Annotated in this window: 98 protein-coding genes and 1 riboswitch (1 of these 99 only partly in view); of the genes, 58 read left to right on the forward strand and 40 right to left on the reverse strand. The window is 50.4% G+C overall.

All coding sequences use genetic code 11. The features are described from left to right. The 3 genes from ACFQNF_RS20025 to ACFQNF_RS20035 form a co-directional block, all read right to left on the reverse strand. The coding region (locus ACFQNF_RS20025) for a hemagglutinin repeat-containing protein (protein ID WP_380190219.1) at window positions 1–792 on the reverse strand (792 nt) is incomplete at its 3' end. Between the two features lie 7 nt (window positions 793–799). Then, the gene (locus ACFQNF_RS20030) at window positions 800–1,672 is read right to left on the reverse strand and encodes a PoNe immunity protein domain-containing protein (RefSeq protein ID WP_380190037.1); all 873 of its coding nucleotides are present in this window, start codon (window positions 1,670–1,672) and stop codon (window positions 800–802) included. Then, the gene (locus ACFQNF_RS20035) at window positions 1,669–4,497 is read right to left on the reverse strand and encodes a hemagglutinin repeat-containing protein (protein WP_380190039.1); all 2,829 of its coding nucleotides are present in this window, start codon (window positions 4,495–4,497) and stop codon (window positions 1,669–1,671) included. The genes ACFQNF_RS20030 and ACFQNF_RS20035 overlap by 4 nt, the downstream gene beginning before the upstream one ends. A 237-nt stretch (window positions 4,498–4,734) precedes the next feature. On the opposite strand from ACFQNF_RS20035, the gene ACFQNF_RS20040 reads away from it, so the two are divergent. After that, window positions 4,735–5,283 (forward strand): RNA 2'-phosphotransferase, encoded by a 549-nt coding sequence (locus ACFQNF_RS20040; RefSeq protein WP_380190041.1) that lies wholly within the window; start codon window positions 4,735–4,737, stop codon window positions 5,281–5,283. Here ACFQNF_RS20040 and ACFQNF_RS20045 read toward each other — a convergent pair. The 3 genes from ACFQNF_RS20045 to ACFQNF_RS20055 form a co-directional block, all read right to left on the reverse strand. Further along, window positions 5,280–5,693 (reverse strand): hypothetical protein, encoded by a 414-nt coding sequence (locus ACFQNF_RS20045; RefSeq protein ID WP_380190043.1) that lies wholly within the window; start codon window positions 5,691–5,693, stop codon window positions 5,280–5,282. The genes ACFQNF_RS20040 and ACFQNF_RS20045 overlap by 4 nt on opposite strands. Before the next feature lie 4 nt (window positions 5,694–5,697). Further along, window positions 5,698–20,472 carry a hemagglutinin repeat-containing protein gene (locus tag ACFQNF_RS20050; protein WP_380190045.1) on the reverse strand — a complete coding sequence of 4,925 codons (14,775 nt, stop codon included), beginning with the start codon at window positions 20,470–20,472 and terminating at the stop codon, window positions 5,698–5,700. Window positions 20,473–20,571: 99 nt separating this feature from the next. Next, entirely contained in the window at window positions 20,572–22,317 is a 1,746-nt protein-coding gene (locus ACFQNF_RS20055) for a ShlB/FhaC/HecB family hemolysin secretion/activation protein (protein ID WP_380190047.1), read from the reverse strand. A gap of 379 nt (window positions 22,318–22,696) precedes the next feature. Here ACFQNF_RS20055 and ACFQNF_RS20060 point away from each other — a divergent pair, with 379 nt between their 5' ends. After that, entirely contained in the window at window positions 22,697–23,242 is a 546-nt protein-coding gene (locus ACFQNF_RS20060; protein ID WP_380190049.1) for a hypothetical protein, read from the forward strand. Between the two features lie 615 nt (window positions 23,243–23,857). Further along, window positions 23,858–24,226, forward strand: a complete 369-nt coding sequence (locus ACFQNF_RS20065) for a hypothetical protein (protein WP_380190051.1) — start codon at window positions 23,858–23,860, stop codon at window positions 24,224–24,226. Between the two features lie 61 nt (window positions 24,227–24,287). On the opposite strand, the gene ACFQNF_RS20070 is transcribed toward ACFQNF_RS20065, so the two are convergent. The 5 genes from ACFQNF_RS20070 to ribBA all read right to left on the reverse strand — a co-directional run bounded on the left by ACFQNF_RS20070 (window position 24,288) and on the right by ribBA (window position 27,898). Beyond that, a complete protein-coding gene (locus ACFQNF_RS20070; protein WP_380190053.1) occupies window positions 24,288–24,794 on the reverse strand; it encodes a phosphatidylglycerophosphatase A family protein in 507 nt (168 codons plus the stop codon). Further along, window positions 24,784–25,743: a thiamine-phosphate kinase gene (gene thiL / locus ACFQNF_RS20075; protein WP_380190055.1), complete on the reverse strand. Its 960-nt coding sequence runs from the start codon at window positions 25,741–25,743 to the stop codon at window positions 24,784–24,786. Before thiL ends, ACFQNF_RS20070 begins: the two co-directional genes overlap by 11 nt. Before the next feature lie 111 nt (window positions 25,744–25,854). Then, window positions 25,855–26,322: a transcription antitermination factor NusB gene (gene nusB, locus ACFQNF_RS20080; protein ID WP_380190057.1), complete on the reverse strand. Its 468-nt coding sequence runs from the start codon at window positions 26,320–26,322 to the stop codon at window positions 25,855–25,857. After that, a complete protein-coding gene (gene ribH / locus ACFQNF_RS20085; protein WP_046353036.1) occupies window positions 26,319–26,792 on the reverse strand; it encodes a 6,7-dimethyl-8-ribityllumazine synthase in 474 nt (157 codons plus the stop codon). The genes nusB and ribH overlap by 4 nt, the downstream gene beginning before the upstream one ends. Beyond that, window positions 26,792–27,898: a bifunctional 3,4-dihydroxy-2-butanone-4-phosphate synthase/GTP cyclohydrolase II gene (gene ribBA / locus ACFQNF_RS20090; RefSeq protein ID WP_380190221.1), complete on the reverse strand. Its 1,107-nt coding sequence runs from the start codon at window positions 27,896–27,898 to the stop codon at window positions 26,792–26,794. Before ribBA ends, ribH begins: the two co-directional genes overlap by 1 nt. 352 nt (window positions 27,899–28,250) lie before the next feature. Here ribBA and ACFQNF_RS20095 point away from each other — a divergent pair, with 352 nt between their 5' ends. The 23 genes from ACFQNF_RS20095 to ACFQNF_RS20205 all read left to right on the forward strand — a co-directional run bounded on the left by ACFQNF_RS20095 (window position 28,251) and on the right by ACFQNF_RS20205 (window position 48,158). After that, window positions 28,251–28,967, forward strand: coding sequence for a beta-ketoacyl synthase chain length factor (locus ACFQNF_RS20095; RefSeq protein WP_380190059.1), 717 nt, complete (start codon window positions 28,251–28,253; stop codon window positions 28,965–28,967). Further along, window positions 28,960–29,742, forward strand: coding sequence for a lysophospholipid acyltransferase family protein (locus ACFQNF_RS20100; protein WP_380190061.1), 783 nt, complete (start codon window positions 28,960–28,962; stop codon window positions 29,740–29,742). Before ACFQNF_RS20095 ends, ACFQNF_RS20100 begins: the two co-directional genes overlap by 8 nt. Next, the gene (locus ACFQNF_RS20105; RefSeq protein WP_380190063.1) at window positions 29,729–29,989 is read left to right on the forward strand and encodes a phosphopantetheine-binding protein; all 261 of its coding nucleotides are present in this window, start codon (window positions 29,729–29,731) and stop codon (window positions 29,987–29,989) included. The genes ACFQNF_RS20100 and ACFQNF_RS20105 overlap by 14 nt, the downstream gene beginning before the upstream one ends. A gap of 76 nt (window positions 29,990–30,065) precedes the next feature. Further along, a complete protein-coding gene (locus tag ACFQNF_RS20110; RefSeq protein WP_380190065.1) occupies window positions 30,066–30,323 on the forward strand; it encodes an acyl carrier protein in 258 nt (85 codons plus the stop codon). A 1-nt stretch (window position 30,324) separates the two neighbouring features. After that, entirely contained in the window at window positions 30,325–30,858 is a 534-nt protein-coding gene (locus ACFQNF_RS20115) for a COG4648 family protein (protein WP_380190067.1), read from the forward strand. After that, window positions 30,851–32,548 (forward strand): ApeI family dehydratase, encoded by a 1,698-nt coding sequence (locus tag ACFQNF_RS20120; protein WP_380190069.1) that lies wholly within the window; start codon window positions 30,851–30,853, stop codon window positions 32,546–32,548. Before ACFQNF_RS20115 ends, ACFQNF_RS20120 begins: the two co-directional genes overlap by 8 nt. Before the next feature lie 11 nt (window positions 32,549–32,559). After that, window positions 32,560–33,297, forward strand: a complete 738-nt coding sequence (locus tag ACFQNF_RS20125; protein ID WP_380190071.1) for a glycosyltransferase family 2 protein — start codon at window positions 32,560–32,562, stop codon at window positions 33,295–33,297. A gap of 115 nt (window positions 33,298–33,412) precedes the next feature. Next, entirely contained in the window at window positions 33,413–34,348 is a 936-nt protein-coding gene (locus ACFQNF_RS20130; RefSeq protein ID WP_380190073.1) for an LpxL/LpxP family acyltransferase, read from the forward strand. Continuing rightward, entirely contained in the window at window positions 34,335–35,879 is a 1,545-nt protein-coding gene (locus ACFQNF_RS20135) for an HAL/PAL/TAL family ammonia-lyase (protein ID WP_380190075.1), read from the forward strand. The genes ACFQNF_RS20130 and ACFQNF_RS20135 overlap by 14 nt, the downstream gene beginning before the upstream one ends. Further along, entirely contained in the window at window positions 35,869–36,306 is a 438-nt protein-coding gene (locus ACFQNF_RS20140; protein WP_380190077.1) for an acyl-CoA thioesterase, read from the forward strand. Before ACFQNF_RS20135 ends, ACFQNF_RS20140 begins: the two co-directional genes overlap by 11 nt. Further along, window positions 36,303–36,914: an outer membrane lipoprotein carrier protein LolA gene (locus tag ACFQNF_RS20145; RefSeq protein WP_380190079.1), complete on the forward strand. Its 612-nt coding sequence runs from the start codon at window positions 36,303–36,305 to the stop codon at window positions 36,912–36,914. The genes ACFQNF_RS20140 and ACFQNF_RS20145 overlap by 4 nt, the downstream gene beginning before the upstream one ends. Beyond that, on the forward strand, window positions 36,892–39,252 hold the full coding sequence (locus ACFQNF_RS20150; RefSeq protein WP_380190081.1) for an MMPL family transporter: 2,361 nt from the start codon (window positions 36,892–36,894) through the stop codon (window positions 39,250–39,252). The genes ACFQNF_RS20145 and ACFQNF_RS20150 overlap by 23 nt, the downstream gene beginning before the upstream one ends. Then, entirely contained in the window at window positions 39,249–39,518 is a 270-nt protein-coding gene (locus ACFQNF_RS20155; RefSeq protein ID WP_197433046.1) for a hypothetical protein, read from the forward strand. The genes ACFQNF_RS20150 and ACFQNF_RS20155 overlap by 4 nt, the downstream gene beginning before the upstream one ends. A 492-nt stretch (window positions 39,519–40,010) precedes the next feature. Then, the gene (locus ACFQNF_RS20160) at window positions 40,011–41,234 is read left to right on the forward strand and encodes an NAD(P)/FAD-dependent oxidoreductase (protein WP_380190083.1); all 1,224 of its coding nucleotides are present in this window, start codon (window positions 40,011–40,013) and stop codon (window positions 41,232–41,234) included. After that, window positions 41,222–41,767, forward strand: coding sequence for a DUF3261 domain-containing protein (locus ACFQNF_RS20165; RefSeq protein WP_380190085.1), 546 nt, complete (start codon window positions 41,222–41,224; stop codon window positions 41,765–41,767). The genes ACFQNF_RS20160 and ACFQNF_RS20165 overlap by 13 nt, the downstream gene beginning before the upstream one ends. Window positions 41,768–41,950: 183 nt before the next feature. Further along, window positions 41,951–43,120, forward strand: coding sequence for a beta-ketoacyl-ACP synthase (locus ACFQNF_RS20170; protein ID WP_380190087.1), 1,170 nt, complete (start codon window positions 41,951–41,953; stop codon window positions 43,118–43,120). A 23-nt stretch (window positions 43,121–43,143) separates the two neighbouring features. After that, complete coding sequence (locus ACFQNF_RS20175; RefSeq protein WP_380190089.1) at window positions 43,144–43,605, forward strand: hotdog family protein; 462 nt, start codon at window positions 43,144–43,146, stop codon at window positions 43,603–43,605. A gap of 176 nt (window positions 43,606–43,781) precedes the next feature. Continuing rightward, window positions 43,782–44,513, forward strand: a complete 732-nt coding sequence (gene fabG, locus ACFQNF_RS20180; protein WP_380190091.1) for a 3-oxoacyl-ACP reductase FabG — start codon at window positions 43,782–43,784, stop codon at window positions 44,511–44,513. After that, entirely contained in the window at window positions 44,510–45,736 is a 1,227-nt protein-coding gene (locus tag ACFQNF_RS20185) for a beta-ketoacyl-ACP synthase (protein ID WP_380190093.1), read from the forward strand. Before fabG ends, ACFQNF_RS20185 begins: the two co-directional genes overlap by 4 nt. Before the next feature lie 314 nt (window positions 45,737–46,050). Next, window positions 46,051–46,485, forward strand: coding sequence for an excinuclease ATPase subunit (locus ACFQNF_RS20190; protein ID WP_380190095.1), 435 nt, complete (start codon window positions 46,051–46,053; stop codon window positions 46,483–46,485). 50 nt (window positions 46,486–46,535) lie between these two features. After that, the gene (locus tag ACFQNF_RS20195) at window positions 46,536–47,102 is read left to right on the forward strand and encodes a hypothetical protein (RefSeq protein WP_380190097.1); all 567 of its coding nucleotides are present in this window, start codon (window positions 46,536–46,538) and stop codon (window positions 47,100–47,102) included. A 439-nt stretch (window positions 47,103–47,541) separates the two neighbouring features. After that, window positions 47,542–47,817 (forward strand): type II toxin-antitoxin system Phd/YefM family antitoxin, encoded by a 276-nt coding sequence (locus tag ACFQNF_RS20200; protein ID WP_380190099.1) that lies wholly within the window; start codon window positions 47,542–47,544, stop codon window positions 47,815–47,817. Beyond that, window positions 47,817–48,158, forward strand: coding sequence for a type II toxin-antitoxin system RelE/ParE family toxin (locus ACFQNF_RS20205; RefSeq protein WP_380190101.1), 342 nt, complete (start codon window positions 47,817–47,819; stop codon window positions 48,156–48,158). The genes ACFQNF_RS20200 and ACFQNF_RS20205 overlap by 1 nt, the downstream gene beginning before the upstream one ends. Before the next feature lie 303 nt (window positions 48,159–48,461). On the opposite strand, the gene ACFQNF_RS20210 is transcribed toward ACFQNF_RS20205, so the two are convergent. The 11 genes from ACFQNF_RS20210 to ACFQNF_RS20260 all read right to left on the reverse strand — a co-directional run bounded on the left by ACFQNF_RS20210 (window position 48,462) and on the right by ACFQNF_RS20260 (window position 58,679). Beyond that, window positions 48,462–49,169: a riboflavin synthase subunit alpha gene (locus ACFQNF_RS20210; protein WP_380190103.1), complete on the reverse strand. Its 708-nt coding sequence runs from the start codon at window positions 49,167–49,169 to the stop codon at window positions 48,462–48,464. Continuing rightward, window positions 49,170–49,358, reverse strand: coding sequence for a YfgJ family double zinc ribbon protein (locus ACFQNF_RS20215; protein WP_380190105.1), 189 nt, complete (start codon window positions 49,356–49,358; stop codon window positions 49,170–49,172). Then, the gene (ribD, locus tag ACFQNF_RS20220; RefSeq protein ID WP_380190107.1) at window positions 49,333–50,460 is read right to left on the reverse strand and encodes a bifunctional diaminohydroxyphosphoribosylaminopyrimidine deaminase/5-amino-6-(5-phosphoribosylamino)uracil reductase RibD; all 1,128 of its coding nucleotides are present in this window, start codon (window positions 50,458–50,460) and stop codon (window positions 49,333–49,335) included. The genes ACFQNF_RS20215 and ribD overlap by 26 nt, the downstream gene beginning before the upstream one ends. A gap of 174 nt (window positions 50,461–50,634) precedes the next feature. Next, window positions 50,635–51,087 carry a transcriptional regulator NrdR gene (nrdR, locus tag ACFQNF_RS20225; protein ID WP_046353013.1) on the reverse strand — a complete coding sequence of 151 codons (453 nt, stop codon included), beginning with the start codon at window positions 51,085–51,087 and terminating at the stop codon, window positions 50,635–50,637. A gap of 268 nt (window positions 51,088–51,355) precedes the next feature. Continuing rightward, window positions 51,356–52,603: a serine hydroxymethyltransferase gene (gene glyA / locus ACFQNF_RS20230; protein ID WP_380190109.1), complete on the reverse strand. Its 1,248-nt coding sequence runs from the start codon at window positions 52,601–52,603 to the stop codon at window positions 51,356–51,358. 106 nt (window positions 52,604–52,709) lie between these two features. Next, window positions 52,710–54,386 carry a magnesium transporter CorA family protein gene (locus ACFQNF_RS20235; RefSeq protein ID WP_380190111.1) on the reverse strand — a complete coding sequence of 559 codons (1,677 nt, stop codon included), beginning with the start codon at window positions 54,384–54,386 and terminating at the stop codon, window positions 52,710–52,712. 227 nt (window positions 54,387–54,613) lie between these two features. Then, window positions 54,614–55,168 carry a hypoxanthine-guanine phosphoribosyltransferase gene (locus ACFQNF_RS20240; protein ID WP_380190113.1) on the reverse strand — a complete coding sequence of 185 codons (555 nt, stop codon included), beginning with the start codon at window positions 55,166–55,168 and terminating at the stop codon, window positions 54,614–54,616. 93 nt (window positions 55,169–55,261) lie between these two features. Continuing rightward, window positions 55,262–55,822 (reverse strand): adenine phosphoribosyltransferase, encoded by a 561-nt coding sequence (locus tag ACFQNF_RS20245; protein WP_380190115.1) that lies wholly within the window; start codon window positions 55,820–55,822, stop codon window positions 55,262–55,264. A 113-nt stretch (window positions 55,823–55,935) separates the two neighbouring features. After that, a complete protein-coding gene (locus tag ACFQNF_RS20250; RefSeq protein ID WP_380190117.1) occupies window positions 55,936–57,228 on the reverse strand; it encodes an NCS2 family permease in 1,293 nt (430 codons plus the stop codon). 101 nt (window positions 57,229–57,329) lie between these two features. Then, window positions 57,330–57,896 (reverse strand): TMEM165/GDT1 family protein, encoded by a 567-nt coding sequence (locus tag ACFQNF_RS20255; protein ID WP_465262220.1) that lies wholly within the window; start codon window positions 57,894–57,896, stop codon window positions 57,330–57,332. An 88-nt stretch (window positions 57,897–57,984) separates the two neighbouring features. After that, window positions 57,985–58,116, reverse strand: a riboswitch (yybP-ykoY riboswitch). A gap of 86 nt (window positions 58,117–58,202) precedes the next feature. Next, complete coding sequence (locus ACFQNF_RS20260; protein WP_380190121.1) at window positions 58,203–58,679, reverse strand: low molecular weight protein-tyrosine-phosphatase; 477 nt, start codon at window positions 58,677–58,679, stop codon at window positions 58,203–58,205. 1,038 nt (window positions 58,680–59,717) lie between these two features. Between ACFQNF_RS20260 and ACFQNF_RS20265 the strand changes: the two genes are divergently transcribed. The 11 genes from ACFQNF_RS20265 (at window position 59,718) to ACFQNF_RS20315 (ending at window position 72,210) form a co-directional block, all read left to right on the forward strand. Beyond that, window positions 59,718–60,974, forward strand: a complete 1,257-nt coding sequence (locus ACFQNF_RS20265; RefSeq protein ID WP_380190123.1) for an MFS transporter — start codon at window positions 59,718–59,720, stop codon at window positions 60,972–60,974. A 48-nt stretch (window positions 60,975–61,022) separates the two neighbouring features. Then, window positions 61,023–62,153, forward strand: a complete 1,131-nt coding sequence (locus tag ACFQNF_RS20270) for a LuxE/PaaK family acyltransferase (protein WP_380190125.1) — start codon at window positions 61,023–61,025, stop codon at window positions 62,151–62,153. Window positions 62,154–62,155: 2 nt separating this feature from the next. Next, complete coding sequence (locus ACFQNF_RS20275; protein ID WP_380190127.1) at window positions 62,156–64,600, forward strand: acyl-CoA reductase; 2,445 nt, start codon at window positions 62,156–62,158, stop codon at window positions 64,598–64,600. A 236-nt stretch (window positions 64,601–64,836) separates the two neighbouring features. Further along, window positions 64,837–66,114, forward strand: coding sequence for a phenylacetate--CoA ligase family protein (locus ACFQNF_RS20280; protein ID WP_380190129.1), 1,278 nt, complete (start codon window positions 64,837–64,839; stop codon window positions 66,112–66,114). Next, window positions 66,111–67,052, forward strand: a complete 942-nt coding sequence (locus ACFQNF_RS20285; protein ID WP_380190131.1) for a GNAT family N-acetyltransferase — start codon at window positions 66,111–66,113, stop codon at window positions 67,050–67,052. Before ACFQNF_RS20280 ends, ACFQNF_RS20285 begins: the two co-directional genes overlap by 4 nt. A gap of 382 nt (window positions 67,053–67,434) precedes the next feature. Further along, complete coding sequence (locus ACFQNF_RS20290) at window positions 67,435–68,088, forward strand: DUF3299 domain-containing protein (RefSeq protein WP_380190133.1); 654 nt, start codon at window positions 67,435–67,437, stop codon at window positions 68,086–68,088. 15 nt (window positions 68,089–68,103) lie between these two features. Then, window positions 68,104–68,592: a DUF2796 domain-containing protein gene (locus ACFQNF_RS20295; RefSeq protein WP_380190135.1), complete on the forward strand. Its 489-nt coding sequence runs from the start codon at window positions 68,104–68,106 to the stop codon at window positions 68,590–68,592. A 141-nt stretch (window positions 68,593–68,733) separates the two neighbouring features. Beyond that, on the forward strand, window positions 68,734–69,420 hold the full coding sequence (locus ACFQNF_RS20300; protein ID WP_380190137.1) for an ABC transporter ATP-binding protein: 687 nt from the start codon (window positions 68,734–68,736) through the stop codon (window positions 69,418–69,420). Next, the gene (locus ACFQNF_RS20305; protein WP_380190139.1) at window positions 69,413–70,672 is read left to right on the forward strand and encodes an ABC transporter permease; all 1,260 of its coding nucleotides are present in this window, start codon (window positions 69,413–69,415) and stop codon (window positions 70,670–70,672) included. The genes ACFQNF_RS20300 and ACFQNF_RS20305 overlap by 8 nt, the downstream gene beginning before the upstream one ends. A 146-nt stretch (window positions 70,673–70,818) precedes the next feature. Continuing rightward, window positions 70,819–71,316: a DUF2938 domain-containing protein gene (locus tag ACFQNF_RS20310; protein ID WP_380190141.1), complete on the forward strand. Its 498-nt coding sequence runs from the start codon at window positions 70,819–70,821 to the stop codon at window positions 71,314–71,316. 228 nt (window positions 71,317–71,544) lie between these two features. Then, complete coding sequence (locus ACFQNF_RS20315; RefSeq protein ID WP_380190143.1) at window positions 71,545–72,210, forward strand: hypothetical protein; 666 nt, start codon at window positions 71,545–71,547, stop codon at window positions 72,208–72,210. A 63-nt stretch (window positions 72,211–72,273) separates the two neighbouring features. On the opposite strand, the gene ACFQNF_RS20320 is transcribed toward ACFQNF_RS20315, so the two are convergent. The 5 genes from ACFQNF_RS20320 to ACFQNF_RS20340 all read right to left on the reverse strand — a co-directional run bounded on the left by ACFQNF_RS20320 (window position 72,274) and on the right by ACFQNF_RS20340 (window position 76,923). Next, the gene (locus tag ACFQNF_RS20320) at window positions 72,274–72,753 is read right to left on the reverse strand and encodes a YfbM family protein (RefSeq protein WP_380190145.1); all 480 of its coding nucleotides are present in this window, start codon (window positions 72,751–72,753) and stop codon (window positions 72,274–72,276) included. Window positions 72,754–72,806: 53 nt separating this feature from the next. Continuing rightward, window positions 72,807–73,601 carry a bifunctional hydroxymethylpyrimidine kinase/phosphomethylpyrimidine kinase gene (gene thiD, locus ACFQNF_RS20325; RefSeq protein WP_380190147.1) on the reverse strand — a complete coding sequence of 265 codons (795 nt, stop codon included), beginning with the start codon at window positions 73,599–73,601 and terminating at the stop codon, window positions 72,807–72,809. 252 nt (window positions 73,602–73,853) lie between these two features. After that, on the reverse strand, window positions 73,854–74,483 hold the full coding sequence (gene thiE, locus ACFQNF_RS20330; RefSeq protein ID WP_380190149.1) for a thiamine phosphate synthase: 630 nt from the start codon (window positions 74,481–74,483) through the stop codon (window positions 73,854–73,856). A 91-nt stretch (window positions 74,484–74,574) separates the two neighbouring features. After that, the gene (thiM, locus tag ACFQNF_RS20335) at window positions 74,575–75,396 is read right to left on the reverse strand and encodes a hydroxyethylthiazole kinase (protein WP_380190151.1); all 822 of its coding nucleotides are present in this window, start codon (window positions 75,394–75,396) and stop codon (window positions 74,575–74,577) included. 393 nt (window positions 75,397–75,789) lie between these two features. Beyond that, a complete protein-coding gene (locus ACFQNF_RS20340) occupies window positions 75,790–76,923 on the reverse strand; it encodes an aminotransferase-like domain-containing protein (protein WP_380190153.1) in 1,134 nt (377 codons plus the stop codon). Between the two features lie 166 nt (window positions 76,924–77,089). Here ACFQNF_RS20340 and ACFQNF_RS20345 point away from each other — a divergent pair, with 166 nt between their 5' ends. From ACFQNF_RS20345 to ACFQNF_RS20380, 8 genes are all read left to right on the forward strand, one after another. Continuing rightward, window positions 77,090–77,536, forward strand: a complete 447-nt coding sequence (locus ACFQNF_RS20345; RefSeq protein WP_046352994.1) for a MarR family winged helix-turn-helix transcriptional regulator — start codon at window positions 77,090–77,092, stop codon at window positions 77,534–77,536. Continuing rightward, window positions 77,533–78,513, forward strand: a complete 981-nt coding sequence (locus ACFQNF_RS20350) for a glycosyltransferase family 2 protein (protein ID WP_380190155.1) — start codon at window positions 77,533–77,535, stop codon at window positions 78,511–78,513. Before ACFQNF_RS20345 ends, ACFQNF_RS20350 begins: the two co-directional genes overlap by 4 nt. A gap of 84 nt (window positions 78,514–78,597) precedes the next feature. After that, window positions 78,598–78,948 (forward strand): VOC family protein, encoded by a 351-nt coding sequence (locus ACFQNF_RS20355; protein WP_380190157.1) that lies wholly within the window; start codon window positions 78,598–78,600, stop codon window positions 78,946–78,948. Continuing rightward, window positions 78,948–79,550, forward strand: coding sequence for a class I SAM-dependent methyltransferase (locus ACFQNF_RS20360; protein ID WP_380190159.1), 603 nt, complete (start codon window positions 78,948–78,950; stop codon window positions 79,548–79,550). Before ACFQNF_RS20355 ends, ACFQNF_RS20360 begins: the two co-directional genes overlap by 1 nt. A 23-nt stretch (window positions 79,551–79,573) precedes the next feature. Beyond that, entirely contained in the window at window positions 79,574–80,575 is a 1,002-nt protein-coding gene (locus ACFQNF_RS20365) for a DUF2157 domain-containing protein (protein WP_380190161.1), read from the forward strand. Continuing rightward, on the forward strand, window positions 80,572–82,179 hold the full coding sequence (locus tag ACFQNF_RS20370) for a GDYXXLXY domain-containing protein (protein WP_380190163.1): 1,608 nt from the start codon (window positions 80,572–80,574) through the stop codon (window positions 82,177–82,179). Before ACFQNF_RS20365 ends, ACFQNF_RS20370 begins: the two co-directional genes overlap by 4 nt. Before the next feature lie 242 nt (window positions 82,180–82,421). Beyond that, window positions 82,422–82,841 (forward strand): DUF1398 domain-containing protein, encoded by a 420-nt coding sequence (locus ACFQNF_RS20375; protein WP_380190165.1) that lies wholly within the window; start codon window positions 82,422–82,424, stop codon window positions 82,839–82,841. Window positions 82,842–83,048: 207 nt separating this feature from the next. Next, window positions 83,049–83,468: a GNAT family N-acetyltransferase gene (locus ACFQNF_RS20380; protein WP_380190167.1), complete on the forward strand. Its 420-nt coding sequence runs from the start codon at window positions 83,049–83,051 to the stop codon at window positions 83,466–83,468. Between the two features lie 21 nt (window positions 83,469–83,489). Here ACFQNF_RS20380 and ACFQNF_RS20385 read toward each other — a convergent pair whose 3' ends face one another. Then, window positions 83,490–84,098: a DUF3592 domain-containing protein gene (locus ACFQNF_RS20385; protein ID WP_380190169.1), complete on the reverse strand. Its 609-nt coding sequence runs from the start codon at window positions 84,096–84,098 to the stop codon at window positions 83,490–83,492. A gap of 45 nt (window positions 84,099–84,143) precedes the next feature. Then, window positions 84,144–84,449 (reverse strand): hypothetical protein, encoded by a 306-nt coding sequence (locus tag ACFQNF_RS20390; protein WP_380190171.1) that lies wholly within the window; start codon window positions 84,447–84,449, stop codon window positions 84,144–84,146. 324 nt (window positions 84,450–84,773) lie between these two features. Between ACFQNF_RS20390 and ACFQNF_RS20395 the strand changes: the two genes are divergently transcribed. Further along, on the forward strand, window positions 84,774–85,358 hold the full coding sequence (locus tag ACFQNF_RS20395) for an RBBP9/YdeN family alpha/beta hydrolase (RefSeq protein ID WP_380190173.1): 585 nt from the start codon (window positions 84,774–84,776) through the stop codon (window positions 85,356–85,358). A gap of 76 nt (window positions 85,359–85,434) precedes the next feature. Here ACFQNF_RS20395 and ACFQNF_RS20400 read toward each other — a convergent pair whose 3' ends face one another. The 4 genes from ACFQNF_RS20400 to glpD all read right to left on the reverse strand — a co-directional run bounded on the left by ACFQNF_RS20400 (window position 85,435) and on the right by glpD (window position 91,807). Beyond that, window positions 85,435–86,916, reverse strand: coding sequence for a hypothetical protein (locus ACFQNF_RS20400; protein WP_380190175.1), 1,482 nt, complete (start codon window positions 86,914–86,916; stop codon window positions 85,435–85,437). Window positions 86,917–86,938: 22 nt separating this feature from the next. Next, window positions 86,939–89,050 (reverse strand): hypothetical protein, encoded by a 2,112-nt coding sequence (locus tag ACFQNF_RS20405; RefSeq protein ID WP_380190177.1) that lies wholly within the window; start codon window positions 89,048–89,050, stop codon window positions 86,939–86,941. 345 nt (window positions 89,051–89,395) lie between these two features. Further along, window positions 89,396–90,277 carry a triose-phosphate isomerase gene (tpiA, locus tag ACFQNF_RS20410; RefSeq protein ID WP_380190178.1) on the reverse strand — a complete coding sequence of 294 codons (882 nt, stop codon included), beginning with the start codon at window positions 90,275–90,277 and terminating at the stop codon, window positions 89,396–89,398. A 9-nt stretch (window positions 90,278–90,286) separates the two neighbouring features. Next, window positions 90,287–91,807 (reverse strand): glycerol-3-phosphate dehydrogenase, encoded by a 1,521-nt coding sequence (gene glpD, locus ACFQNF_RS20415; protein ID WP_380190180.1) that lies wholly within the window; start codon window positions 91,805–91,807, stop codon window positions 90,287–90,289. A gap of 278 nt (window positions 91,808–92,085) precedes the next feature. Between glpD and ACFQNF_RS20420 the strand changes: the two genes are divergently transcribed. The 6 genes from ACFQNF_RS20420 to tdh all read left to right on the forward strand — a co-directional run bounded on the left by ACFQNF_RS20420 (window position 92,086) and on the right by tdh (window position 100,459). Next, a complete protein-coding gene (locus ACFQNF_RS20420) occupies window positions 92,086–92,856 on the forward strand; it encodes a DeoR/GlpR family DNA-binding transcription regulator (RefSeq protein ID WP_380190182.1) in 771 nt (256 codons plus the stop codon). A 1,047-nt stretch (window positions 92,857–93,903) separates the two neighbouring features. After that, a complete protein-coding gene (gene glpK / locus ACFQNF_RS20425) occupies window positions 93,904–95,409 on the forward strand; it encodes a glycerol kinase GlpK (protein WP_380190184.1) in 1,506 nt (501 codons plus the stop codon). Window positions 95,410–95,592: 183 nt separating this feature from the next. Then, a complete protein-coding gene (locus ACFQNF_RS20430) occupies window positions 95,593–96,297 on the forward strand; it encodes an MIP/aquaporin family protein (RefSeq protein ID WP_380190186.1) in 705 nt (234 codons plus the stop codon). A gap of 77 nt (window positions 96,298–96,374) precedes the next feature. Next, complete coding sequence (gene glpT / locus ACFQNF_RS20435; protein WP_380190188.1) at window positions 96,375–97,757, forward strand: glycerol-3-phosphate transporter; 1,383 nt, start codon at window positions 96,375–96,377, stop codon at window positions 97,755–97,757. A 207-nt stretch (window positions 97,758–97,964) separates the two neighbouring features. After that, window positions 97,965–99,167 (forward strand): glycine C-acetyltransferase, encoded by a 1,203-nt coding sequence (locus ACFQNF_RS20440; protein ID WP_380190190.1) that lies wholly within the window; start codon window positions 97,965–97,967, stop codon window positions 99,165–99,167. Window positions 99,168–99,433: 266 nt separating this feature from the next. After that, complete coding sequence (gene tdh / locus ACFQNF_RS20445) at window positions 99,434–100,459, forward strand: L-threonine 3-dehydrogenase (protein WP_380190192.1); 1,026 nt, start codon at window positions 99,434–99,436, stop codon at window positions 100,457–100,459. Between the two features lie 90 nt (window positions 100,460–100,549). Here tdh and ACFQNF_RS20450 read toward each other — a convergent pair whose 3' ends face one another. Continuing rightward, window positions 100,550–101,308: an SDR family NAD(P)-dependent oxidoreductase gene (locus ACFQNF_RS20450; RefSeq protein ID WP_380190194.1), complete on the reverse strand. Its 759-nt coding sequence runs from the start codon at window positions 101,306–101,308 to the stop codon at window positions 100,550–100,552. A 48-nt stretch (window positions 101,309–101,356) separates the two neighbouring features. Here ACFQNF_RS20450 and ACFQNF_RS20455 point away from each other — a divergent pair, with 48 nt between their 5' ends. Then, a complete protein-coding gene (locus ACFQNF_RS20455) occupies window positions 101,357–101,503 on the forward strand; it encodes a hypothetical protein (RefSeq protein WP_380190195.1) in 147 nt (48 codons plus the stop codon). Between the two features lie 274 nt (window positions 101,504–101,777). Next, entirely contained in the window at window positions 101,778–102,308 is a 531-nt protein-coding gene (gene speG / locus ACFQNF_RS20460) for a spermidine N1-acetyltransferase (protein WP_046352974.1), read from the forward strand. A gap of 288 nt (window positions 102,309–102,596) precedes the next feature. Here speG and ACFQNF_RS20465 read toward each other — a convergent pair whose 3' ends face one another. The 4 genes from ACFQNF_RS20465 to ACFQNF_RS20480 form a co-directional block, all read right to left on the reverse strand. Then, window positions 102,597–103,748, reverse strand: coding sequence for an NAD(P)/FAD-dependent oxidoreductase (locus ACFQNF_RS20465; protein WP_380190197.1), 1,152 nt, complete (start codon window positions 103,746–103,748; stop codon window positions 102,597–102,599). Window positions 103,749–103,865: 117 nt separating this feature from the next. Continuing rightward, on the reverse strand, window positions 103,866–104,801 hold the full coding sequence (locus tag ACFQNF_RS20470; RefSeq protein ID WP_380190199.1) for a LysR substrate-binding domain-containing protein: 936 nt from the start codon (window positions 104,799–104,801) through the stop codon (window positions 103,866–103,868). Next, entirely contained in the window at window positions 104,798–105,289 is a 492-nt protein-coding gene (locus ACFQNF_RS20475; RefSeq protein WP_380190201.1) for a disulfide bond formation protein B, read from the reverse strand. Before ACFQNF_RS20475 ends, ACFQNF_RS20470 begins: the two co-directional genes overlap by 4 nt. 230 nt (window positions 105,290–105,519) lie before the next feature. Then, complete coding sequence (locus ACFQNF_RS20480; protein ID WP_380190203.1) at window positions 105,520–106,689, reverse strand: patatin-like phospholipase family protein; 1,170 nt, start codon at window positions 106,687–106,689, stop codon at window positions 105,520–105,522. A 279-nt stretch (window positions 106,690–106,968) separates the two neighbouring features. On the opposite strand from ACFQNF_RS20480, the gene guaB reads away from it, so the two are divergent. Next, window positions 106,969–108,438, forward strand: a complete 1,470-nt coding sequence (guaB, locus tag ACFQNF_RS20485; RefSeq protein WP_380190205.1) for an IMP dehydrogenase — start codon at window positions 106,969–106,971, stop codon at window positions 108,436–108,438. A 410-nt stretch (window positions 108,439–108,848) separates the two neighbouring features. Here guaB and ACFQNF_RS20490 read toward each other — a convergent pair whose 3' ends face one another. Then, entirely contained in the window at window positions 108,849–110,096 is a 1,248-nt protein-coding gene (locus tag ACFQNF_RS20490; RefSeq protein WP_380190207.1) for a D-amino acid dehydrogenase, read from the reverse strand. A gap of 327 nt (window positions 110,097–110,423) precedes the next feature. Between ACFQNF_RS20490 and ACFQNF_RS20495 the strand changes: the two genes are divergently transcribed. The 3 genes from ACFQNF_RS20495 (at window position 110,424) to recX (ending at window position 113,968) form a co-directional block, all read left to right on the forward strand. After that, window positions 110,424–112,280, forward strand: a complete 1,857-nt coding sequence (locus ACFQNF_RS20495; RefSeq protein ID WP_380190209.1) for an ATP-binding protein — start codon at window positions 110,424–110,426, stop codon at window positions 112,278–112,280. A gap of 101 nt (window positions 112,281–112,381) precedes the next feature. Next, window positions 112,382–113,443, forward strand: a complete 1,062-nt coding sequence (gene recA, locus ACFQNF_RS20500; protein WP_380190211.1) for a recombinase RecA — start codon at window positions 112,382–112,384, stop codon at window positions 113,441–113,443. Window positions 113,444–113,524: 81 nt separating this feature from the next. Then, entirely contained in the window at window positions 113,525–113,968 is a 444-nt protein-coding gene (gene recX / locus ACFQNF_RS20505) for a recombination regulator RecX (RefSeq protein WP_380190213.1), read from the forward strand. Between the two features lie 665 nt (window positions 113,969–114,633). On the opposite strand, the gene ACFQNF_RS20510 is transcribed toward recX, so the two are convergent. Next, a protein-coding gene (locus ACFQNF_RS20510) for a transglycosylase SLT domain-containing protein (protein ID WP_380190215.1) crosses the window boundary here: on the reverse strand, window positions 114,634–115,343 show its 3' portion. The gene runs 130 nt beyond the window's last position; the window shows 710 of its 840 coding nt (coding positions 131–840); its start codon lies beyond the right edge, outside the window — the gene reads right to left on this strand; its stop codon occupies window positions 114,634–114,636.

The raw sequence follows: 115,343 nt of genomic DNA on the forward strand, positions 1-115,343 counted from the left end.
CAGGTTTTGCCCTGCCGTGATGCTGCCACCCTGCAAGCTTTCCTTGCTAAAGGCGTGCCTATCGTAGCGATCATTGCCTGCGCGCTGGTCGTCCCCGGCCAGGCGCTCTTTTACGGCTTCGATCTGTACGCTGGCACCTTGTAGGGTTAAATCTTGCCCGGCGTGTACATTGGTGCCGACCAAGCTAAGGCGATCACCCGCCACCACCAGAGCCTTGCCGCCTGCGCTGATGCTGCTGATATTTTGCTGGGTGGATTGTTTATCCAGATAGCCCGTGCGCCCACCCGCCCAATCGTGATCTGTGGCTATATGTAAGCTACTGCTGGTGGCCATGCTTTGGCTATCGATCTTACCTAAGGCCTGCATGCTTAGATCTTGCCCGGCCTGTACGCTGGCGGCTTTAAGCAGCATGTCGCGCCCTGCGCTTAGGCTGATGTCGCCACCTTGCACAATCGCTTGCCGGTCTAAGTTGGATTGCTTGGCGCTGCCTGCAGCATTTTTGGTCTCACCCATCGCCAGCGTTTGCAAGACAATATCGCGGCCCGCACTCAGGCTAAGCTTGCTGCTCTCGCCCATGCCCATAATCTGGCCGGATTGATTTTGCAAATCGTTTTTGGCATGAATAAAGATTTGCTGGCCACCCATTTGCCCGTGATCGTTTAATACATCACGGCCCGCGTTCAGCGTGAGTTTGTTACCCACAATGCTGGAATTGCGGTGTACCAGATCTTCGCTACTACTTAAATGCACTTCACGCGCAGAGATCACCGCCCCTCCTAGCTTTACCTGCATTTGCACCTTATTTACGCCTAAATAATTTTGAGAAGAATCCGCGTTTCTGTTCTAAAGATGCGGCATTTATCTCTGGCACAACGTGGGTCGTTGGCTCATCAGGTCTTAATAAATCGCCTGGATAATGCTCATGCCCAAGGCAAAATACATCCTCAATCTTAAAAACCTTAGCAACAACAGCCGCTTCAATACACCAGCGACCAAAATAAAGCCCCCCCTCAAATGGAGCAAAATCTGGATTGCCATATTCATACCAATAAGGCTGTTGCTTCCCTCGACGATTGAGTTCTAAATACCAATGATCAACAAAGTCATACAACAATCCAGCTTGCTGTTCTTTAGGTGCTTTAATCGCCGTTAACAAACGCGTATAAGGGCGGTCTTGACACAATTTTGGCCCGATTTTCCACTCAGGCGAACGGCTTGCAATCACTCGATCAATTAAAGCATCCTCTCCTTCACTGCCAATTAATTTTAATAAACGCTGCCATTGCTCATCAGGAATATTGAGTATTAATGCAAACCCGAGCAACCAGAAACAAAAAATATAGTGATTTAGATCATTCAAACTAAAAGTCCAATCACGGCATTTGCTAATGTTTTCTTTAGCACATAGCTCTTCGGCCAATTGATTTGATAATTCCCATGCGTCAAGTAAGCCTGAAAAATATTGCTTTAAATTAAGGACATTTTCCCCTTGTGAATAACATCGCAGTAAAAGTTTCATATGCTGCACGGTTAAATCAAACGCGTACTGAGGATCATATGAAGGATTTTTTGAAGGGAGCCCTAATAGCTCAAATTTCTCCTGGATAACCTCCTGAGTAAACCCAACCCATTTATCCCAATACATTTTTGTACCAAGTGGGGCCCGCATCATTCGGTTACTCCAAATGGATTACTCTTGGGCAAAATAATTTTTGATGTATCAATAGGCTTTACTTTCCCCAATGCATCAAGCACCTTGATCTGCGTACTACCATCTGGCAAAGTTCGCACTAACCAAGTTTCTGTACGGCCAGTCTTAATAGCTCTTTCAACATCTCTGACCTTTTCTTCATCTTTTAATGCTTTAAGTAAACGCCCACTCCCCAAAAACCATGAATCTGATCCCTGTGGGCCATCTTCAGTTTTACCTAATTTAGATTTATTAAACTTATATTCAATCTTTACAAAATCAACATCAGGGCGATTAACTTGAAATAAATCATCAATCCCCGTTTCTCCCTGCCCACCTAATCGAGCAAGCTTAACGCCATCAGGAACAATTTGTCGTACTGCGTGAGGCCCAAACAATTCACCGACAACTCGTTTTTGTTCAGTACTTAACTTACTCATATCCAGAATGGGGACGCCCCCTTCCAAATTGCCGCCAGATTTAAGCAGCGCACTCATTGCGCTACGATCAAGCTGATTACTAATCACGCCACTACTCAGTTTTAATGCCGCATCAATACTTTGATCTAGCTTTGCAATAACGGCAGGGCTAGCGACACTCAGCTGACTCACTGCATAAATAAGCTCTGAGGTACTCGTTGATACGCCAAATGCTTCTTGTAAAACTTTTGCCCCCAGCGTATTGACTTGCTTACCTTCTTTCATTGTTTGATAACCTGCATAAGCATTATCAACTCCTGAAGTTGCTAAATAACCCATCGCTAAGCAAGCACCCACTTCGCATCCAGCGGCCGTTGTCGCGGCCCCTAATACCTGCAAATTCCCGCCAATCCACTGCAAAGCACCGGCTGCTCGCGTGCCAACTTGATATTTACTTGCGGCATCTGACAAAGCAGTTACTGCTGTGTAATCGCCAAATATAGGCAATTGTGCAGTTCCCCCGAGGTAGCTCAAATTAACCCCCTGCGTTTGGCTTTCTAATAATTTTCGTTCAGCAGCCAAATCACTACTGTTACCCAGTTTTTCCAACGCAGCATACGCGGCATAGTTAGGATCACTCTTGGTTAGCCCTGCAGTACATTGCAACTGAGCGCAGGCGGCCGCCATAAGACGAAGCTCCTTGTTCTTATCACCTTTAGCCAGTTGAGCAATTCGCTCTTGCTGTTGCCGGTTAGCCAAAGCATTATTCTCCATCTCAATCTGCGCCGCATTATTCGCCGCCGCCGCATTGCCATCCGTTGCCGCAACAATGCCGGTGATGATGGAGCCCACCAGATTCTTACGTTTTTCCTTTTCGCTGGCGGTCATCTTATCTGCATTGGTGTTTTCGATTTCTGATAAGACGTTGTTGATCACGACACTGGAAGCTGCTCCAACGGCGGCGCTGCTGCAGTTACTGCCTGTGACTGCGGCTCCAGCGCAGGAGGCGATGGCGTGTAGGGCGGCGCGGACGTTTTGGCTGGTTTGGTTTTCCTCTCCCTTTACTGTCTGGAAGCTATTGGCTATCTCTTTGATCTTTTCAGCGCCCAAGCTTTGCACGTAAGCCACGGAGGCGTTTTGCAGCAAGCCTGTTGCACCGCCGCTGACATTACCACCCACTGCAGCTTGCAGTGCGGTCATGGCGCGGCCGTAGTCTCCGCCGGGCGTCCATTTATCTGCTTCGGTTTTGGTTGCTGCAAGCTGATTCAGAACGCTATCGCTGGCTCCTTGTTTCTTCGCTTGCTCATACTCCGCTTTCGCCGCATCCGCCTCAGCCGTGCGGTTGGCCATAAAGGTGTTGCCTTCTTGCAGGAAGGTTTTGGTGGCGCTGAATAGCTCGTTGATTTTTTCAGGCTTAAAATCATTAGCGAGCGTTTGCTGCGCGCCATCGGTATCGCGGTTTAGGCTGGCGATGGTTTCAGCCGCAGTTTTGCCGGTTAATTCTTTTTGCTTCGCCTCATCGGTGATGGTGATTTTGGCTGTGGCAATAGCGCTCTTGGTGGTGCTTGTGCCATTGTCCCCGGCGCTGAGGGCGACCGGCATGGTGGCGGTAACGCCACTTGATCCCGCATCAGTCATTTTCCAGCCGGATGATGCAGGTTTATCGCTACTTGGGGCCTTGCCATCTTCCGGTTTTTTCTCAGTGCCGCCAAGGCTAAAGCCACCACCAATACCAACGCTGCTGGCGCTGTATTCGGCGTGGTTGTTGATGTCTTTTTGCGTCAGCGTGCCAGTGCTGAGGGTGTTGTCGTCCGACTTGCTGGCGATCACCGCGCCGTTCAGGTCGGTATTGTTTTTAACCTTGATCTCAAAGCCATCTTTGCCTGCAAACAAGCCGCTTTGCTCTTGCACCGCCGCGTAGTCAGATTTCATTTTGTCCTGACTGATACTGGCACTGCCCGATACGCCCACGCCCACCGTTACGCTGGCGCTTACGCTGCTTTGCTTGCTGTCAAACTGACTGGTGTCTTGCCGGCTGGCGAGTTTTAAATCACCACCAATATCAGCAATGATTTTATTGCCGCTTACTACCGCCCCTTCTACACGGGTGTCGTTGCCAGACTCCAGCGTCAGGGTTTTGCCGGCGTTGATATGGCTGTTTTGCTGGGCGGTATCTTTGCCGTCGGCCTGGTCGCGACTCAGACTGCCGTTGGCGGTCACGCCATAGCTTCCACCGCCCTGGCCCATCGTAATCGCCACCCCGGCTCCCCAGCTGGAGCTGCTGTTTTTGCTATGCTGCTCGCTCTGGTCCAATGCCGATTGCAGGTTGATATCGCCATCCGATTTCAGCCTGATATTGCCTTTGGCATTGATCTCGCTGCCCAGCACAATCCACGTGCTCAGGCCTTACTTTTTGCACCAGACAAAATTCACAGTGGTTTGCAAAGCAAATTAAGTTGATTGCTCATGTCAAATGTAAGGCCTGACCCCATTTTTTCTTTGCATTTTTTCTTTGAACAAAAATTCACAACGCGCCTAAATCGTAAAAATACCTCAGCTACTTTGACAATTGCCAACTACCTTGACAGAATCAACACCAAATACGACAGCAATACGAGAATAAGCATGGGCAAGCAACACGCTGAAACCAGTAAATTTTTGAGCTATGTCTTACGCCACGAACCGCAGGCTATCGGCTTGGTTCTTGATCGTGAAGGTTGGGCCGATATTACGGCGCTAATTACCGGAGCCAGACAATCGGCCCATGAACTGGATGAGATATTGATTCGTTCCGTTGTCGAAAGCAGCGACAAGAAGCGGTTTGCCATTTCAGAGGATGGGCGGCGTATTCGGGCCGTACAGGGACATTCAACCAACAGCGTTGCCATTACCTACACCGAGAAGGTGCCGCCAAAGTTTTTGTATCACGGTACCGCGACACGTTTTATTGAATCAATCATGTACAAAGGGCTCAAACCCGGAGAGAGGCAATACGTGCATCTTTCCGAGGATGTGCAGACCGCTAACGCGGTCGGTCAGCGCTATGGCAAACCCGTCGTGTTAAAAATTGAAGCCCTGCTGATGCACCAGCAGGGCTTCAATTTTTATCAAGCGGAGAATAGGGTGTGGCAGATTTATCACGTTCCATCCGAATATTTAAGTTCGTTTTACTAAGTAAGCAACTCCTCAACTGAAATCTCACACGATTGTGCAATCACATGAATCGCAACACCTGTGGAGTGTAGAAACAACCTGTAATGCTTGTAGCCCGCGCCCATCGACGATCCGCGCTCCATAGCAAGCATATCCGAATGCTCATATTCCACCAACGAGTTAAGTAGCGATAAGTTTCTATCATCAGGACAACTGAAGAAGCTATACCCAGGAAACGGCGTCTTAAAAAAATACTTAGCATGATCAAAGAGAATCCGGCGTTTTGCGTCGTTACCCGAATCCTCTGTCTCATAAAAAATATCTAAACTTAAAACCCCATCCGCAAAAAACATATCAAACCTCTCCTCGCCATCTGGCGGCAAAAAGTCATCAAGATTCACAACTTGTTTTGGATTAGATAACTGCATCACTTAATCACCTTCTAGCTTTATCAACAGAACCGCCATAGTTCTTATTTAATTGGTTGTGGACCAATTCCTCAAAAGTAACATCGCCGTATGCTTTGATGCCAGTCTTATTAACACCGTGCCACTGGCTTTTCGGGATGCCAGCATTGATAAGCGCCGTTGAAGTTCTGGTGTTAGCAATCATGCTTTGGCCATCAATCACAACATAGTCAAGAGGCACTTGACTCGGTTTTATTAGTCCTTTCCTTAGAGCATCAGTAAGATCAGCAACTGTTTTAATAGGCTGCCTTGCAATTTGCGAATAAATTTTTTGTCCTTCTTCGCTAAATGCTTTTGTAAGTTTTGCGGGTACTTGCGGAAAAGCGGCATCTTCCAACATCCCGACGGTAGATGCTCCCCCCTTCGCGCCAGTAACCGTCCTCCCAACCTCAGACTTTGCCACTATACCCGGAGTGAGTGACTCAATAACACTCTCTTTCCTTACGGCTACTTTGACGGCAGGATCTACACCTACTTTGTTCAGCAACACCTCCCCCACCAGTGGCCCAACAGCAACCACTGTTAACTCTCCGTAGGTCAGCACTTTTTCAGCCGCAGCATCGCTAATATTCAGGGCACGAGCAATATTTTGCGCCTTAAGCTGACGCAACTTAGCATCATACTGTGCCTGCGGACTAGTTCTCGTAAGTAAACTGTCAATCTCTCCAACTTCTGACCATAGTTGCTCAGGCGTACTGTTGTAAGTGCGTTTATTATCATAAGTGGCGCGGGTATCATTCGCTTTTTGACGTTCACTTTGGCATCCCACACTGTCGGCTGCACCATAACAAGCTTTGACCAGTGCCGCGTTGTTGGAACTATCTTTTTGATCGATCGCCGCTTTTTCACTTAAAAGTGCTGACTTATTTTTAGTATTAGGATCCTTCAGCAACCGTTCAATAGCGCCACGACGAATATTATCGTCATAACTTAAGTAATTATTCTCCATCTCAATCTGCGCCGCGTTGTTAGCTGCGGCGGCATTGCCATCTGCGACCGCCACAATGCCAGTAATGATGGAGCCCACCAGATTCTTACGTTTTTCCTTTTCACTGGCGGTCATCTTGTCTGCATTGGTGTTTTCAATTTCAGACAGGACGTTATTGATAACGACACTGGAAGCCGCTCCCACGGCGGCGCTGCTGCAGTTGCTAGCGGAGACAGCTGCTCCGGCGCAAGAGGCGATGGCGTGCAGGGCGGCGCGGACGTTTTGGCTGGTTTGGTTTTCTTCTCCCTTCTTGGTCTGAAAGCTGTTGGCGATCTCTTTGATTTGCTCAGCGCCCAAGCTTTGCACGTAAGCTACAGAAGCATTTTGCACCAAGCCTGTTAAACCGCCGCTGACATTACCACCCACTGCGGCTTGCAGTGCGGTCATGGCGCGGCCGTAGTCTCCACCGGGCGTCCATCTATCTGCTTCGGTTTTTTGCTCGCCCAGACTAATTACTTGAGCATCCAGCTGGCGGATCAGCGCCTGATTTTGCTGATCTTGTGGCTTGGCTTGTTCTGCACTTAAGCTGGCCGATGTGCCGTCCAGTGCCTTTTTCGCCGCATCCGCCTCAGCCGTGCGGTTGGCCATAAAGGTGCTGCCTTCTTGCAGGAAGGTTTTGGTGGCGCTAAATAGCTCGTTGATTTTTTCAGGTTTAAAATCGTTGTCGAGTTTTTGCTGCGCACCATCGGTATCACGGCTTAGGCTGGCGATGGTTTCTGCAGATGTTTTGCCGGTCAGCTCTTTTTGCTTGGCTTCGTCGGTGATGGTGATTTTGGCTGTAGCAATGGCGCTTTTGGTGGTGCTCGTGCCATTGTCCCCAGCGCTGAGCGCGACGGGCGCAGTGGGTGTGACACCACTTGGGCCTGCGTCGTAGAGCTTGCTTCCAGATGGGGTGGCGGCTTGATCTGTGCTTGGGGCTTTGCCATCTTCCGGTTTTTTCTCAGTGCCGCCCATGCTAAAGCCACCGCCAATGCCGATGCTGCTGGCGCTGTATTCGGCGCGGTCGTGGATGTCTTTTTGCGTGAGCGTGCCGGTGCTAAGGGTGTTGTCATCCGATTTGCTGGCGATGACTGCGCCGTTTAGATCAGTGTTGTTTTTAACCTTAATCTCAAAGCCGTCTTTGCCCGCAAACAAGCCGCTTTGCTCTTGCACTGCCGCATAGTCAGATTTCATTTTGTCCTGACTGATGCTGGCGCTGCCCGATACGCCCACGCCGACCGTTACGCTGGCGCTTACGCTGCTTTGCTTGCTGTCAAACTGGCTGGTGTCTTGGCGGCTGGCGAGTTTTAAATCACCACCAATATCGGCAATGATTTTATTGCCGCTGACAACGGCCCCTTCTATGTGGGTGTCGTTGCCGGATTCTAGCGTCAGGATTTTACCGGCGTTGATATGGCTATTTTGCTGGGCAGTATCTTTGCCATCGGCATGACCACGGCTTAGGCTGCCGTTGGCGGTGACGCCATAGCTGGCACCGCCTTGCCCAAAGGTAATGGCAACACCCGCACCCCAGCTGGAGCTGCTGTTTTTGCTGTGTTGCTCGCTCTCATCCAGCGCCGATTGCAAGTTGATATCGCCATCCGATTTCAGCTTGATATTGCCTTTGGCATTGATCTCGCTGCCCAGCACATTCAGCTGGCTGGCTTTATCACCCACCGCCAAGATTTGAATATCGCCACCGGCGTTTAAGGTGCTGCCGCTATGGCTGATGCTGCTGGTTTTAGTAGTGCTCTCCGATTTTGATTCGCCATAAGTAATGCTCACGCTCACCGAAGAAGGATCTGCAGCCGCGGCCTTGGCAGCATCGATGCCGTTTTTAGCGGCCAGTGCAGCGGTGCCTGCGGATAATGCTTTAACGCGGCCATCTTTAGATTCGCTACCTTGTTGTGCAGACGAGGCAACTGTTTGCGCGGCTTGCAGCATGGTCAGTGCAGGCGCGCTGAACGCAACGGTAATACCGCTTTGTTTAAAGCTTTGGGTTTCGGTGCTTTGGTGGCGATCTTGGCCAGGGTCTACCGTGACTTGTTTGCCTTGAATCACCATATCCCCAGCCAGCGCAGATAGATCGCTGCCGGTCACTTGAACTGCATTGCCTGCCTTAATCGTCAGCTTGCCCTGCTCGCTACCCACCAAGCTGCGGTTCTGGCTTTGAATGTTGCCATCAGCATCGGTATGGGTTTGCTGCTCTTGCTTGCCATAAGTAAAACCAAATCCTCCGCCACTAAAGAGGCCCGATTTGCTTTCTTTTCTATCATGAATATCCTTACTACTATTAGTGCCCGCTGTGATTTTAACGTCATTGCCTGCCAGTAATTGCACATCTTGCGTCGCAGCAATGGCACTGCCATTTACTTTGATATCCTTGCCCGCCTGCAGATCAATGCTATTACCAGACAGGCTATTCCCAACTGCCTGTGTATTACGGCTGAAATCACTGGTGGTGGTGGTTTTGCTAGAGAACCAGCCACGGCTATGGCGGTAGGTTTCTTGCGTATCGGTCTGCGTTAGGTCGATCGAAGCCAGCTCGATATCTTTTTTAGCCGACAAGCTCAGTTGGCCTTTTTCTGCCAGCAGATCCGCGCCTTTTAGGGTGATATTGCCCTCTGGGCCGACGGCTTTAATACTTAGGTTTTGCCCTGCCGTGATGCTGCCACCCTGCAAGCTTTCCTTGCTAAAGGCGTGCCTATCGTAGCGATTATTGCCTGCACGCTGGTCGTCCCCCGCTAGGCGCTCTTTTACGGCTTCGATCTGTACGCTGGCACCTTGTAGGGTTAAATCTTGCCCGGCGTGTACATTGGTGCCGACCAAGCTAAGGCGATCACCCGCCACCACCAGAGCCTTGCCGCCTGCGCTGATGCTGCTGATATTTTGCTGGGTGGATTGTTTATCCAGATAACCGGTGCGCCCACCGGCCCAATCGTGATCGGTGGCTAAATGCAAGCTGCTGCTGGTGGCGATGCTCTGGCTATCAATCTTGCCCTTGGCCTGCATGCTTAGATCTTGCCCGGCCTGTACGCTGGCGGCTTTAAGCAGCATGTCGCGCCCTGCGCTCAGGCTGATGTCGCCACCTTGCACAATCGCTTGCCGGTCTAAGTTGGATTGCTTGGCGCTGCCTGCGGCATTTTTGGTCTCACCCATCGCCAGCGTTTGCAAGACGATATCGCGGCCCGCACTCAGGCTGAGCTTGCTGCTCTCACCCATGCCCATAATCTGGCCGGATTGATTTTGCAAATCGTTTTTGGCATGAATAAAGATTTGCTGACCACCCATTTGCCCGTGATCGTTTAATACATCACGGCCCGCGTTCAGCGTGAGTTTGTTACCCACAATACTGGAATTGCGGTTCACCAGATCTTCGCTGCTACTTAAATGCACTTCGCGCGCAGAGATCACCGCCCCGCCTATCTGCAAATCGCCTTGCTCCAGGCGGCGCAGATACACCTGTGGCACCAGCACATCCTGCTTGCTGCCGTCGGCCAAAGTAACGGTTTGCGTAGTCAGCCAAACCATATCGTTGGTTAACAGTGCCATTTGCTCAGCACTCAGCGCCACACCGGGGGTCAGCTGATATTGCTTGGCAAAGCTGATCCCCGCATCCATCAGCGATTTAAATTCGCTTTCGGTATCGCGGTAATCGCTGAGGAAGCGGCGGCCGGTGAGCGCTAAAATTTGATCATTAATCAGCTTTTGCTCAAAGAAACCATCGCCATAGCGCTTTAATTGCTGCGAAGGATCTTTAGCCAGATTCTGGGCAAAGTAATCCGAGCTTAAAAAGCTGCGCTGATTGGTAAAGCGCGGATCGGTTTCAACTAAATAGCGCTGATTTGGCGCGGCATGCAATTTAAACAGGCTGTTATTTGGGGCAACTAAATTAGGCAGCATGGTTAATACCCGCCCCTGCTGACCCAATTGCATGCTTTGTATTTTAGGACCGGCTTGCTGGCTGGTTTGCGCCATTTTGGCGGCTTGTGCGTCTTTAAGCTCTACCTTGCTGGCATCGCTCATCTGTGCCTGATCGACCGAGGCCAACGCTTGCTGCTTATCAGCCAAAAGTGCCACATGTTGGCCCGATACAGGCCCCATCGCAGCCAGCTGCTCGGCACTTGGTGCGTTATTTTCTGCGGCTAAACCTGCACGCTTTGCATCCACCATCTGCGCCTGCTCTGCTGCAGATTGGGTCGGCCCTTTAGCGCCACTGAGTGTGGCTTGCTCTGCCTGCTGCATTTGCGCCGATGACTGCTGCACCAGCGAAGCCACATTCGCCCCACTTAGTTGCGCTTGGCTAATATCGGCCATCTGCGCCTGATTTGCCTGCTGGCGGGCAGCATCAATCACTTGGCCACCTTGCTGCTGGCTGGCAGCGGCGCTTGCCGATTTATCAGCCGCATGTTTGCCTGCATCAACTAGGCCCAGCTTGTCTTTTACAATACCTGCGCCTGAAAACCCCTCATACGTGACGGTCATTAAAGGGACAGACTGGGTTTGGGGAGGCAGGGTCAGTGCTTGCCAGTTGCCGCCATTTACCCCTACCGAGCCTTTTAGCTCTTCGGTACGAGTGCCCTGCTGCTTGCTCACATTATTGATATTCCTTACATCGCCCAGCAGCAGGCCACCCGCCACCAAGGCGCTATCCTGATTATTAATGGCCGAGCCAAGCAAAGTCATATTGCCACCGGCAATAATTTTGCCGGGCGCAGATTTTTCTACTGTGCTTTGGGTGACTGTTTTGGAGTCGAAGCGGTATTCGTTCCAGTGGGTATAGGTTCGAGCATCGAGATCAGCGTTGAATGCATTAATTTTTTGATCTAACTGCTGCTCGTAAGGTGCCCAAATAGCAAATAAATCTCTTACTTTCTTACAGGCCGTATAATTAGCACTTATGCCTTTACATGAGACAGGTACGTCTACAAAATTGATGGGTGGACGTGCAATGCCAAACTTATCCCAAATTGGATCAGTATTTGAGTAATGAAAACTAATTGGATCAGAGCATCCTCCTCCGCCATTCCCTCCGTGCCCACCCCCACCTCCGGCGGCACATTGTTTAGGAGTCTCAACTGACCATTGAATAGCCTGTGATCCAAAAATCTCATCTGGATAAGCCTTACTCGGCTTAACCATACCCACTTTCTTTTCTTTAGTAAACATGTCTCCCCCAAGAAATGTTTTTTTACCTCGATATTTCAACGCACTAGAATCATACCTAGTCCCGGCTTCATCAAAAAACTCAACTTGATTCAGTACTACTTTCTCTGTCGTCGTTTTTTGCTTTATATCCAAATAAATATTCTTATTCTCAACCGTATTGGCTAAAATCAATAAATTATTAGCAACATCAATCCGGCTGGATTCATTATTCAGCACGCCCATCTGGCCTTGGGCGTTGCCTGCGGCATCTAAGCCACCACCAATCGATGCATTCCCTAGGCTAAAGATCAGAGCGCCATCCTGATTGCCCGTGGTATTAAGATTATTTAATGTTGTAGCGCCCAGCTGTAGATCTGCACGTGCAGCAATCACGCCTGTATCACGGTTATTAATTGTGTTTGCGCCAATAGATAGCTTATCGCCGTAAATACGGCTGGTATTATTGATTGTGCCTGCATCAATACGCACTGCCGAGCCATCAATTAAGCCATCCCCGCTATTATCTAGCTGGCCACTTGCATTGATGCGGGTATTTTCCAGACTGCTGATTTCGCCACGGTTATCTAGATTTCCCGTTGTAATCGTTGTTTGGTGATTACTAATTAATTTACCCTGATTCACTAAATGAGTGCTGTTTAAGGATAAATCACCCTTGGCTTGTAATACGCCCTGATGCGTGTAATCACCGTTAATCGTCAGCGCTAAATCAGTACCGACTGCAATGCTGCCATCCAGATTATCTAGACCATAGGTATTGATATTTGCGCCGGCACTGGTTTCGACAACGCCTTTGCCATTATTAAATTGCGTAACAGCCAATGCCAGATTACCAGCGTCAATTCGGCCATTTTTATTATCTAATGCAGAGGCCTTAATTGTTGCAGTACCACCAACATTTAGCTTGCCTTGGTTTGCAAATACACCGGATAACACAATATCAGCGTTACCCAAAGCCGTTAAGGCTCCTTGGGTGTTATTCAGGCTTTGCGCTTTAATATTAAGCGCCGATTTGCTCTCTACCAAGCCTGAGGCATTATTAAAATCCCCGCTCAGATTAACATTTTGGCTTTGCCCACTAAAAATATAGCCCGCAGTATTCACTAAGCTGGCTGCATTTAATTGTAGATTGCCACCTGCAATCAGCCCCTGCTTACCACGCAAATCGGCCTGATCAAAATGGCTCTGGGTATTAATAAAATCATGGCCCTGAGTATTGATATTTATGCTTGACCCGGCCTGAATCAGCCCGCTTTGGTTGAATACGCGGCCCGTTTTTGCATCTATATTAGCCACGGCAACAATCTGGCCTTGGCTATTATCCAAATCTGCCGTATTGAGCTGAACATTTTTTGCCGCCAATAGGCCAGTCTGGCTATTGTTCACCGTACCGGTCTGTATTTTTAGCAAGCCTGTATCTGCTTGAACCTTACCATTCTGATTGTTTAAATAATGGCTGCTTAAATCAATATCACCCGTGGTAGATGCAATCACACCGCCGCTATTTAATAAACCATGCGCAATAAGCGCCAGCTGATCTTTAGCGAGGATACGGCCATTGCTATTATCCAGCGCGGTGCTGCTTAAATTGAGCGCGCCATTTTTAGCTAATAGCGATCCGCCTATATTACTCAGCGCATGGCCTTGGGTATTGATTGCTAATGATGCTTCACTACTGATCTCGCCCCCATCATTTTTAATGGTTTGAGACACAAGCGTAGTGCCTGCTGCACTGCTAATTAACCCCGCTTGATTATTTAAATCTGCACTGGTGATGGCGGCGCGGCCTGCAGTGCTAGCGACTTTGCCATGGCTATTATCTAACACACCGGTTTGCAGATTGATATTTTGCCCTGCCAATAAGCTACCGCCCTGATTACTCAAGCTTTGGCTGCGGATATCGAGTTGCTGCTGGCTTTGGATACTGCCCTTGTTGTTATCAATAGTGTTTTTAGCTGCCAGTACCAGCGCTGCGGCTTGAATCTGGCCAGATTGATTTTGCACATTATCGGCATTAATCGTCAGCGAGCCTTGGCTTTGCAGTTGGCCTGCCTGGTTATTCAGCAGGCTGGCATTCAGCGTTTGCGCTGCTTTGCTGTAAAGTTGCCCGCTACTATTGTCCAGCTCGCCGGTATTCACCGTGAGCGTACCGCCAGAGATCACACCGCCATCTGCTGCGCTATGGGTGTTCTGAAGCTTTGTTACATCCAGCTGGGCAGTTTTGCCCGCTTGAATCAAGCCTGCATCGCTGATCAGCAGCCCCGCATTAATCTTCAGCGCATCTTGTGCAATCAGCTGGCCTCGGCTGTTGTCGATATGGCTGGCGTTTACGCCAATATTTTGCCCTGCAAGTAGGCCGTGGTTATCAAGCTGGCCGCTTTGAACATCCAGCGCCAGCTTAGCTTGCAGTTTGCCTGTGTTACTTAAAGCTTGGCCATGCGTATCCACGCTGGCATTGCCTTCTACCGAGGCGATCGTGCCGCTGCTGCGAACCCCTTGGCTGCTGATGTGTAAATCTTGCTGCGCCAAAATACGGCCATCGGCGTTATCTAATCGGCCAGTTACCAGCTGCATTTTGCCGTTGGAGAGCACCGCGCCGCCGTTGCTAAATACTTGGCCGTGCGTGTCGATATTGAGATCCGCAACGCTGTTAATTTCACCGGCTTTATTACTCAGCGACTGGCTGCTGATTTGTGTGCCAGTGGCGCTGCTGATTAAGCCTGCATCGTTATTTAAAGCCGCGCTGGTGAGCGTAGTTTGGCCTAGCGTACTGGCGATTTTGCCTTGGCTATTATCTAGCGCACCGGCGTGTAGATTGATGTTTTGCCCTGCCAATACGCTGCCGCCTTGATTGCTCAGGCTTTGGCTACTGATATCCAGCTGCTGCTGGCTTTGGATGCGGCCTTTGTTGTTATCGATCGTATTTTTAGCTGCCAGTACCAGCGCTGCGGCTTGAATCTGGCCAGATTGATTACGTACATCATCCGCGTTAATCGTCAATGCACCCTGGCTTTGTAGCTGGCCAGACTGATTATTTAGCAAAGTGGCATTCAGCGTTTGCGCCGCTTTGCTGTAAATCTGCCCGCTGCTATTGTCCAGTTCCCCAGTATTTACCGTTAGCGTGTCGCCAGAGATTAATCCGCCATCGGCTGCGCTATGGGTGTTCTGAAGCTTTGCTACATCCAGCTGGGCGGCTTTGCCCGCTTGAATCAAGCCTGCATCGCTGATGAGCAGACCCGCGTTAATCTTCAGCGCGTCTTGCGCAATCAGCTGGCCTCGGCTGTTGTCGATATTGGCCGTATTCAAGCCAATATTTTGCCCCGCAAGTAAGCCGTGGTTATCTAGTTGCCCACTCTGAATATCCAGCGCCAGCTTGGCTTGCAGTTTGCCGGTGTTATTTAAAGCCTGGCCGTGGGTATCCACGCTGGCATTGCCTTCTACCGAGGCTATTGTGCCGCTGCTGCTAATCGCTTGGCTGCTGATGTGCAAATCTTGCTGCGCCAAAATACGGCCATCGGCGTTATCTAGCGTGCCTGTTGCCAGCTGCATTTTTCCGTTAGAGAGCACGACCCCGCCGTTGCTAAATGCCTGGCCGTGCGTGTCGATAGCTAGATCTGCAGCGCTGTTAATTTCACCGGCTTTATTGCTCAGCGCCTGGCTGCTGATTTGTGTGCCCGTGGCGCTGCTGATTAAGCCTGCATCGTTGTTTAATGCGGCACTGGTCAAGTTGGTTTGGCCTGCGGTGCTGGCTATTTTTCCTTGGCTATTATCTAGAGCACCTGTTTGCAGATTAAGGCTTTGCCCAGCCAATATGCTACCGCCTTGATTGCTCAGGCTTTGGCTAGTGATATCCAGTTGCTGCTGGCTCTGGATGCTGCCCTTGTTGTTATCAATGCTATTTTTTGCTTTTAATTCCAGCGCTGCGGCTTGCATCTGGCCGGATTGATTTTGCACATTATCCGCGTTAATCGCGAGTAGCCCCTGGCTTTGCAACTGGCCAGACTGATTATTCAGCAAGCTAGCATTCAGCGTTTGCGCCGCTTTGCTGTACATCTGCCCGCTGCTATTGTCTAGCTCGCCAGTATTCACCGTGAGTGTGCCGCCAGCAATTACCCCGCCTTCTTTGCTGCTATGGGTGTTTTGTAACTTGCCAACATCCAGCAGAGCATTGCCACCCGCTTGAATCAAGCCTGCATCACTCAGTAATTCAACTGCGTTGATTTTGAGTGCATCGAGTGCAATCAGCTGGCCCTGGCTGTTGTCGATCTTCTGGCTATTGATGGTCAATATTTGGCCAGCCAGCAGGCCGTGGTTATCCAGTTTGCCACTTGCTAAATCCAATGCTTGTTTGGCTTGCAACTTGCCATCTCGATTGCTCAACGCTTTGCCATGGGTATCAATGCGCATTGCGCCTTCTACCGATGCAATCGTGCCTTGGGTATTGCTGATCTCTTGGCTATTAAGCTGCACGTTTTGCTGCGCCTGAATACGCCCCTGTGCATTATCCAGAGCGGCGATATCGAGCTGCATTTTTCCTTGCGCCAAAATACTGCCAGCCATATTGCTCAGTGCTTGCCCGTGAGTATTCAGGCTGATGTCGGCGGCGCTGCTGATTTCCCCGCCCTGATTGCTCACGGTTTGGCTGCTAATGGCCGTGCCGGTGGCGCTGCTAATCAGCCCTTTGTCATTACTTAGCGCATCGGTATTCAGCGTGATTTTGCCTGCGGTACTGGCGATTTTCCCCTGGCTGTTATCAAACGCAGCGGTATTTAATAGCAGATCCTGCCCAGATAAAACGCTACCTGCCTGATTGATCAGCTGCTGGCTTTCGATTTGCAGCTTTTGCACGCCTTGCAAAGTGCCTTGGCGATTATCCAGCTGGCCTGGTGTTTTAATCGTCAGATCAGCCGCCTGAATATGGCCTGCTTGGTTATCTATTTTTTGCGCAGATAAGCTTAGGGATGATTGGCTTTGTAGCTGGCCATCTTGATTATTCAGCTGTTGCACATTTAAGACTTGCGCCAAATTGCTATGGATAAGGCCGCTGCGATTATCCAAATCGTCTGCATTCAGCGTAAGCTGGCCACCGACCAGCACACCACCTTCTTTACCGCTGTGGGTATTGGTGAAACGTTGTACATCCAGCTGCGCATTGCCGCCTGTTTGGATTAGGCCGGCATCACTGAGCACCTCACCCGCTTTCATTTTTAAAGCATCTTGGGCGATTAACTGGCCATGGCTGTTATCCACGGCAAGGCTATCAATAGCAATGCCAGAGCCTGCCAGCAGGCCTTGATTCAGTAGCTTGGCAGCACGTACATCGAGTAATTGCTTGGCTTGCAGCTTGCCCGTGTTGCTTAAAGCTTGGCCATGCGTATCAAGGCTCAAGGCCCCTTCTACCGATGCAATCGTGCCCTGCGTATTGCTCAGTGCTGCGCTATCAATCTGCATATTTTGCTGAGCAAGCAGGCGGCCTTGCGCATTGTCGAGAGCGCCTGTTACCAGCTGCATCTTGCCCTGCGCCAACACGCTGCCGCCCAGATTGCTAAAGCTCTGGCCGTGCGTATCAATATTTAGATTGGCCGTGCTGCTAATTTCCCCGCCCTGATTACTCAGCGACTGGCTGCTCACTTCTGTGCCTGTGGCGCTGGCGATTAAGCCTTGCTCATTATTCAGTGCAGCGGTATTCAGCGTTGTTTTAGCCGCGGTGCTGGCGATTTTTCCTTGGGTATTATCCAAAGCAGCCGTTTTTAGTTGCAGCGCTTGCCCAGCCAGCAGACTGCCTTTTTGATTGTTTAAATCGGTGCTGGCAATGTCTAATCGCTGCTGGCTTTGAATCAAGCCGCTGCTGTTATCAATGGCGTTTTTGGCGTGCAGGGTAAGCGCTGCAGCTTGAATTCGCCCGCCTTGATTGGCAACTGCATCGACAGCAATCGTCAAATCTGCTTGGCTTTGCAGCTGCCCATCCTGATTATTTAGCTGCTGTACATTCAAGCTCTGCGCTTGATTGCTATGGATAAAACCGCTGTTATTGTTCAGCTCGCTGGCATTAACAAGCAAGCTGCCACCCACAATCAAGCCACCGTCTTTTGCGCTATGGGTATTTTGAAGTTTAGCCAGATCAAGCTGTGCATTGCCACCCGCTTGAATCAAGCCTGCATCGCTCACTAAATCTTTTGCTTTAATCTGTAAGCCATCTTGTGCAATCAGCCTGCCTTGGCTGTTATCTATATGGGCCGCATTAATATTCAGCGCTTGCCCAGCCAACAGGCCGTGATTATCCAGCTTACCGCTGCTTAAAGTGAGCGCTTGTTTGGCTTGCATTAAGCCGGTATTGATTAAAGCTTGCCCATGGGTATCTATCGTTAGCGCGCCCTCTACGGCGGCCAGCGTACCCTGGGTATTAGTCAGTGCTTGTGTGTTTAATTGCAGATCATGCTGCGCAATAATGCGGCCCTGTGCATTATCCAAGGCCGCTGTTTTAAGCTGCATTTTGTCTTGGGCAAGGATGGCACCGCCCAGATTACTGAGATCCTGAGCGTCAATATTTAAGCTGGCAGCGCTGCTGATCTCCCCAGCCTGATTGCTTAAGGCAAGGCTTTGAATTTGCAAACCCGTTGCTGCACTGATCAAGCCGGATGTATTACTTAAAATACCCGTGTCTATCGTTGTTTTTGCCGTAATGCTGGCGATTTTGCCCTGCATATTATTTAAGGCGGTGCTTTGCAAAGTTAGATCTTTACCCGCAAGCAAGCTGCCCTGCTTATTCAGTAACTCTTGGCTATTAATTTGTAATTGCTGCTGGCTTTGTACTGTGCCGCCGCTATTATCCAGCAGCCCTTTAGATTGCAAGCTCACGTCTAGTGATTGCATATTGCCGCTATTGATAATACGACCCGCGCTAAGCTGCAGCTTTTGCTCGCTCAGCCAATCCCCACCTGTACTGCTGATTAAATCGCCTACTTCTGCGCTTAGTAAGCCCTTGCTGGCTACTTTGCTTTGGCTAGTTGTCAGCTTATTAGCCTGAATATTTAATTCACCCTGGCTAATCAGCTGGCTATGGTCGAGGGAGATCTCACTAGCGCTTATTTTGCTGGTCTGCTGGCTTTGCCATTGGCTGTTTGCCACACTCAATGGCCCTGTAGCATTGGCATCTAGCTTGCCTAGACTACTCAACACCGTGCGATCAGCATTTAAACTAGCGGCATTCAATACCGTATCTGCACCGCTGCTCAAACGGGTATCTGCAAGATTAACTTTGCCCGCGTTTAAATCCAGCTTGCCCTGCGCTTGCCATATCCCGCCTTGGTCCTGCCATTGCCCTGCCGTAAAGCTCACATTAGTGGCGCTATATACGGAGCCACTATTTAAAGCATCCCCGGCAATACTCAAGGTAAGTGGCCCTTGGCCCTGTTGAATAATCGAGCCGGTATTATTTAAGCTGGCAGCATTAAGCAGCAAAGCGCCCGTGCCTATCGTGCTCACCGTACCAGACTGATCGAGCTTGCCAGCAGCCTGCACGGTAAGCGCCGCTTCAGATTGTGTTTGCCCTGTTAATGAAACCTGCTTGCTGCCTGTAATGGATAAATCTTGCTTGGCATAGCTGTCTTTTAAGGTGATATCGCCATTGCTGCTGAGCTGCAAAGTGCCGGTCAGTGCGGCAATCCGCCCTGTGCTATTTACCCCCAAGCCCTGCTCAGTGGCGACTAAATACACTTGATTGGCATACATACCCCCTAGGCTTTTGATATCCACGGCAAAACGCGGGGCTTCGCCTGATCCACCTAAGGAAGTGCTTTGCAAAGTGCCATATAAAACCTGATTAGCACCGGTAATGCTATTTAAGCTTTGCGCCCAAACTTCACCCTCTAATACCAAGCCACGCGCCAATAAATCGAGCTGGCTTAATTGGCTGCCATTGAGGCCAGACTGGCCAATAGTGATAACGCCTTGGCTCACATTTAAAGATTGCAAACGCCCTTGCTCAAACTGCGGCGTACCGGTTGTGAGTGTTACACGGTTGGTATTGATAAACCCGCAAGCATCGCAAAGCAAACCATTTGGATTAGCAATCACAATATCTGCACGCCGCCCCGCTACTTCCATCGTGCCGCGCAGTTGTGAGGCGTTTGTTCCCACCACTTCATTTAAAATAATTCGGGCAGGCGTAATACCCAGCTGTGGGTTGGCCGTAATCCAGCCGCCTAATTGCGTTTGAACATTGCTATTGCTGTTATTTAAAATCAGGCCATTTTTATTAACATTAAAATCTTTAAACTGATTGCGTGAAACCCCGCCCACCGATGGCGGCGCAGTATGCACAATCGGCACGCCATTGGCTGCTGCATCTAAAATCGGGCGCACACCCGCTGGGCCTGCGGGTGTAAGGGGTAAATCTTGAGCATGTGCTTGCCCCATAAGCGCCAAAGCGAGCGCTAAACTTGTGCGCCAGCCTTTGAGCAGTCCTCTTACTTGTTTAAACGGCACAGCAATCTTGCCCGCCCCACCTTCACCACTGGCACATTTCCCCTGACGGTTAGATGTTTCAGCAACGGCCATTAATAAGCCACGGTGAGCATTAAAAACAAGGCGGTAACGGTTCTGATTCATGGTGTAGGGCTCAAAATTAAAATGCTTTAGACGCCACTAGCAACAGGCGTGGCACTGACAAGCCTGTTATTCACAGGCTTGTGATTCAAACTAAGGAAATTAAAACGACAAGGTAAAAGAGCCGTACCAAATACAAGGGGCGGCATCCATCCCTTCTGGCTGGAGCAAGGGCGTGGCAACGCTTAAATCAAACTGCGCTTTTTTCCACTGACCACGAAAACCTAAAGCCGTACCTGCCAGTTTATTTCCGGCAAGCATCACATCACTTGGGCCCCATACCCGGCCATAATCCAGCCCCCAATAGGCCTGTAAACCCAGACCTTCAGGCATCGGCAAGGAGGTGCTTAATTCATTACGCAGGTAGTAGCCGTTTTCTGCCATCAGGACAGCATCACCATCAAAACCGCGCACATTACTCCGCCCGCCAATGGCGATTTGCTCATTAGAAAGCGTGGTATCCGGCGTTGATTGCCCGTGCAAATTAAAATTGTATTGCACGGCTTGGGCTGCAATCTGGAAAGGCACCGCCACGCCCAAATCCAGCGTAGTAATGCTTGGGCGCAGCGTTAAACCATTGGCCATTTCTGCGGGATAATCATCCTCTGCATCGTACCAAGCACGGCCACTTTTATAATTCAAACCCAGATCAAAGCTTGCCGCGCCGATTAACTGGCGATAATTCATACCCAACTCTTGCTGGGTAGTACGGCGGCGCTGCACCAGCAGCTCCACATCATCTAAATAACTATTTGAGCGACGCGAGCTAAGCGCTGTAGACACAGAAAACCGCGCCGAGCTGCTACGCAGCAGCTGATATTGCCAGCGCAAATCAGCGCTTTCGCTTTCGCCGCTGGATAAAAAGCGCGTAGACGTACCCGCCACCCATTGTGCGAATTTGCTACTGCTGTATGTGCTGGAAAAAGTATGGTTGCCCCAGGGAATGCTGTAGCTTGCCGAAACAGACTGGCTTTGATGATCGTTATCTGGATTTTCAGCATTACTATTAAAAGACAGATTCAAAATATCATTCAGCCCCAGTGCATTATCAAAGGCTAAATAACTGGACAACTGCGTGCGCCCCAAGGACGCTGATCCACTATTATCCAGCGTTAATCCCCCGCGCAAGCGCTGCAATAAATCACCACTTTGGCGATCGATAAAAACGACGCTAGTATCCGGCTCTGCTCCTGGCTCTAAGCGAGTCACAACATGCTGGCTGGGCAAGCGATTCATTTGCTCTACGCCTTGCTCCAGATCATGCACATTCAGCACATCACCCGCACTCATTAGGGGCCAGCTTGGAAAGGCATTTACCCAAGTGCCCCAGCGCGTATCATCTTTCCCTCCATCTTGCATCCGTACCCCGGCGATTCGCCCCAGATGCAATTGCAAATTCAGCTCGCCACTTCCCATATTTTGGGGCGGAACCACCACACGGGATGTGGCCAAACCAAGGCGCAATAACTCTGCATCAGCTGCGGCAGCAATATGGCTCAACCCACGCACACCCGCACATTGCCCAAGATAATGTGTAAAAACCTGCTGATTTAAAGACTGCAATAGCCAAGAAGGAAGCGCCGCCTGAGTAGACGGCGCCAGCATGTTAATTTTATTAAGTGCAAAGCAAGGCTGCTCAATGGGCAGCGCCGTAGAGATTTGCGGTAAATCTGCGGGCTTTAATGTGGCCGCTAAAGGAGCAAGCGTCTGATTTAAATCCCGCGCCCTATCCTCTTGCCTTTGCAAGGCATCTGGAGCAAGGAGCTGGGCGGGAGTTAACTCACTAGCGATAACCAAGGGCGAAAAAAGACAAATAGAAAAACGTAAAGCACGAATAACAGTAGACATGAGGGGCACGAAAAAGGGAGTGTTTTTTTAAGGCGGAACAATGGCTTTAAAAAGCTAAACACATGTTTAACATTAAATAATAATACTCTTATCTTGCATAAGCAGTAAACATTGCATCGCCCTTAGATGACATAAAAACAACAAGAGCATGACCGTATCAGCCCCCACACTACACTTTGCCCCCACCACAAAAGTGCTATGTTTTTAAAAGAAATTTTTCTCATCACTGAGAAAAAACAGGCTCAGACAGAATAGGAGCCTATTCGGGCATAAACAATTACTTATAATGAATAACACCTAGTTATAAAAAAAACGATTGTAATTTCAAAAAGAAAGCCCTTTAATGCCCGGCAATACTCAGTAATTTGGAGAATAAAGAATGAAAAATCGTATTTTGGCAGCGCTTACCCTAGGCCTGTTACTTAGCGCTTGCGGCCAGAGCCGTGAAGAGGAATTAAAAGAGCAACATAGCAAAGGGGCCGAGCTGGTTGAAGATAAAGCGGCCATGGCAAAAGGCCTTGGTGATGCGCTCCAGAAGGATGGCAAAGATGCCGCACGAAGCATTACGCAAGGCGTAGGCGGGGTAATGAAAGGAATGGCGCAAGGTGTTGATTTCGTAGAAGCCGACTTCAAAATTCAATTGAGCGAAAGTGCAAAAAGCAAGCAATTAAAAGCAGAGCGCGCAGTACTACAAGAAAAAAATGCCGATGGCCAAAAGGGCTTAAAAGTTTATGTACTAAGTGAGCAAGCATTTAATGGCAAATTGCAATTACGTGCACTGGATGAAAAAGGCAATGAGCTCGGCCGCAGCCAAAAAGTTGAGCAGACACTTGCAGCGGATGACGCTAACTATGTTGATTTTCGCTTTGATGCCGCAACGCCGCTTAGCCGCGTGGCCCAGTTTGTCATTTATTCGACGCAATAACTGCCCCAATAATTCTTTTTAAAGAAGGGCCTGCGCCGCTAAGAGTAAATAAAGGCACAGTTTGGCAAGCTGGCTCTACTGACTTGGTGCATCCTTCCAAACAGCAGCCGATGCTCATTCACCATGGCAAACCTAGCCGCTTCAACAACAGCATATCAATTCCCTTCGTGGGAGCAACTTTAGCCGTAAAAGCCCTGCCTGTTAAAAACCCGCTTACGCTGAGCAAGCTACTGCTAAGTACTTGCTACCGTTCAGATTTAGTTAACAAACACACAAGCTCTTTGTTATGAGTTGAATCACTGGCACTTATTTTTAGCTAATACCAATCCTCCCCTTATCCCTGGAAAGCAAGCTTGGCTTGTATTTAAAAAGAGCACTTACGGCTTTTATTAACCACGCAAAAAAAACGATACATGGCATCACATTGCGATGAGCGACCTGTTTTTTAAGTTTTACGCCCTAATTTTAGGTAAAACTGAGCAAAACCTCACTTTTCTACTCCAATTATCTCTAATACCAAAGAACTTTTGACCAACAAGAAACAATTTGATTACTGTTTTGTTTTAAGCTGAAATAGCTCCTGCCACGCAAACATTGGCAACCAAGGAGCACGAAATGAAATATGCACGATTAGTAAAATACATTGTATTTAGCTTATTCATCACAAGCTTTACACACGCTAGCTTGCTTGAAATAAAACACACTGAAGAATTTAACAAAATGAATCCAGTGGTACAAAAGGGCGATCATTTTATTGAGTTTTCACAGCCGCGCCTTCCATTCCTTAAAAAAGAAAAAACCACCAAAATAGCAAATTGGCAGCAATTAAGGGCAATAGATACGGCGCTCAATGCCACCACACCCAAATTCAGCAATCCAAATACAAACAGGCAGCATGGCTCTGCTCCAGAACCGGAAACTTATATCTTAATCAGCCTTGGCATTCTTGCTTTAATTAGCAAAGGTTTGCATAGAACAAAATAATTTACTTTAAAATAGCCCATAAAAAAACGCCCAACTGGGCGTTTTTTTATTTAATAGAAATTTACAGAGGATAAAAGTGCTGAATCGCCAGCAAAGCTAAAATGGCATATGCCGCAGCAAGGATATCGTCAATCATCACGCCTATGCCGCCAGGCACCCGCAAATCAAACCAGCAAATGGGCCAAGGCTTTAAGATATCAAAGAAACGGAACATCGCAAACGCTAGCCCCCAGCCAACAGCGCTCACCGGCACAAAGAGCAGTACCAGCCACATCGCCACAATCTCATCGATCACAATGCCGCCATAATCGTGCACACCCAGCGTTTTACCTGTTACTTCACTCGCCCAGCAGCCGATCACAAACACGGGCAGACAAAACCACGCAATCGCTAAAGGAGAAAGCCATTGCATCAAAATGGCGTAGATCGGCAAGGCTGCGAGCGTACCAAACGTGCCAGGTGCTTTTTTAGCTAAACCACTACCAAAGCCAAAGGCAATAAAATGCGCAGGATGAACGAGTAAGAAACGCCATGTTGGGCGCACTAAAGGGGCTTGTTTATGACTCATAGGCGAAATGATCAAATCCATGAAAAGTAATGGGTAAAGGCTGCTTATTAGCATCAAGTAATTGCACGGTATGGCCGGGAATTATTTTGCCAACGCAAGTAAGCCCTAAATTGAGCTCGACCCCTAGGGAAATAATCGCCTTATGCTGATCGGGTGAAGCCGTAAAACACAGCTCATAATCATCCCCCCCAGCCAAAAATGCTTCTTGGCGCAGCGACTCGGGCAAGGCATGAAGGTCCTCAGCAAAAGGCACCGTTTCTAGCCACACCTCAGCACCACAAGCCGATTGCTCACAAATATGCCGCAAATCAGCCAATAAGCCATCAGAGATATCCAGCGCGGCGCTGGCGATGCCGCGTAAACGCTGGCCTAGCGCAATACGGGGGGTGGGTAGATCCAGACGCAAATCGCAGCGCTTAGCAAGCTCGTCTACCAGCTTAATACGCCCAGTACGATGCATCACCGCCGCTGCGCCCGCCCCCAAGGGACCAGACACCCAGATTTCATCCCCCAGCCTTGCTCCGCTTCTAAGCAAGGCCTGACCACGAGGCAAGCTTCCGGCAATTTGAATCGCAATAGTCAGCGGGCCTCGGGTCGTATCACCCCCGATCAGCGAGATATCATATTCATCGGCCATCGCCAGTAAGCCTCGGCTAAATGCCGCCAACCAAGTCTCGTCGATTTTAGGCAGCGCCAGCGATAGCGTAAACCAGCTAGGCGTTGCACCCATCGCAGCAAGATCAGACAAATTAACCGCCAGCACTTTACGCCCCAAGCGCTCGGGATCAGCATCGGGGAAGAAATGCCTTCCTTCCACCAGCATATCGGCAGAAATCGCCAGCTGATGACCTGCGGCGACAGAAATCAGGGCTGCATCATCCCCCACACCTAAATCGGCATTTTTGGCGGGGCGTTTGAAATAATGAGCAATCAGATCGAATTCGTTCAAAGCGTTTTCAAATCCACAAGATAGATAAGGCGCAATACAGAGCGTGTATTTTCAATAATTGTAAGCAAAAAAAGACGGGCTAGGCCCGTCTTTTTATCAAACTAAACCTCATTAACCATGACGTTTAGCGCGTCCTGCACTCACTTCTTCGCTACGCACCAGCGCCGCTAATTTATCCAGCACGCCATTAACAAATTTATGACCATCCAAGCCGCCAAAGGTTTTGGCCAACTCAATCGCTTCATTGATAATCACCGGGTATGGTGTTTCTGGCATAGAGATAATTTCATAGGCAGCCACACACAATACCGATGCTTCCACCATGCTGACTTCATGCATTGGGCGATCTACATGCGGAGCCAATGCATCTTGCAAGGATTTCATATCCTTGATTGCACCAAACAGGATAGAACGGAATAGTTTTTCGTCAGCACGGGCAAAGCTGGTATTGCTTTCACGCAAGAAGGCTTCAATATTGCCTACATTATCACCAGCCAACAGCCATTGATAAATGCCTTGTACGGCAAATTCGCGTGAGCGGCGACGGGCTGATTTTGGTTTTGCTACTTCTTCGGTCATGCTTGTAATGCCTTTAATAAATTCGCTGTTTCTACGGCGACACGCGCTGCATCTGTGCCTTTTTCGAGCACACGCACTTCTGCTTGTTCGTCGTTTTCAGTGGTTAATATGGCGTTTGCCACAACAATACCGTAATCAAGTCCAATACGGCTTACACCGGCGCCTGATTCATTGGCAACCAGCTCAAAATGATAGGTTTCGCCTCGAATCACTGCACCCAAAGCAATCAATGCATCAAAGCGATCTGATTCGGCCATCGCAGCCAAAACCAGAGGGATTTCCAAAGCGCCCGGTACGGTGGTGATCAGCATATCTTGCTCAGCCACGCCCAGTGTTTTCAGCTCTGCAACGCAAGCATCGCGTAAACCTTCGCAAACCGGTGTATTAAAGCGGCTCATTACGATGCCGATCCGTAAACCATTGCCAGCAAGATTAGGTGCAATAAAAGGAATATTTGCAGCGACGCTCATTATTTTTTTCCTTGAGATAGTTCAAAGCCAGTAATTTCCAAACCAAAGCCCGTCATGCTTGGGATACGGCGCTCTGGCGACAATAGGCGCATTTTACCCACACCTAAGTCTTTTAGCATTTGTGCACCAATACCATAGGTGCGCAAATCCCATTTCTTATTTTCATTTAAGCCTAATTCCGGCAAGGCGCGAGCCAATAAATCATTGCCATCCTCGCTTCGGTGCAAGAGCACCATCACGCCACAGCCCGCTTTGGCAATCGCCTCCAAAGAAGACTTCACATCCCACGAGTGCCCAGTCTGACCTAAATCCATCCAATCGATCACTGATAAAGGTTCGTGCACACGCACCAGTGTTTCGGTGTCGGCGCTTGGCTTGCCCTTAATCAGCGCCAAATGGCTGGCTGATGTGAGCTTATCGCGATAAACCGCCAGCTCAAATTCACCTGCAAACGTAGTAATCGTGCGACGCCCTGCGCACTCCACAAGGGTCTCGGTACGGCTGCGATAATGAATCAGGTCGGCGATAGTACCAATTTTTAGCTGATGCTGTTCAGCAAATACTAAAAGTTCAGGCAAACGGGCCATTGTACCGTCGTCATTCATGATCTCGCAGATCACGCTGGCAGGCGTTACACCGGCCAGCGCGGCCAGATCACAGCCCGCTTCGGTATGCCCTGCTCTAACCAACACCCCGCCTGGTTGCGCCATAATCGGAAACACATGCCCTGGCTGCACAATATCGCTGGCTTTAGAATCAAAAGCGATGGCTTTTTTAATAGTTAAAGCGCGATCATGCGCAGAAATGCCGGTCGTAACCCCAACCGCCGCTTCAATCGAAGCGGTAAAGTTAGTTCCAAAGCTCGATCCATTGGCGCGAACCATAGGCGCAAGGCCCAAATGAGCACAGCGCTCGGCATTGAGCGTCAGACAAATCAGGCCGCGCCCATGCTTGGCCATAAAGTTAATCGCTTCTGGTGTCACAAAGTCTGCGGCCAGCACCAGATCGCCTTCGTTTTCTCTATCTTCTTCGTCAACCAGTACCACCATGCGCCCGGCGCGTAATTCTTCAATAATTTCTTGGACTGGGGAGATATTGACGCTCATAGCCGCACCTTTAAGATCACTAAACTTCAGTATAAGTAACTCAGCCTTACCCGTTTCTGCGTCTTTTCTAGCCATCTCAACGCTATTCAACGGGTAGTAAGCCGCCATTGTCCCAGATCGGCAGGGGATAAACCATAAGCAAGCCGTTTTTCTCAAGTGTAAAAATACGCCTGCTATATAAAATTCAGCATTCAAATGATATGCCAATCGGGCAAAACGCTTTCTTTCAACTGACTGCTCTGCTATCCTCGCATCCTAGTTTTACTCTATTGCACTTATTAAAACGATGGATTCACGAGTTATTTAATTCATTCCATTCGCTATTCATAAAACAAGCCAGACGATTGGAATAATGATTCAATTTCAGATTGCCAAATGGGCAGCATGGGCGCCTGGCCTGCATGAGCAAGCATCATGGCTAAGCTGGCTAAAGGCTCCGGATTTTCATTTCGAAGATGAAACACCCCGCTTAAGTGAAATGCCTGTGATGCTGCGCCGCCGCGTCGGCCGCTTAGGCAAAATGGCCTTGCAAGTGGCTTATTGGGCCAGCGATGAAGTGGCGCAATGCCCTGTCATTTTTGCATCCCGCTATGGCGATATCGCCCAATCTGTTGAACAACTCAATCAATTAGCGCAAGGCAATGCGCTTTCCCCGACGGCATTTAGTATGTCGGTGCATAATGCTATTTCTGCTTTATTTTCAATTGCCCGCAAAGATACCGCCAGCTATACCGCGATTGCCGCAGGCCAGGAAACCATCGAAGCTGCCTTCATCGAAGCCATTGCACTGCTAGCCGATGGCGCAAGCAGCGTGTTGCTGGTTTATTACGACGAGCCTTTGCCATCTCCCCATCATGTTTTTACTGATGAGCCTGAATTTGCGCACGCCTTTGCCTGCCAGCTCATCCGCTCAAAGCAAGGATTTAGCCTGAGTAGCAGAGCGAGCGAAGAAACCAGCCACAACAATCTGCCCAGCAGTATCGCCGCGCTGCATTTTTTGCTGTCCGGACAGCGCGAGTATCAACACACCGTGGGCACGCGGACTTGGGTCTGGCAAAACAATGCTTAATGCACTGGAAAGAAACTGGCGCATTCTTGCTACAGCGCTCGCTTTCTCGGCTTTTGGCCTAGGCGGGCTGATGCTGGGCTTGGTTTTCTTTCCCCTTTTGCATCTATTCGTGCGCTGCCGAACACAAAAAACGCGGCTTGCTCGGCTGACGATTCATTACGCATTCAAAATCTTTATCGAGTTAATGCGCGTACTGGGCATTTTGCGTTATTCCATCGCCGATCTGGAAAAACTACAGCGCCCAGGCCTGCTGATTCTGGCCAATCACCCCACTTTAATCGACGTGGTATTTTTAATTTCCCTAGTTAAAAACGCCGATTGTGTGGTCAAAGCAGGCTTAGCCCAGAACCCCTTTACCCGAGGCCCGATCAAGGGCACGGCTTATATTTGCAATAATTCCGGTTCGCAACTCATCAACGATTGCATTGCTTCCGTGCGTGCGGGTAATAATTTGATTATTTTCCCCGAAGGCACGCGCACCGCCACAGATGGCACAATGAAGCTACAGCGAGGCGCGGCCAATATTGCCTTGCGTGGCCAATGTGATATCACTCCCGTCACCATACGTTGCCAGCCACTCAGCCTCACCAAAGGCTTGCCTTGGTGGAAAGTACCCGCTAGCCGTATGATTTTTACGCTGGAGATTGGGGACGATATTGCCGTTGCTCCCTTTTTAGAGCAGGCAGGAGGCGAAACAGCCCTTGCCGCTCGTCAACTCACTCAATATTTGCATGACTATTTTTTACCGGAGAACACCGCCCATGTTGGCGCTTGAACAAGAAATTAAACAACTGATTATCTCTTCCCTCAATCTTGAAGACCTCAGCCCAGATGATATCGACGCTAGCGCACCGCTGTTTGTCGATGGCCTTGGCTTAGATTCGATTGATGCCTTAGAGCTGGGCTTAGCGCTGCAGAAAAGTTATGGTGTGAGCCTATCAGCCGATTCAAGCGAAACCCGTGCGCATTTTGCCAGCGTGCAAGCATTAGCCGCCTTTGTTTCATCGGCACGCAGCAACTAACCAGCACATCGGTGAATAGCGGCGGTAACCAGCCGTAGTAACTAACAAGTACACCAGTGTGTAGCAAGGAATACCCATGACCAAGCAAGAAATGTTCGAACGTCTTAGTACTATTTTGCAAGAAACTTTTGATACCGAAGCCAGCAAAATCACCCCTGAAGCACGCCTGTACGAAGATTTAGATATCGACAGCATCGATGCGGTTGATCTGATCGTCAAACTTAAACCCATTGCCGGTAAACGCTTACATCCCGATGCGTTTAAAGCCGTGCGTACCTTGCAAGATGTGGTTGATGCACTTTATGAGCTGATACAAGAAAAATCTGCAGCTTAAAATGCGTGGTCTCCTGTTAGGAATCATTACCCTCGCTTACCCTGCGCTGATTTACTTTGGTCTGGGCCATTTCGAGCCAAAATGGCTGGCATTACTCCTGCTTGCCATTGCACTGACACGCGCCTTGCTTACAAAAGAAAAAATCTGGCTAATTGCCGCTGCGGGTGCGGCCTTGCTGGCTGGGCTGAGTTTTACGAGTAATCAGCTCTTGCCGCTTAAGCTTTACCCTGTTTTGGTCAATGCCGTACTCTGCGCAGCCTTTGCCCTAACACTCGCCTATCCGCCCAGCGCCATTGAGCGTCTGGCCCGATTACGCGAACCTGATCTACCCGCCAGCGGTGTGCGCTATACGCGTCGAGTGACGCAAGTTTGGTGTGGTTTTTTTATTTTTAACGGCTGCGCGGCCTTGATTACCGCGCTTTGGTCGGATGCGGCCTGGGCTCTATACAACGGATTGATCGCCTATATTTTGATGGGCGTGCTCTTTCTGGGGGAATGGATCATCAGGCAGCGAGTTAGAGCGGCTTATGACTGATTTTATTTCACTGGATCACCTGCTGCGTAGCAGCAGAGCATCTACCTATCCTGTCGCAAAAAACGCAGCGCAAATCATTGATTACGCCTGCTTTAGCAAGGAAGTCGCTCGCTGGCAGCAGGCATTTAGTCAACACAGCGGTACACGCTTTGCGCTGTATTTTAACGATAGCGCCACCTTTGCAGCAGCGCTATTAGGCGCTTGGCATGCCGGTAAATGTGTTTACCTGCCTAGCGACGCCCTGCCCGCTACTTTGCAAAAGTTACAAGAAGTGGTGGATGGCTTTGCCGGTGATGTGCCTGCCGCGCTCTCACCCATCTCTGCCACTCCCGCTCAGGCAAACGGCTGGCAAACACTTGATCTCAATGCGGTGATGCTGGTGGTATATACCTCGGGCAGCAGCGGCGAGCCCTGCGCTATTCCTAAAAAACTATCTCAACTTGTCAGCGAAGTAGCCGCGCTTGAAGCCTGCTTTGGCAAGCAATGCGCTGGGGCAAACGTGCTGGCGACGGTATCTCATCAGCATATTTATGGCCTCTTATTTCGCATTCTATGGCCACTATCGGCCGGGCGCATGTTTGATACGGCAAGACTGGCTTTCCCTGAAGACATTGCCGCCGCGCTAAGTGTCTGCTCGCCCGCCCCCGCCATCCTGATTGCCAGCCCAGCCCATTTAAAGCGCCTGCCGGAGCAACTCGATTGGCAGTCCCAATCCTTACTCGCGGTATTTTCTTCGGGTGGCCCTTTGCCAGTTGAGGCCCTGCCTGCTTGCCGCACCTTGCTAGGCAGCGCGCCGATTGAAGTCTATGGCAGCTCGGAAACCGGCGGCATTGCATGGCGGCAGCGCCAGCAAGATCATCAAACCGCGTGGAGAACGCTACCCGGCATTGCCATCCGCGTAGAGGACGACATCCTCTATTTACGCTCGCCCCATCTGAACGATGACGCATGGCAAGCCAGCAGCGATCGCGTATTACTTACCCCACATGGCTTTGAGCTACTCGGGCGTAGTGATCGCATTATTAAGATTGAAGAAAAACGAATTTCACTTAGCGCCATGGAGCAGGCCCTGCTAGCCACGCAGCTACTGAATGAAGTGCGCCTGATTGCCCTAGCTGGCTCTCGACTTTCTCTTGCTGTAGTTGCCTGCCCCAATGAAGCAGGCTGGCGCTTAGTGGATAAGCAAGGCAAGCGGGCACTGAATCAAGCCTTACGCGATGCCTTGGCAGATTCAACCGATGCCAGCGCCTTGCCGCGCCGCTTTCGCTATATCTGGGCAATGCCTAGCAATGCACAGAGCAAAACCACCCATGCCGCACTACTCGCCCTGTTCGACCCACGCCGCCCCGAAGCGCGCCTGATCGAGCGCAGCAAAGATGCCGCGCAACTAACGATTGATGTCAGCGCCAGCTCGCCCTTCTTTGACGGGCATTTTACGAGTGCACCTATCTTGCCTGGCGTGGCACAGGTGGATTGGGCTCTCTGCTTAGCGCGTGAGCTCTTTGAGCTGCCTGCGCAATTTTTACGTATGGAAGTGCTGAAGTTTCAGCAGGTCATTCTTCCAAATAGCCAAATTCAGCTGGAGCTTAAAACCCTCAATAAAGGCGAAGAGACCACGCTGACATTTAAATTTGTATCCGCCGTGGGCACGCATGCCAGCGGACGCATTGTATTGGGCGGCCCCCTATGAGGACCGACCTTATGAAAATCTGCGTGGTGATTCCTGTTTATAACCATGGCGAAGCCATCAGCGCGGTTGTGCATGCCGTGCGCGGCCATGATCTGCACTGTATTTTGGTTGACGATGGCAGCAATGCCGATTGCGCCGCTGTATTAGATCAACTAGACACAGAGCTTGAGCACAGCGTGACCCTTGTACGGCTACTGCAAAACCAAGGCAAGGGTGGTGCAATGGTGGCGGGCCTGCGCTGTGCGCTCGACATGGGCTACAGCCATGCCTTACAAATCGACGCCGATGGACAGCACAATACCGCTGATATTCCCGCCTTTATTTCTCTGGCGGCGCAAAACACCCGCGCCTTGATTTGCGGCTGTCCTATTTACGATGAAAGCGTACCCAAAGTGCGCCTCTATGGCCGTTATGCCACCCATATCTGGGTATGGATTAACACCCTTTCACTGGCGATTAAAGACTCGATGTGCGGCTTTCGCATCTACCCGCTTGCCCCCACCATTGCCCTGTTTAATAGCCGCAATATCGGCAAACGCATGGATTTTGATATTGATATTGCGGTGCGTCTGTACTGGCGCGGCATGCCCATTATCAACCAACCAACCAAGGTGACCTACCCAAGCGATGGCGTTTCCCACTTTAAAGCCCTGCTCGATAATGTGCTGATCTCGCGCATGCACGCTAGGCTGTTTGTTGGAATGTTGCTGCGCTCGCCCTTACTCATCTGGAGAAAGCTTTCCTCGTGAGCCAACCTTCTCAACCCTTAGCAAAACCACAGCAGCATTGGGCCTACCCTCGTGAAAACACCGCAGCGCTCCCAAGGCAATATTGCGGCGCTCATTACGAGGGAGGTTTCCGCGTATGAGTAAACCACAACACTGGGCAGACATCGGAGAAAACACCTTTATCGCAGGCATCTGGCTGCTTTTTTGGGTGCATAAGCTCTTGGGCCGCTGGCCGTTCCGGCTTTGCCTTTATCCGGTGATTACCGTGCAATGGGCCTGCCGCCCCGCCTTACGCCACGCCTCGATGCAATACTTGCAACGTATCGAGGCCGCAACCGGTGCGCTAGGCCATACCCCGTCGTGGCGGGACAGTTTAAAACACCTCGCACTCTTTGCCGAAACCATGCTGGATAAGCTGCTGGCCGTTTCTGGGCGCTATCAGTTCAGCAATGTCAAAACCGAAGGCCGCGAAGCGTTTTATACCGCCGCAGAGCAGGGTTTAGGCGGCATTATTGTCACCGCCCACTTAGGTTGCCTTGAGCTATGCCGCGCGATGGCTGAGGAAAGGGGGCAGATTCGCCTCAATATCTTGGTGCACACCCGCCACGCCAAACAATTTAATCAGCTTTTAAAGCGGCTCAATCCTGATAACGACTTACAGCTCATCGAAGTCTCCGAAGTCGGCCCCGCAACCGCTGTCTTGCTATCAGAAAAAATTGCTGCGGGTGAATACGTGGTCATTGCTGGCGACCGTATTCCGGTGTTTGCTAGCCAGACCGTACACGCTGATTTTTTAGGCCATAGCGCGCCTTTTCCGGTTGGCCCCTATATCTTGGCCAGCCTTTTGAAATGCCCGCTCTATTTGCTGGGCTGCATCCATGAAGGGCGCGGCTATAGCATCCATTTTGAAACCTTGGCCAGCCGTGTGATTTTGCCGCGCGGCCAGCGCACCAACGCCATGGCGGGCTATGCAGCGCAATACGCACTCGCGATCACCGCGCTGCTCAAACGCTCGCCCTACGACTGGTTTAACTTTTTTGCCTTCTGGGATCAAACACATGACAAACACTAAGCCTGCTATCACCTTTGATGGCACACGATTATGCATCGAAGACATTGTCGCGATTTCCCAGCAAACATCATCCGCCCAGCTGTCAGCCGCGCCAGAATTTCGCCAGCGCATTCAAAAAGGTGCTGATTTCCTAGACCGCCTATTGCGTGAAGACGGCGTGATTTATGGCGTCACCACCGGTTATGGCGATTCTTGCACCGTCGTTATTCCACCCGAGCTAATCGCCGAACTACCGCATCATCTTTACACCTATCACGGCTGTGGTGCCGGGCGCTTTTTAACGCCAGAAGAAAGCCGCGCGGTGGTTGCGACTCGGCTGGCGTCTTTATCCCAAGGCATGTCGGGCGTGAGTATTGCTCTGCTCGATCAGCTAGAAATACTGCTCAAGCACGATATCCTGCCGCTCATCCCAGCGGAGGGCTCGGTGGGTGCCAGTGGTGATTTAACGCCCCTGTCTTATGTGGCCGCCGTGCTTTGTGGCGAACGGGAAGTGATGTATCGCGGTGAGCGCCGCAATGCCAGCGATGTATTTACCGAGCTAAACATCCAGCCGCTGCGCCTACGCCCCAAAGAAGGCCTTGCCATGATGAATGGCACAGCGGTGATGACCGCTCTGGCCTGCCTTGCTTGGCAGCGTGCCGATTACCTGTGCAAGCTCTCTGCCAGACTCACGGCCATGAATGTCGTCGCCAGCGCAGGCAATGCCAACCATTTTGATGAAACGCTGTTTGCCGTTAAACCGCACGCCGGTCAGCAAGCCGTGGCGGCCCGTATTCGCAATGATTTAGCCAGCCCGCAGCCCAGCCGCAATGACGAGCGCTTACAAGACCGCTACTCCCTGCGTTGCGCCCCACATGTGATTGGCGTGCTCGAAGACGCGCTGCCGTTTTTTAGAACACTGATCGAAAACGAGCTAAACAGCGCCAACGATAATCCGATTATCGATGCCGAAAACGAACGCGTTTTACACGGCGGGCATTTCTACGGCGGGCATATCGCCTTTGCCATGGATAGCCTAAAAAACACCGTGGCTAATCTGGCCGATTTACTCGATCGCCAACTGGCACTCCTTGTCGATACCCGCTTCAATCACGGCCTGCCATCCAATTTATCTGGCTGCACCGGCCCGCGTGCGGCGATTAATCATGGCTTAAAAGCGCTACAAATCAGCGTATCGGCATGGACAGCCGAAGCGCTGAAGCAAACCATGCCTGCCTCGGTATTTAGCCGCTCTACCGAGTGCCACAATCAGGATAAAGTCAGCATGGGCACGATTGCAGCGCGCGATGCCTTACGTGTGCTCGAGCTCACCGAGCAAGTGGTCGCCGCGATGCTAATTGCCGCCCGCCAAGGTATTGCCCTGCGCCGCCGTATCGATCCAAACTTGCAACTACCAGAAGCGCTCGCCGCCATGCAGGCCGATCTAGAAGACCGCATCCCGCTACTGGTGGAAGACCGCGCTTTAGATAAAGAGCTGCAAGCCTTGATATTGAATATTCGTGCAGAAGCTTGGGTGCTCTATGCCGACTAAGCCAACTCATCCTCACCTCAGTATCGAAATTGCACTCAGCCCAGCTTTTCATGATCTGGACCCAATGAATATCGTCTGGCACGGCCATTACGCCAAATACTTGGAAATCGCCCGCTGCGCCCTGCTGAGCCAATTTAATTACGATTACCCGCAAATGAAAGAATCCGGCTACGCGTGGCCGATTGTGGATATGCGGCTTAAATATGTAAAACCTGCCAGCTTTGGCCAGCAACTCATCGTGCGTGCTGAAATTGTCGAGTGGGAAAGCCGTTTAAAAATCAACTACCTGATTAAAGACACCATCACTGGCCAGAAAATCAATCAAGCCCACACCATTCAGGTGGCGGTGGAAATGAGCACCGGCGAAATGCAATATGTTTGCCCAGCCATTCTGTGGGAGCGACTTGGGGTGGAGGAGCCACAATGAAGATCAGCATCAAGCACTACCTTGCTACTGCTCTATTTAGCCTCATCACCATCAGCAGCCATGCCGCAGACCTAGCCAGCAGCGTTAAAGAGCGCCTTGCTCAGCCGGATGCTTTACGCGGTGAATTTGAGCAGAATAAACAGGTTAGCGGCTTTAAAAAGCCCTTGATTTCCCGAGGGGATTTTCTGGCTGCGCGCGATATGGGGGTGCTTTGGCGCACTAAAACACCTTTTGCCAGCACGCTGAAGCTGAGCCGTGACGAGATTGTGGCCAAGCAAGATGGCGCAGTGGCGTTTCGCCTGAGTGCTAGCAAAGAGCCATCGGTACGAATGATTAATGGCCTGCTATTTTCTTTAATGAATGGCGATGTCAGCAGTCTGGGGGAACTATTTAAGATTGAAGGCAGCGTCAACGGCAAATCGTGGCAGCTGACGCTCACCCCCAAGCAAGCCACCTTGGGCAAAATCATGAGCAAGATCGAGTTATCCGGCGATCAGTTTGTGCGCCGTATTTTGCTGGACGAAGCCAATAACGATCAGACCTTGATACGCTTTACCGCCCAAAATACCGATGCCATCAGCTTGGATGAGCGTGCCCGCTTTGAGTAATCAGGCCTCTACTCGACTACTCGCCAAAATTTGGCTAGTGATTGTGCTTGCCTTTATCGGCCACAATATTTATCTGTGGTCTGGGCATTTGCAGCTGGATACCGACATCCTCGCCATGCTGCCGCAGGATGAGCGCGACCCAACGGTGCAAAATGCCACGCGGCAACTGAGCGACTCGGCGTCCAAACGTGTGGTGGTATTGATCGGCGGGCAGGATTGGGAAAGCGCGTCTGCCGCAGCCGATGCTTACGCCGCATCCTTGGCACAGAGCAAGCTGCCACTCACACTGCGCTACACAATGGGGGACGAAAGCGAATGGCTGAGCTTTTTTACGCCGCACCGCAATCAGCTGCTTAGCGCCACACAACGCCAGCAGCTGGCAAACACCAGCAGCGATCAACTCGCCCAGCGCGCCGTTGCCGCCCTATATCAGCCCGGCATAGGCATGCCCCGCCTTGGTGAATGGCAAGATGATCCGCTGAATTTACTTGGCGCATGGCTAGGAGAGCGGGCGGCAGAGAGCAAGGTACGCATCAAGGATGGACGTTTAGCACTCAGGACTTCGTCAGCAGAATCGACAGAAGAAAACTATGCTTTGCTGACACTAGAGCAAAGCGGCTCGGCGTTTTCGATTAAGGCGCAGCAAGCACTGATTCCGGTATTGGATGCGGCCAAAGCCGCCGCAATCAAGACCCAGCCTAAGGTGCAGGTTTTAAGCGTTGGCGTCCCCTTGCACGCAGCAGCCGCCGCTAGTCAGGCCGAGCGTGAGGTGCACACCATTGGTATCGGCTCAATGATCGGCATTGTGCTGCTCACCGTCTTTGCCTTTAGCGCCATCCGCCCGCGTATTTTAGTGACCATATCAATTGCCATTGGCCTGCTCGCTGCGATTTCGGTATGCACGCTATTATTTGGCCGCCTGCATTTAATTACCCTCGTGTTTGGGGCCAGCTTGGTTGGCGTAGCCGAAAATTACGGCAGCAATTATTTCAGTAGCCGCCAGGGTCGCCCTGCGGCAGAACGCTGGGCCATGCTCAAAACGCAAGCGCCAGTGATGTGGCTGGCGATGCTCACCACCGCCATCGGCTATTTGCTGCTGGCGCTCACGCCTTTTCCTGGATTGCGGCAAATCGCCGTTTTCTCCGCCACGGGCCTCTTGGCCGCTTTTGTAACCGTAATGTGGTGGTTCCCACTCTTTGACAAGGGGGAAATGAATCACACCCGCTTGTCGTTGTGGATAGGCAGTCGTCGCAGGCTCTGGCCCAGTGTAGGGCGCAACCGTTTAACGCTGATATTTAGCTTAATCGTGGCGATCACCTTGCTTTGGGGAGGCTTATCCATCAAAAGCAATGACGATGTGCGCCTCTTGCAAAGCTCGCCCCCCGCACTGATTGCCCAGCAAATCAAAGTAAGCAAATTGCTCGATCTGCCCAGCCCGGCGCAATTTTATTTAATTCGCGGCGCAAGCATCGAGGCCGTCTTGCAGCAGGAAGAAGTGCTAAAAGCAAAGCTCGCGCCCCTTATTGCAAAAGGCAGTCTCAGCGGCTATCAGGCGATCAGCGATTGGGCGCCCTCCTTAGCACAGCAGGCAGAAAATCAAGCCTTGGTAGCGCGCGTGGTATTTGGCGAGCAAGGCGTACTAGCCAAGGCCAGCATGGCGCTGGACGAATCGCTTACGCCAGCACTTAAATCCGCCGCACCGCTAATGATTGCAGACTGGCTGGCAGCCCCCGTTTCAGAGCCTTTACGTCATCAGTGGCTGGGGCGTTTTGAAAACGGCTACGCCAGCGTGATGCTACTGCGTGGCGTAAATAAACCCGAGCAACTGGCAGAGCTGGCTGCAATGGCCCCTAGCGTGGCGGGCGTGCGCTGGGTAGATAAAGTAGCTGAAGTTTCCACCGTAATGGGGCGCTATCGGGTACTGATGGCATGGGTGATAGCACTCAGCTACCTGCTGGTTTTTGCCGCACTCAGCTACCGCTTTGGTAGGCAAGCTTGGCGGGCGCTTTTGCCCACCTTGCTCGCCAGCGGCCTAGCCTTAGCCCTCCTTGCGCTACTGGGCCAGCCCCTGCAATTATTCAATATTCTGGCGCTGCTGCTGATTTTAGGCATGGGCGTGGATTATGGAATTTTCCTGCTCGAAAATCCTGATCGCCATGAAACAAGGCCATTTTTATCAGTCACCCTGGCGGCCGCCTCCACCCTGCTCGCCTTTGGTCTGCTGGCGCTATCTGCCACCCCCGCCCTACACGCTTTTGGCCTGACCATGCTGCTGGGCATCGGGCTTTCTTGGCTTCTCACTCCGGCATTTATGCCACTTACTACGTCAGAAAAATGATCCCAACTATTAATCTATTTATTTTCAAACACCTGCGCACTATCGAGATGGTCGGCGTGCTGATGCGTATCTTTAGCTTCAGCCTTGTCAGCTGGTTAGGCCCAGCCAGCCCGTTTATGTTTGTCTGGAGCCTAAACACCGTCGACGCCATCATGCTGGCATGGTGCTCGGCACTAAAACGCGATTCTGCTTACACGCTACTGAATGGATTCTGGATCATCGTCGGCCTAATCGGCATTTTAAGAGCAGGGCAGTTTATTCATTAATAATTGATGTTACTCAGCCAAACCCAAATCTTGAAACACAGAGGTCACAGAGAGCACGGAGTTTCACGGAGGAAAACATGGCTTGAGTTCAGTTGTCTTTTAGGTTTTGAATGTTTTAAAACCCCGCAATGAGGATTCGTATCACAGCTCGTGGCACGGGGCTTAAATCTCCCCTTGAAACACGCCGAAGCGAGGAACAAGCGGGGCGGGGTTTCGGCCAGGGAGCGAGGAACGAGCCGATCCCGCCTGCCGCCGACTCGATTGTCCGCAGCGTAGGGGCCTTCGTGCTTTGAGTTTGTGGCTTGGCTTCGTTTCTTGGCCACACAAGAAAGGAAGGTCCAGCGGGACGCCCGCACCTAAATCAACGTGCCGAAGGCACTAAAAAGATCTTTTTGACTTTGCTTAGCGCGTATGGGGTGAAACCCACTTATTTTTAAGCATCGCTCGCGGGTTTCACCCGCCCTACAAAACAAAATACAAAAGAGAAATGAAATGCGCATAGAACACACAGAAATACTCATTATCGGCGCTGGCCCTTCCGGCTCGGTGGCGGCAGGCTTATTACGTAAGCAAGGCCGTCAGGTACTGATCATTGAAAAAGAAACCTTTCCGCGTTTCTCGATTGGCGAGAGCCTCTTGCCGCAAAGCATGGAATACATCGAAGCGGCGGGGTTTTTGCAGGATGTGATTGAGGCGGGCTTTCAGTATAAGAATGGCGCGGCTTTTGTGCGGGGCGAGCAAAGCACCGCTTTTGATTTCAGGGATAAATTTTCTCCAGGCTGGGGCACCACTTACCAAGTACAGCGCGGGAATTTTGACCATGTACTGGCCAAGGCCGCGGCAAAAGCAGGCGCGGTGATTCGCTATCAAGAGCAAGTGATTGCGGTTGATTTGGAAGGCGATCAGCCTCGGATTACCGTGCAATCGGCCACAGAAACTTACCAAATCAATGCGCGATTTTTGCTGGACGCCAGCGGCTTTGGCCGAATTCTGCCCCGCCTGCTTAAGCTAGAAACGCCATCTGACTTCCCGGTGCGTGGCGCTTACTTCACCCATATCGAAGACCGCATTTCAGAGAGCAGCTTTGATCGCAATAAGATTCTAGTCAGCGTGCATCCGAAGCACCACGATGTGTGGTTCTGGACTATTCCTTTTTCTAATGGCCGCTGCTCACAAGGCGTAGTTGCCAATCCTGAGTTCTTAGAAAAATATCAGGGCAGCGAAACCGAGCGTTTACAAGCCATTATTGCCGAAGTACCCACCCTATCTGCCGTGCTTAAAAATGCCGTTTGGGATACCCCGGCCCGCAAACTGATTGGCTACGCAGCCAATGTCAGCAGCTTACATGGTAAAGGATTTGCCTTGCTGGGTAATGCAGGTGAGTTTCTTGACCCGGTGTTTTCTAGCGGGGTCACCATTGCAGTAAAATCCGCAGCCCTTGCCGCAGCAGCGATTGAGCGCGAATTTGCAGGTGAATCGGTGAATTGGCAGATCGATTATGCCGACCCACTCAAAGCAGGCGTTGATGCGTTCAGAGCTTTTGTGAGCAGCTGGTACGAAGGCGGCTTTCAGGATGTGATTTTTCATCAGGAGCAATCAGCTGACGTGCGCCGGATGATCTCAGCCATTCTGGCAGGTTACGCATGGGATTTAAACAATCCCTATGTGGCGCAACCTAAGCGCTTAAAAACGCTGGAGCAATTGTGCGCGGCTTAATCATCATGCTCGCCTTGCTTGGCGGCTGCACTAGCGAAGCGCCAGAGACTCGCTTACCCGCTTTACGCTTAGCGCCCGCGGCCTTTGCCGGATCGGTGAGCCTGACGCAAAGACTGAGCGTCACTCCATTGCCAGCCAATAGCGCCGCGCCCAAAACGCTAGATGCCTTACTGGAAATCAACCCGGAGCAAATTCAGCTGGCAGGCTTTGCACTGGGGCAGCGTATTCTGACGGTAAGCTGGGATGGCCAGTCGCTAACAAGCAGCCGCCATGCTCTGCTGCCCAAAGAAGTAGACGAGCAACGCGTATTGCGAGATGTGCAATTAGTTTACTGGCCGCTGGCAGCCGTTCAAGCTGCCTTGCCAGCGGGCTGGACACTAAGCGAAGAAGGTAACGTCAGAAAACTGACGCTAGGCCAAGAAAACGCCATCACCATCCGCTACCACGCCACACCCCGCTGGGCCGGCCAAGCCGAATTAGAAAACACCCTAGAGCACTACCGGCTGGTGATTGATTCAAAAGAAACACCTTAATTGTAAAAGGCAAAAACTCTGTAGACACAGAGAACGGTAAGAACACAGAGCGCACAGAGAAAACCTAAAGAAGTTTTTCTCAAGGTTTCTCTGTGTGCTGCTTTTAAACTCTGTGTTCTCTGTGTCTACAGACCTAAGGTTTTTAACAGGAATAAGCATTTTGTTACTTCATAGTCTTACGCAATGAGCATTTATTTAAATCAGCTTGGTATTGTTTGCGCTCTGGGTAACGGCGTTGATGAGGTGCGCCAAGCCCTTTTTGCCGATGCACCTAGCGGGGTTGCGCCCTATGTTTGTCTGGGTAAGACACTGCATCTGGGTGCGGTCACCAGCGAGCTGGCGGCGCAAGATGCGCTGCCGCCCATGCTGCACAGCCGCAATAACGCGCTGCTGCTCACCGCGCTGGCGCAAATTCGCCCTGCGGTGGACGCGGCGATTGCCCGCTTTGGCGCGGCGCGGATTGGCGTGGTTTTAGGTACCAGCACCTCCGGCATTGGCGAGGCGCAGGCTGCGATTGCCCAGCATCAGGCCACAGGCCAGCTACCCGCCCATTTTCATATTGCACAGCAAGAGCTAGGCTCGCCTGCCACCGCACTCAGCATCCTTTTGGGGCTGGCTGGCCCTGTGATGGTGATTTCCACCGCCTGCTCTTCCAGCGCTAAGGCAATCGCCAGCGCAGCAAGGCTGCTCAATGCAGACATGTGTGATGCGGTAATTTGCGGCGGCGTAGATTCGCTCTGCGACTTTACCGTGGCGGGGTTTACCGCACTGGAATCCGTTAGCGCGGAACGCTGCCAGCCAATGAACATTCATCGCAATGGCATCAATATCGGCGAAGGCGCTGCGCTATTTTTGATGAGTAAAGAAGCAGAGTCCGACGCCGTAGCGCTTTTAGGCTGGGGAGAAAGCTCGGATGCGCATCATATTTCGGCCCCTGCACCCGATGGCCAAGGCGCAATCACGGCCATGCAAGCCGCGCTTGATCGGGCATGCTTGCAAGCATCCGACATCGATTACATCAATCTGCACGGCACGGCAACGCAGCAAAATGATGCAATGGAAAGCCTTGCTATTCATCGGCTATTTGGCAGCGAAACACTGTGCAGCTCAACGAAGCCTTTAACCGGCCACACGCTGGGCGCAGCAGGTGTAATTGAAGCGGCGATCTGCTGGCTGACTCTTAAAACAGGACAGTTGCCACCCCATTGGTGGGATGGCGAAATCGATCCGGCTATTGCTCCACTTGCACTCGTCAAGCCATCCTTCAAGCCCGCCCGCCCGCCGCGCTACGCCTTAAGCAATTCTTTTGCCTTTGGTGGCAGCAATGCAAGTTTAATTTTTGGCAGGCGCTGATTTTGGAAAAACCATTGATAACCATGCAGCCCATTGAATACCCCATTAGCGATATCATGCCGCACTCTGGCAAGATGCTTTTACTTGATCGTGCCATCGCAGGCAACGACACGCATTTTGAATGCGAAGTCACCATCAGCGCCAACAATCTATTTTTTTCCGGCACAGGGGTAGGCGCATGGGTAGGCGTTGAATATATGGCGCAAACCGTGGCCGCATGGGCAGGCTGGCAAGCTCGAATAGCCGGGCAAACGCCTAAAATCGGTTTTTTGCTCGGCAGCCGCCGCTATAGCTCTAGCGTCAGCGAATTTGTACTAGGCCAAGTGCTACGCATCCGGATTAGCCGCGCTTTCCAGGCCGACAATGGCTTAGGACAGTTTGATTGCCAAATCTTGATCGACCAGCAAGAAGTCGCGCAGGCCGCACTCACCGTCTTTGAACCACTGGATGCCAGCGCGTTTTTAGCGGAGCGAGCGGGTGCTTAAAGTGCAAAACCCAAACCTTGAACCACAGAGGACACCGAAAACACGAAGTTTCACGGAGAAAACCTTTTCTCCGTGGTCCTCCTTTTTCTCCGTGGTTAAAGATTTGGGTTTTGCTGGGCCAGCATGTTTTTTTGTACCTACCCAAATAATTAAAAATGAACAATGAGAAACAAGTAATGAGTCATAAAACAATTCTGGTCACAGGCTCCAGCCGGGGCATAGGGCGCGCTATTGCTAGGCGGCTTGCCAAAGATGGCTTTGATATCGTGCTGCATTGTAAGAGCCGCATGGATGCCGCAGCGGAACTTGCCGCCGAGATCATCGCTCTGGGCCAAAGCAGCCGCGTATTGCAATTTGATGTGACCGATCGTGCCCAAACCGCAGAAGTCCTACTCGCCGATATCGAAGCCCATGGCTGCTACTACGGCGTGGTTTGCAATGCGGGTATCGCAATAGATAACGCCTTCCCCGCCATGCCTGCGGAAGACTGGGATGCGGTGATTCATACCAATCTGGATAGTTTTTACAATGTGCTGCATCCACTTACCATGCCCATGGTGCGGCAGCGAAAACCCGGCCGCATCGTCACCTTATCTTCTGTTTCCGGCCTGGTCGGCAACCGGGGCCAAGTTAATTACAGCGCGGCTAAAGCTGGGATTATTGGTGCGACCAAGGCGCTGGCCGTGGAATTAGCCAGCCGAGCCATCACCGTTAACTGCGTAGCACCCGGCTTGATTGACACCGAAATGGTAGACGAGCGCGTCTTAGAAGAAGCCCTAAAAATCATCCCGGCCAAGCGTATGGGTAAGCCTGAGGAAGTGGCCGCAGCCGTTAGCTTTTTAATGTCGGAAGATGCCGCCTATATCACGCGTCAGGTGATTTCAGTCAATGGAGGCTTAATAGGATGAAGCGCGTTGTCATTACCGGCATCGGGGCGATCAGCCCGCTTGGCCACGATTGGAAAACTGTAGAAGCCGCACTTAAAGCAGGTAAAAACGCCATTCAAGTGATGCCCGAATGGCAAGTTTTTGAAGGGCTTAACACCCAGCTTGGCGCACCTGCCGCGCCCTTTGAGCTGCCCGCGCATTACAACCGCAAAAGCACCCGCAGCATGGGGCGTGTGGCGCTAATGGCGACTCGTGCCAGCGAATTAGCGCTGATCGATGCGGGTCTACTCAATGATCCGCTGATCAAAAGTGGCCAGATGGGTATTTCTTATGGCTCATCTGCCGGCACGCCCAAAGCAATTGGTGACTTTGGCCGCATGATGGCAGAAAAATCCACCGAAGGCATTAATGCCACCACCTATATCAAAATGATGTCGCACACGGCGGCGGTAAATATCGGTGTATTTTTTGGCATTACTGGCCGCATTATCACCACCTCTAGCGCCTGCACCTCCAGCAGTCAGGGCATAGGCTATGCCTACGAAACCATCAAATTCGGCAAGCAGATTGCCATGCTGGCCGGTGGTGCTGAAGAGCTGGATGCCACCGAAGCGGCTGTTTTCGACACCCTATTTGCCACCAGCGTACAAAACGCCACCCCCGACGCTACGCCCCGCCCTTTTGACACAAAGCGTGATGGCCTTGTGATTGGCGAAGGTGCTGGCACGCTGGTGCTGGAAGAGCTGGAACACGCACTGGCACGCGGCGCGCATATCTATGCAGAAATCGTTGGCTTTGGCAGCAATAGCGATGGCACGCATGTGACTCACCCCAACTCCGCCACCATGGCCCAAGCCATTCGCCTAAGCCTTACAGATGCAACGCTGCAGCCTAGCGATATTGGCTATATCAATGCCCATGGCACCGCTACCGATCATGGCGACATCGCCGAATCGAAAGCCACTCATGAGGTATTTGGTGAACACACGCCAATCAGCTCTCTCAAAAGCTATATGGGCCACACCCTTGGCGCTTGCGGGGCATTAGAGGCATGGATCAGCATCGAGATGATGAACAGCGGCTGGTTCGCCCCTACCATCAACCTGACCGAGCCTGACGAGCGCTGCGCCGCATTGGACTACATTACCGGCACAGGACGAGCCATCGAATGCGATATCGTCATGAGCAATAACTTTGCTTTTGGTGGAATCAATACATCGCTGATTTTTAAGCGTTGGGCTTAAGTCTAAAAGTTCTGTAGACACAGAGTATTAATGAGAACACGGAGCACATAGAGAAAAGCTTTAAGAAAACGTAAAGAGATTGCACTAAGCAAGATCCCGAATGACTCTGTTTTTCAGCTTAGCTTGCCAGGTGTATTCAGGGCGATTGAACCAAAGCAGATGCTCTCTGAAAAATATTCAAGGCTCAAAAGTGCAGACTATTTCTTGGTTTTCTCTGTGTAACTCTGTGTTCTGCGTGCTCTCTGTGGCTCAAGATTTGGGTTTTGTTCGTATACCTAGTTGTTACAATCAAGCAAGCACACCAAGGAATTAAAATGAAAAAAATTGCCACTTTATTAATCGCTGGTTTCTTATCCACTTCTGCATTTGCACGCGATACCGTATTGCAAATCCCATTGGCCGATGTATTGGCGATGCCAGAGGCTCAAGGTAAATTGGATGGATCGGTTAAATTTTATTTAGCGGGTCAAAAAACACCCAAAATCACCCAAAAATTATCTGAAGATATTTCAAATCAAAAAACCAACAGTGTGGGTAAGAGTGATGAATTTGGCTGCAAATGGGCGGCACTTTCTGCCTTAATCGCATTTCAAAATTCCGCAAAAAAAGAAGGCGCAAATGCTGTGGTCGATTTGGTCAGCTATTACCGGAAAAATGAAACAAAAAGTGATAGCACCATTGAGTGCCATGCAGGTGGATTTGTTATTGGCGTGGCATTAAAAGGTAGCTATGCCAAAGTGGCTGAATAATTTTAGCTTTAACCCGAAAGAACAATTTATTTAATTTAAGGTTAGACGTAATGAAATTAGCAATTATGCTTTTAATGCTTGGTTCCACCACTGCAATGGCAAACACTTACCTTGAAACACCTGTTCTATATTTACCTGATGCAAGTGTTATTAATCGGGTAAAGGAAGAATGCAATATTGAAGAGCTACTGACTAAACGGGTTGGCAACAGTATGGCCCGACTAAATCAAGGGGAAGGAACCGTTGCCGCAGATGTTAGCAAAGTAGATGGCGATGTATTACGTCTGAGAATTGCACGCGTCACAGGCGTGGGTGGAGGTGGTTTTAGCGGCCCTAAATCTATTACAGTGGTCGCGGAGCTTTTAGAAAACGGCAAGGTTAAGCGTCAAACAAAATTAAATCGCTGGTCTATTGGTGGATTTTGGGGTGGTTTTCGTGGCACCTGCTCTATCCTTGATCGCACCGCAATAGCAATCGGCAAAGATCTAGCTCATTGGATAAAAGACTCAAGCTACGTGATTAAAGAAGAGGCCGACATTAAAGATGACGCTTCTTTAAAAGGGAATAAAGAGCCAGCAGATAATTCCGCAACAATTGAAGCTGCAAAACCCAGCTAATCTATTTATATCAACCAGCAGAATAGATGAATCCAAGAGACTCATCTATTCCAATCAAAAGCTCACAAAAAAATACTTTCGGGTTTTCTCTGTGTCTACAGGCTTAAGGAGTTTTAACGCCGCAGGCATAAACTGTAAACATTCGTAGGGCGCACTCAAAGCGAAGCGTAGTGCGCCGCATGGGGGAAAATGTAGAAATTCATACTTAAAGATCTACATCTACAGGTTTAAAGCTTCTTTAAAGTAACAGGCTCAGCCAGCACGTAAACATCGACACTCTGCTGGGCGAGTAGTGCTTCTAGTTTGCCCGAAAGAACGCCCCATAACGGTTCATCACTCTAGCTTGCCAAGTAGGGACGCTAAATACTCCGTCACTGCCACCTTGCCATAAGACCATATAAAGACTACATTTAGTCCCTATCAAGTCAGGAGCACGGCCATGCGCTATTCATCTCAAGTTAAACCTATCAGTTACCTTAAAGCCAACGCGGCCGAAGTTTTGGCGAATCTGGCGGAGCAACGCCAGCCTCTAGTCATCACCCAGAACGGTGAGGCTAAGGCCGTCTTGCAGGACGTGGCCTCGTTTGAAGAGACACAAGAAACACTGGCCTTGCTGAAAATTCTAGCGCTGGGTAATCAGGATGTAGCTGCCAACAAAATCACACCTGTAGCCGATGTTGTGGCCCGTCTGCGCGCCAAGCGAGCCAGTACCTGATGACAGATGCACCCGTCCGCTTTGAAACCCTACTCACCAAGGGCGCCGAGCAGGATTTAGAGGCCATTCATGATTACATCTCTGAATTTGATAGTGTTGCCAAGGCCAATGGTGTGCTGGATGAGTTGCTGGAAGTCATACAAAACCTTTCAAAGTTTCCTGAGCGCGGCAGCTACCCGAAGGAACTGCTTAGCCTCGGCATCAAAGAGTACCGCCAAGCTTTTTTCAAGCCTTACCACTTGATTTACCGTGTTGCAGGCAACCAGATCATTATTTATCTGATTGCGGACGGACGTCGCGACATGCAGGCTGTGTTGGCAAGAAGGCTGCTGGGAGCCTAAAGGGCGCAGTGCATCTGTAGAGTGCACTCAAAGTGCAGCGTTGAGGTAAATCATCCCCGTGAGGCATAAAGGCTTAACTTGATGCATCTAGTGATGCATAAAAGCATGCCCTATGCGCATCAAGTTAAGACAAACACATAGCAAAAAAGCTGCTTTTCATAGGGTGTGCAAGTTGTTTTTCTTGCGCACCGCTCTGTCGTAGCAACGACTGCGTCGTTGTACACCCTATAAAAATCTATTTGCTCCATGACAAAAGCTTAACTTGATACCTATAGTGACGCATAAAAGCATGCCCATCTTCACTTAAGGTTTCTTTAAAGCCGCAGGTTCAGCCAGCGCGTAAACATCCACGCCCTGCTGGGCGAGTAGCGCCTCTAGTGCAGGCATCAGGGCACCGAGTTTTTCTTCTAGCGCATCGCGCACGGTGTCGACCACAACTTGTGTGGCGCGCTCGATTTCTATGTTGAAGACGCTGCCAACGGCTTTGCCTTCAAAAACAGTCATGCGGCGGGTTTCGGGGATCAGCCATACTTCAAACCAACAATCTACTTTATTGGTTTCAGATACCGTCAAGCTTGCGCCATCTAAGGCGATATAACCTTTCGCAAAGATGTATTTCATCCCCTCTTTAGGCACGCCAATTCTAAAGCAGCAGTTTTCCTGATCTTTACGAATATCTAACAGCGTGGCGGTAAAATCCACATGGCCGGAGAGCGGATGACCACCGATTTCGGCACCATCTTTGGCGGCACGCTCGGCATTGACATGGCTAGCTACTTTTAATTGCCCTAGGGAGGTTACGCGTAAGCTTTGCAGCATCACATCAAAACTGGCTTTGTCCTCAGCAAAAATCTCGGTAACGGTTAGGCAAACGCCATCAATCGCCACGCTGGCACCAATTTGAATATCTTTACAAAAGCCAGCTGGAAAAGCGATGCGAAATGTACGGATGCCTTCCCTGTCATCAATCGCTTCAATCTGAGCAACGCCTTGCACAATCCCCGTAAACATTTATTCAGTTTCCTTAAAGAGTTCTGGATTTGCTTCGCGCACACGCTTCGAAGACTTGAGTAAATTGCAGTGATCACAAAAATAACTAATCGAGCCACAGGCCGCGATCACATCGAGAGGCCGCTTACAATCTGGACAAATCGGCACAGCTGTTTGCAAACTTTCATTTGGCATAGAATTCTCCAGCATTGGTAAAGCGCAGTGTAAGACGTAAATCGTCTCCAAATAGGCGGCGCTCTAATACCTTAGCTCGTAGCTTGTGGTTTAGGTCGGATAAATCAAGCGTGGCGATGCCTTTTGCCGTGTCGCCAATCATCACGGGCGCTTGATAAAGCAGCATTTCATCTACCAGCCCCGACTGAAACAGCGCCCCAACTAAAACGCCACCCGCCTCAACCGTGACTTGATTGCAGCCTCGGCGGCCTAATTCATTCAGTAAGGCAGCTAAATCAACCCGGCCCTGAGCATCGGCCAAAATGATGACTTCTGCCCCTGCTGCTTCTAAAGCCTGACGCTTTGACTCGTCATCCTGAGCGCCAATAATCAATACGCCCGCCTGATTAAATAACTTTGCATTGACAGGCGTTCTCAGCTGGCTGTCAACGACTACACGTAGCGGCTGTCTATCTACCGCAAATTCACGCACGGTTAGCTGCGGGTCGTCCGCCAGCACCGTGCCAATGCCGGTCAGCATAGCGCAAGATCGGGCACGTAGTTTTTGTACATCAGACCTTGCCGCTGGGCCGGTAATCCACTGTGATTGCCCATTAGCCAGTCCGGTACGGCCATCCAGACTTGCACCCATTTTCACCGTCAGCCAGGGGCGGGATCGCAGCATGCGGCTAATAAAACCTTTGTGATGCTCAAGTGCGGCAGCGTGCAAAACGCCCGATTCCACTTCAACACCCGCAGCCGCCAAACGTGCCAAGCCCTGGCCTGCCACCAGCGGATTAGGATCGGTTAGCGCGGCAACCACGCGCACTACACCGGCTTTCACCAAAGCATCGGCGCAGGGTGGTGTGCGGCCATGATGGCTGCAAGGCTCTAGCGTCACGTAAGCCGTAGCACCGCGTGCCAGATCGCCCGCAACACTCAAGGCCATTACTTCAGCATGCGCACCGGGAGCATCCTTCACCACACCGCCACCTGCAGGCTGGCTAAAGCCCGCACCCACCACCTGCCCGTCTTTCACCAACACACAACCCACGCAAGGATTAGGCGTAGCACTATCCTGCCCCAAAGCCGCCTGCCGCAAAGCCAGCTGCATATATTGATGATCGATCGCGTTCATTGGTTTACCAGTGACAATATGAAACCCACAAACCCAAATCTCAAACCACGGAGAAAAGGGAGAACACGGAGGGCCACGGAGAAAAACATAAGCAAGGTTTTCTCCGTGAAACTCCGTGTTCTCTGTGTCCTCCGTGGTTCAAGATTTGGGTTTATTTCGATATGGAAAACAGCGTTACTCCTTACTTACTTCCCGAATCACATCGCGGAAATCGTCGACGTCTTGGAAGGAGCGGTATACGGAGGCGAAGCGGATGTAGGCAACTTTGTCGAGCTTGGCGAGTTCAGACATCACCATTTCGCCAATCTGACGGCTCATGATTTCTCTGTCGCCTAAAGATAAGGCTTTTTGGATAATGCGCAGGATGGCTTCGTCCACCAGGGGCGTCGGCACGGGCCGTTTATGCAGAGCACGCTCAAAGCTGGTGCGGATTTTTTCCCGATCAAATTCAGCACGCTGACCATTTTGTTTCACCACCTGCGGCAAGCGCACTTCGGCCGTTTCAAACGTGGTAAAGCGTTTATCACAAATTGGACAACGACGGCGACGGCGAACCAAATCGCCTTCATCAGATACACGCGAGTCAGCAACCAGCGTATCAGGGGAACCACAGAAGGGGCACTTCATCACAACCCCGCAAAGAACATTCTAGAAATAAACAAAACCCAAATCTCAAAACACGGAGGACACAGAGAACACGGAGTTTCACAGAGAAAACCTACACAAGGCTCATACCTAGCTTTCAAACTGACCTTTAAATCAAACAAGGTCTAGCTCATAAAATGGCGCAGATAAGCATCTTGCCAAAGAAAGCCAAACACTTTTTTGACTTTCTCCGTGTGACTCCGTGCCCTCTTTCACTCCGTGTTTTAAGACTTGGGTTTTTTATAGCGAATTAAGCGCCGTAAACTGGGAAACGCGCTGTCAATTCTTTTACTTTTACCGCAACGGCTGCAATGTTTGCTTCGTCATGCGGATTATCCAGCACATCAGCAATCAGATTAGCCACGATTACGGCTTCTGCTTCTTTGAAACCACGGGTCGTGATGGCTGGGGAGCCGATACGGATGCCGGAAGTCACAAACGGGCTTTCTGGATCATTTGGAATGGCGTTTTTGTTAACGGTGATATGCGCCTGGCCCAATACCGCATCCGCCACTTTGCCAGTCAGGCCTTTAGAGCGCAGATCAACCAGGAACATATGCGATTCGGAGCGACCGGAAATCACGCGCAGGCCACGCTCGATCAAGGTTGCTGCCATGGCTTGTGCGTTTTTCAGCACTTGCTCTTGGTATGTTTTGAATTCTGGTGTTGCCGCTTCTTTAAATGCCACGGCTTTAGCCGCGATCACGTGCATCAAAGGGCCGCCTTGCAGCGTTGGAAACACATTCGAATTGATCGATTTTTCGAATTCAGCTTTAGCCAAAATCAAGCCACCACGCGGGCCGCGCAATGTTTTATGCGTAGTCGATGTTACAAAGTGAGCGTGTGGCACTGGGTTTGGATAAACACCCGCAGCGATCAAACCGGCGTAATGCGCCATGTCGACCATAAAGTAAGCGCCCACCTTGTCGGCAATTTCACGCATGCGTGCCCAGTCAAAACGCAGAGCATAAGCTGAAGCACCACCGATCAGAAGCTTAGGCTTGGTTTCAAGCGCTACGCGTTCCATATCATCGTAATCGATTTCTTCGTTTTCGTTCAGGCCGTAAGCCACGATATTGAAGAGCTTACCGGAAAGATTTGCTGGTGAGCCGTGTGTAAGGTGACCACCGTGACCTAGGTTCATACCCATTACGGTATCGCCCGGTTTTAGAATCGAGAAATACACGGCTTGGTTGGCTTGCGAGCCAGAATGCGGCTGCACATTGGCGTACTCTGCGCCAAACAGTGCTTTTACGCGATCAATGGCCAACTGCTCAACCGTATCAACAAATTCACAACCACCATAAAAACGCTTACCCGGATAACCTTCGGCGTATTTATTAGTCAGTTGCGAGCCTTGAGCTTCCATCACCGCTGGGCTGGTGTAGTTTTCTGACGCGATCAGCTCGATATGCTCGTGCTGGCGAACAACTTCACCTGCAATGGCAGCGGCTAAATCAGGATCGTATTGGGCGATAGTGGCGGACTTGGAGAACATAGAGTTGGCGCTTCCGTAAGTCGGTTGGGAATAGGGAATGCGCAGGATTCTAACACGGACAAGCGTTTTTCCAATTGAGGAATTCGCTATTAATCATGATACTCGCTCATAGATTATTCCTAGCTTGCTTTTTTTTACACCACTGCCGATGAATAATTTTTATTTTATCAGCAAACCCTATGCGGTCATCTGACATGAAGTCTAAAAATTCTGAAAGCATTCTTGATTTCATCAAGGAATAAAAGGTCAGTGCGGCAATGGGAATAAACGTCGCGAAAAAGTACCCTATTCTGCGCCATGACGGCTCTGCCGCAAGATCAAATAAATTCATCCCCAGAAAGCCAGTCACTGTCGTACCCACCAAGCCCAGAATCGTCACCACAGTCAGGCGCACCACCGTATCGGCCTGCCGATGCAAATCATCGTTTTCTAAGTACTGGCTCATGCTATGAATGGATTCGCGTACCTCTGCAAACAACGCTTCTGTGCCCAGATGGCGACGGGCAATATGAAACATTTGATCAGCCACCACCTGATTAGAAATCTCGCTAAACCAATAGCGCTGAGTAAAACGCAAAAATACCTCTTGCAGAATGCGAATATCCCGCTTAAAACGCCGGGCAGAGCCTGCATTCCCCACTTGCAAACGCGACAAAGCCACTGCCAGCCGGTCAGAAAACATGAGTAATGCCGCTTTATGAAAATGCGCTATCAGCATCAGTAAAAAATACTGATGCCTGAATTGCCCCAACGCTCCGGTAAACGGATCGCTAAAAAAACCATGTCCATGCTTGCCCACCAGCACAAAAGCATGACCATCACACATCATGCGAGTGGAGGATGAATCATGGCGACGCTCCGGCACCCAAAAGCGGTCGTAGCAGCAATTTGCTTCGAAATCCTGAAATACTTTGGCGGTATAGGGCAAATCACCACCCTGCGAAGGCCGCGTCACCATGCCCAACCGGTAGAAATCTTCATCACTTAAATCAAAAGGATCGTCAAAAGCCAGATAAGCCATCAGGGGCATGCGGTGATATTCAATTTGCCGATAGCGCAGCTCGCCAATTTCGTTTGAATGGTGTAATACCAAAGGCCGCAACAAAGCATCCCAATGTTGTGCCATAGGGGCAGCGCGAAACTCACCCACATGCGATAAAAACTTGGATTTATCGTCGTAATCCGAGGCGGCAATCACGCCTCCTTTTGCATCCAGCCATTTCACCTGTTGCAAGCAGCTTGCCGCCGTTTTATCTTCATCCCATTGCGCAGGGAAAGCGCGGCCAAACCTGAACAGAGTATCCTGCACCCGGCTGAGCGGCACATTATCCGCAAGAATTTCAAACGCCAGAATCACGATATCAATATCGTAAAAAAAATACAGATCAATATGCGCCACTTTAAAATCCTGCCGCGTACCATCCTTATAATGCATACGCACCGAACAAATATCATGCCGTCTGAATATATGCAGTGGCGAGCCGCCATAGCTTGCCGTGCTTCCCGCTTCTGCCGCTCCTTCACCATATAAGAACCGCTGTACATAGGGCAGAAAGGTAACAAACTCGCGGTAATGCCGCTCTTGAAATGCCTGAGGATCCATATCAAACGCGGAAGGCCGCATCTGCCAAGGCGAATCCTCATCCAGCAACTGATTCATCAGCTCCCAATGCCGCCCCATTACCGCCCCACTGCCCACAGGCTGGGCGAGCGGCATCAGCTGCAAAGGCCAAATTAAAATCTGCCTAAAATGGCGAACAATGGTTTCAGCGGCATCAGCCATCTTGATCTCCCCTTCTTATATAAAGTAAGAGTAGATCAAAGCGCGCTATTAATAAGCCATCGAAAGGCAAAGACTTATTTATCCGCACAATCAAAATAACCTGCATACCCCACAGAGCTCGTAGCGGATGCAATTAAACAATGCAAAACCAGCACATTGCGCCCGCAAAAAAGCCCTTATTTACTCAGCGTAAATAAGGGCTTTTAAAATCAACCAACCTCACAATATTACATGCCTTGTACCGCATAAATGGCCAGCGTATTGCGCCAATAGCCTTGGTAATCCATACCACAACCAAATAAGAAGCGATCTTCTACTTCCAGGCCCACATAATCCGCAGCCACACCCACCGCTTTACGATCATGTTTTTTATCCACCAGTACAGCAACGCGTACTTCTTTTGCGCCTTGTTCACGGCAATATTCCAAGATAGCTGCCAGTGTATGGCCCTCATCAAGAATATCGTCCACGATCACCACAACGCGACCTTTCATGCTTTCTTGTGGTTTTACTTTCCAATCCAGCATGCCGCCGCTGGTTTCTTTGCGATAACGCGTGGCATGCATATAAGACACTTCGAGAGGGAAGCGTAAGCGTGGCAATAAATGCCCTGACACAATCAAGCCACCATTCATAACGGTGTAAACAATTGGATTGGCGTATTGCAAATCAGCGGTCATTGCCACCGCCATACGATCCAGCGCAGCCAGCACTTCGGTCTCGCTGTGCAGGCAATCCGAATTATCAATAATGGTTTGGGCTTCAGGGAGTTCTAGGGTCACGATAGCGTACCTCTTCTTTAAATAATTCAAACAAAAACGGGCGGGCACTGTTTGTATTTAAAATGACAAACACAGCGCCGCCACGACACATCTTTAATGGCCTGCGTAATCGCAAACAGTAAACAGAGAGATGCCCTGCTCACGTACGATTTTTGATCCGCCCAATTCAGGCAAATCAACAATAGCAGCCGCTTCAACAATGGTTGCACCAAGGCGGTTTAACAGCTTAGCTGCTGCCACCATGGTACCGCCTGTTGCCACCAAATCATCAATCAGCAAAACACGATCGCCTTTTTTACAGGCATCGGTATGAATCTCAACCGTGGCCGAGCCGTATTCCAGCTCGTATTCTTCTGCCACTGTTAAAAAGGGCAATTTGCCTTTTTTGCGCACGGGCACAAAGCCCAAGTTTAATTCATAGGCCACCACCGCACCGAGAATAAAACCTCGCGCATCCACACCGGCCACCATGTCTAAATGCATATCCATATAGCGATGCACAAAGATATCAACCAAAACACGAAAGGTTTTTTTATCTTGCAATAAAGGCGTGATATCACGGAACTGCACGCCTGCCTGCGGCCAATCAGGCACCGTACGGATGCGATCCCGAATATAATCCGCGTAAGGCGGCTCAGCTTGCAATAAGCTCATTGAATATTTCCCTTAGCCAAAAGCGGCAAATTTAACGCGCTGTACGAATACTGCCCCGAATATAATCCGCGTAAGGCGGTTCTGCCTGCAATAAGCTCATTTAAATAGTTCCCTTAACCAAAAGCCGCAAACTTAATCAGCCACAGCGCAGTAATAATCAACACGGCAGGGCTTAGATCTTTATAGCGACCCGCCAGCACTTTAATTGCCGCGTAGCTAATAAAACCAAACGCAATCCCATCCGCAATCGAATAAGTAAACGGCATACCTACGGCGGTAATCACGGCAGGTGCGGCTTCGGTAATATCATCCCAATCAATTTCGGCCAGACCACGCGCCATCAGTACGGCTACATAGCAAAGTGCGGGTGCGGTGGCATACGCAGGTACGGTGCCAGCCAATGGCGCCACAAAGAGAGCCGCCAAAAACAAGATCGCAACGACCAAGCTAGTCAGGCCCGTGCGACCGCCTGCTGCAACGCCTGCCGCTGATTCAACATAGGCGGTTACGCTTGAAGTACCCAAGGCGGCCCCTACCATAATGGCAGAAGAATCAGCGAACAGCGCTTTCTTTAAACGGGGCAGTTTGCCGTCTTTATCCAGCAAACCAGAGCGGTGAGAAACGCCGACTAAAGTGCCGGTAGTATCAAACAAATCAACAAAGAAGAAAATAAACACTACACCCAAGAGGCCCGCATTCAGCGCACTTTTAATATCCATTTGCATAAAGGTGGGTGCAATCGACGGTGGCGGTGAAAACACACCTTTGAATTCGGTTAAGCCGAATAAAATCGACAGCAGCGTCACACCTAATACGCCAATAATAATTGCACCTTTTACTTTGCGGTATTCAAGCGCCACAATTAAAAAGAAGCCCAATACGGCTAATAATGTGCTTGGTGCATGGATATCACCCAATTGCACCATCGTCACAGGCGAAGCGGTAATCAGGCCAGCGCTTTTCAGCCCAATAATAGCCAGAAACAATCCCACACCGGCAGAAATAGCCAGCTTTAAAGAATGCGGAATGGCATTCACCAGCACTTCACGCAATTTAAACGAGGAAACCAGCACAAAAACCACGCCAGAAATAAACACCGCACCCAACGCAGTTTGCCAAGGCACACCCATGCCTTTAACCACAGCAAAGGTAAAATAAGCGTTCAAACCCATACCCGGGGCTAGCGCAATCGGGTAATTAGCCAAAAGCGCCATCACGGCAGTACCAAAAGCCGCAGCCAGACAGGTCGCCACAAACACGGCATTAAAATCCATACCGGTTTGCGCCAAAATGGCTGGATTAACAAAAATAATATAGGCCATAGTTAAAAACGTTGTAAAACCCGCAATCACTTCGGTTTTAACGTTAGTACCGTGTTCTTTTAATTTGAACAATGCTTCGAGCATGAGCCCATTTCCCCGTTAAATAAAAACAAATAAGCCGGAGCGTATTGATGCAATCTAAATAGAAAACAAAAATACATTCCGACTTTCGCACGCTTAAAAAATCAACTACCCACACCTAACAAAGCCAATACACCCAGCAGAGCAAAAACGGCTGCGGCTACAAAACGTACATAACGCAGAATATGCATTCGGGCTGCGATCCACTTACCCACAAAAACAGCAGGCACATCGGCAATCATCATGCCGACCGTTGTACCAGCAACCACCGCCCACAAAGGCTGATATTTCAGCGCCAGCGCCACGGTGGCCACTTGCGTTTTATCGCCAATCTCAGCCAAAAAGAAAGCTAACGTTGTGGCAACAAATGCGCCATAAGGCTTGATTTGCGCTTCTTCTTCGCCCATTTCATCGGGCACCAGTGCCCAGGCGGCAATCGCTAAAAAGCCCAAACCAATCACCCAGCGCAAAACAAGCGGCGAAATCATACCTGCTACCTGCTGACCAATCCAACCGGCAGCAAAGTGATTCAGTACAGTCGCAACAAAGATACCCAAGATAATGGGCAAAGGACGGCGAAAGCGTGCTGCCAGAATTAACGCAAGTAATTGCGTTTTATCGCCGATTTCGGCGATGGCGACAACGCCAGTAGAAATAAGAAAGGTATCAATCATCGAGTCGTGTTTCCGGGGCGGGCAGGATAGAGGTCGCACAGCATTGCCCACCCCGGGAAATGCTGAACGAACCTCAGGTCTTGTCAAGCTGGCCTGCGCTCTGCTTACAGAACACCGCTCCAACCGAATACGCCATGGATCAAACGATCCAAGTATGTTGACGTATTCCCCGCAAACCGTTCTTTCAAACCAGCTGCAGGCGACTACTCCCCCGAAGACCAAAGCGCGGATTTTAACCACCCCTTATGCATGCTGCAATCCCAGATTACAAAAACCGCCACTACGCCATACTATTTACATGTCTTAAACAGCTGTTTTGATGTGCCCCAGCAGCGCGGCGCAGCCCGCCTCGCACTGATCCAGAACGGTCTCAAACCCAGCTGGGCCGCCATAGTAAGGATCTAACACCTCGTTTTGAGTAGGGACAGGGGCAAAGGATAAAAATAATTTCACCCGCGATTGATATTCTGGTGGGCATTGCCGTTGTAAATCCCTTAAATGGCCATTATCCATCGCCAAAATCAAATCAAACTCAGCAAAATCGCTCTGCTGCACGCTGCGGGCGCGCAAAAAAGACAAATCAAAACCACGTTTTTTAGCATAACTTTGCGAACGCCGATCTGGCGGCTCCCCAATGTGATAATCCTGTGTACCGGCAGAATCCACTTCAATGGCATGGCTTAGCCCCGCAACCTCTACCTTTTGCCGCATCACCCCATCTGCAGTGGGGCTTCTGCAGATATTTCCTGTGCACACAAAAAGCACTTTAAGTTTTTTCATTAAAATCAGCCAATCAAGAAAAATGCCATTAAAAACAGTTAATTACCAAAAATATAAATTAACGAATTAGCACATTATATATGGTGGGCATTTAGGATACCGCATAGGTCAGCAAGTTAGATCGAATCATCTTCTGGATGATTGACTATTGGCTGGCACAAAAATACCGACGCAGCTTTAGATCTCTAATGAAAGATTATGTAAGGCCGCCCGTAAACGGTGTCGCTAAGGCTTGGTTGATTGAAGGGCAAAACAGTCAATATTGAGATTTGCACAATCGGCAACGTCGGCATTCAAGATAAGGTGTTTACAAGAGAATATGAGCGCCAGACACAACTGACATCATCAGTAATTACAATCGTCAGAAATACGCACTCAACTCTTCAGCTTTAGGCTTCATTATTCCCTTGGCACTAATTGTGCAAATTATATTTAAAAAACAAACCTCTAAAAAGACGTGTATCTTTTTACACAAAAAATCAACAACTTAAATTTTAATTCATTCATTTTTAGTGCTGTAGAAAAATTCAGAAAAAACATTCTCACAACCTTATGCTGTATCAATGCGTCAGCAACTGGTAAATATTTACCTAGTTTTATTGCTTGCATATACAATAAAATTGTAATTATTCATAAGAATAGCCTCCGATATCAACTACGCAGCACCCCTGAAAAACGTAATCAGCGGTGAATTAGAAATATCGCTCCATCGCTTCGGCGCACTTTCAGAAATCCCCCACACACAACCTGGGGCACTCCTAGAAAATGAAGTAAAACAGCAGACTTCGATAACTTTGATCATGGCTATTTCACTAGAAGGTTAAGCGTCCATTCGCGTGGTCATCATTCAAGCTTGTTTTGTTGCCCTTTTTTTATGGTTTGGATGGGTGTTTTGTAGCCCATAGCCGTTTAAAAAGTAGCTAAGGAAATTTGTCTATTTGTAGCTTCGTCATTTTTCTGCAGCATCTTTCTAGACTTTCTCCATAAGAAAGTCTGCCGATTAAACACACAGATTAACTTAACTAAATTGTTGGCTCGATGTCTTCTTTTACCCGCTCGCTCTTACCGATCTCCTCCCGTCAGGCGCTATTTTTTTGTTTGCTACTCGCCACATTTGAACTGCTGACCTATGTCGCTAGCGATATTGTGATGCCCGCCATGTTGTATGTGGTTGCAGACCTCAATGCACCCGTTAGCCATGTACCCATAGCGCTGAACGCCTATTTGCTAGGCGGTGTCGCCTTCCAATGGCTTATCGGCCCCTTGTCGGATCGTTTTGGCCGTCGCCCATTGTTGTTGATTGGCGCAATCCTATTTGCCGTGGCGTGTCTGATCACGCCCTTGGTAAGCGGCATCTATGTATTCAACGCGTTACGCTTTATTCAGGGCATTGCGCTGGGCTTTGTGGTGGTGGTGAGCTATCCCGCGTTGCAAGAGTCCTTTCAGGAAACCGATGCGGTTCGCCTTATGGCGCTACTGGCCAATATCGCCTTGCTGTCACCATTATTAGGCCCATTGCTGGGCAGTATGCTGCTAGAGATTGTGACGTGGCGCACGCTGTTTGTTGGCGTGGGGCTATGTGGCATCTTGGTCTTGATCGGGCTGTGGTTTTTTATGCCTGAAACCATAGGCGTTACGCGCAAAGATGGCAGTCGGCTTGAGCCAGCGCCGCTTAATCTGGCAAGCATTTGGGCCAGTTACCGTGAACTACTGGGCAATGCTCGCTTTATGCAAGGCAGCTTGGTGTTGGGGCTCATTAGCATCCCATTAATTGGCTGGATCGGCCTTGCCCCTTTGCTACTGATGAATAATCTGGGGCTGAGTTCTATTGCCTATGGCCTGTGGCAATTGCCGATTTTTGGGGGCTTGATTGCCGGCAATCTGGCGTTGAATTATCTGGTTACCCGTCTTGAACTTGATGCATTGATTCGCCTATCGCTGTGGCCTATTTTTGGGGGCTTACTCTTGATGCTGGGAGCCACCCTGGTCACCGGCCACTTATTGGCGTTGGTGCTGGGCTTAACGATCTACGCTTTCGGCATGGGCATTTGCAACGCCACGCTTTACCGGCAGACCTTGTTTGCCAGCGAGAGTGGCAAAGGCACCGTTGCCGCCATGTTGGGGATGATTTCTGTTGCCACTATCGGCCTAGGTAGTTCGGCGCTTGCGGTGTTGGGTGCGGGCACCAGCCTTGCTGCTTTTGCTATTGCGGCCAGTATTGCTGCGGGTTTGGCTCTCTGGCCACTGTGGTGCTTGCTTAAGCGTCCGCCCATAACTGCTGCCGTTACGATTTAGTTTTTAACTACCCGCTTCCGTTCATTTATCTTGCCTAGGAAATCATTTGTGGCCTCACTCGTCCATGTCGATGCGCTGTGCGCCATCGAATCCCCCTATCGTACCGATGCCGCGTGCGATCAGCTATTTAACGCAGCAATGCGCGAACTCACTGAATATCATTGCGATGAGTCGCCAGGCTACGCCCAATGGCTAGCGTCCAATGGATGGGATAAGGCGAAGCTGGAAAACGTGAACGACTGGTCGAGCTTGCCTCCATTATTTGCCAATTATTTCAAGCGTCGCTTGGTATTAAGCAAAGCGGGCGAAGAAGCGTTGGAGCTGACTTCATCAGGCACCAGCGGCCAAAAAAGCCGCATGCGTTATGACGAGCGCAGCCTAGGTGCAGCCCAAGCAATGGTTGACCGTATTTTCGACCTATACGGCTGGAATACGCCCGATACCCCCTGCAATTATCTGTTGTTAAGTTACGAGCCTGCTGGCGCAATCACCCTCGGCACGGCCTATACCGACCAATTTTTGTGCAAATACGCACCAATCAACCGAGCGGTGTATGCATTGCGGCATAACGGCCACGGTAACGAGTTCGATCCGTTTGGGGTGATTCGGGCCTTGCAGGAGTTTGCTGAAGAAGGCCTGCCGGTTCGTATCTTTGGCTTTCCTGCATTTTTGTGGTTTGCGCTCGAACGCATGCGCGAAATGGGCTATCCAGCACTGAAGCTACACCCAGATTCATTGGTGTTTCTGGGCGGCGGTTGGAAAACCCACGCCGACCAAGCCATCCCTAAAGCCCTGTTGTATCAACGCTTGGGTGAGCAACTGGGTATTCCAGACGTGCGCTGCCGAGATGGCTATGGCGCGGTGGAACACCCAGTGCCCTATATCGAATGCCCGAAGCATCACTTCCATATTCCCAGCTATGCGCGCGCCTATATCCGCCACCCAGCGACTTTAGACACGCAACCATACGGCGCAAGGGGCTTTTTGCATTTTGTATCGCCCTATATCACATCGAGCCCCGCCCACAGCGTGGTCATGAGTGATTTGGCCATCTTGCATCCGGGTCACTCCTGCAGCTGCGGCATCGAAACCGACTGGTTTGAACTACTGGGGCGCGCCGGCACCAGCAAAAGCCGCAGCTGTGCGCTAGCGGCATCTGAATTGATCAAGGAATCCTAAGCATGTATCTCGTACAAGGCACCCTCATAAGCCAGACAGAGGCAAATGACGTATTGGCGTCGTTACAAACACGACTGCCAACGACGCTGGCACAGCGGCTAGATAGCGAAACGGTACTAGCTTGTGCTGAAAGTTTTGCCCAATGGGTATTAAACGATAGCGACGCGCTAGATCTGGACACCGAAAGCCGCACTGCGCTGCACGGCTTCTGCCGGCGTGATGCCTTGGCAACCAAGCTAGCCCGAGAGTTGGGCGAAGCGCCATTTTCGCTACGCCGCATTGATTACCGTAGCCCGCATTACGAAAGCTGGCGGCCGCTAGGGCTGGTAGTACATATCACGCCAGCCAATTCGGCCTTGCTGCCTTTCTTCGCCATGTTAGAAAGCTTGTTGGTCGGCAACGTCAACTGGCTACGCCCCAGCAGCAGCGATAACGGACGCACCGCTGCGTTGTTGGCGGCGTTCCTTCGCCATGACAGCACCGGCACATTGGCAGATTATCTTGCCGTATTGTCCTGGCCCAATACTGATCTGGCTAAGCTGTTCAGCAGGGCTGATGCGGTGTCTGCCTGGGGAGGGGAAGCCGCACTGAACGCTATTCGGCAGCAGTTACCCGCCGGCTGCCGCTGGATAGACTGGGGGCACCGCATCAGCTTTGCATATGTGGTGCCCAGCGCCGCAAGCGAGGCGCAGCTCGATGCCGTGGCCGATGAGGTTTGCCGCTTTGACCAACAGGCGTGTTCCAGCCCGCAATGCATATTGGTGGATAGCGAAGACCCTGCCGTATTACGGGAAGTGGGCGAGCAGTTGGCCAAAGCACTCGCACGCCGTGCCCAGCAATGGCCTGGATTAATCCCTAGCGAACAAGAGTCTGCCGAAATCAGCAGCCAGCTTGCGTTCGCACGGCTTGATCAAAGCTTCTCTGATGTGCCAGGGCACGTTTGGCAAGGTGAGGGGTGGCGCATTATTTGGGCGCAAACAGCCGCCTTGGTGGCGTCGCCATTATTTCGCACGGTACAGCTACGTCCCGTGCCGCGAGCACAATTGGTGGGAACGCTGCAAACTTGGCGTACCCGGCTGCAAACCTGCGGCTTAGTGGCACATAACCATGATTTGGCACAATTGAGCCAGATATTGCTGGCCGCCGGTGTGAGCCGTGTAACGTCTGTGAGTGCGATGCACGATGGGTATGAAGGCGAGCCGCATGACGGCGTGTATGCATTGGCGCGGCTAACGCGCCGAGTGTCGGTGAGCTTTGTGGCGGATGCGCTGCCAAACCACGTTACGCTTGACCCGCTTCCAGCGGAGCCAGAAGGTTTGCTTGCACGGCCGATTATGGATAAGACTGTTTTCCAGCAAACGCCAATGACCGCGAATGCTCAGCTGTTCTTCCGTAGCGGCGGCAGCAGCGGCAAGCCCAAACTAGCGGGTTTCAGCTATCGCGATTATCACCGGCAAATGCAAGCTGCGGCAGATGGCTTGTTTGCGGCGGGCCTTGATCCGGCAAACGATCGAGTCATGAATTTGCTCTATGGCGGCAACCTGTATGGCGGCTTATTGAGCTTCTTCACCATTTTGGACAAATTGTCAGCGGTGCATTTCCCCATGGGCGGCCCGAGCGACGACGATTACAGCGAAATTGCCCAGCTGATTATCGACCAAGGTGTGAATACGCTGATTGGCATGCCCGGCACGATTCACCATTTGTTTGTGCGGGAAGAGGCTAGGCTGCGCGCTTACGGCGGCATCCAAAAAATCATGCTGGGCGGCGAGCACTTAAATCCGCAACAAGGTGAGTTCTTGGCTGGATTCGGCGTGTCGATGATCCGTTCAGCCATATATGGCTCGGTTGATGCCGGCCCATTAGGCCACAGCTGTGGTAGTTCGCCCGATGGCGTATTCCATCTATTGGCCGATACCCAGTGGCTAGAAATTGTGGATACCGAGCAAGACCAAGCCGCAGCGCCAGGTGTAGCTGGCCGCTTGTTATTTACCTCTCGTGCACGGGAGGGGCAGGCGGTGACACGCTATGACCTTGGTGATTTAGGCCGTTGGGTGACGGGCCCGTGTGAATGTGGATTGCCAGCGCCGCGATTCGAGCTATGTGGCAGGCACGGCCAGTTGCTACGGGTGGGGACCGTCTTTTTCAATCCTACGCTCAGTGCTAAGGCAATAGGCCTACCGCTACAGTTCTTGATTAACTACACCGCCAGCGGCAGAGAGCATCTAGTGGTGCAGGTAGAGGGTGATGTTGAACATGTCCGCCAGCATTTAAGCCAGCACAGCGAGCTAGGAGAGGCCCTGAAGAACGGGCTACTAGAAATGGAGGTGATCCATAAACTATCGACGGATTTCCAACGCCACCCACAAAGCGGCAAAACACCATTGGTACTGGATCGGCGGCAGCCCGTATTAAGCAACACGGCCGAGACTACGGGCACCGCTTAATTCGCAGGTAATGAGTAATGTACAGAGCTTGGTTTGCCTCTCCACTGGGCAGCAATGCCCAGATGGAGTGTGCAGGTCAACTTAGACTCGCACCCAGTCTTGGCTGTACTCCCTTAGAACAGACGCATCACAATAGGCCATCTGGCCTGTAAAAATGAGCGCAACAACAAGCTACCATTTCGCTGCTGACAGATGCATGGGCGCAGTGGATTGACGGCTTGCAGGAAGCTATACAAATGACCCTTCTCATAGAACAGCTCGTGCAGTACGCACGTCAACACTCGCCTTTCTATGCCGCGCTGTATCGAGACATCCCCCGCTCTGGTTGGCAACTACGCGACTTGCCACTGATCGACCCTGCTTTGTATTGGCAGCAATCACAAACATTATCGTCTTGGCCGGTACTGACCGGCCCCATCATTGACGGCCATGTTTTTCAAACCGGGGGATCAACCGGAAATGGCAAACTGTCGGTGTATTCCCGTGAAGAGTGGCGTGATTTTGTGCGTGCTTTTGGCCAAGGAATGAGCTCACAACTCACCCCTGGCGACCGAGTGGCCAATTTGTTCTTTGCGGGCGATTTATACACCAGCTTTTTATTTATTCATGGTGCATTGGCGCACTCACCCGTGCCCGTCTGCGAATACCCTTTTACCGGTGCGGTCGAGACCACGCTACTGGCTCAGGCAATTGAGACCCACCAAATCAATGTGCTGGCGGGTGTGCCCGCCCAACTATTGCGTTTCGCTAGCCAATTGCTCGAACGCGGACAAGTACTCACCAGCGTCACGCTGGTTCTGTATGGCGGAGAAAGCTTGTTTGAAGAGCAGTTGTCTATGCTGTCGCTGGTCTTGCCGAACGCCCGCTTCGCCTCAGTAGGCTGCGCCAGTGTTGATGCGGGCTTGATTGGTGCCAGCACGCCGGATTGCCTATTGGGCGAACATCATGTATTCGATGGTGATGCCCTAGTTGAAATCATCGACGAAACCACCGGCGAGCCCATTGAGGCGGTAGACCAGACAGGCGTGTTGGTCGTGACCAACCTGCAACGGCACTTGATGCCGCTGATTCGTTATCCAACCGGTGACTTAGCGGTTTGGTGTGAACCGACCGATACCAAGCAACGTAAGTTTGCACTCCGTGGCCGTGCCAGTCAGGGTTATCGTGTCCGGCTGGGTACGCTCTCGCTATTTCCTGAGGAGATTGGCGGCATTGTGAAGGCACATTTAGGTCCAGCGTCTTGGCAATTATTGCTGGCCCGCGCTGACGGCATGGACAGCTTGACGCTGCGGGTTGCTCCGGATGGCGGCTTAAGCAACACCGTGAAGGGTGCGCTTTATGCCACACTATTAGAGAAATACCCAGCGATAAATACCTTGTCACAGAGTGATCTGCTGCGCGTTGATATCGCTTGCCACACAGCTCACAATCTGACGTTTCATCCTCGCTCAGGCAAGTTATTGCGGGTGGTGGACCAGCGCTCCTATGTGGTTCAAACGGAGCAGCCAGCATGAGCAAATGGAACAAGTTTGCCGTTTCGGTCCGCAGTTTCGTACCAGAAGATGCTGCCAAAGTGAGTGCCTTATTTCGCACGGTGTATGGCGACTGCTATGTGTATCCGGATGTTTATCTGCCCTCAATGATTTGCCGCAATAACGAACAACAGCAATGGTATTCAGTTGTGGCCTGCGTGGAAGGCCAAATTGTTGGCCATGCCGTGCTGTGGATGCATAAGGACTGCCCAGATAGTGCCGAGCTGGCACTCAATATTGTTCACCCTAGCGCACGCGGCATGGGGATTGCCACGACGCTGGGAGCCTACCTACGTGACTATGCGCGTGAATGCGGCCTGCGCACATTGACAATCAAACAGGTGTCGTCCCATGCACAAAGCCAGCGTTTGGCTCAGACGCTAGGCTTCCAAACCACGGGCTTGCTATTGGATTATGTGGCGTCCCCGTTTGGCAACGAGTGGCGTGAAAGCGTGGTGCTGGGCTGCCTGCCTTTGCAACCCTCTCCTTTGCCAGCCTTGCCGTGGCCTTTATCCTGCCGAGACTGGCTTGACCCTATCGAGCAAAGTTTTGGTACGCATTCCCTGATGGATTTCACTGCCGCCCCTAGCCCGATGGCGGTGGCAAGCCATGAACATCGAATTGAGGTGACACTGACTGACTTGCACCCCGATAACGTGGATGAAGTTGCCCACATGCCAAAGAAGCGCCTGATTTATCTCCGGATGCGCCTAGATCAACATACGCCAGCAGCCATGCAACAGCTGCGCCGCGCAGGTTTTGCATATGCCGGCTTTATGCCTGGCCCCGCCCAGGGGTGGTATGGCCTGATGCAGCGTGGCTACAAGGCACATAAGCTGGAATTATGCTGCCCGACAGCCCGAAAACTGTACCAAGGCAGCCTTAAACAGCATGCAGAAATTCTGATGGGTGCACGCTAGTCGCTTGTTTTAAAATTAATTTCACTAGGGTCTATTGACGCTTCATTCACGGCTGCGTTAGTTACAGTTTTGGGGCTAAACAAGGAAAAAGACGCGACATGGCATGAGACCATGAGTGTTTTTTAATGCCGATCAGCCCCAAAAATGCAACCAACCCTCCGCACGCGTGGGCTTTTCCTCGCCAGGACCGGGCTGGGCCGGAAAATGGCCATTCACTGCGTTATGCTCCTCGAAAATAACTCGTTATTGCCTTCGCCCTCTTTTGCCCTGTGGCACATCAACCCAACGCTTTTGCGTCATTTTAATTAAATATTTGTGACAAGCTTCTCACGCAAATGCAACACAGTTACAATTGGAACACATCTCATAACGAGGACTGAACGTGATTCACCGCTTACTGCCCCTCTTACTCCTTACTCTGATCAGCCACTCACTCCTTGCCGCAGATGCCCGCGCGATTAAGTGGACTGATTTGCAGCCTGATTCCAGTAGCTTACGTGCAACAGTTGGCAATATGAATCAGGAACAAAAAACCCGCCTTATGCGCGCGTTTCAGCAGCGCCAGCATAAAGCGATTGTAACTGCTGGCAAGTTAAAGCCGTCTGATCTCAGCTTGGACACCAGTACCCTTCTCAAAGAAGATTTCAGTGATTTAGAACCTTTGGTCGTCAAAATTGAAGCCTTTGAGAAAAAACGCACCACTGAAGCGCAAACCGCACTCAACAACCAGATTGTTCAACTCGATGGTTATTTGCTGCCATTAAAGCAAAACAATAAAAAGGTGACCGAGTTTATCCTTGTTCCCGTGATTGGCGCTTGCATCCATGTGCCCGCCCCGCCACCCAATCAAATGGTCGTTGTGCAATATCCCAAAGGCTTTCCGGCTGGCAACTTATTCGCCCCCATTACGGTGAGAGGCAAGCTGCTTGTTAAATCATCCAAATCTGACTTAGCGCTTGCCGATGGCAGTAGCAAAGTGGACGTGGGTTATGCCATGACGGCAACCGAAGTACGTGAATATCAAGCCCCTAAATAAACCAAGGACATCACCATGAATAAAGTACTTATCAGCGCATTACTGACTTTATCTTTCAGCAGTTTCGCCTCAGCACACGGTGCGCATGTACATGGCGTGGCAGAAATGGACGTCGCTATCGAAGGCAAAAAACTAGTTATCACGCTGGAAAGCCCGGCTGACAATCTGCTTGGCTTTGAGCACGCGCCAAAAAATGACGCAGAAAAAGCCAAACTTAAAGCCGTCAGCGAGCAATTACAAAATGCCGACAATCTATTTACGATTGATGCCGCAGCACAATGCAAAGCCACCACACCGCAGATAAAAATGCCCGATTTTGGCAAGAAAGGCCACAGCGATATCGATGCCGAGTATCACTTTGAATGCGCCGCCACCCCAAGCAGCATCGCTCTGCCGCTATGGAAAAACTTCGCAGGCTTTAAAAAAATCACCGTCAACCTAGCAAACGCCAATGGGCAAAAGCAAATCAAGCTTAAATCAGGCCAAGTGCTGAATTTAAAGTAAGACCCCTATTTCCTGAAGTGAAAAGTTGTCCGTAGGGCGGGCGCAACCCGCAGCACTATAAATACGCGGGTTGCACCCACCCTACAAATACAATGCATTAAGCCCTGCCCAGCAAAAGACAATGCCCAATAAAGGTAAGCCGTGATTCAGATCGAAAACCTGCAGTTCACTTGGCCGGGCAGCTCGCTCCCTACGCTAAATATCCCCGAATTCAAGCTCGCCAAGGCCGAGCGGCTGTTTTTACACGGCCCCAGTGGCAGTGGTAAAAGCACCTTACTTTCTTTGCTCACCGGCATTCATTTACCGCAAAGCGGCCAGATCAAAATTTTAGGCCAAGATTTAGCCCAGCTATCCGGCCCTAAGCGAGATCGCTTTAGAGCGGATCACCTTGGCTATGTGTTTCAGCAGTTCAACTTACTGCCTTATTTATCGGTGCTCGATAATGTGCTACTGCCCTGCCAGTTTTCTAAACTGCGCCAGCAACGCACCGGAGAGGGCGGAGCGAAGGCGCAAGCCTTGCATTTACTCAAACGCCTCGATTTACACACCCACTTACATCAAGCCGTTAGCGCACTATCGGTCGGCCAGCAGCAACGTGTGGCGCTGGCTCGCGCACTGATTGGCGCGCCTGAAATTCTGATTGCAGATGAGCCCACTTCGGCACTCGATGCCGAGCGGCGTGGCGCTTTTATCGAGCTTTTATTTGAATGCGCACAAGAGCATCAAACCGCCATTCTCTTAGTTAGCCACGACCCACAGCTCGCCGTGCATTTTGATCGCAGCCTAAGCCTGCCCACCATCAATACGGTGGAGACATCTAATGTTTAAAATCGCCTTTAAAAGCTTACTCAGCCGCAGACTTACCGTCGCCCTATCCGTGCTCACCGTCGCTTTATCTGTATTACTGCTGATTGGTGTAGAAAGGCTGCGCACCGAGGCCAGAAATAGTTTCTCCAGCACCGTAAGCGGCACCGACCTAATTGTTGGCGCGCGAACAGGCTCGGTGCAGCTTTTGCTTTACAGCGTTTTTCGCGTTGGCAACGCCACCAACAATATTGGCTGGGATAGCTATCAAAAACTCGCCAAAGATGAGCGTGTGGCGTGGACAATTCCGGTTTCGCTCGGCGATAGCCACAAGGGTTTCCCGGTTTTAGGCACCAGCCGCGACTACTTTAAATACCTGCAATTTGGCGACAGCCAACAGCTACAACTGGCCCAAGGCCAAATCTTTGCCCACACGCATGATGCGGTGCTCGGTGCCAATGTTGCAAAAAAGCTCAGCTATCAACTAGGCGGAAAAATCGTGCTCGCCCACGGCAGCGGCGAAGGCGCGATGTCCGAGCACAGCGATCAGCCCTTTAGCATCACAGGTATTCTGGCCCCCACGGGCACTCCCGTCGACGACACCGTACATGTGTCGCTTGATGGCCTGACTGCCATTCACGAAGGCTGGGAATCGGGCAGCGCCTCGCTACTATCTACCGCTGGCGTACTCGCCGCCGATGAAAACCGCGCCGTTGCACCACCTGCCACCATTACAGCTTTTTATGTGGGCCTTAAATCACGCACCGCGCTGTTTAGCTATCAGCGGGTGGTTAACCAATTCCCCGATGAAACACTGATGGCGATTATGCCGGGCGTGGCGCTCTCCGAGCTTTGGCAACTGATGAAAATCGCCGAACAAGCCTTGCTGGTGGTGTCTGCCTTTGTAATGGTGATTGGCTTACTCGGCATGCTCACCGCCTTACTCACCGGACTTAACGAGCGTCGGCGCGAAATGGCGATATTACGCTCGGTGGGCGCAAGAGCATGGCAGATCTTTGTGCTGGTAATGGGTGAAACACTACTACTGGTCAGCACCGGCATGGCGGCTGGGGTGGCATTGCTCTACCTCATCATCATCGCCTGCCGCCCGCTGCTGCGCGAATTTTACGGCATGAGCCTCGCCATCAATCCGCCCACACAGACCGAGCTTTTAATGCTGGCTGCTACCTTAGTAGCAGGCGCACTCATTGGCGCAATTCCTGCATGGCGCGCTTATCGAATGTCTTTGAGTGATGGATTGAGCCAGCAAAGCTAGCTACTGCAGTTTCGTAAGGCGGGTAAAACCCGCCAGACTTTGGCATGAAATGCGACAGAAAACGGCGGGTTTCACCCGCCCTACGATGATTCAAACACTTGCAATGATGCAGCCGCCTTACAAAAACACAAGCAATGGAAGAAATCATGAATACCGAATCTGAGCTCATCCTAAAAATCACCATCACCGGCCTTGGAGCCACCTTACTCATGGACCTGTGGGCCTTACTATTGAAGCGCTTCTTTAATATTCAATCGTTGAACTGGGCGATGGCGGGCCGCTGGATCGGCCATATGCAGAGCGGGCGTTTTAAGCATGTCAGCATTGCCAAGGCCACAGCGATTAGAGGCGAGCTACAGATTGGCTGGCTGGCCCACTACGCAACCGGTGTTTTCTTTGCGGCCTTGCTCACCGCCATCGCTGGGCCAGAATGGCTGGCTCAGCCAGCGGCGCTAACCACCATCCTATTCGGCATAGCAACCGTGGTTTTTCCATTTTTTATCATGCAACCCGGCATGGGCGCAGGGCTAGCCGCCTCTAAAACCCCTAATCCCAAACAAGCCCGACTGCGCAGCCTAATGACCCATACCGTTTTTGGCATGGGCTTGTATGGGACGGCCTTGGGTTTAAGTCTTTTACACTAGATCCATACCCATCAATCGACTAAAGCCTCGCTGGCAGGCGGCAATATCAAGCTCTCAAAGTATAGGGGCCGAACCATATGGGCGATCAGCACTGATGACGTAATTGATCATTCAAATGAGCGTCCATTACTAAAAATGATCACGCAGACCTTGTGAAATTCAATTTATCTTATTTAATTAAGCCATATTAAACCCCACAAACATACCTCGCCGACAAGAGATCATATTTTGGAACCAATTAAATTAAATACAAACAATGGCACTATGCACATTGAAGATTTTCCTGACACAGTAAGAGTTATCAAACTAACAGGCGAAAAATCAAAACGCTTATCTCATCTCAGCTTGCATAAAATGGATTTATTCTTTGCAGAGAGTTGCTTCAATGCCGTGACACATCCCTATGAAAATTCGGGGCTTATTCAAGAATCACTTTGGCGTTCTGCAATAATTTTCTACATAAAATGTTTTGGCAATTCTAAAAGCAGAGGTCCACTTTCTGCAGGGCGTATTTTCAAAAATAACCCACTAGCCTTAAAAACGCATAAAGAGTTCAAATACCTGCGAGATAAGCACCTTGTTCATGATGAGAATTCATTTTCGCAAAGTCATACAGGGGCCATATTAGCTTGCAAAGACAAACCCTATAAAATAGAAAAAATCATTTCTACATCTATAGGAGCAATCACCCTCAATGATGGCTCCTATAACAATTTAAAATTATTAATTAACCATACAATGAATTGGGTCAGTACAGAATATGACAACATTTGCAATGATTTAACTACAGAACTAGAAAAAGAAAGTCATGAGTCTCTTTTAACATATCAAGAGATAAATATTAAAGCACCATCAATAGATGAAGTTTCTCATCCTAGAGTTGATAACCATTAATTTCAACTAGTTTAAAGAAACAGCATCCACACAAGCCAAAGCTTACTTCGACCCCCTAAAGATTTAATTCAAGAAACTAATCGCCGCCTTGCCTGCTTTTGCGGTATCGGCATAAAAGCCCTTTAATACTTCAAAGTGGGTCAGCAGAAACACCAGCGCTTCATCGTCTTTATCCCAAATATCAGGGTAAATTTCTGCATTTGTCATCGCTTCAGCATCAAACATGGCGCGAAATGCTTCCTCAGAGATGCCATTTAACGCCTCAGCAATTTTCTTTACGCTGGCAGCAGAAATACCATGAGCTGGGCCATAACCCACATCTTCTTCGCCTATTTTTTTAATACCTAATACGGCATGAGCCAAAGGGGATGAGGCGGAACTATTTTCTGTCAGCATAAAATGAATACCATGCCATGCTTTATCAATATCGATAATTTGCGCCGCGTACTCACCATCCAGAACCGCAGCGATCTCGCCGGATTCATCATATAAAGCATCCAATTCATCCTGCGAAATAGCTAAAAAACAAGCAATCATTGACATATTTACACCTTAATCCTCAAAAATAAGCCGTGCTAAAACGGCCACTTGCAACATCACCACCAAGCCTGAAAATGATGCACCGGCCCGATTCCCTGCCCGACTTGCAATTGATCTGCCGCAGCAATGGCCGCGAGCAAATAGCTTTTTGCGGCATCGACCGTAGCAATCCAATCTTTGTGTTTAGGCCTTAAGGCCGCGAGTGCGGCGGATAGCGTGCAACCCGTGCCGTGAGTGTGCTTTGTGGCGATGCGCCGCGCAGCAAAGCGGGTGGTGCTGGCTGGGGTGATCAGCCAATCTGGGCTTTCATCCCCTCCCAAATGCCCGCCTTTCATCAATACCGCCCTTGCGCCCATCGCCAACAGCGCATGGCCTTGTGCTTGCATCTGCTCCTCATTACACGCTTCTGCCACACCCAGCAAGGCGGCGGCCTCAGGCAAATTAGGGGTGATTAAGTCGGCCAGCGGCAAGAGTTGATCACGAATTCCGGCAATCGCTTCAGGCAGAAGCAGCGGGTGTCCACCTTTAGCGATCATCACCGTATCCAGCACCACGCAAGCGGGCTGGTGCTGGCGTAAGCCCTGAGCCACGGCGTTAACGATTTCGACATTAGCTAACATGCCGATTTTGATGCTATCAACGCGAATATCCGCCAGCACGGCATTGAGCTGAGCCAGTACAAAATCAGGGGGCACAGGGTGAACACCATGTACCCCAAGTGTATTTTGCGCCGTGAGCGCAGTAATCACGCTCATGCCATAAGCGCCAAGCGCCGAAAAGGTTTTTAAATCAGCTTGGATGCCAGCGCCACCGCCAGAATCTGAGCCTGCAATTGTCAGTGCATTAATCATCAATGAGTCCATAAGAATATGCGGCGGGTCTCACCCCAACCCTAACAACTTAAGCGAAATGTTTTTCGTAGGGCGGGTGCAACCCGCCCTACGATGATTCAATGCTTGTCATTGTGCGGCAGTTTATAGGGTGTACAACGACGAAGTCGTTGCGCACCAAGGGCGGTGCGCAAGAGAAACAACTTGCACACCCTATAAAAATCAACCCCAATCCTGTTAAGTTGACAGGACTGGGCTTTACCCGCCCTAAGGTTAAACATCCGCGCCTTCTAGCCGCAATGCTTGCGCCGCCTGCTGCGGATCGGCTTGCCCGCAAATAGCGGACACCACGGCCACGCCATCGGCTCCGGCGGCTCGTAAAGCGGCCACGCGGCCAAGGCCAATCCCGCCAATGGCTACTGCGGGGATGGCCTTGGCCTGCATGAGTTTGGCAAATTCTGCTAAGCCAATCACAGGGGACGCATCAAGTTTGGTGCCCGTCGCAAAGACCGGCCCCACGCCGATGTAATCGACGATATCCAACGGCACAGCGGCTAAATGCGCTGCGTTTGATGTCGACAAGCCCAGCAGCTTATGCGGGCCGATCAGTTGGCGAGCCATTTCTGGGGCGATATCTTGCTGGCCCACATGCACCCCCGCCGCATCGACCAAGAGCGCCACATCGATATGGTCATTAATAATCAGCGGAATAGGACCAAGCGCGGCTTTTAGTGCCAGAGCGGCAGATACCCATTGGCGTTTTTTCCACTTGGGTGCGCGCAATTGCACCATGGTCACGCCGCCCGCCACCGCTGCCACCGCAGTAGCCACCATGCCCTCTTCACCACCACATAGATCAGGATCGAGTACTAAATAGAGAGAAAGATCTAAATCAGGCTTCATTTAGCCCCCTTCAATAATAATATCGCCAGCGACAACGCCACCACTCGCTCGCGGCTACATACATCGAGAACCAGATAATCTAAAGCCGATTTCATTCGTCCACCGCCTTCAGCATGGCGGGCTGCATGATATACAGCGCGTCTAAAAAGGCAGGCAAGAATGTGCCGGGGCCATCGCAGGCTGATTCGGCACGCTCGCCCGCAATCGCCATCACGGCACAAGCTGCAGCCACCGCCACTAGCTTATCGGGTGCGCCCGCCACAAAAGCGGCCACCACCGCAGAGAGGGCACAGCCCGTACCCACGACTCGCGTCATCAACACATGGCCCCAAGGAATGGCCCAGGTGGATACTCCATCGCTGACATAATCCGCTTCGCCCGTTACCGCCACAATCGCACCGGTTTGCAGTGCAAGACGTTGCGCAGCAGCAATCGCCAATACCGAGCTGGCCGTACTATCAACCCCTTTGCCACTGGCCGATTCTCCTGCCAAAGCCATAATCTCTGAAGCATTACCGCGAATCACTGCCGGTTTTTGCAGCAATAAATCATGCAATGCGTCGGTGCGATAAGCCAAAACGCCAGCGGCCACCGGATCAAGCACCCACGGCGTATGGGCTGCATTGGCGGCCGTAACGGCTTTTTGCATGGCGAGCAGGCGGGCCGGATACAGCGTGCCTACATTAATCAACAGGGCATCGGCCATGGCGGCAAACTCAGCCACTTCTTCTTCGGCCACAATCATAGCGGGGGACGCGCCCAACGCCAGCAAGACATTGGCCGTAATTGACTGCACCACTTCATTACTCAGGCAATGCACCAGCGGCGCGGCAGCACGCACACGCGCAAACTCTTCGCCGACGCGGTACAGGGGGAATTGGGGAATAAGCGGAATGGTGTGCAAATCAGACATTTAGGCTCCTTAGCGGGCAGGAAGCCTGCGCCAAGCAGCGCCGACTTCCCTACGCTGGCATGATCCAGATCAGGTCACGGGTATTTCTCAGCCGCTCTAGCAGCCTGTTGGGCTTAAGCGATCGTAGCGAGGGAAAGAACGGTTTGAGACAGATTTCTCGGATTTTTGAGGCGAATAGCTAGCTATTCAACGAAAAAATGCGTGAAATCTGGCCAAATCCGGCTTTTCCGCAGTAGATCAGCCTTAAGTCCGACAGGCTGCTTGTATAAGCGGCACCCCGAGTCAGGTCGACATTTTGCGGATATTAGCCCAGACAGACAAGCGTAAAAGATCAAACCTAGGCAATAAAATAGAAATATGCCGCAGCAAAGCGGTCTGCCGCTTACAAAAAACCTACTTAATCAAAGTGCCAAGCAAAACAATACCTTGCTCAATCTGCTCAAAGCTTGCATGGCTAAAATTCAACCTGATGGTGCTGGTTTGACGCGGCACAGGATCAAAAGCCGAGCCGGGCATAATCGCCAAGCCAGCCTCTAATGCTTCTTGCATCAGCTGCATCACATCTTGCTCGGATTTAAGCGTAAGCCAAAAGAATAAGCCACCAGATGGCAAGGCCCAACTAGCCTTATCACCCAAGTGCTTTAGCAAAGCCGCCTGCATCACATCTCTTTTCTCTCGATAAAGCGGCAAAATGCTCGCCACATGCTGATCTAAAGAGCCGTCTTTGAGTAGCTGCGTCACAATCGCCTGGCTTAAACGATTGCTATGCAAATCTGCAGCTTGCTTTAAGCGCGTCATCGCTTGAATCAAATCCGGATGCACAATCAAATAGCCTAGACGCAGCCCTGGCGCTAAGGTTTTAGAAAACGAGCCCTGATATACCCAACGTGCCTGCTTTAAGTGCGAAACAATAGGCGCGGGCGCAGGGCCGTCAAAAGACAGATCACGGTAAGGATCGTCTTCAAACACCACCATGGATTGCCCGTCAAAGGCCTGTGCCAAAGCCTTACGCCTTGCTAGGGAATAACACAAACCAGTTGGATTTTGGAAAGTAGGCACCAGATAAGCCAAGCGCGCATCGGCAGCGGCTACCGCCTCCGGCAACAAGCCTTCTTCATCTTGCGCTGCCGTTACAAAACGCGCGCCCAGTAAGCGAAACACCTGCAAAGCGGCCAAATAGGTAGGAGATTCGGTCAGCACGGGCGTGTCTTCTTCGATCATTAGTTTGCTGAGCAGATCAATTCCCTGTTGCGAGCCATTCACAATCAACACCTGCTCGGCACTACAGGCAATGCCCAGCTTTCTGGCCCTTATCGCCACTTGTTCTCTGAGTGCTGGCTCGCCTTCGGTTTGCCCGTATTGCCAGATATCGTCAGCCAGTTGGCCCAACACTTCTGGTGTAGCCCTGAACAAAACCTCGCTGGCGGGTAAGCCTCCTGCAAAAGAAATCACCCCCGGCTTTGATGCGGCAGCTAAAATGTCTCTGACAAGAGAAGAAGTAAGACGATCAATACGCGCAGCAAACATAGGATTCACCAGACAGGTCAATAGATATGACCTATTTATGCCGTATGCGCAACTACCCTGTCAATACGTAGCTTGCGCAGTTGGCTAGTACTTAAGCAAAAGCTTCCCAGTAAGGCGGGCCATCACAGGGCGAATTTTGCATCCGTATTTCACACGACACTGAACCATGAACCCAAATCACACACTCAACGCGGATTTAGAAAGCCTGTTTTACGGCTATCGCGCTTTTACATCGCTGCCCGATGAAATGCTCGCGCCCTTGCAATTAGCACGGGTACACCACCGCATTTTATATTTTGTGGGCCGTGACGCAGGGCTATCAGTTAATACACTACTGGCTAGGCTGGGCACGTCCAAACAGGCCCTCAACCGGCCACTCAGAGAGCTGCAAACAAAAGGGCTGATTATTGCCAGCACCGCCCGCCATGACGGGCGTGTCAAACGTCTTAGCTTAAGTGAATCAGGTCAACTTTTAGAAGAACAACTATCCAGCAGCCAACGCCAATTACTACAGCAAGCTTTTGCCCAAAGCCCCGAATCAGAAGCAGGCTGGCGGGCGATTATGTCTATTCTGGCGGCAAGCGACAAACACGCCATTAGGCCTCCGGCATGAAGCTCAGCATTGTTATTCCCTTTATGAATCCTGATAGCCAGCATTTTTCTGAAATGCTGGCAGGCTTAGCCGTAGCCGATTACGCTCTGTTTTCTGCTGTAGAAGTCATTCTTATTAATGATGGCAGCCAGCAAAATTACCAGCAGGAAATCGCCCATTTCTCGAAGGCCGCACACCCGCTTTGTATTAATGTGATTGAATTACCCTGTAATCGCGGCGTGTCTTATGCACGCAATCTGGGCATGGCCGCAGCGCAAGGCGATTATATTGCCCTGCACGACGCTGACGATATCAGCCTGCCAGAACGGTTTATCCTCTCTGCACAATTTCTAAACAAACATCCTGAAGTGATTGTGGTTGGGGGCGATATGCTGGTATTTAATGAATACCGCAAAGAAGAATCACTGCGTTTATTTCCAATCCACCACCATGATATTTGCGTAGACAATTTATTTTATTGCGCCATGGCCCAGCCCGCGATGATGATAAATCGTGCGCTGTGGCAGGCCAGCGGCATTCAATACACAGAAAAAATGGATATGGCGCAAGATTGGGATTTAGTAATTCGCCTCAGCCAACACGGGCAACTGGCCAATATGGGCATCCCACTGGTGCGCTACCGCCAGCATTTAAAACAACGCAGCGCCGAAATCACGGGCGAATTTGCCAATATCCATGTGCGTGGCATTTGGGAAAAGCAGCTCAATCATTTGGGCGCAAAGATCAACCCCAAGCTCTTGCAAGTCCACGGGCATTTATCGCCCTATTGGCTTTGGCAGCTCTCCGATATCAGCCAAGCATGGGCACTTTGCCCGGAAGACGTGAGCTATTGGGCAGAAGAGATGCTGAGCAAAAATAAAATAAGCCAGTATGTAAGCGAGCCAATTCTGGCGCAAAGAATATATCGCTTACAGCGCCAATGGCACGCATGGAAAGCCAGTGGCAATCCAACAACACAGATTCAGTCTTTATTATAAATACGCGGCAAATTGAGATTTAATACAACAGACCTCACGGGGTCTTATTCCAAACTAAACCTTTAATCAATACGGAGCCGCGCTATGCATCAGCACCATAAAATCAATTATATTGAAATGCCCTCCAAAGATTTAAATAAGAGCAAAGCCTTTTTTAGCACGGTATTTGGCTGGACTTTTGTAGATTACGGCCCGGAATATTGCGCATTTTCTAATGAGGGCATTGATGGTGGCTTTTACCAAGCCGATTTAAGCATCTCTAGCCACACTGGCGCGCCCTTAATTGTTTTATACAGCAGCAACCTTGAGAACAGCCAAGCCGCCGTTCTGGCTGCAGGTGGCACCATCCTCAAGCCTATTTTTTCATTCCCTGGCGGACGGCGCTTTCAATTTAACGACCCTAACGGCAGCGAATATGCAGTGTGGTCGGAATAGTGCCTACACGCCCAGCGCCACCCAATACACTCGCCCCTCAACCCCATATGCCAGAAGCAGAGAGCCAGGCACTCACTGCCGCGCTGCAAAACACTCAAAGCTATTTAGAATTTGGCATGGGGGGCAGTACGGTACTGGCGGCGTGGCTGGGGGTGAAGCAAATTGTATCGATCGATTCAAGCAAAGAATGGATAGAGAAAGTAGCCAGCCAGATCGCCCCAATTCAATCATCCAGCCAGATCGAGCTACTGCACGCCCCTATCGGCGAAACACTTGAATGGGGGTTTCCTAAAGACAATCAGCTACAAAGCCAATGGCCCGACTACTACAGCAAGCCGTGGCGCGTGGCGCATGATCCGGGTCTGGTGCTGATCGACGGGCGCTTTAGAGTGCCGTGTTTTTTATACTCGCTCCTTCAGCTAAAGCCCGGCGCAATCATCCTATGGGATGACTACTTGGATCGCAGCGAATACCACCATATCGAGCAACATCTGACCCCTGTGGCCTATTTTGGCAATATGGCTCAGTTTTTAGTACCTAGTCACATAAATACAGCAAAAATACTGAATAGCCTGTTTGAAAACCTCTATGCAGTGGATTAATCATCGCCCTTAAGGAATAAAGCATGGACCAGCGCCTTACCCTTTACGCGCTAGCAGCGAAATACCAGCTAGACGCAGCGACCACTCAAAAATTACGGCAACTAGCCGAGCCAGACGCCAGTGCCATCGCCAGCCGCCTGCCTCGCGGGATGGCCGTTGCGGCTGCGGCACTATTTGGCCTAGGGCTGATTTTTTGGATTGCCGCTAATTGGGATACGCTGGGGCGGACAGGTCATTTTGTCTTACTGCAATCGCTGTGTATTTTATTGTGTGTGGGCGCGCTTGGGCTGGCAAAGGCCCGTGTCCCCTTCTGCTTATTGGCCCTACTGTCTATCGGCGGTCTATTTGCTTACTTTGGGCAAACGTATCAAACCGGCGCAGACCCTTGGCAGCTGTTTGCCGTGTGGGGCATTTTGGCCCTGCCGCTGTGCTTTAGCGCCCAAAGCGACGTGCTGTGGACGCCTTGGGCCTTGGTGGTCAGCACCGGTATTTCTTTGTGGATACACGCACATACCGGGCATCGCTGGCGATTTGAGCAGGAGGATACGCGGATTTTCTTACTGGGCTGGAGCAGTGCTCTGCTGCTTACCTTATTGCTTAGCCCTAAGATGCCTTACTTAAACCCTTTCCGTGCTCAGCCAAATATCCATAACCTAAAAGGCAGCGGCCCTTGGGCGTTTCGCACCGCCCTTACGCTGAGCAGCGTGATGATTTGCAGCAGCGCTTTCACATCACTTTTTATGCACGATGCCAGCACGCTTTACTACCTTGGCTTACTCCTCTTTGCCATTGCCGCCGCTGCGCTGGTACAGCCCGCTACTTTTGATATTTATGGCCTAAGCATCATTGGTCTCTGCCTGAATATTTTGCTGGTGTCTGGCCTAAGCAAGCTGCTGTTTCATGACCGCTACGACAACGAAACGATTGGTAAAATATTGCTCATTGGCCTTGTCGCCGCTGGCTTACTCGCCTTTACCGTCAGCATCCTACTGCGCCTTTCTAAGCGCCAAGCCAAGGCCGTATGAGCGATCAAGCGCAATTCCTAAAACAAGCCATCGCTGCCGGTCTACTCCCTAGCGATGCCCGTGTCGAAACCCCAGAAAGCCGGCCTTGGCCCGTGGTGCTGCTCACCGCCTTAGGCGCATGGCTAGCCGCAATCCCACTCTTAATTGTGGTTGGCCTCATGCTAGGCGACACCATTATGCATAATGTGGCAGGGCCGTATATCGTGGGGCTGATGGTTTTAGCCGCAGCCATCCTGCTATTACGCGGCCAAGATATCCCTTTGTTTGTAGAACAGCTCGCCATCCCCGCGCTCATCGTGGGATCTTCGCTCTTGGCCTACGGTCTGTTTGAACATTTACCCAGCGCCCTTGCCTGCACCATGCTGGCGCTACTAGCGGGCGGGCTAACTTGGGCCATTCCTAGGCCTTGGCTGCGTGTTTTACTGGGTGCAGCATCGGCCGCGCTCACAGGCAGCGCCATTCTTATCTACATGAAAAATGGCCATAACGCCTATGCCGAGCTATGGATTGCGCTGCATGCCCTGCTCTTACTGTGGTTGCTGGCCATTGCAGTGCAGCACGTGCTCCTTATAGATGGTGCAAAAGCCTTAGCCGCCGCCGCTTTTGAATCATTTTTCACTGGCTGGCTGTTAGTTACGCTGGCGGGGCTGGCCTTTAGCTCTGGCATGACTTTTCTAGTTGGGGCCAGCCTGAGCAATAGCGTTTTTGCTGACGTCATGAACGAAGTAGCGCCTCAATCGGTAACGACCAGCGGCCTATTTGCGCTTAGCTCATCCCTCCTTACTTTGGCTGCGGGATTTTTGCTGTGGCGCAGCTGGCCTGCTCTGCGCCCCTACGCCGCTGCGGTGCTGATTTTGCTTGTACTGGCTTGGTTTATGCCCGCACTTGGCGCGGTATTGCTGGGCCTATCCATCAGCCTAATCGCCGGACGCTGGCGCATAGCAAGTACCGCGGGCCTTGCCGCCGCATGGATTATTGGTGCGTTTTACTACCAGCTGAACTGGTCACTCGCCAATAAAGCCCTGCTTTTTATGCTGGCAGGTAGCCTGCTTGCTGCGATTGCATGGCGAGCACTGGCCCCAAAAGCATCCACTCCTGCTCCCCCAGCGCAGAGCATTAACCCTCGCCAAAAAATTGGTATTGCACTCACAGCCGCAAGCGTCTTACTGGTCGCCAATATCGGCATCTGGCAAAAAGAAGACCTAATCGCCCACGGCCAGCCGCTGTATATCTCGCTCGCCCCGGTCGACCCACGCTCCCTGATGCAGGGCGATTTTATGCAGCTTAATTTTCAAATCCCCTTTGATACCCCGTCAGTTGGCGACATAAGCAATCCATCCCGCCCTTTTATCATCATGAAAAGAGATAAGCAAAACATCGGCAGCGCCCGGCGTATCGACCATGGCGAGCCACTGGCGGCAGACGAATTCAAAATCGAACTCAGCCCCAAAAACGGCAGCTGGGTCATCGTTAGCGACGCATGGTTTTTTAAAGAAGGCGAAGCCAACCGCTGGGCGCAAGCCCGATACGGTGAATTTAGAGTGATGCCTGATGGAAAGGCCTTGCTGGTGGGGCTGAAGGGAGAGGGGTTAAAAGGGCTTTGAATCGTAATTAATTAAATACTTTGTAGCTAAACCAACATACATCTCAGGCGGCAAAAAAACCGTCAACCCTTGGTTTTTTTATAAGTACTTTGGTATAAATTATCCTACGCTTTTCAATCATACGTTTTTCGTAGAATGCGAAATGACGAAGTCGGAGCGCAAAGGGCCGGTGCGCAAGAAAAGCGCTTGCACACCCTACGAAAATCACGCCCTATTAATCATCCAGCTAATTAGGAATAAACATGAGCAATGCGATTAAAAACATAGAATCCGCCATGCAATATGCCGCCACAATCCGCCCAAAAGTAGGTGGCTTTCCTTATCTAGCGGAAGTCCTTAGACAAGCGGGTGTCACGCGTAATACTTGGGCGCTCCCTGCCTGCCAAAGCATCTTTACCACAAACTTAGGGCCTGTTGTAATGCAAGGCACGCCTTTACTTTCCGGTGTCGCTGATATTCCGCTATTTAATGAAGCCGCCTTAATTTCAGCCCTAAGAATTGATCAAGCAGGAGAAAGTACTTTCCCTGAGTTTTTAAATGCCACTTGGTTGGCAGGCGTTGTTCGCTATGATGTGGATTTATTAGCACGGACCTGCACCTATTACGGTGCTGCCGATGAAGTCTATGTCGAGTCTTACCCTGCAGTGACTATAAAGCCATAAGCTAGCCCACAAACCAATCTCAAACATAACCGTCATCCCCGAATGTTTTTATCGGGGATCCAGCCGCGCTACTGGATTCCCGCCAACAGCACACGGGAATGACGATATATAGAAGCCCTAAGCCGCAAGTACTTCACTAACCCCACCATTGGCATTAACCTTTTTAATTCTGCCAAGCAATAAACACCTTACTTAAGCCTCCCCACCATGAACTTCAGACTTGCCACTCAAGACGATATCCCCGCCCTTTCCCGGATTCGTCTAGCCGTTAAAGAAAACACGCTATCTGACCCTACTCTTATCAGCACAGCCATGTATGAGCAGTTTTTACTGCATAAAGGCAAGGGATGGCTTTGCGAAATAGAAGGGGAAACCACGGGCTTTGCCATTGCAGCCTACCCAGACCATTCAATCTGGGCCCTCTTTGTACTGCCTGAATATGAAGGAAGAGGAATAGGCACTCAGCTATTAAATCTGGCAACAGATCATTTATTTACCCAAGGCGCTCCAGAAATCAAATTAAGCACCACGCCCCATACCCGAGCAGATCGTTTTTATGCACAACAGGGCTGGCAACGAGGAAATGAAGGCAAAGAGGTCGCGTATTTATTAAAGCGATCGATATAAATACGCCCAAGTACAAGGCATCTATGCTTTTTTACGCAGACTGCCTTGTGCTTTTTTACGAGCAATCGCATTCTCCCTGCATTCCCTTTGCGAATCAGCTCGCTCACGTTTGCTCGCGCGTGGCTCTTTATATGTAATACCCAGCATGGATAAACACAACACGCTTCCCATACAAAAAACCAAAAGACTAAACAACAGCAACCCAACACTTTTAATGGCATGCAACCACCACGGGTGCTGATCAAAACGTGTGAACACCACGGATGGATTAAAGGATTGATACGCAACGCTCAACGGACCGCCTACAGAATATGCAGCCCATTGTTCCTGTTGCTCAGCCAACGTATCAGTACTACTAGATTGGTACTCACCCCTATAGACTTGATGTGCAACAAAATAGCGGTAGTCAATTTGAGCATGAAATATCGTTTTGCTCTTATGCTTAGATGAAATGAAATCAATTTTCTCAATAACCGCCGTTGTATGTGGCCAATGCTGGCTTTGATAAGCCTGCCATTGCGAGTAGCCATAAATGAATGAAAAATAAATAGCGAAGCCTCCGCCTATAAAACTCAGAATTGACACCACAGAAACATAAAGGCTCAACACTCCATTTTTAGTTTTTCTCATAACGTATCAGCGTAAAAAAATTAATTAGCATAAAGAAAATCGACATTAAGGCTGGATAGACTGAGTAGACTTATACCATTCAGAAAGAATTTTCCAACCCTTAATTACCCCATAGGTACCCATAAAAACAATCCCACCGCCCATCAATAAAATACCAAAAATTATACCGATAAATGAACCAGAAAACCCCTGAATAAGTGCCATAGGAATTTCCATAGGGAGCCAAAAAGGAGGCCAATCACTTACTATTGCCATATAAGCACAACCTAACCACAGCAAAAAACCAAGTACAAACATGATTAAACCAGAGAAAGGAAAGTCCAATACCGAATCAGGAATGGAATGTTTCATTAAGAATCCTTATATTTTTGATAAGATATTAAGCATTACCATATTAGCCTAAAAAAACAATTAATTAAAAATACCAGACTCCATACGTACAGTATCTTTTTTACTACTAAAAATAAACGAAATAATACGGGTTTTATAATTAGGAGAAAATACACGTGGCTTTTACACGGCCAGTATCTCATTGAGAGTGAATTACCTCCTATAGGCATAAGCATCTACGCTCCAGGCCCTCTATGGCTTAGGACTAAGGCTTTTCTGCATCGCAGCAATTAAATTGATAAGATTGCCTCACCCCTTAAATAAATCCCCCCAACAAAAACTACCATGCCCACCCTCTACATCATCCACGGCTTTGACGCCGCACCTTCAAATCACTGGTTTCCTTGGTTACAAGATCAGCTCACCAGCCTTGGGGTGGCTTGCCATATTCTGGCGATGCCGAACTCCAGCCAGCCAGATTTAAACGCATGGCTGGCTACAATCAGGCAGAGTGTGGCGGTGCATGATGAGGATGTTTATTTTGTGGGGCATAGCCTGGGCTGCATTACCGTGCTGCGGCACTTAGAGCAGATAAATCAAGCCATTGGCGGTGTGGTATTGGTGGCGGGGTTTGCTGAGGCCGTGCCAAAGCTGCCTCAGCTGGATGAATTTACCGCGCAGCCATTAAATACAGCGCATTTACGCCAGCACATTAAACAGCGCTGCGTGATTGCGTCGGATAACGATGCCACTATTTCTTTCGCCTTCACCGAGGCGCTAAGCCAGCAGCTGGATGCGCGGTTTTTAACGATAAAAAATGGCGGGCATTTTTTGCTGGGTGAAGGATTTGATACCCTGCCGGTGGTGCTGGAAGAATTACGCCGGATGTTTGAGCGAGCCAACGCTCAAACATCCGTCAACCACGCTTAGAAAAGCTTCATTCCCGCGCAGGCGGGGATCCAGTATTTTCTCTGGATCCCCGATAAAAACATTCGGGGATGACAATTTAAGGCAACTTCACCCGCATCAGCTTACTTTTGCTTTTTTTGGATTGAGTCGCCGGATTACTGGCTTCACTAAACAAGAATGAATAATCACTCGCCAAGGTTTGCTGCTGCCCTGCTACTGTTGCCCCAGTATGGCAGCTCAGGCAATTGATATCTTGATGGTAGGTTTCCAATATCGTATTAGCAACGGGTTGCTGGGCGACCGGTGGCTGGGCATTGCCATCGGGAAGTGGTGACGTCGCGCCGGGGTAGATGGGGGTGTTGTTATTGGGCCAAAGCACATTCACCAGCTGGTAATTCAGAAATACCGAGCTGGGATTGGCCGCTTTAATCGTGGCCCAGGTATTACTATTAAGTGCAGCAATATTATTGGCGGTGGTATTGCTGATCGGCGTAGTACGCACCACTTGCACTGGTGCGCTATAAGGATCTGTGCCCACCACCGGCATTTTATTTTGCACACATTTGTAGTAATCCGTCGCCGGATTACAGCTCAGGTTGTAATAGGTATACCAAGACAGAGGCGGCGCGCTTAGCTCATTTTTGCTGGGCGCATTATAAACATGCTCAAAAGTGCTCCACATAAACTGCTGGGCATTGGGCGTTTTGCGAATAATATGCAAAGCCACCAAACCCACGGTCACCTGCTTAGGCGTTGTATTGCCGCCGCCTGTAATCGGATAACTCACCCATGCTTTGGATGTTTTAAACATCGGCCAGAGCGTAGGATCATCCAATTCTATCCAGGCTGCCTTGATTTCAATCGCGCCCACCGTGCCATAAGTTGAGAACGTTGCCGAGCCATCAGGCAGATTCAGCCCCTGTGTGGTAGCAAATGCGGGCTGTTTATTAGCGACATACAGCTGATTCTGATTGATATAATTGTACTCATCCTGATTAAGTCGTTTTTCAAACAGGGTGACGTAATTATTCATCTTAGGCTGCGCAGTCAGCCATGCCCCATTGGTGCCTGCCTCGGCAATGTCTTTTAATGGGGGCACGGGAGATGCGCCAAATTTAGACGTCAAATACAAGCCCTTCACCCCCAAAGCCGAGGTGGCTTTCAGGGTTTTACTTTTCATTAAAGAGCGCATAGCCAAGGGAGTCTCCTGTTTATTCGCCCAAGGCAAAGGGGGCGCGCCATTCGGGCGAAATACCTCTGAAGATTCCTTATAGCTTTCCCAAACCACAGGGTTGAGCGAGCCTGCCACCCCAAAAGCAGCAGCAGGCACGCTGTTATCCGGCTGCCCCGGTAAACTAGGGTCAGCCACCCAGTTAAGCGTTATAAATTGCTGCCATGCCAGATTATTGAAAGCGTTCTGATTGGTACCCTGTGAGTCGCAAGGAATAATAGGCTGCAAAACCGGCACCCCCGCCCACGTTGGGCAAGCTGCATTGGCTGCAGCCCCAAGCACCCCAAGCAACAAGCCCGCCGCCCCTCCAATACACGCGGATCCCCTCCAACGATTCAATAAGCGCATGGCAAACCTCTTTATGCAGTGATCAAGCCGGAATAATATTTAACAAGGCCGACATAGGCGCTTGCGCCGTGTCCCCATAGTTAGTCAGCGCTAAACCACGCAGCCCGAGCGCCGCATTGGCCCCAATGCTCACCTGCAAATTGAGTGAAGCGCATTGGGATGGGTAGGAGTTGCCCGGCACGGCGTAATTCACATTGTCATTAAAGTTACTCACCACCACCGTGATATCCGGCCCAAAATCAACCGCTGGCAACTGCCCCTGTGGGCCAAGCTGAGCCGTGGTGCAAGTAAGCACCATCGGAATATTGCTTTGCCCAAGCCGGGCAATCGGTGCAATCAGGGTGGAGTTGCTCGCCAGCGAAATCGGCGTATTCATCGGATTGCTAACCTGGGTATTAAAGTAAGCACTCCAAATGGCCGAGTGAAACAGCTGTAAGGGCTGAGCATAATCTGGCGGCACCGGCGTTGCTGGCGGGGCCACACCTGCAGGAGGTGGTAAGACGCAAGCCTCATTCGCAGGCGCTGCCGCAACCTGTATCGGGCGCGCCCACAGGCCAATCGACATTTGCTGGGTAAGCTGGCCGCCCCACTGAATGGGCTCGCCCGATGCATCGGTGATATCGCCAATCGTAAACGACACGCCCGCAGCCACCCAGGATTGCGGCAGTTGAAACACCGCATGCAGCACAAAATTGCCGCCATTTTGTGGCGACGCGCTCGTTGCACCAAACAACATGCCCGTCACCGGATCAGTTAATTCTGCCGAGCCACGCACAATTTGCCAGCAATCCTGAGCCGAAGCGCCTGCTGGCAGTTTGGGATCTGCAGGTAGGGTAAAGCCGCTTAAATCAGGCACCTGAATATATAAGCCCGTTGGATTGGCCAGCGCGGCTTTGCAGGGAAAGCCGGTTAACTGCCCGCCAATCGCCTGATTCACCGATTGCCCGATATGCGGATCGCTATTGCGATAGGCCTGCCCGTATTGCGCACAACAAATCAGCGTTTGCGGCACGCTATTGCCGCAATTACGCTGAATGGTTGCACCGCCAGCCAAAGCCATTTCTGTTTGCAGGGTATTTGGCGTGCTGGTCAGATGCATCGCTCCGCCATAATTATTACGGCTACCTCGCACGGCAACAGGGCCGCTATTCCATTTATTCAACGGGTTATAAGCAGGACGGCCCGTAGATGGATCGATCACTACGGCTTTAGTCACCGGATCGAGCAAATACAAATCGCTAAGAGGCACCACCACTTGGGCCGAAGCAGGCGCGCCAAAGCTGAGGGTGGACGAATACACATCGGCCACTTTTTGCGGATCAATCATCCACAGCGTGTTCCAGTATTCCGGGTTTTCGCAGGTCAGATCAATGCGGGTGATTTTATTGCTTTGCGGATCACGCACCACGCTCCATTCGCAATACTCATCCTGCCAGCCGCGCGGGCCATACGGGCCGTACATATGCAGCTCGCTACTCCATGTGGCTTGCGGGCAAAGCTGAGTAGGGATATTTTTGAAAGCAGGGATAGGCACTTCGGTGGTGCCGTATTGGTCGGCAATCGCAAATAATTGTTTCGACGAATAGTTATAAGGATTTGCAGGGTAAGCGCCTTTGCCCAGATATTGGCTCAGGCGGTTTGGAAAAGCCGTCCAATGAATTAAAGCCGCGGTAGCGGTGCTGGGAATGGTGGTGAAATTCGTATCGAAATAGGATGTTTGATTGCTAGCGTAAAGCAAATTCCAAGGATCGCCCATAATGGCTTGGGCCGTAAAACCGCTGATATTGGTGTTCCATTGCAGGCAAGTGGCATCATTTTGCGGCGCGCCAACCGGGAAATCATTAATAAATGCAGGCGTATTAAACACCACTTTCTGATAAGAATCGCATTGTGGTGCGCTACCAAACCAAGGCTGGCCGGAGAAAAACGCGGCGTCCCCTGGGCTAAAGCTGCGGCCATTGGTGAGTACCATATTTTGACGACAATAAAAAAAGAAGCTGATTTCAGCATTCTGCGCGGCGTAAGCCTGAGCCTCCTCCACGCTACCGCATGCTTTTGTACCTATCCAGTTAGCCCAGTTGGCTTCTTGGTATTGAGCGACGTTGTTCGTTTTGATCCAGGTATTTTGCATCATTTGCTCCAATTAAACAGGCCATACAAGGAATGCCACCCATTAAAAGCAGGGGGTGGATTAAGACACCGAAACCCAACACCAACAAAATTGCAGATAGGTATCAGAAGCAATGGCCTGATGACAGCAAGCCCAGCTAAATAAGTGAAATTAATATAGTTTGAGTACCTCATACCACAATGGAATATTTAATTATAAGACAGCACGAAAATATAAATATGTAAGCATATTAAATAATAAAGAAAGAATTTAAAACAAAAATAGCAGATGACTTACTGACATCAAGGCAATAAAAAAACCCGCCAGCATCGTGCTTGGCGGGTTTTTACGCTGAGCGTAGCGCAATCATCAAATAGAAGCAGCCCGATAAATTGTCAGCAAGTCATCTACGTTTAATGAGGCTCCGCCCACCAATCCGCCATCAATATCGGGCATGGCAAATAGCGATGCGGCGTTGTCCGCTTTTACGCTGCCGCCGTATAAAATCGTCACCGATTCGGCCCATACGGGTGAGAACGTTGCTAATTGCTGCCGTAAGAATGCATGTACGTCTTGCGCCATTTCTGGTGTAGCGGCAAGACCTGTGCCAATGGCCCAGACCGGTTCGTAAGCAAGCACGAACATGGCGTTCTTTTTCATTAACTGCAAAATGGCGGTCAACTGCTCGGCCAAAACGGCTTCCGTCTGGCCCGATTCTCGATCGCTCATGGTTTCACCCACACACACAATGGGAATCACGCCAGCGGCAATACACATGGCCGCTTTTACCGCCACAGTTTGATTGCATTCGCGGTGGCGATCTCGCCGCTCGGAATGCCCCACAATAGCGTAACGGCAGCCTAGCTCCGCCAGCATATCTGCCGACCACTCGCCAGTGCGTGCGCCATGAGTGACTTCCGCGACATCTTGCGCACCATAATGCACTCTGGATCGGCTCTCTAGCTCCTCCGCCTCCAAGTGCACAGATTCACTTGCTACTTCACCAGCGCCATAATGCACACCTGAGCGGCCAGCCAAGCGCCCTACTTCCCCCAGATAAGGCGCGGGTGGACACACCACCAGCTCTACGCTATCCATTACGGCCGCAGATAGGCGCGGCAGGCTTTCGCGGCACAAGGCCAGATTGCCAAACATTTTCCAATTGGCCACCACCATTCTGGCGCGCGGCGCGGCTAAATTAACTGGGCAGCTGATGGTTGCATCTGGGCTATCTATTGTTATTTGCATCATGGTGTCCTTTTATGAAACAAGCGCTGTATCTGCTGACTGCACGGCGGCTTTTGCCAGCCACTTAGCCAGTACTTCATCGGCATTGGTCGCCAGATGCAGCCTGAGCTTGGTTCTGCGCCACAGAATATCTTCAGCACTTTTTGCCCATTCAAATTGCATTAAATAACGCACTTCGGCGGCATAGAGGTTCGGCAGGATTTCCTCGCCCAAATCAGCCACACACCTTGCGCCTTTAAGTAGCACGCGCGTTCTCGATCCATAAGTACGAGCGTAACGCTGCAATACTTCCTGCGGCATCCATGCATAATCTTTCGCTAGCTTTTGCATAAACTGCTCGAAACTGCCATACAAATCACCACCCGGCAGAGGCTTGCTGGCGCTCCATGTTGCGTGATGATTACCCAGATGCGGCGCAAGTAAATCAACCGCCTGCTCGGCCAGCTTGCGATAGGTGGTGATCTTGCCGCCAAACACTGACAATAAGCCTTCACTGGCATCAAACTCCAGTGAGTAATCACGGGTCACGCTAGCGGCATTGCCGGAAGCATCGTCCAGCAGCGGGCGAACGCCTGAAAACGTCGCCACCACATCGCTTGGGCTGATCTGCTGCTCAAAGTAGCGATTACTCATTTGGCAGAGGTAAGCAATTTCGTCTTTATCGATGCTTACTCTAGCCGGATCAGCGTGGTATTCCACATCGGTGGTGCCAATCAGGGTGAAGTCTTTTTCATAAGGAATCGCAAAAATAATGCGCTTATCGGGGTTTTGAAAAATATAGGCATCAGGGTGATCAAATAGCTTTTTCACCACAATATGGCTGCCTTTCACCAAGCGCAGCGCATGGGCCGATTTCTGGCCGACCACATTTTTAAGCACCGACTCCACCCAGGCACCCGCCGCATTCACCACCGTGCGGGCTTTTACTTGCTGCACGCCCCCCCTACCACTATCGCCTTGCAAAGTGCAATGCCAAACGCCTTTTTCACGCTTAGCCGCCACGCACGCCGTTTGGGTATGCACCACGGCCCCGTGTTCTACCGCATCCATCGCATTCAGTACCACTAAGCGGGCGTCTTGCACCCAGCCATCTGAATAGGCAAAACCGTGGGTGTAACCCGCTTTTAATGGTTTGCCAGAGGCATGGCGATCAAAGCGAATCGTTTCTGTACCACGCAAAACTTTGCGACTGGCCAAATGATCATAAAGAAACAAACCAGTACGGATCAGCCACTTTGGACGGCCAGTAGGGTCGTGCGGCATCACAAAGCGCAGCGGCCAGATAATATGCGGGGCTAAATCCAGCAGCACTTCGCGCTCTTGCAGCGCCTTGCGAACCAAGCCAAATTCGTAATATTCCAGATAGCGTAAGCCACCGTGAATTAGCTTGGAGCTGGCCGACGAGGTGTGCTGCGCCAGATCGTCTTTTTCGCACAGGCACACAGATAAACCACGGCCAGCCGCATCACGCGCAATCCCAACCCCATTAATGCCACCACCCACTACTAATACATCGTAAATTTTCTCTTCCACGCTTTTCTGCCCCGGATGCGATGCAATGATTCATTATTGATCGTATTTGTACATAAACAAATACAAAACAACAAAATACTAACATTATATTTTCTAATATGTTTGCTATGGAAAACCCCTACACGCTTTTTTGCATCTTGCAGGCTTCCCCCATCGCATAGTCGTCACTGGCTTGTTAAACTTGGAACAAGAAACAACATCACTGTTTTTTTATTCAAAGTGCTTTCCCCCGCGAGCGGGATCAAGACGCTCAGTACAACTAGCCAAAGAGACGCAGCATGATTTTGAATCTACGCCAGCAGGAACTTTTAAAATGGGTACAAAGAGAGGCATATGTCAGCGTAGATAAGCTGGCTGAACACTTTGATGTCACCCAGCAAACGATTCGCCGCGATATTCATCAGCTGGTTGAAAACAAGCTGGTGCAAAAGCTGCATGGTGGGGTAAGCACTTTATCCAGCGTAGAAAACGTGGCCTATGCCGCAAGGCAAGTGCTGCTGATCGAAGAAAAACAAAGAATTGCCGAGTTGGTGGCCGCACATATTCCTAATAATGCGTCTTTATTTATTAATCTGGGCACCACTACCGAAGAAGTCGCCAAGGCGCTGCGCCATCACCATGGCCTGCATGTAATTACTAATAATCTGAATGTGGCCGCGATGATGTGCACCTATCACGACTGTGAGGTGATTATTGCGGGTGGCATGGTGCGTGGGCGGGACAGAGGTATTACTGGCGAGGCCACCATCGACTTTATTAATCAATTTAAAGTGGATTACGGCATCATCGGCATTTCCAGCATCGAAACCGACGGCACGCTGCGTGATTTTGACTTTAGAGAAGTACGCACCGCCGAAGCGATCATCAAACAATCACGGCATGTGTTTTTGGTGGCCGATCACTCCAAATTCGGCCGCCCAGCCCTCGCCCGCCAAGGCCATTTATCACAGATCACCGCCTTATTTACCGACCAACCCGTCGATGCGGCGATGGAAGCGGTCATTAAAGAATCAAAAACCCAACTCTATATTGCAGAAACGCCTCATTAAGATTGAAGCTTAGCTCTTGTGAAAGAGAGGCCCCAATATTAGGGCACCAAACATATTGGTTTATGCAATATGTACGTTATTCGTAGCACGGGTGAAACCCCAAAAGCACGAAAGCCCTTCATCGGCGAACAATCGAGCCGGCGGCTGCGGAACTCACTCGCAAACTCGCTCAGACAGGCATCAAAGAAACCCCGCCCGCTTGTACCTCGTGTCGCGACTTCAGAACTCTAAAAGCCCCGTGCAAAGAGCGACAATACGTTTTTTCGCTGTTCGTTAATGAAAAGCAATTTGGTTAATGCGTATGGGGTGAAACCCGCCGATTTCGTAGCATCTCACTTTATAAAAGCGGGTTTCACCCCAGTCCTATCAATTTAAGCGACTTAACTTAGCGAAACCCAAATCTTGAACCACAGAAAGCACAGCGTTTCACGGAGAAAACCAGCTTAGGCGTTAAGCTTTAACAGGGTGTGCAACGACGCAGTCGTTGCGCAGAACCAAGCCTTGGCGATTTTTGACCTTAAGTTGATAGGGTTGGGTTTCATCCGTCCTACGGAGCATCATCAATGACGTTGAGCTAAGTTGACCCACATGGCTTTAATCGCTTTCACGGCGAAAGCTTAAGTTAAAATCCCCAATTTGTAGCTTCACTGAAACAAGCGCTTTTGATCTCCGACTCCCCCCTCATGCAGAGATGTACCTCTCTTTGCAATCAAAAACAATCAATCCACCGCATAAAAAACCGTAATTTCTGCATGGCCTAAACCTTTTTTCCTCGTTTTTCATAAAAATGCAACAAATCTAAAGAAACATTTACCCCGCTTCACCCCCCGTAAAACCTCATTATTTTGCTTTTGTAGTCTATTTTTTCTGATTACAAGTTGCGGTATCCCCTGATATAAATCAAGCATACAACGATTAAAATCAGAAACGATCAGAAACGAACATCACACAACACTTCCTGATCTGACTGGTTTTAATAAAGCCAGCAATTCATACAAAAGCACACTCATAACACATCGCTTGCCGCCTAAAGCAAAGGGGATAGAAGTGGAAAACAAATACATTTTGGCGCTTGACCAAGGCACAACCAGCTCACGCGCAATTTTGTTTAATCAGGCAGGCGACATCATTTCGATGACGCAAAAAGAATTCAAACAAATATATCCTCAGCCGGGCTGGGTAGAGCACGACGCACTTGAAATCTGGGTTGGGCAATCCACCGTGGCCCACGAAGCCATTACCCGCGCCAATATTGATAGCACTCAAATCGCCGGCATTGGCATTACCAATCAGCGCGAAACCACCGTGGTGTGGAATCGTGAAACCGGCCAGCCGGTCTATAACGCCATCGTTTGGCAAGATCGCCGCACTGCGCAATATTGCGATGAAATTAAAGCCCAAGGCCTTGAAGCATCGATCCGCGCCAAAACCGGCCTGCCGGTTGATGCTTATTTTTCTGGCAGCAAAATCAAGTGGATTTTAGATAATGTAGAAGGCGCACGCGAGCTGGCTAATGCGGGCAAGCTGGCTTTCGGCACAATTGATAGCTGGCTGATCTGGAACTACACCCACGGCGAAGTGCATGTGACTGATGTATCAAATGCATCCCGCACCATGCTGTTTAACATCCAGACACTGACTTGGGATAAAGACATGCTGGAGCTGATGGATATTCCGGCCAGCATCCTGCCGGAAGTACGCTCCTCTAGCGAAATTTACGGCCATACCCATGAATCGATGTTGGGTAGCCGCGTGCCTCTATCCGGCATTGCAGGCGATCAGCAGGCCGCCCTCTTTGGTCAGCAATGTACCCGCCCCGGCATGGTCAAAAACACCTACGGCACGGGCTGCTTTATGATGATGAATACCGGCGTTACACCGATCATTTCTAAAAACAATCTGCTGACCACCATCGCCTGGCAAATTGGCGACCGTGTTGAATACGCGCTGGAAGGCAGTATTTTTATTGGCGGCGCAGTAGTGCAATGGCTGCGTGATGGCTTAGGCATGATTAGTAAGTCTTCTGAAGTCAATGAATTAGTGGGCCAGGTAAAAGACAGCAATGGTGTCTACCTCGTACCTGCCTTTGCGGGCCTTGGTGCACCACACTGGAATCAGGACGCGCGTGGCTCGCTATTTGGCGCAACGCTGGGTACAAAGTCAGCCCACATCGCCCGCGCAGCACTTGATAGCATCGCTTACCAAACGGCCGATGTATTAAAAGCGATGGAAGCCGATGCAGGCATCAGCATTCCTGAGCTACGCGTAGATGGTGGCGCAAGTGTAAACCCACTCTTGATGCAATTTCAGGCCGACATTCTGGGCACTGATGTGATCCGCCCAAAAATTACCGAAACCACCGCCCTTGGCGCGGCTTATTTAGCCGGCCTTGCCGTGGGTTATTGGAAGAGTATTGAAGACGTGCAAAGCCAATGGCAGCTAGACACGCGTTTTAGCAGCCAAATGAGTGCAGAAGACTCGGGCAAGCTGCTTAAAGGTTGGCACCGCGCAGTAGAAGCCACCAAAACTTGGGCTAATCACGAAACGGATTAATAGAGCTGTAGAACGTGAGAAACCCGCGAGCGAGGCTGAAAAACACGCGAGTTTCACCCGCCCTACGATGATTCGAATAAGCGTATTAATAGAGAAAACCGTCTTCCTCAGCAAAGAGGTGAAGAAAACTCAAACAATACCCTTATCCTCCGGGTGCATGCCCGCTCCTCATTGGATTTCAAAATGACTCCATTATTTGCAGAGTTTATTGGCACCGCTTTACTGGTCCTTTTAGGTAATGGCGTCGTCGCCAATGTATTACTGAATAAAACCAAGGGCCAAAACAGCGGCCTGATTGTGATTGCTTTTGGCTGGGCCATGGCCGTGTTTGTGGGTGTATTTAGCGTGGCCGCCATTAGTGGCGCTCACCTTAACCCTGCTGTTTCTATTGCGCTGGCCGTAGCGGGTAAATTTGCATGGAGTGATGTAGCGGGCTATATCGTGGCGCAAATGCTGGGCGGTATGGCAGGCGCTTTTGTGATGTGGCTGATTTATCACAAACACTTTGAAAGCACTGAAGACGGCGATCTAAAGCTAGCGGTATTTTGTACCGGCCCCGCTATTCGCCATGTAGCAGGCAATTTGGTTTCTGAAATTGTCGCCACCTTTGTTTTGGTGTTTGCGATTTTAAGCATGGTCTCCCCCAAAATGTCACTGGGTGCGATTGACGCCCTACCAGTAGCGCTTCTGGTACTGGGGATTGGCGTCTCTCTGGGGGGCACCACAGGCTACGCCATGAATCCGGCTCGCGATTTAGGCCCACGTCTGATGCACGCCATTCTGCCGATTTCCGGCAAACGCAATAGCGACTGGGGCTACGCTTGGATTCCTGTTGTAGGCTCTATTGTGGGTGCCACCTTGGCAGCACTCGCACACGGTTTTAACTAATGAGCGCCAGCCAATGGGCTGGCGTGTTTCCCTTGATCAAACATCCTCTTTGCGATGTTTTCATATAAAGATTTCCGATGCTTAAATTCCTGCAACCGGCCGCCCATATCGCACGTATGGACGAGCAAAAAATCGACAGCACTTATAAACGGCTTCGCTGGCAAATTTTCCTGGGGATTTTCCTTGGCTACGCGGGCTATTATTTAGTTCGTAAAAATTTCTCGCTGGCCATGCCTTATTTAGTTGAGCAAGGCTTCTCACGCGGCGATTTGGGTATTGCCATGTCAGGGGTGGCCATTGCCTACGGGATATCCAAGTTTTTAATGGGTGCGGTTTCTGATCGCTCTAATCCACGGGTATTTTTAAGCCTTGGACTACTGCTTTCTGCGGCTATTTTCCTGTTTATGGGTTTTGTGCCTTGGGCCACATCCAGCGTGACCATTATGTTTGTACTGCTGTTTTTAAACGGCTGGGTACAGGGTATGGGCTGGCCACCATGCGGTCGCACCATGGTGCACTGGTGGAGCCAGAAAGAACGCGGCTCGGTAGTGTCCGTATGGAATTGCGCACATAACGTGGGCGGCGGCATGATTGGCCCGCTGTTTATTTTAGGCATGGGCTGGTTTAACGATTGGCGATCAGCATTCTATGTGCCTGCTGCGGCAGCCATTGCCATTGCGGTGCTGGCCTTTGTGGTGATGCGTGACACCCCTCAATCTTGCGGTTTGCCGCCGGTTGAAGAATACAAAAACGATTACCCAAAAGATTACAACGCCGCGCATGAAGTGGAATTAAGCGCTACAGAAATCTTTAAAAAATACATCCTGCCTAATAAGCTGCTCTGGTGCATTGCCTTTGCCAATGTATTTGTTTACCTGCTGCGCTATGGCGTATTGGATTGGGCACCAACTTACTTAAAAGAAGTGAAACATTTCACCGTCGATAAGTCGTCATGGGCTTACTTCCTATTTGAATGGGCGGGTATTCCGGGCACCCTGCTTTGCGGCTGGATGTCGGATAAAGTGTTTAAAGGTAATCGCGGCGCAACAGGCTTGTTCTTTATGGGCCTCGTGACCATTGCCACCGTGGTTTATTGGCTAAATCCGGCAGGCAACCCAACCGTAGATATGCTATCGCTGATCGCTATTGGCTTCTTTATTTACGGCCCAGTGATGTTGATTGGTTTGCATGCTCTGGAGCTGGCTCCGAAAAAAGCAGCAGGTACTGCAGCAGGCTTTACTGGCCTATTTGGCTACCTTGGCGGCTCGGTTGCGGCTAGCGCCGTGGTGGGCTATACGGTGGATCATTTTGGCTGGGATGGTGGCTTTATGCTGCTGATCGGCTCATGCGTCGCCGCCATGATTTTATTAGCGCTGACTATGTTTCATGACACACCCGCAAATAAAACCAAGCGTGACGAACAAATGCTCAAACCTGAATTAGCAAAAGCCAGCAGTTAAAACACAATTTGCCATACCCTGCCGCTCAAAACATTGAGCGGCATTTTTTTGCCCGTCTCGCCTGAAAGCCCTGCATTTACCCATGATGTACTCCATAAACATCAACTACAGTTAGCTACTGTTTATTTGCAAGAACTGCTACTGATCGCCAATCCCAGTGCGGTCTACAATCTAGCCATTCGATCGCTTCACGCACACAGGATGACTATGAATCACGCCTACCTATCACACATCAATGCCACCCTTGAACAAATCCACAGCGATGGCTTTGCCAAGCCAGAACGAGTGATCGCCAGTAAGCAGCGTGCGGACATCACCTTGCAGAGTGGCCAAGAAGTGCTGAACTTTTGCGCCAATAATTATCTAGGCTTGGCAGATGATGCCCGGCTGATTGCAGCCGCCAAACAAGGCATGGACGATTACGGCTATGGCTGTGCTTCGGTGCGCTTTATTTGCGGCACCCAGCAGGTACATAAAGATTTAGAACAGGCAATTTCTGGCTTTCTAAAAACCGACGACACCATTCTGTATTCCAGCTGTTTTGACGCCAATGGCGGCGTATTTGAAACGCTGCTGGGTGAGGAAGACGCGGTCATTTCGGATGAGCTAAACCACGCTTCGATTATCGACGGTGTGCGTCTGTGTAAAGCCAAACGCTTTCGCTATAAAAACAACGACATGCAAGACCTTGAAGCGCAGCTAATTGCCGCAGATGCAGCGGGCGCGCGTTTTAAGTTGGTCGTCACCGATGGCGTATTCTCTATGGACGGCATTATCGCCAACCTGAAAGAGCTATGCGATGTAGCCGAGCGCTATAACGCGATTGTGATGGTGGATGATTCGCACGCCGTGGGCTTTATCGGCGAAAACGGCGCGGGCACGCCCGAATTATGCGGCGTACAAGACCGTATTGACCTTTACACCGGCACCTTGGGCAAAGCCCTAGGCGGTGCTTCGGGCGGCTATGTAGCAGGCCGCAAACCGATGATCGATCTGCTCCGCCAGCGCTCACGCCCTTATTTGTTCTCCAACACCCTCGCCCCCGCCATCGCCGCAGCCAGCTTGAAAGTATTAGAAATCTTAGCAAGCGCTGAGGGCAAAGCACTGCGCAGCAATCTAAAACGCAACGCCGAATACTTCCGGAGTGCTATGTCTGAGGCAGGCTTTACCTTAGTTCCGGGCGAGCACCCGATTATCCCCGTGATGCTGGGCGATGCACGCCTTGCTGGTGCCGTATCCGCAGCGCTCCTTAAAGAAGGCGTGTACGTGGTTGGCTTTTCCTTCCCTGTAGTACCCAAAGGCAAAGCCCGTATCCGCACCCAAATGTCGGCAGGCCACACGCTAGAGCAAATCCAGAAAACAGTAGATGCGTTTATCAAAGTAGGTCGCGAGCTGAAAGTAATTGCTTAAAAATAAAGACTTAAAAGTTCTGTAAACACAGAGATCAATGAGAACACAGAGCGCATAGAGAAATCCGTAGCTTGGGTTAGCAGTCTGCGTGCGAGGTTTACCTCGCTCAGCGATGTATCGCGTAACCCAACCTACGAAAGCATATTGCAGACTAGAAAGGCCAACTTAACTTAGCTTTTCCTCCATGTTCTGCTTTTAACCTCTGTGTACTCTGTGTCTACAGACCTTAGGTTTTGTAGCCCTAAAATAATTAATGGAAATACCAGATGAAAGCCTTATCAAAATTAGAAGCAGCCCCTGGCCTGACGATGAATCAAGTCGAAAAGCCTGCCATTGGCCATAACGACCTGCTGATTAAAATTAAAAAAACCGCCATCTGTGGCACCGATATTCACATCTGGAAATGGGACGATTGGGCGCAAAAAACCATTCCTGTGCCTATGCACGTTGGCCATGAATATGTAGGCACGGTGGTTGAAATTGGCTCTGAAGTACAAGGCTTTAAGATTGGCGATCGCGTCTCCGGCGAAGGCCATATCACCTGCGGCCATTGCCGTAATTGCCGTGCAGGCCGTCGCCATCTTTGCCGCAATACCGTCGGCGTGGGCGTCAACCGCCCCGGTGCTTTTGCTGAATATCTGGTACTACCTGCCTTTAATGCCTTCCCTATTCCTGACGATATTTCCGATGATTTAGCGGCCATTTTCGATCCATTCGGCAATGCCGTGCATACCGCGCTGTCGTTCAATATGGTCGGCGAAGATGTGTTGATTACCGGCGCAGGCCCGATCGGCATTATGGCGGTAGCCATTGCCAAACACGTTGGCGCGCGCCATGTGGTGATCACCGACGTTAACGACTACCGCCTTGATCTGGCCCGCAAAATGGGTGCAACTCGCGCCGTCAATGTCTTAAAAGAAGATTTAAAAGACGTGATGGCGGATTTAAAAATGACCGAAGGCTTTGACGTGGGTTTGGAAATGTCCGGCAACCCGCAAGCCTTTCGCACCATGCTGGAAACCATGCAACACGGCGGCAAAGTTGCGCTGCTAGGTATTCCACCGGCAGACACCGCCATCGACTGGAATCAGGTGATTTTCAAAGGACTAGAAATCAAAGGCATTTACGGCCGTGAAATGTTCGAGACCTGGTACAAAATGGTCGCCCTCATCCAATCTGGCCTCGACATCACCCCGATTATCACTCATCACTTCCATGTGGATGAGTTTGAACAGGGCTTTGAAGCCATGTTGTCGGGACAAAGCGGTAAAGTGATTTTGAGCTGGGAATAAAGACTCATCCTAGCTCAGCCCAAAGGGCCCGGAGACACTGGGCCCTCGTCATGCCAAACCCTGCTCGAATAAAAGCTTAAACAGCGGACTCTAAATCTGCGTAAATCCCCCATCCACTGTCAGCTCTACACCATTCACATAGCGCGCATCATCCGATGCTAAAAACAATGCTGCAGCGGCGATGTCTTCGGGCAGAGCCACATAGCCTAGCGGCACGACCTCTGCAGCGTAGCTAGCGAGCCCAGCAAGCTGCTCTGCATCCCATTTCAAGCCGTTTTCCATAATCGGTGTACGGGTGAGGCCCGGGCTAAGTGCATTCACCCGAATCTTGCGCCCTTTCAAATCATTAGCCCAAGAGCGCGCAAACGAGCGCACTGCTGCCTTAGACGCGTTATAAAGACTCAGGTTTTCCATGCCCTTATTCGCCACAATAGAGGCCGTCAACACCACAGAACCGCCATCTTTTAGCAGCGGCAACAGGGTTTGCACCGTAAAAAAAACACCCTTTACATTGATATCAAACGTCTTAGCAAACTCTGCCTCAACCGTCTCTCCAAAGCGGTTGTATTCTGCAATGCCGGCATTGGCAAATATCACGTCAAGCACGTCACCCTGTTGCTCAATCGTGCTTTTCAGCTTTTGCAGCTCGCTCAACTCTGCCACATCCGACACCACGGCAATCGCCCTTTCCCCCAGCGCCGTGACCGCGGCATCCAGCGTTTTAGCCGACCTGCCCGTCACATAAACACGGCGTGCACCCTCATCAAGCAAGGCCTTAGCAATTGCAAAACCAATACCGGTTGAGCCACCGGTTACAACGGCTACCTGATTTTCAAATTTAGCTGACATGGTGTATTCCTATTTTTACTCAATTGTAAAAGGGTGCAACGCGCCTGAATGGCAACCATGAGAACACCAGTCCACCCATCAAAAGAAGACCTCACCCTGACCAGAGTGCTGTATGTGCTCAGCGACCCCGCACGCCTTGCCATTGTGCAAAGCCTTGTCAGTGTTGGAGAGCAAGCCTGTGGTGCTTTGTGCTAGGTAAACCCACCACATCGCATCATTTCAGGGTACTGCGCTAAGCAGGCATTATCCGCATGACTGCGGACGGCACACAATTTATTAACAGCATACGCAAAGAAGATCTGGACAGCCGCTTCCCTAGCTTGCTGGATGCGGTACTTTGCTCATCGGCGATGGCTTAACATCGTGCACCATGCTCATTTAGGGTAACAAATACCATTCCCACTTAGAAAAATGAACTCCGCTTTACTGCTGATAGTCAGACACTTGTCTTCATTTTCTTAAGATTTATATGAGTAGCCGTTTAAAATTACGTCCACTAGAACGATCTGATTTACGTTTTGCCCATGAGCTCAACAATAATGCCAAGATTATGCGTTATTGGTTTGAAGAGCCTTATGAGACCTTTTCTGAGCTCACCCAGCTGTACGATCAACATATTCATGATGTACGCGAGCGCCGCTTTGTGGCCATCAATGGCAATAGCGATACCGTGGGGTTTGTAGAATTAATTGAGCTAGATTATATTCACCGCCGTGCTGAATTCCAGATTATGATTGCGCCTGACCAGCAAGGGAAAGGCTATGCCACAGAAGCCACGTTACTAGCGGCTCATTATGCTTTTTCAGTGCTTAATCTGCGTAAACTTTATTTGGTTGTTGATGTTTCTAATTTAGCGGCAGTCCATATTTATGAGAAGTGTGGCTTTATTAAAGAAGCCGAATTAATTGAAGAATATTTCTGCAATGGCAGTTATCACAATGTATTCAGAATGCGGCTGTTTCAGCATGATTTTTTCGCACAAAACCGCATCCAGAAATAAAACCATTTAAATTGCCTGTGCTTTGACTAAAAGCACAGGCATAGCCTGCAAATTCTATTTATTTAAGCAAAGCATACATCACTTTTTTGCAAGAGCAGCTTCAACCACGAAAAGAGTGTTTATAAAAACACTCACAGCTCGATTCGCGCCCATATTCCATAGAGATCAACTTTAGCTAAATCAGTAAAAAGCAATACTGACTTAAGCTGCAAAATGGTCAACCGCAAGCAATGGATTAAACTTGAAGTAAATAGAATCAGCGTGCCCCCGCAGCAAATCATGCTGCCATTACGGCAGCAAACTTGGCAATTGAGCGCTCAGTTGTTGCTTCTCTTTTACAGCAGCTCCCAATAATGCAAAGCCAAGCAACTGACCTTGAGCATCAACAAAACGAGCATCTACTCCGCCCTCGATGGCGGACACTTGCCACTCACCCTGTGCGCCAATTGCAGGTGGGGCCACCACCGTCGGGCAGGCCGGGGTTTTCACCACAATAGGCATGGCGGGATATTTTACCGGGGTGGGCGTACCGGCCAGAGTAGCGGCCAAGGCACGGGCGCAGTGCATAATCGGCATCACAAAGGGCAGGTTTAATCCCATGACTTCGGCGCAATCACCTAGGGCGTAGATATGCGGCTGAGAGGTTTGCAAAGCTTGATCAACCACAATACCGCGATTCACTTTTAAACCAGCGCTGGTCGCTAAATGAATGCGTGGGCGCAGGCCAACGGCTGAAAGCAATAAATCAACTTCTACAATCGAACCGTCGTTTAATTCCACCAAATAACGATCTTCTAAATGATCGTAATTTGTGGCCGTCATCCCAAATTTAAATTCAACACCCGCGTCCTGTAATTGCTGGCCTAAATAACGCCCTGCCGCTTCAGGTAAAAAACGTGATAAAGGCCATGCTGCTGGATCAATCACCACAGGCTTAATACCCTGTGCTAATAAATCATTGGCAAACTCGCAACCAATCAGCCCTGCCCCTAAAATACCTACCGTTTTAACGCCTTCCAGTTTTTCTGCAAAAGCGGCATAGTCGTTAATATCGTTCACCGATAATACATCGTCATCGGCATTACCTGCTAAGGGCAGACGAATTGGATCTGCGCCAATGGCTAAAACTAAATCACGATATTCAAGCGCCTGACCATCAATTAATAAAACCTGCTTATTGGCAGTATCAATTCCGACCACTTCGGTATCGGGCAAAATAGCGGCGCTTAATTCTTCGGCCATTTTAGCGGCTGATTTCATGACTAATGTTACCGCCGTCTTTTTTCCCGCCAATGCATTAGATAGCATGGGCTTAGAATAAAAATCAGCAGCATCTTGAGCAATCATCGTTAAGTGGCTGGTTTGATCCAGTTTGCGAAATTCACGTGCGCATTGATAGGCGGCTAAGCCTGAACCAATTATGACGACAGGGGCACTCATTTGTCTTCCTTGGTGAATGGAGCGCTAAAATCAAACTTCAAACAAACACATTGGTTTTAATCCCAAAATACCTCGCTCAGCGCAATTGATCATTGATTCGCTCAATTAAATCAGCGATTAATGAATAGGCTCATTGTGCAACATCGTTACGGCGGGCAATGGCGCGTTTAATACCGCTTGCCTTACGGCTTCTACTGCCGCTGTGCGCGGAAAATTACGTCGCCAAGCCAGAATCACACGCCGCGTTGGAATTGGATCTTTAAATGGGCGAATAGTCAGCAATAAATCATCCGCACTGCTTACTGATGTAGCAGGCAATACGGTAACGCCAATGCCGCCTGCAACCATATGCCGGATCGTCGTGAGCGAGCTGCCTTGCAAGGTGCGCTGCAAACTTCCTACAGGCAAGCTTTCTCTGTTTAAATCAGGACAAGCTTGCAAGACATGATCGCGAAAGCAATTACCAGAAGACAGCAGCAGTACGTTTTCATCGGCCAGAACGGATGAATCAATTTCAGCCTCGCTCTCCCAAGGATGGCCCTTAGGCGTAGCAACGACAAAGGGCTCGTCATAAACGGCTTGCGTAGCTAGGCCTGCTTCAAAAAAAGGCTCTGCCACAATCGCCACATCGATTTCGCCTTGCTTCAGCATTTCTACCAAACGCGCAGTGTAGTTTTCTTCAAGCAAAATTTGCATTTGCGGCGCAGCAAGGCGCAGCTGCGGAATTAAATGCGGCAATAAATAAGGGCTAATGGTGTAAATGATGCCAAGCCGCAAAGGGCCAGCCAGCGGATCTTTGCCCTGCTCGGCCAATTGTTTAATCAGTTGAACTTCTTCTAATACCCGCTGAGCTTGCTCGACTAGGCGCCCGCCAATCGGCGTCAGCGTCACATCGCTGGCTGAACGCTCAAATAAAGCCACGCCCAGCTCTTCTTCTAATTTTTTCACCGCCACCGAAAGTGTCGGCTGCGAAACAAAACAGCTGGCGGCTGCACGGCCAAAATGGCGCTCACGCGCCACGGCCACGATGTATCTTAATTCGGTCAGCGTCATACTTTAGCCTGCCAAAAACGAATACCCCAAGTCGCCGCAATCAAGCCACTAAAGCCCAATAAAGCCAGCACGGGCAAAGACAAGCCGAATAAGCTCCAATCGATCACGCCGCACTCGCCATGCCCGGTCAGCACGCCTTTAAAAACCTGCAACCAAGGCTGCGTTTCCATTAAGTAATTTAGCCCCGGCCCGCAGGACGGCAGCGAGCTAGGATCAATAAAATACTGAATCGCCACATGCCTCGCGGCAACCGCGCCCCCGGCCAAACCCACAATGGTAAGGACAATCGGCCAGAAGCGGCTCATTTTAGGCATGGGGATGGCGGCAGCGCAGAAAGACAATAGACCAAACGTAATAAAACCCACACGCTGGAAAATACACAGCGGGCATGGGCTTAAAAACTGGGTTCTTTCCAGATAAATTGCAAAAGCAATCGTGCCTGCACAGAATAAAGACAGGGCCAAATGGCCCAAACGCCAACGCAACATACTTACTCCAAAGGCCAATCAATAGATACAGACTATTCTATCAGCCAACTCGATCAAGAGGGCGCTTATGACAGCACAAGAATTGCCGATTGATACACCGCACAGGGCGCAACATTCATAGGGCTTGCTTAAGAGTCGCTATCTTGCATAAAAGTTCCGTGTCAGCAAAATTAAGAATACTTTACTGTCCGGAATCTGACAATGGATCGCCAGTGGACTGGAAAAGCGTATCACTCGCTGGATTCAATAGACAAAAACGCTCTAAGCTCGCCTTCCTTTGCCATCGCATCGCGATAACCCAGCTCGATCAGCTTGCGGGAGTAACCACTACAAAATAATAAATAGCTGGCAACCACCGAGCCCTGATGCCGGAACGCGCCCATGCCACCTAATAAAAAGCGCATTCCCCATGGAAACTCCAGCTTAAAAGCCACTGCCAGCCGCTCTAATGGTTGAGAAGGAGAAATCGCCAGCACTTTAATTGGCCGCAAGCCCAATGGCAGTTGCAGGGCGACTTCGGCAGGCACGGCAGCTAGCGTGCGATTAATGCGGGTTAAGCGCTCCAGATCAGTATCTAAGCCATCCAGAAAAATACTATTCATAAGATGCCCCATCACCTGAGCCAGTGTGGGGTAGCTGGTATGCTTTTCTCTTGCAGAAAGGTCAGCCACCTGTGGCGCAACACCAATCACCAAAATGCGCTCAGCCCCTAAGTGAATGGCGGGGCTGATGGGCGCAATTTGCCGCACCGAGCCATCACCAAAATATTCGCGATGCAGCCTGATGGCAGGGAATAATAAAGGAATCGCCGCAGAGGCCATCAGGTGATCGACGCTGATACTCGCCTTCACCCCTACTCTGGAAGCCCGGTGCCATACTTCCAAGTCAGCAGCCCCCTGAAAAAAAGACACCGACTGCCCAGATGTATAACCAGAAGCAGAAATCGACAAAGCACGCAAAGCACCTGCCTCAATGCTCTGCTGGATACCTGAAAAATCCACTCTATCAATCAATAAATCACGCAATGGCGCATTATTTAAAAATGCCCGCGGGTTATATTTGCCCAAGCCCCCCAAAAACAGCGATAGCAACCAATGCCCTGCCGTCTTTAATAAATGCCATACCGAGGTGTGATAAATATGATCGGGGCTAAGCCCCTGCCAAAGCCTTGCCAGCTCAAACACCGAACGGCGAAAATGAGCGGCTCCGGCCGCTAATGCCACAGCATTAATGCCGCCCGCCGATGTACCACAAATAATAGGAAACGGATTGGCAGCCCCTTTGGGCAGCAACTTGGCAATCGCCAGCAAAACACCGACTTGATACGCCGCCCTTGCGCCGCCGCCTGATAAAATCAAGGCGGTATCAGCGGCATGCGCCTGCATTCGTTTAATCCCCATCCTGCGCCTCTTTATGCTTTCGTTTTAAATAAGCGAAACAGGCTGTCTCCTACTATTTACGCTAGCCCTTACTGGGCATCGCGGCAAGGCGAGCTCATAAATAAGACCTAGGCCAAGCAACTACTTTTCACAGCGCTTACAAAAAACCATCATAACGCCCCTACCTTCCTCTTTTTAAAGCCGTAAAATTGCAGATTATTAAAAACTGTACTAACGGGGGTTGGTCTTATTACGCGCAGTTCGGTATAATGCCGTTTTGGCGACTAAGGATTCTGTACCATGCGCGTGATTCAGAAGGCCCTCACCTTTGACGATGTACTTCTCGTCCCGGCCCATTCCAATATCCTCCCGCGTGATGTCGATTTATCGACCCAATTCACCCGTAACATTCGCCTGAATCTGCCGCTGGTTTCTGCAGCGATGGATACAGTGACCGAGGCTCGCCTCGCCATTGCTATTGCCCAAGAAGGCGGCATGGGGATTATTCATAAGAATATGACCCCTGTGATGCAAGCGAAAGAAGTATCCAAAGTAAAACGTTACGAATCAGGCATTGTTAAGGATCCAATTACCGTATCCCCGGAAATGCTCGTTCGCGACGTTCACGAACTCACCCGCCAGCACAAAATATCCGGCTTGCCTGTGATTGATAAATCCGGCCAATTGGTCGGCATCGTCACCAACCGCGATTTGCGTTTTGAAACACGCCTCGACGTGGCAGTCAGCAGCATCATGACGCCTAAAGAGCGTTTGATTACGGTTAACGAAGGCGATTCAATTGAATCCGCCCGCGTACTGATGCACGAGCACCGCCTAGAGCGCGTGCTGGTGATCGACGAAAACTTCAAGCTTAAAGGCTTGATTACCGTTAAAGACTTGATCAAAACCTCCGAGCACCCATTCGCAGCCAAAGACGATCAAGGTCGCCTGCGTTGCGGCGCAGCAGTTGGCGTAGGCGCGGGCACCGAAGAGCGGGTAAAACTACTTTCCGAAGCCGGTGTGGATGTGATCGTGGTGGACACTGCCCACGGCCACAGCCAGGGCGTGATTGATCGCGTGCGTTGGGTTAAACAAAACTACCCGCATATCCAGGTAATTGGCGGCAATATCGCCACCGCTGCTGCCGCTTTAGCTCTGGCTGAAGCCGGTGCTGATGCGGTTAAAGTGGGGATTGGCCCAGGCTCGATCTGCACCACACGTATCGTGGCTGGCGTGGGTGTGCCGCAAATTACTGCGGTAGCTAATGTAGCTGAAGCGTTGGCTGGCACAGGTATTCCATTGATTGCTGACGGTGGTATTCGCTATTCTGGCGACATCTCTAAAGCCATCGCAGCGGGTGCAAGCTCGGTGATGCTGGGCGGCTTATTTGGCGGCACGGACGAAGCGCCGGGTGAAGTTGAGCTATACCAAGGCCGCACTTACAAGAGCTACCGCGGTATGGGCTCTTTAGGCGCAATGGCCGGTAGCAATGGCTCGTCTGATCGCTACTTCCAAGACAATGTGAACAACGCCGACAAGCTAGTTCCAGAAGGCATTGAAGGCCGCGTTGCTTACAAAGGCCCGATTACCGCCATCATCCATCAATTGATGGGTGGCCTGCGTTCTTCTATGGGCTATTTGGGCTGCAAAAACATCACAGAAATCCACGAAAAAGCCGAATTTGTGCAAATCACCGCCGCAGGTATTCGTGAATCGCATGTGCATGATGTGCAAATCACTAAAGAAGCACCAAACTACCATACCGATTAATCACTGATTACTCGCGATGCAAAAAGGCCGGAAGAAATTCCGGCCTTTTTTTATTTACACCACAAACGCAACATTAAATACGCGATGTCTTTTTGTATATTTCAACTGGCAAACGACGACTGCCAAAAGTTTGAGGACTCTCGACAAAGATACTTTTGAATGCCCGCTTGCAGCACAAATCATCTGCTTCTTAACTTGTTTTTCAGCCGCGTAGTAACCGGGCTCGGCTCACTTTTACGTTGATAAGCATCATTTTCCTTGATAGGCGAATAATGCACCTATCAAGGTGGCTACTGGAATTAGACCACTACACTCTGACAAAAAAGGCAGATCAGCTCTGCCAATAAAAACAACGTCACAATATCATTAGCCAAAACAAACAGCCTCTATATTTATTTCGACTGTTTTAATTACTGAAAACAAAAATCAACCTCAGGCGTTTTACCAGAAATTAAATCGGCAATCGCCAATGCTGAGCCACAGCATTCAGTCCAGCCTAAAGTGCCATGCCCCGTATTCAGCCAGAGGCTTGGGTAGCGGGTACGGCCAATATAAGGCAGATTGCCTGGCGTTGCTGGGCGCAAGCCTGTCCAGAACTCAGCAGATGCATAATCGCCACCGTTGGGAAAAATATCCCTTACACGATCAATAATCGCCTTACAACGCACGGCATTTAAATCCAGATTATAGCCATCAAACTCTGCTGTCCCTGCCACGCGCAGATGATCCCCCAATCTAGAGAAAACCAGTTTATGCCCATCATCGGTCAGGCTTACAGTCGGTGCACAATGCTCAGCGCGCACTGGAATCGTGGCGGAATACCCCTTAGCAGGGTAAATATCCAAGTTAATCCCTAATGGGCGTAAATGCAGCGGACTGTAGCTACCTAAGCTCACCACAAAAGCATCTGCGCTAAGCGACTCTGCGCCATGATCCCCTACCACTCGCACGGCCTGCACATCACCTCCCGCACAATCAAAGCCCGCTATTTCACAATCGTAGCGAAACTTCACCCCAGCCTGCTCGCACAGGAGCGCTAATTCATTGGTAAACAAGCGTGCATCGCCCGATTCATCACTCGGCGTATACGTGCCACCGACAATCGGGCGCATCGAATCACGCAAAGCAGGCTCAATCAATAAACACTCTGCTGTCGATTTAACTTGCCGATCTAGGCCCAACTCGCCCATTAACTTGGCGGCAGGGATGGCTGATTCAAACTCGGCTTGCTCGGTGTAGTAATGCAAAATCCCTTCGGTGCGCTGATGATATTCAATACCGGTGGCCGCACGTAAAGCTTGCAAAGTATCTCTGCTATATAAGCCCAAGCGCACCAGATTTTGCAGGTTATAGCGCGCCTTCTCTCGTGTGCACTGTTGTAAAAAGCGCAAACCCCAGCGCCATTGATTCCAATCAAGTTTAAAGCGAAATAGCAGCGGCGCGTCTTCCTCACCCAACCATTGCAACGCTTTCCAAGGCGCTTTGGGGTTGGCCCACGGCTCGGCATGGCAAACGGATATTTGCCCGCCATTGGCATAGCTGGTTTCTCTTGCCGCTTCAGGCGCACGCTCAATCACCGTCACTTCGTGCCCTGCCTGGCTTAGAAACCAGGCCGAGGTAATACCAATAACACCTGCCCCCAACACAATCACCTTCATGGTTTTCCCTTATAAATCAATTCTAAATCTGACACGCTTACCTGCTAAAAACAATTTCATACACAACAGAAAAATAGAATGAATACGGCCCATCTCAATATTCAAGCCACAACACCACGATGCGGCATTCAATCACGAATCAAACCGATTGATTTATGCCAGGCAACAAGACATCGCTGAATTGTTTTTACAAAAACATTAACAAAAGCGATTCATAATACTTGATTAAGAATCATGAAATGATGATACGTTTTACTAGAAAGCCACGACTTGATCTAAACTAACATCTGAAACTCTCAACCTACCCAAGCCAAGCCCCGCCACGCTATGAATCTGTCGCTTCGAACCGCTATTATTTTTGCCACCCTTTTAGGCTTATTACTGCCCTCTGGCGTAAATGGCTATATCAGCCTGACTCGCCAGCTGGATAATGCCCAGCGACAAATCAATCTGGATCACCAGCGCATTGCAGATATTCTGGTATTAGGCATGCAGGAGCCACTCTGGAATCTCTCGCCTGATGCAGGCAAACCGCTACTAGAATCAGTGATCAGCGACGAGCGCATTGTGCGCATTACGGTTAATGACTCTACGCTGGGCCTGTTTATTGAAGCCAATAAGCCAGAGCGCCGTCGAGGCCATTTACACTCTCTCACCCGTGTAGTGAGTAAGCAAGGCAGCAATATCGGCACCATCACCATTGAGTTAGACGATGGCAATGCCACCACCCGCATTCGCAGCGAACAGCGCCTCTATCTGGCCGCCGTACTCTTACAAATCGTACTCAGCCTTGGGCTGATTCTATTACTGCTTGAATCACGCATTATCCGCCCGCTGGCCGAACTATCCCGCCAAGCCATTCAGCTTGCTCGCCGGGAGCTGGACGAAGCCTTTATCTGGCGGCGCAGCGATGAAATCGGCACCTTGGGGCAAAACTTAGAAACCACCCGTAAATCGCTTAGCGATTTAATCCTCACGCTTGAGCAAAAAAACCTGCAACTGGAAACCGACATCCTTGGCCGCAGGCAAATTGAGCTGGCCCTGCGCGCAAGCCAAGATCGCTACCGCAGGCTGGTTGAATCGACACATATTATCCCCTGGGATGCCAACCCGGACGAATGGCGGCTCACCTATGTTGGCCCGCAAGCCGAAGCCCTACTTGGCTACCCACTGGCTCAGTGGTATCAGGAAGGCTTTCTTTCCAGCTACCTGCATCCAGACGACAGACACCACGCTTACCGCCTCTTTAGCGAAACCAGCAAGACCGGTATTTCTGAATTTGAATGCCGCTTTTTAAGCAGCAACGGCGAAGAAAAATGGGTACTACTCACCGCCTCAGCCCAGTGCGACGCGGATAATAAACGCACTTTGCAAGGCTTTATTATTGATATCAGCGAGCGCAAGCAAGCCGAGCTGGATATGGAACGCTACCGCAATCACCTCGAAGAAGTGGTTGAAGCACGCACCCGAGCGCTGGCCTCGGCCAATCACGAGCTAGAAGCGTTTTCTTATTCGGTATCGCATGATCTGCGCATCCCGCTACGCACCATCGAAGGCTTTAGTCAGGTGCTGCTGGAAGACTATATCGGCTCGCTGGATATCAATGCCCGCAACTATTTGGCGCGCATCCGCAGTACCACCCACAACATGACCAGCTTGATTGACGATTTACTTAATCTATCCAAGCTCACCCGTATTGAAGTGCGCTGCCAGACCATTAATCTAAGCGCTTTAAGCGAAGAAATAGTCGATGAATTCCGCAGCCTGCAGCCACAGCGGCAAATTGATATTCATATCGAGGACAACTTAAAAGCCAACGCCGACCCTAAGTTAATACTGATTGCGCTCAGACATCTACTCGATAATGCATGGAAATTTACCGAGCAAACCCAAGATGCAAAAATCGCCATTGGTGCAAATGAAATCAATGGGCAAACTGTTTTCTTCATTCAGGACAACGGAATCGGCTTTGATATGGCCCATGCCAATAAAATATTTTCGCCTTTCCAGCGCCTGCATTCACATGCCGAGCTCACCGGCAATGGCATAGGCCTTGCCATTGTGCAGCGAATTATCCACCGCCATGATGGGCGCATCTGGGCTAAATCTCAGGCAGGCAGCCACACGGTTTTCTACTTTACTCTGCCCAATAAGCCCCACGCAGAGCACCGCTTGCCACTCTGAGTAAAGTGGCAAGATCCACAAAATCAGTAAAACACTTTTCATTTACAGAACGATTGTTCTATAATCACCTATCTTATTTAAACAGCGCTCGGGACACACACATGGACGACAACAAGAGCAAGGCACTCGCCGCGGCACTCGCGCAAATCGAACGTCAGTTCGGCAAAGGCGCCATCATGAAAATGGGCGAGCACCAAATGCAAAATGATTTGCAAGTGGTCTCCACTGGATCATTAGGCTTGGATCTTGGCCTTGGCGTTGGCGGCTTGCCTCGTGGCCGTGTAGTAGAAATCTTTGGGCCAGAAGCTTCCGGTAAAACCACCCTCTGCTTACACGTTGTTGCACAGGTACAAAAACTAGGTGGCGTGGCCGCTTATATCGATGCAGAAAACGCTCTTGACCCTATCTACGCCAGCAAACTGGGCGTCAACGTATCTGAAATGCTGATCTCTCAGCCCGATACCGGTGAGCAAGGCTTAGAAATCGCCGACATGCTGGTTCGCTCTGGTGGCGTAGATATTATCGTGGTTGACTCGGTTGCAGCCCTTACGCCAAAAGCCGAAATCGAAGGCGAAATGGGCGATGTACACGTGGGTCTGCAAGCACGTCTAATGAGCCAAGCCCTACGTAAACTCACTGGTAACATCAAACGCACCAATACACTGGTCATCTTTATTAACCAGCTGCGCATGAAAATCGGCAATATGATGCCGGGCCAAAGCCCTGAAACCACCACCGGTGGTAATGCGCTGAAGTTCTATGCCTCAGTACGCCTTGATATCCGCCGCATTGGCGCAGTCAAGAAAGGCGATGAAATCATTGGCAACCAAACCAAAGTAAAAATCGCCAAAAATAAAGTCGCCCCGCCGTTCCGCATTGTGACTTTTGATATTCTTTACGGCGAAGGCATTAGCCATGAAGGCGAGATCATCGAATACGGCGTTACACATAAAATCGTTGAGAAAGCCGGTGCATGGTATAGCTACAACGGCAATAAAATTGGCCAAGGCATGGAAAACTCCCGCCAATACCTTAAAGATAATCCTGAAGTGGCCGCAGAAATTGAGCAAAAAATTCGCGCAAAATTAGGCGCGGGTGGCTTATTGCCAATCGATCCTGCTGCTTTACTTGAAGATGGCAAAGAAGAAGAGTTAGAAGCTTAAATAGCACGAGCCAGTCCCTCCTCCCCAGAGGGGCTGGCTATCGACCCCACCACAGGGGCCGATGCAATGAACGAGTAAGAAATGACGACCGCTCTACGCAATAAAGCCCTGCAACACCTCGCACGCCGAGATCATTCACGCGGCGAGCTACGGCTCAAACTCCTCCCATTTGCAGAAGACCCCAGCGAAGTTGATGCGGTACTGGATGATTTTATCGAGCGCGGCTGGCAATCTGATACCCGCTTTGCCGAACAATGGGTGTTCTACCGATCCCAGCGCTACGGGCCGCAACGCTTACGTGCCGAGCTACAGCAAAAAGGCATTTCCAGCGAAATTATTTCAAGCGTCATGGAAGAGCACGGCGACACCGAACTAGAACAAGCCCGTGCGCTTTGGCGAAGAAAATTTGGCAGTCCACCCCAAGACCAAAAAGAAAAAAACAAACAGCTACGCTACCTTATTAGCCGTGGTTTTTCTGTTTCTGTGATTTACAAGGTTGTGGGTGGAGAGGATGAGGATTATTGAGGGGTATGAGATAGCAGAAACCCAAATCTTGAACCACGGCGGGCATAGAGAACACGGAGTTTCACGAAGAAAAACAAGACCTGAATTAAGTTTTAAGTATTTTTTGAAGCACCACAATTTAAATTCATATCGCAGCTAATAGTACGGGGCTTAAATCTCAATCCTATCAACTTAAGGTCAAGAATGAGCAAAGGCTATGTTTGTATAGGGTATGCAAATTGTTTTTCTTGCGCACCGCTTTCGGTGCGCAACGGCTGCGTTGTTGTACATCCTATAAAACCTAGCTCATAAGCTAATGCCGTTCACTAAAAGTATTGGTTTTGCTTCCCCCTTTAGAAAAAGGGGGATTTGCCTTGAGTTTTTTGCTTATTTTAAGCCCAACATCAACTGCAAATCCCCCCTAGCCTCCCTTTACAAAGGGGGGAACTCAAACAAAACCGCTTAAGTGAACGGCATTAAGCTCATAAGCTGTTTTTCTCCGTGAAACACCGCGCTCTCTGTGGTTCAATATTTGGGTTTCGCTAAGCTACGCGGCTTAATTTGATAGGATTGGCTTAAATCTCCCCTTAAAACATGCAAGCTCCGAACAAGCGAGGCGCATCGTTTGGGAGCGAGCTACAAAAGAGCCAATCCCCAACTCGACTAGACAGCACACGGGGCGCCCCCTACAAAATCGGCCGCATTTGTGCCTTGCTAATCAGCCGCTGCTTCATTTTGTGCTGAGCATAGGGATAAAGCTTGATCACCTTTGCCACGTATTCTTGTGTTTCAGCATAGGGCGGCACGCCGCGATAACGATCTACCGCTTTTTCTCCCGCGTTATAGCTTGCCGCCACTAGCACCACATTGCCTTGGTAGCGATCAAGCAGCCAACGCAGATAGCGCACCCCGCCTTTGATATTTTGGCTGGCATTAAACGCATCTTTCACATTAAAACGCTCAGCCGTTTCCGGAATCAGCTGCATCACGCCTTGTGCTGATTTAGGTGATAAGGCCTGTGGGTTTAGTTGCGATTCCACCCTTGCAATACTTAAAGCAAATTGCGGATCAACATCGTGCCACAGGGCAATTTGTCGCACGATGCGGGCAATTTTTTGCTGATTGGCACTGAGTTCCGGAAAAGGTGGCATCGGTGGCTCGGGCACTTTCTCGGGCTTGATATCAGCCAGAATACAAGGTGGCAAGATACTTGCACCCAACCTGATGGTTTCCAGCATGTTTTGCGCCCGCATATGCCCTTGTTGAGCTGCACCAGAAAACAAAGTTGCGGCCATTTTTCTATTCTCAGGCACTCCCTCACCAAAAGCGTAGAGCATACCTAAACGGTATTGTGCTTCTATCGAGCCTTTTCTGGCTGCCGCACAATAAAGTGTGG

The organism is Iodobacter arcticus (assembly GCF_042664895.1).
GTDB lineage: Bacteria > Pseudomonadota > Gammaproteobacteria > Burkholderiales > Chitinibacteraceae > Iodobacter > Iodobacter arcticus.

What these genes read in the sequence shown, in the direction of transcription:
- ACFQNF_RS20030 (WP_380190037.1), bottom strand. Translation starts at nt 1,672, where the DNA reads ATGATGCGGGCCCCACTTGGTACAAAAATGTATTGGGATAAATGGGTT.
- ACFQNF_RS20040 (WP_380190041.1), top strand. Translation starts at nt 4,735, where the DNA reads ATGGGCAAGCAACACGCTGAAACCAGTAAATTTTTGAGCTATGTCTTA.
- ACFQNF_RS20050 (WP_380190045.1), bottom strand. Translation starts at nt 20,472, where the DNA reads ATGAATCAGAACCGTTACCGCCTTGTTTTTAATGCTCACCGTGGCTTA.
- ACFQNF_RS20055 (WP_380190047.1), bottom strand. Translation starts at nt 22,317, where the DNA reads ATGTCTACTGTTATTCGTGCTTTACGTTTTTCTATTTGTCTTTTTTCG.
- ACFQNF_RS20060 (WP_380190049.1), top strand. Translation starts at nt 22,697, where the DNA reads ATGAAAAATCGTATTTTGGCAGCGCTTACCCTAGGCCTGTTACTTAGC.
- ACFQNF_RS20065 (WP_380190051.1), top strand. Translation starts at nt 23,858, where the DNA reads ATGAAATATGCACGATTAGTAAAATACATTGTATTTAGCTTATTCATC.
- ACFQNF_RS20070 (WP_380190053.1), bottom strand. Translation starts at nt 24,794, where the DNA reads ATGAGTCATAAACAAGCCCCTTTAGTGCGCCCAACATGGCGTTTCTTA.
- nusB (WP_380190057.1), bottom strand. Translation starts at nt 26,322, where the DNA reads ATGACCGAAGAAGTAGCAAAACCAAAATCAGCCCGTCGCCGCTCACGC.
- ribH (WP_046353036.1), bottom strand. Translation starts at nt 26,792, where the DNA reads ATGAGCGTCGCTGCAAATATTCCTTTTATTGCACCTAATCTTGCTGGC.
- ribBA (WP_380190221.1), bottom strand. Translation starts at nt 27,898, where the DNA reads ATGAGCGTCAATATCTCCCCAGTCCAAGAAATTATTGAAGAATTACGC.
- ACFQNF_RS20095 (WP_380190059.1), top strand. Translation starts at nt 28,251, where the DNA reads ATGATTCAATTTCAGATTGCCAAATGGGCAGCATGGGCGCCTGGCCTG.
- ACFQNF_RS20100 (WP_380190061.1), top strand. Translation starts at nt 28,960, where the DNA reads ATGCTTAATGCACTGGAAAGAAACTGGCGCATTCTTGCTACAGCGCTC.
- ACFQNF_RS20105 (WP_380190063.1), top strand. Translation starts at nt 29,729, where the DNA reads ATGTTGGCGCTTGAACAAGAAATTAAACAACTGATTATCTCTTCCCTC.
- ACFQNF_RS20110 (WP_380190065.1), top strand. Translation starts at nt 30,066, where the DNA reads ATGACCAAGCAAGAAATGTTCGAACGTCTTAGTACTATTTTGCAAGAA.
- ACFQNF_RS20115 (WP_380190067.1), top strand. Translation starts at nt 30,325, where the DNA reads ATGCGTGGTCTCCTGTTAGGAATCATTACCCTCGCTTACCCTGCGCTG.
- ACFQNF_RS20120 (WP_380190069.1), top strand. Translation starts at nt 30,851, where the DNA reads ATGACTGATTTTATTTCACTGGATCACCTGCTGCGTAGCAGCAGAGCA.
- ACFQNF_RS20125 (WP_380190071.1), top strand. Translation starts at nt 32,560, where the DNA reads ATGAAAATCTGCGTGGTGATTCCTGTTTATAACCATGGCGAAGCCATC.
- ACFQNF_RS20130 (WP_380190073.1), top strand. Translation starts at nt 33,413, where the DNA reads ATGAGTAAACCACAACACTGGGCAGACATCGGAGAAAACACCTTTATC.
- ACFQNF_RS20135 (WP_380190075.1), top strand. Translation starts at nt 34,335, where the DNA reads ATGACAAACACTAAGCCTGCTATCACCTTTGATGGCACACGATTATGC.
- ACFQNF_RS20140 (WP_380190077.1), top strand. Translation starts at nt 35,869, where the DNA reads ATGCCGACTAAGCCAACTCATCCTCACCTCAGTATCGAAATTGCACTC.
- ACFQNF_RS20145 (WP_380190079.1), top strand. Translation starts at nt 36,303, where the DNA reads ATGAAGATCAGCATCAAGCACTACCTTGCTACTGCTCTATTTAGCCTC.
- ACFQNF_RS20150 (WP_380190081.1), top strand. Translation starts at nt 36,892, where the DNA reads ATGAGCGTGCCCGCTTTGAGTAATCAGGCCTCTACTCGACTACTCGCC.
- ACFQNF_RS20155 (WP_197433046.1), top strand. Translation starts at nt 39,249, where the DNA reads ATGATCCCAACTATTAATCTATTTATTTTCAAACACCTGCGCACTATC.
- ACFQNF_RS20160 (WP_380190083.1), top strand. Translation starts at nt 40,011, where the DNA reads ATGCGCATAGAACACACAGAAATACTCATTATCGGCGCTGGCCCTTCC.
- ACFQNF_RS20170 (WP_380190087.1), top strand. Translation starts at nt 41,951, where the DNA reads ATGAGCATTTATTTAAATCAGCTTGGTATTGTTTGCGCTCTGGGTAAC.
- ACFQNF_RS20175 (WP_380190089.1), top strand. Translation starts at nt 43,144, where the DNA reads ATGCAGCCCATTGAATACCCCATTAGCGATATCATGCCGCACTCTGGC.
- fabG (WP_380190091.1), top strand. Translation starts at nt 43,782, where the DNA reads ATGAGTCATAAAACAATTCTGGTCACAGGCTCCAGCCGGGGCATAGGG.
- ACFQNF_RS20185 (WP_380190093.1), top strand. Translation starts at nt 44,510, where the DNA reads ATGAAGCGCGTTGTCATTACCGGCATCGGGGCGATCAGCCCGCTTGGC.
- ACFQNF_RS20190 (WP_380190095.1), top strand. Translation starts at nt 46,051, where the DNA reads ATGAAAAAAATTGCCACTTTATTAATCGCTGGTTTCTTATCCACTTCT.
- ACFQNF_RS20195 (WP_380190097.1), top strand. Translation starts at nt 46,536, where the DNA reads ATGAAATTAGCAATTATGCTTTTAATGCTTGGTTCCACCACTGCAATG.
- ACFQNF_RS20200 (WP_380190099.1), top strand. Translation starts at nt 47,542, where the DNA reads ATGCGCTATTCATCTCAAGTTAAACCTATCAGTTACCTTAAAGCCAAC.
- ACFQNF_RS20205 (WP_380190101.1), top strand. Translation starts at nt 47,817, where the DNA reads ATGACAGATGCACCCGTCCGCTTTGAAACCCTACTCACCAAGGGCGCC.
- ACFQNF_RS20210 (WP_380190103.1), bottom strand. Translation starts at nt 49,169, where the DNA reads ATGTTTACGGGGATTGTGCAAGGCGTTGCTCAGATTGAAGCGATTGAT.
- ACFQNF_RS20215 (WP_380190105.1), bottom strand. Translation starts at nt 49,358, where the DNA reads ATGCTGGAGAATTCTATGCCAAATGAAAGTTTGCAAACAGCTGTGCCG.
- ribD (WP_380190107.1), bottom strand. Translation starts at nt 50,460, where the DNA reads ATGAACGCGATCGATCATCAATATATGCAGCTGGCTTTGCGGCAGGCG.
- nrdR (WP_046353013.1), bottom strand. Translation starts at nt 51,087, where the DNA reads ATGAAGTGCCCCTTCTGTGGTTCCCCTGATACGCTGGTTGCTGACTCG.
- glyA (WP_380190109.1), bottom strand. Translation starts at nt 52,603, where the DNA reads ATGTTCTCCAAGTCCGCCACTATCGCCCAATACGATCCTGATTTAGCC.
- ACFQNF_RS20235 (WP_380190111.1), bottom strand. Translation starts at nt 54,386, where the DNA reads ATGGCTGATGCCGCTGAAACCATTGTTCGCCATTTTAGGCAGATTTTA.
- ACFQNF_RS20245 (WP_380190115.1), bottom strand. Translation starts at nt 55,822, where the DNA reads ATGAGCTTATTGCAAGCTGAGCCGCCTTACGCGGATTATATTCGGGAT.
- ACFQNF_RS20250 (WP_380190117.1), bottom strand. Translation starts at nt 57,228, where the DNA reads ATGCTCGAAGCATTGTTCAAATTAAAAGAACACGGTACTAACGTTAAA.
- ACFQNF_RS20260 (WP_380190121.1), bottom strand. Translation starts at nt 58,679, where the DNA reads ATGAAAAAACTTAAAGTGCTTTTTGTGTGCACAGGAAATATCTGCAGA.
- ACFQNF_RS20265 (WP_380190123.1), top strand. Translation starts at nt 59,718, where the DNA reads ATGTCTTCTTTTACCCGCTCGCTCTTACCGATCTCCTCCCGTCAGGCG.
- ACFQNF_RS20275 (WP_380190127.1), top strand. Translation starts at nt 62,156, where the DNA reads ATGTATCTCGTACAAGGCACCCTCATAAGCCAGACAGAGGCAAATGAC.
- ACFQNF_RS20280 (WP_380190129.1), top strand. Translation starts at nt 64,837, where the DNA reads ATGACCCTTCTCATAGAACAGCTCGTGCAGTACGCACGTCAACACTCG.
- ACFQNF_RS20285 (WP_380190131.1), top strand. Translation starts at nt 66,111, where the DNA reads ATGAGCAAATGGAACAAGTTTGCCGTTTCGGTCCGCAGTTTCGTACCA.
- ACFQNF_RS20295 (WP_380190135.1), top strand. Translation starts at nt 68,104, where the DNA reads ATGAATAAAGTACTTATCAGCGCATTACTGACTTTATCTTTCAGCAGT.
- ACFQNF_RS20305 (WP_380190139.1), top strand. Translation starts at nt 69,413, where the DNA reads ATGTTTAAAATCGCCTTTAAAAGCTTACTCAGCCGCAGACTTACCGTC.
- ACFQNF_RS20310 (WP_380190141.1), top strand. Translation starts at nt 70,819, where the DNA reads ATGAATACCGAATCTGAGCTCATCCTAAAAATCACCATCACCGGCCTT.
- ACFQNF_RS20320 (WP_380190145.1), bottom strand. Translation starts at nt 72,753, where the DNA reads ATGTCAATGATTGCTTGTTTTTTAGCTATTTCGCAGGATGAATTGGAT.
- thiD (WP_380190147.1), bottom strand. Translation starts at nt 73,601, where the DNA reads ATGATTAATGCACTGACAATTGCAGGCTCAGATTCTGGCGGTGGCGCT.
- thiE (WP_380190149.1), bottom strand. Translation starts at nt 74,483, where the DNA reads ATGAAGCCTGATTTAGATCTTTCTCTCTATTTAGTACTCGATCCTGAT.
- thiM (WP_380190151.1), bottom strand. Translation starts at nt 75,396, where the DNA reads ATGTCTGATTTGCACACCATTCCGCTTATTCCCCAATTCCCCCTGTAC.
- ACFQNF_RS20340 (WP_380190153.1), bottom strand. Translation starts at nt 76,923, where the DNA reads ATGTTTGCTGCGCGTATTGATCGTCTTACTTCTTCTCTTGTCAGAGAC.
- ACFQNF_RS20345 (WP_046352994.1), top strand. Translation starts at nt 77,090, where the DNA reads ATGAACCCAAATCACACACTCAACGCGGATTTAGAAAGCCTGTTTTAC.
- ACFQNF_RS20350 (WP_380190155.1), top strand. Translation starts at nt 77,533, where the DNA reads ATGAAGCTCAGCATTGTTATTCCCTTTATGAATCCTGATAGCCAGCAT.
- ACFQNF_RS20355 (WP_380190157.1), top strand. Translation starts at nt 78,598, where the DNA reads ATGCATCAGCACCATAAAATCAATTATATTGAAATGCCCTCCAAAGAT.
- ACFQNF_RS20365 (WP_380190161.1), top strand. Translation starts at nt 79,574, where the DNA reads ATGGACCAGCGCCTTACCCTTTACGCGCTAGCAGCGAAATACCAGCTA.
- ACFQNF_RS20370 (WP_380190163.1), top strand. Translation starts at nt 80,572, where the DNA reads ATGAGCGATCAAGCGCAATTCCTAAAACAAGCCATCGCTGCCGGTCTA.
- ACFQNF_RS20375 (WP_380190165.1), top strand. Translation starts at nt 82,422, where the DNA reads ATGAGCAATGCGATTAAAAACATAGAATCCGCCATGCAATATGCCGCC.
- ACFQNF_RS20380 (WP_380190167.1), top strand. Translation starts at nt 83,049, where the DNA reads ATGAACTTCAGACTTGCCACTCAAGACGATATCCCCGCCCTTTCCCGG.
- ACFQNF_RS20385 (WP_380190169.1), bottom strand. Translation starts at nt 84,098, where the DNA reads ATGAGAAAAACTAAAAATGGAGTGTTGAGCCTTTATGTTTCTGTGGTG.
- ACFQNF_RS20390 (WP_380190171.1), bottom strand. Translation starts at nt 84,449, where the DNA reads ATGAAACATTCCATTCCTGATTCGGTATTGGACTTTCCTTTCTCTGGT.
- ACFQNF_RS20395 (WP_380190173.1), top strand. Translation starts at nt 84,774, where the DNA reads ATGCCCACCCTCTACATCATCCACGGCTTTGACGCCGCACCTTCAAAT.
- ACFQNF_RS20400 (WP_380190175.1), bottom strand. Translation starts at nt 86,916, where the DNA reads ATGCGCTTATTGAATCGTTGGAGGGGATCCGCGTGTATTGGAGGGGCG.
- ACFQNF_RS20405 (WP_380190177.1), bottom strand. Translation starts at nt 89,050, where the DNA reads ATGATGCAAAATACCTGGATCAAAACGAACAACGTCGCTCAATACCAA.
- tpiA (WP_380190178.1), bottom strand. Translation starts at nt 90,277, where the DNA reads ATGATGCAAATAACAATAGATAGCCCAGATGCAACCATCAGCTGCCCA.
- ACFQNF_RS20420 (WP_380190182.1), top strand. Translation starts at nt 92,086, where the DNA reads ATGATTTTGAATCTACGCCAGCAGGAACTTTTAAAATGGGTACAAAGA.
- ACFQNF_RS20430 (WP_380190186.1), top strand. Translation starts at nt 95,593, where the DNA reads ATGACTCCATTATTTGCAGAGTTTATTGGCACCGCTTTACTGGTCCTT.
- glpT (WP_380190188.1), top strand. Translation starts at nt 96,375, where the DNA reads ATGCTTAAATTCCTGCAACCGGCCGCCCATATCGCACGTATGGACGAG.
- ACFQNF_RS20440 (WP_380190190.1), top strand. Translation starts at nt 97,965, where the DNA reads ATGAATCACGCCTACCTATCACACATCAATGCCACCCTTGAACAAATC.
- tdh (WP_380190192.1), top strand. Translation starts at nt 99,434, where the DNA reads ATGAAAGCCTTATCAAAATTAGAAGCAGCCCCTGGCCTGACGATGAAT.
- ACFQNF_RS20450 (WP_380190194.1), bottom strand. Translation starts at nt 101,308, where the DNA reads ATGTCAGCTAAATTTGAAAATCAGGTAGCCGTTGTAACCGGTGGCTCA.
- ACFQNF_RS20455 (WP_380190195.1), top strand. Translation starts at nt 101,357, where the DNA reads ATGGCAACCATGAGAACACCAGTCCACCCATCAAAAGAAGACCTCACC.
- speG (WP_046352974.1), top strand. Translation starts at nt 101,778, where the DNA reads ATGAGTAGCCGTTTAAAATTACGTCCACTAGAACGATCTGATTTACGT.
- ACFQNF_RS20465 (WP_380190197.1), bottom strand. Translation starts at nt 103,748, where the DNA reads ATGAGTGCCCCTGTCGTCATAATTGGTTCAGGCTTAGCCGCCTATCAA.
- ACFQNF_RS20470 (WP_380190199.1), bottom strand. Translation starts at nt 104,801, where the DNA reads ATGACGCTGACCGAATTAAGATACATCGTGGCCGTGGCGCGTGAGCGC.
- ACFQNF_RS20475 (WP_380190201.1), bottom strand. Translation starts at nt 105,289, where the DNA reads ATGTTGCGTTGGCGTTTGGGCCATTTGGCCCTGTCTTTATTCTGTGCA.
- ACFQNF_RS20480 (WP_380190203.1), bottom strand. Translation starts at nt 106,689, where the DNA reads ATGGGGATTAAACGAATGCAGGCGCATGCCGCTGATACCGCCTTGATT.
- guaB (WP_380190205.1), top strand. Translation starts at nt 106,969, where the DNA reads ATGCGCGTGATTCAGAAGGCCCTCACCTTTGACGATGTACTTCTCGTC.
- ACFQNF_RS20490 (WP_380190207.1), bottom strand. Translation starts at nt 110,096, where the DNA reads ATGAAGGTGATTGTGTTGGGGGCAGGTGTTATTGGTATTACCTCGGCC.
- ACFQNF_RS20495 (WP_380190209.1), top strand. Translation starts at nt 110,424, where the DNA reads ATGAATCTGTCGCTTCGAACCGCTATTATTTTTGCCACCCTTTTAGGC.
- recA (WP_380190211.1), top strand. Translation starts at nt 112,382, where the DNA reads ATGGACGACAACAAGAGCAAGGCACTCGCCGCGGCACTCGCGCAAATC.
- recX (WP_380190213.1), top strand. Translation starts at nt 113,525, where the DNA reads ATGACGACCGCTCTACGCAATAAAGCCCTGCAACACCTCGCACGCCGA.